A 111,535-nucleotide genomic window follows, 5' to 3' on the forward strand; every position below is an offset into this window, starting at 1 on the left:
TCCTGCGCCGCGTCGAACATCGCCGCGACCGCGGCCTCGTCCGCCACGTCCGCCCGTGCCGGGATCGCCCGGCCGCCGGCCGCCGTGATCTCCTGTACGGCCTCCGCCGCGGCCGAGGCCGACCCCTGGTATCCCACCACGACCGCGTGACCCTGCGCCGCGAGCGTCCTCGCGACCGCCCGGCCTATGCCACGGGAGCCGCCGCTGACGACGGCCACACGCTGATCACTCATGACAACCCCCTGCTCGTATCAACGATACGCATCGGACATATCGGTGCTATGCCATGAAGATAACACAATTTCGTATCACCGATAGCATCGGGCGGTATCATCGTTTACATGACGGGAACGGACTCGCTTCGCGCGGCGATGATCGAGGCTGCGGAGCATCAGCTGGCGGCCTCCTCGGACCACGAGATCGCCACACGCGCGGTCTGCGAGGCGGTCGGTGTGAGCCAGCCCGTGCTCTACCGGTTGTTCGGCGACAAGCGCGGGCTCCTCGACGCCGTCGCCGACCACGGGTACGAGCGGTACGCCGCGCTCAAGGCCGCCCAGGAACGGACGGACGACCCGGTGGCCGACCTGCTCGCCGGCTGGGACGGCCACATGGCGTTCGCGAAGGAGAACCCGGCGCTGTACCAGCTGATGTTCACTCCCCGGCCGTGGTCCCGCTCGACGGCTCGCGATCGCGTGTTCGACCTGCTGGTGGCCGCGCTCGTACGGTGCGCGGCGGCGGGCGCGCTGAGGGTCGAGCCGCGGACAGCCGCCCGGCTGATCCTGTCGGCGAACGTCGGAATCGCCCTCGACCACATCGCCGAACCGGCCCTGTTCGACGACCCCGGGCCGTCCCACCGCATGCGAGACGTCGTGTTCTCGTACGTGCTCACCGAGACGGGCGTCCGGAACGACGCCGACCCGCTGCGCACCGCCGCGCTGAGCCTCCACGCGCAGCTTCTTCTCACCGGCGCCGAGGCCCTCGAACCGGCCGAGACGGCCCTCCTGCTGCGATGGCTCGAACGCGTCGCCCACTCCGGCCGGGCATGACGGCCACGCGGGCACGCGCGTCGGCCACGCCCGCGCCTCCACCGTCCGCCGCGCCGCCGTCCTCCTCCGGAAACCCGGGGATGACGACGGGAACCGTGCTCCCCGGTTGATCGTTCCAGCGGGTGGTTCACCATTCAGGACGTCACAGGGAGAGGAATCCGTGATCTTCAAACGCATGTTGGGGGCCCTGGGGGTCGGGGGTCCGTCGGTGGACACGATCCTGGCCACTCCGCGCGTACGGCCGGGCGGGCCGCTGCGCGGCGAGGTGCGGATCAAGGGCGGTGACTTCGACACCGACATCCAGTACGTCGCCCTGGGACTGGTCACCCGGGTGGAGTCGGAGTACGGCGAGGGCGAGCACGTCGGCCTGATGGAGTTCCTGCGCGCCGAGGTCTCCGGGTCGTTCCGGCTGCGCGCCGGCGAGGACCGCGTCATCCCCTTCGAGCTTCCCGTCCCGTGGGAGGCGCCGGTCACCGAGATCCACGGTCAGCGCCTGCACGGCATGGCGATGGGCGTGCGCACCGAGGTGGCGGTCGCCGGCGCGGTGGACAAGGGCGACATGGACCCGGTCGAGATCGAGCCGCTGCCCTCCCAGGAGGCGGTCCTGCGCGCCTTCGCCCAGCTCGGCTTCCAGTTCAAGAGCGCCGACCTGGAGCAGGGCCACATCTACGGCGCCGACCAGCGGCTACCGTTCTACCAGGAGATCGAGTTCTACCCGCCGCCCGCCTACTCGGGCCTGGTCAACGAGGTGGAGCTCACCTTCGTCTCCGGCCCCGGCGGCATGGACGTCGTCCTGGAGGCCGACCGGCGCGGCGGCTTCCACGGCTCGGGTGACGACTCCTACGGCCGCTGGCGCGTCGGCCACGACGAGGCCCTGCACCGCGACTGGGCCGCCGAGATCAACGGCTGGCTGGCCGCCCTGTCCCAGCACGGTCACGGTGGTGCCCACGGACACGGCGGGCACCACGACCCGTACGCCCACGGCGGCGCCCACGGACACGCCGGGCACGGGTACGGCGGGCACCACGACCCGTACGCCCACGGCGGGCACCACGACCACCACGGTCACCGCAGCGGGCCCGGCTTCGGGGCCGTCGCCGCCGCGGGCGCGGCCGGGCTGGTCGGCGGCTTCGTGGCGGCCGAGATCGTCGACGAGATCGGCGACGCCTTCGAGGGGGACGACGACGACAGCGACTTCGGCGGCGGCGACTGGGGCGACGACTGACCCGAGCCCCGGCCCCGGACGCCCGGGGCCGGGGCCGGTCCGGCGCCGTCGGTCCGCCCGCTCATCCGTTCCGTGCGCTTCGGCCGTCCAGCCGGTCACGCCAGGGGTGGGCGCCGTGCTCGACCGCCAGCGCCTCGCCCAGCCAGCGCCGCTGCGCGCCGGTCAGCGCGGGCAGCGCCTCGGCGAAGTCCGTCTCGTCCTTGGCCCGCCGCCCCCTGGCCTTGTAGAGCAGCTGAACCTCCAGAGCCAGCCGGCGGAAACCGTCGCCGGCGACGGTGAGAGAGTCCAGCGGGCGACGGATGCGCGCGTCGCGGCGGTAGACCCATTCGTCTCCGTCGGACTCGTCCAGCATCAGCTGGAAGCGCCACGGCCCCCCGGCGTGTTCGCGCACCCACACGTCGTGCGCCCTGGCCGGCAGGGTCTCCCCCACCGGCCAGGGACGCAGGGTGCCCGGCGGGTCGGCGACGTGACAGTCCCAGCCGGCCAGCATGCGGCGCGTCGCGTGCTGGTCACGGCGCAGCAGGCCGATGTCGACGTCGGCGTGCTGCCGCCAGGACCGGCCGACGGCCAGCTCCACGGCGTACCCTCCACCGACCCACCAGGGCGCGGCCAGCTCCCGGAACAGCCGGACGACCTCCATCAGGGGCGCCGGCTCCCATGAGTCCTCGACGTGTGCCATCCGGCCATCCTTCCCGATCATCCCGGAGCGGTGAAGGCGGTCACGGGGCCACCGGCCGCGGGGGTCATGCGGACGGCGAGGTGACCCCGCGCCATCTGCGGGTGTCCCGATGCCAGCCATGACATGGAACATGGCACCCCCATGACTACAGCGGGCCGCCACCTGCCGATCGGCTGGCCGGCGAGGCGTCGAGAATCGATTCTTCTACAGAACCAGCCGGGGAAGCGGAACCGGGGCCGGGACCGGTGGAAGCGGTCCCGGCCCCGGATGACGGCCGGGGCCGGGGCTCGGATCCACCGAGACGGCCCGGCCCCGGCCCGGGATGACGGCCACGGGACGCGGCCCGCCCCAGTCCGGCGGGCGGCGTCCCGGCCGTCCGGTGACGGCGCCACCGGAGACCTTCGAGGGGGAGACCTCCCCTCCGGAGCGCCGTACCGGGTCAGGGGTGGGCGACGAACCGCCCGAACCGGCCCCGGTGGTACAGCAGCGGCAGGCCCCGGTCACCCACGCTCACCTCGGCGATCAGGCCGACGACGAGGATGTGGTCGCCCACGTCGACCGTCTGGTGGGGCAGGCAGACCAGGTGGGCGGAGACATCCTGCAGCAGCGGCGCCCCGAGCGGCCCGGGACGCCATCGGGTGGGTTCGGCGAAGCGGTCGACGCCCTTGCTGGCGAACCGGGCCGCCAGGCCCGCCTGGTCACTGGTGAGGATGTTGACCGCGAAGTGGTCCGCGGCCCGCAGCCGGGGCCAGGTGGTCGAGTCCCGGTCCACGCAGAAGGAGACCAGCGGCGGCTCCAGGCTGACCGAGGAGAACGAGGTCGCGGTCAGCCCGGCCGGGACGCCCCCGCTCTGCGCGGTGATCACGACGACGCCCGCGGCGTGTACGGCGAGGGCCCGCCGGAACGTGTCGTGGTCCACGGACCTGTTCCACAGGGTCTCCGTCATGTCCCCGCTCCCTCCCTGAGCCGGATCCCCGTCCTCTCCCCGAGCGCCGCCGCCACCTGGGGGGCGACCCGGCCGGTCCAGCGCGCGAGGACCTCCCCGAGGTCCGGCAGCTCCCGCTCCAGGAGCGCCAGCCCCGGGGTGGGGACGTGCGCGCCGAGTTCGACCAGGAGGGGCCGCAGGTGCACCTCGACGGCGAGGGCGTGCCGGGGGTCACCCATGACCAGCACCGGCAGCGCCGCGACCCCGGTCAGCGCGGCCGGGGGCAGCCGGTCGAGGAACGCCTTGAGCAGGCCGGTGTAGGTCCCCTTGTAGGTGGGGCTGGCCACCACGAGCACGTCCGCGCCCGTGACGAGCTCCAGCGCCACCTCCACGCCCGCGGACGGGCCGGGCGCGAGCAGCTGCGGCCCGAGCGCCGACAGGTCCACGACCTCGTGGGAGCCGTCGTGCCCGATCCGCTCCCCGATCGCCTCGGCGGCCGCGACCGCCGCGATCCGCGTCCTGGACCCTCCGCGGGGGTTGCCGACCAGCGTCACGACGGAGGTCACGAGGCCACCACCGCGTCCGCCGAGCCCACCGTGTCCGCCGCGTCGGGCCGTTCGCCGGCCGGGGGCCGCGCGCGGCGGGAGGCCGGCCGGGGCAGGTCGTAGTTGTCGCGCAGCGTGCGGCCCTCGTACTCCCGCCGGAACAGGCCCCTGATCTGCAGTTCCGGCACGACGTGGTCGACGAAGTCCTCCAGGCCGCCCGGCAGGACCGGCGGCATGACGTTGAAGCCGTCGGCGGCGCCGTTCTCGAACCAGAGCTGGATCTCGTCGGCGATCCGCTCGGGGGTCCCGGCCAGGACCCGGTGCCCCCGGCCGCCCGCGAGGCGGCCGAGGAGCTGCCGCACGGTCAGGTTCTCCCGGCGGGCGAGGTCGATGACGAGCCTGCGGCGGCTCTGCGCCCCCTCCGTCTCGGCGGAGACGTCCGGCAGGGGACGGTCCAGCGCGTCCTCGGTCAGCTCGATGCCCACCAGATGGGACAGCTGGGCCAGGCCGTACGCGGGGATGATGAGGTCCTGCAGCTCCTGCTCCAGCCGGCGCGCCTCCCGCTCGGTGGAGCCGATGACCGGGGAGATGCCGGGGAGGACCAGCAGGTCGCCCGGATGCCTGCCGTACCGGGCGAGGCGGCCCTTGAGGTCGGTGTAGAACGCCTGGGCGTCGGCGAGCGTCTGCTGGGCGGTGAAGACCGCCTCGGCGTACCGGGCCGCGAAGTCCTTGCCGTCCTCGGAGGAGCCGGCCTGCACCAGCAGCGGGTGGCCCTGCGGCGGACGGGAGGTGTTGAGCGGGCCGCGGACCCGGAAGTGGGGGCCGTCGTGGTCGAGCGGGTGGATCCGGCCGGCGTCGGCGTAGACGCCCCCGAGGCGGTCGCCGACGACGGCGTCGTCCTCCCAGCTGTCCCACAGCCCGGTGACGACGTCGAGGAACTCGGCGGCCCGGGCGTAGCGGTCGGCGTGGGCGGGGCGTTCGATCCCGAAGTTGCGCGCCTCGGCCTCGCCCGCGGAGGTGACGATGTTCCAGCCGGCCCGGCCGCCGCTGATGTGGTCCAGCGAGGCGAACTTGCGGGCCACGTGGAACGGCTCGTTGTAGGTGGTGGACACCGTCGCGATCAGGCCGACGTGGTCGGTGACCGCGGCCAGCGCTGCCAGCAGCGTCAGCGGCTCCAGGCCGCCCAGCGCGTTGTGCCGGACGTCGCCCTGCAGGGCGAGGCTGTCGGCGAGGAAGACCGAGTCGAGCCGGCCCCGCTCGGCGATCCTGGCGAGCTGCTGGTAGTGCCGGACGTCGGTGAGGCGGGCGGGTTCGGTGCGCGGGTGGCGCCAGGCCGCCTCGTGGTGGCCGACGCCCATGAGGAAGGCGTTGAGGTGGAGCGTCCGGGTGGGCATCAGGTGGTCCTCCAGGTGGAAAAACGCCGCTCCACGGCGAGCAGGAGCAGGTTGAACAGCAGGCCGAGGGCGGAGATGGTGATGATCCCGGCGTACATGTCGGGGATGCGGAAGCTGAACTGGGCGTCCTGGACGAGGTAGCCGAGGCCGGCCTTGGCCCCGACCATCTCGGCGAACAGCAGGACGAGGATCGAGGAGGCGCCCGCCAGCCGGATGCCGGTGAAGATGGTGGGGACGGCCGCAGGGAGGATGACCTTCCGGAAGAGGCTGAGCGGGCCGAGCCCCAGGGAGCGGGCCGACTTGACCAGCAGCGGTTCCACGGCTCTGACCCCGCTGACGGTGTTGAGCAGGACGGGCCAGGAGCAGGCGTAGAACACGAAGACGATCTTCGACGGCTCCCCCAGGCCGAGTATCAGGATGAACACCGGCAGCAGGGCCACCGCCGAGGTGTTGCGGAAGATCTCCAGGACCGGGCTGAGGAAGTCGGCGACCGGCCGGTACCAGCCGATGGCCAGCCCGAGCGGTACGGCCAGCACGACGGCCAGGCCGAACCCGGTGAGGGAGCGGACCAGCGACGCCTGGAAGTGCTCCAGCAGTTGCCCGCCGAGCAGCAGGTCGTACCAGGCGCGCAGCACCTCCGACAGCGGCGGCACGAAGACCGGGTCCACCGCCCCGGTACGGGGCAGCACCTCCCAGGTCGCGGCGAGCAGCACCACGGCCGGTGCCCGCCGCGCGAGCCGGCCGAGCCGGACGCGGCGGCCGAACCGGGCCAGGCCGGCGAGCCGGGCGGGCCGCGAGGTCTCCGAGGTCTCCGAGGTCTTCAGGGTCTCCAGGGTCTCCGGGCTCTTCAGGACCCCCGGGCTCTCCGGGTTCTCCGGAGCGGCGGGTGACACCGGGGCCGGGGTGGCGGACGGAGCCGGGGCCGGGGTCTGGGCCGGGGTGGCGGGCGACGCCGGGGCCGGGGCGTCGCCCCGTGCGGATCCGGTCGCGGGTACGGCGAGGATGTCAGTCAACGGTCCGCTCCTGTTCCCGGCTGGCGGCGACCTCGTTGCGCAGCAGGCTCCAGACGTGGTGGCGGTACTCGCCGAACACCGGGTCGGCGCGCAGGTCGCCCTCGCGCGAGTCGAACCGGACGTCGACGATCTCCTTGATCCGGCCGGGGCGGGAGGTCATGACCGCGACCCGCTGCCCCAGGTAGACGGCCTCGTCGATGCCGTGGGTGATGAACACGACCGTCTTGTTCGTCTTCTCCCACACCCGCAGCAGCTCCTCCTGCAGCGACTCCCGGGTCTGGGCGTCCAGGGCGGCGAACGGCTCGTCCATCAGCAGCACGTCGGGGTCGAAGGCGAGGCTGCGGGCGATCGCGACGCGCTGGCGCATGCCGCCCGACAGCTCGTGCGGGTAGCGGTGCTCGAACCCGGCCAGCCCGACCAGGTCCAGGTAGTGCCGGGCCCGCTCGCGCCGTTCCCGCCTCGGGAGGGCCTTGGCCTCCAGCCCGAACTCGATGTTTGCCAGGGCCGTACGCCACGGGAGCAGCGCGTACTGCTGGAAGACGATGCCCCGGTCGAGGCCGGGACCGTCGACGGCTCGGCCGTCGATGAGGATCTCGCCACTGGTCGGCGTGGTGAGCCCGGCGATCAGGTCGAGCAGGGTGGACTTGCCGCAGCCGCTCGGGCCGACGAGGGTGAGGAACTCCCCCTCGCGGACGTCCAGGTCCACCCCGGCGACCGCGGTGAACGGCCGGTCCGAGCCGCGGGTGCGGAAGACCTTGCCGACGTCCCGGATGCCGATCTTCGCCTGCGAGGGGGCGGCCGGTGTCCGGACCGAGGAGGGAGCGGGCGTAGCGATTGGGTGGCGAGGGGAGGCGTCGGCTCGAAAGCCCCCGAGCCGCGACGCGTGGCGTCGCAGTGAGCCGAGCCGCGCGGCGGCGCCGTTCACGAGGGTCTCTCCCGCGGTGTCCCCGCCGGTGGCGTGCGTGCTCACGAGGTCCTCCCGTTCGCGAAGGGGTTGAACTCGTTGGTGTAGACGTCGGACGCCCTGACCTGACCGGGCCTGATCTCGCCCTCGCGTCCCAGCCAGTCGATCCAGGTCTGGAAGTCCCTGTCGGAGATCGTCCCGCCCTGGGTGGCCACGCCGCTGCTCTTCCAGAAGCCGACCGTCGAGGGGTCCTCGTTACGGCCCCGCCGGGCGATGATCTCCCGGTACTTGGCGATCACCTCCTGGCGGGAGTGGGTGCGCGTCCACTCGACGGCCCTGGCGAACGCCTCCACGAACTTCCGGGTGGTGCCGGGGTTCTGCCGGATGAACCGCTCGGTCAGCACGACGCTGCCCGCGGTGAAGGAGCCGAACAGGTCGATGTCCTTGAACAGGGGGCGGATGCCGCCGCGTTCCAGGGCCTTGTCCCGCAGGATGCCGGACAGCGCGGCCACGTCGATCTGACCCTGGCGCAGCGCCTGCTCGGTGTTGACCGGCGGCACGACGACCAGCTCGACCTTGTCGATCTCCTGCGGGGTCAGGCCGCCGCGCTTGAGGTACTCCTTGAGCACGGCCTCCAGGTGGGCGCCCAGGGTGTTGACCCCGATCCTCCTGCCGATCAGGTCGCGGGGGCCCCTGATCGGCGAGTCGCCGGTGACGTAGTAGCCGACGTAGCTGTCGGTGTCGCTGCCGTAGTAGCCGATCACGGCCCTGATCGGGGCCTTGGCGGCCTTGAGCTTGACGATCGCGCCGTTGAACGCGCCGCCGAAGTCGGTCTGCCCGGTGGCCGCGGCCTGGATGTCCTGCGGGCCGGAGATGGTGTTGCCGATCCACTTCAGCTTGATCGGCCCGAGGTAGCCGAGCGCCTCGGCCAGTTCGGGGAAGGTGACGGCGCCGACGCTGCCCTGGTAGCGCAGCTCGGTCACCTCCGGCGCGCCGGACTGGGAGGAGCCGGAGGCGGAGGCGGAGCCGCAGCCGGCGAGGGCGGCGACGAGGAGGAGGGACAGAAGGGCGTGTCCGGTTCTGATCACGGAGGTGGTTCCTCGTGGAGGGGCGCGCTCGCGCGGCGCCGGGCCGCGGGCGGGGCGCGCCGGGGGAAGACGATGAGGGGGAGGGCGCGTGGGCGTCGTCGGCCACGCGGGGACGCGAGGGTTCGGATGCGGCGGCAGGCCGGCCGTGCGCCCTCGTGGAGTGCGGTTGGACGCCGGTGATCCGTGATCAACGACACTGCGCGCTGGCGACGTGGCAGAAGTCCACGTGCGAGCGGCGCGTCAGGTGAAGCCCCAGGCTCATGTCCTCGAACCTACGATCCCCCGCCGGATAAGTCAACTTTTCCTACTAGAATTACATGAAATTAGGCGGGCCCTGTCCGGGGTGACGCGCCCGCCCCACTGGGAGTCCCCCGACCACCGCGGCCGTTCCGGGCCCGGAGACGTGACGGCCGCCCGGCCGGTGCCGCGACCACCCCCGACCCCTGACCCCTGACCACTGACCCCTGACCGTCCGCCGTGGGGCGGGCGGCCGCCCCTCAGCCGCCGCCGTGGCCGCCGTCGCGGCGCAGCACCGCGGCCGGCGCGGGGATGGCCGGGAACGGGTTGTCGGGCAGCAGGATGAGCCGCCGGGTTCCGCCCTGCAGCGCGGCGTCCAGGTGCAGCAGCGCGGCGCCGATGCCCGCCGCGCCCACCATGTAGCCGGTGTCGGCCGACACCTCGCCCGGCCGCAGCCGCCGGTACGCCTGGTACCAGCGCAGGCCCAGCCCGTCGTGGCCGTCCGCGCGGCCGATCAGGTCGTCGGCGAGCTCGCGGGCGAACTCCAGGTACGGCTCCCGCCCGGTCTCGGACCACAGCCCGACGAACAGCTCCAGCAGACCGGCGGTGCCGCAGCACTGGCAGGCCGAGTTCCAGAACCCGGCCGTGCGCCGGTACGGCACGCCGCTGCGCATGACGCCGCGCGCCAGCCGCTCCACCCACATCAGGTCGGACGCCTCGCCCGTCACCCGGTACAGCTCGTGGAACATCCTCGCCACGCCGGCCGAGCCGGAGCAGAACCCGAGGTAGTGCAGGCCGCGGCCCTCCGGCAGATGGTGCGGGACGACCGCGCACTCGCCGCTGACGACGCCGACCGCGCGGACGAAGTCCGCCCCCCGCCGCGCCGCCTCCAGGAACCGCACGTCGCCGGTGACGCCGTACAGCCGGGCGAGCAGGAAGGCGGTGCCGGCCGTACCGGACAGGAAGCCCGGGGTGACCGCGTCGGCGGGCAGGCCGGGGCAGTCGCCGAAGAGGTGGCCGGGCACCGGCTGCCCGGCGATGCGCTCGCCCGCCTCGACGGCCAGCTCCTCCAGGGAGGGCGCCCCGAGGACGGCGGCGGCGTGCAGCAGGCCCAGCACCACCCCGCCGTCGCCCCGCTGGGCGGGCTCGCGCGACCAGCCGACGCCGCCGCGCACGGGACGCGCGGCGCGGACGATCCGGCCGGCGGCGGCCAGGGCCGCCTCCCCGAACTCCTCGTCGCCGAGCACCCAGCCGGCCTGTGTCAGCGCGAACACCGTGCCGGCCAGGCCGTGGTAGAGGGAGACGTCCCGCTGCTCCGGCCAGGTGGCGGCGAGGTGGCGGGCCCCGGCACGGGCGTCCTCCAGGTACGCCTCGTGGCCGGTGGCGGCGGCGAGCTCCAGGAAGAACAGCACGATGCCGGCCGCCCCGGCGTAGAGCGAGCCGGGCTCCGGGGAGAGCGCCGACCTGCCGCGGGCGTCGGGGTTGGCCCGCCAGTGCCGCCCCCGTTCGTCGTCGACGGCCGCCGAACGGATCCAGCGGCCGGCCATGATGGCGGCGGTCAGGGGCGTCTCGGCGCGGGCGCTCGATGAGCGCGTCGGATCCAGGCCCATGTTTAAACTATCCCACAAAATTGGTAGGGAACACCGGTATTCATCACGGCGTACCGAGAGGACGACGATGCCCCTGCCCGACTTCCTGATCGCCGGCGCTCCCAAGGCGGGGACCACCGCCCTGCACGCCGCGCTTCAGCGCCATCCGGAGCTCTACCTGTCCCCGGTCAAGGAACCGAAGTTCTTCCTCACCGACGGCCCGCCGCCGGCGCGCGGCGGGCCCGGCGACGTCCAGACCTACCGCGAGCACGTCTGGCGGCGGGAGGACTACGAGGCGCTGTTCGCCGCCGCCCCGCCGGGGACCCGTCGCGGCGAGGCCACCCCCTTCTACCTCTACGACCGCGCCGCGCACCGGCGCATCCGCGACGCCGTACCGCACGTCCGGTTCGTCGTCGTGCTGCGCGACCCGCCCGCGAGGGGGCACCGGTGTCTGGACTGAGGAACGCAGCCGCGAAGCGGCGGAGAGACGAGGGAAGACACCGGATCAAGAGCCCCCGAGCCGCGACGCGCAGCGTCGCCATGGGATCGAGCGGGCGCATTCCAACTGGACCCACCTGTGGTCGGCGGGCCTGGAGCCGATCGGCGACGTGGTCCGCGCGTGCGCCGAGGAGGACCGGCGGGTCGCGGCCGGCTGGGCCCACTTCTGGCACTACGTGCGGCTCGGCCGGTACGGCGAGCAGCTCGCGCACCTGTTCACGCTGTTCCCCCGCGAGCAGGTGCTGGCCTTCCGCTACCGGGACCTGGTGGACCGGCCCGCGGCGACGCTGGACCGCATCTGCGCCTTCTTCGGCGTACGGCAGGGCCTGCTCACCGAGGCGCCCCGGGAGAACGTGACCGCCCATCCCGACGCGGGCCGCAGGCACGTCCTGCTGTCGGCCGCCGCGCGGGCCGGGGCGCTGGCCGGGCGCTTCCTGCCCGGCAGGCTGGGCACGGCGCTGGCCGAGCCGATCGAGGGCCTGCTCCAGCGGCGGGGCGACCCGCGGCGCCCGCTCACCTGGGAGCAGCGGCAGCGGCTCATCCCGTACTTCGCCGACGACGTCGAGCTGCTCCAGCGGGTCACCGGTGAGGACTTCGGCGACTGGCTCAGGCCCCGGGACCGCTCCGGCGGCCTGGTCGGCGGGCGTCCTCCCGGCCAGCGCCAGGCCAGGAACGGCCGCGTCCCCCCGGCGGATCCCCGGCGGGTGCCCGGCTGATCCGGGGACCGGCCCGCGCCGGGGCCTCGAACGGACGCGGCGGGCCGGCCACTCCCTCGGCCGGCCCGCCCGTCCCGTGCGCCGGGGCGCGACCCGATGCGCCCCGGCGCGGCTCCATGAACGCGGCTCCGCGCCCGGCGTGGTCCCGTGCGCTCAGCGCAGCTCCGTGCGCAGCTCGTGCGCGCCGTCGGCGCGGGTGTACTCGTAGTACAGCCGCGTGCCGCCCCCGGGCAGGTCGACGATGTCGAGGTAGCGCAGGCCGCCGCCCCGGTACGGCGAGACCGCGGCCGGACGGTCGCCCACGGCGGCCAGCGCGGCCGGGTCCCACCCCTCCGCGACGCCGGTCCGCTCCTCGTAGTTCTCGGCCGCGCTCGCCCGGCCGTCGTAGAAGGCCAGCACCCGGCCGGCCGCGAAGCGGACCGCGGAGACCCGGACGCCCCGGCCGTCCCAGGTTCCCGGGCGGCCGCTCAGCGCCGTGCCCTGCCAGGTCCATTCGAGGCCGTCGGCGCTGGTCGCGTACTTGGTGACCATCCGGTCGGCCTCCTCGGGGTCCTCCAGCGGGTGGCAGGAGGCCCACAGGTGCCACACCCCGTCCCGCCACAGGATCACCGGGTCCTTGACCCCGGTCTTGGGGTCGCCGGGCAGGACGGTCGTGCGTCGGTGGGGGTCGAAGCCCGCCGGGTCGTCGGCCTCCAGCACCTCCACCCGCCAGTGCTTGGTGCCGTACGTGGCGCAGCTCAGGTACAGCCGCCAGCGTCCCTCGGGGGTGCGCACCAGGGCCGGCCGCTCCAGGGACTCGGTGTCCATCTCCTCCTGGGTGATCGCCAGGATGTTCTCGAAACGCTCTCCGTCGGCGGAGCGCGCCACGACGACCGCGTAACCGCGCCCCTCCCCCACCGGCCTGCGCAGCCGGTAGGCCAGGTGGATCAGGCCGCCGCCCGCCACCGCGCTGGGCGCGCCGGCCCAGTGCCCCTCCCGCGGGAGCGGCGGCGCGACCGCGACGGCCGAACGTCCGGGGTCGGGCAGCAGTCCCGTGAGGCGGGCGACGTTCTCTTCGATCGACATGGGCACGACGTTAGGCCGCGGCCGGGAAGCAGTCATGGAGGTCCGCCCTTTCTTGGGAGACGCCATGCTATTCCATGGATTTCCTATTGACTTGATAGGAAATACGGTTCAGGGTCGGAGCATGCCCACCACCCGTCGGCGTCGGGCCGGAGTTCCGGGTGGCGTCGCCGCGCGCGGCGGGCCGGCGGCCGGTCGGCGTGTTCGCCGCCGCGACGGCGGTCAACATCCTCGTCGCCCTCGGGTTCGCCGTCCTGCCGTTCGGCGGCTTCACCGTGACCGGGTGACCGGCCACTTCACCGTGACCGGGCGACCGGCCGTCCTCAGTGCCCTTCGGCCGGCCGCGGGCCGAAGGCGTGGCGGAGGGTGTACTCGGCGGTGGCGAAATCACCGCCCTGGAGCGGGTCGGCGGCGAAGTGTTCCGCCGCCCCGGGGATCCGGTCGGCGTACGCCTCGGCGTCGTCGAGGGGGTGGTAGCCGAGCCCGTCGTCGAGCTCCCAGTACCGGCGGGTGTTGGCCGACACCGCGTACGCGGCGGTGAAGGTGACATCGGGCCGGGTCAGCGCGGCCCAGACGAACCCGGCGCAGTCGCGCGGGCTCAGCCAGGTGGCGAGGTGCCGCGGCTCGCTCGGCTCGGGTTCGAGGCTGCCGATGCGCAGGCACACCACCTGCAGGCCGAACTTGTCGGCGTACAGCCGGCCCAGCGCCTCCACGGCGACCTTGCTGACGCCGTACAGCCCGTCGGGGCGGGGCGGCGCCGACGCCGAGACCGGCTGCGCGGCCGGGTAGCAGCCGGTCAGCCGGTTGCTGCTCGCCAGCACCACGCGCCCGACCCCCGTACGGCGCGCCGCCTCCAGCACGTGGTGGGTGCCCAGGACGTTGCCGTCCAGGAGGTCGGCGAGCGGCGCCTCGTCCGGCACCCCGGCCAGGTGCACGACCGCGTCCGCGCCCTCGATGACCGAGGCCGCGTCCTCGATACCGTCCAGGTGGGCCCGGCGGACCTCCTCGTCCGGCCCCTGGGCGGTCAGCGGCTCGCGGTCGACCGAGACCAGCCGGCGCAGCCGGCGCCGCAGCGGCTCGCGCAGCACGGACCCGACCCGTCCGGCGGCGCCGGTGAGCACGACTCTCTCCACTGTCATGGTCCGGGAGTATGGCAGCGGCCACCGACATTTCCGATCACGCGCTCCGCCGCGGCGGTCGTTCCGTCCCATCGCGGCCCTGAGAGCTTCTGACACGACAAAGGCCACTGCGTCAGAAGCTCTCAGGGCGAGCGGTTGACAAGCGGCGAAGGTGGCGCGACCAGGACGCCCGCCGCGATTCGGCGCCCCGGTGATGCGCTCCGCCGCGGGTGACCTGGTGCGTCACCGTCTCAGCGCGGCGCGATGAGCCCCCGCCGGCAGGCGCGGACGAGGCGGCGCGGGACCGGCGACTCCTGCCCGTTCACGGTGATCGGGACGAGGTCGGGCACGGCCGCCTTCCACCGGCTGCGGCGATGCCGGGTGTTGCTGCGCGAGGTTCTGCGCTCGGGTACGGCCACGGCTACCGGCTCGCCTTCGTGACGCCTGGCAGCTCGCCCCGATGGGCCATCTCGCGGAAGCGGATGCGAGACAACCCGAACCTGGTCAGATGGCCGCGCGGGCGGCCGTCGACGGAGTCGCGGTTGCGGACGCGGGTGGCGCTGGCGTCGCGGGGCTGCCGGCCCAGCTCCCGTACAGCCGAGGCCCGTTCCTCCGGCGTGCCGGTGCGTACGAGCTCCTTCGACCGCGCACGGCGCTCGGCGTAGCGGGCCACGACGGCCTTGCGCCGCTCGTTGGCCGCGATCTTGCTCTTCTTGGCCATCAGATCCTCTCTTTTCGGGCGCGGATCAGTGCTACGGCCTTCTCGATGCCGATCCGGTCGATGGTCTTGATCGCCCGCGTGCTGAGCGCCAGCTGGACGAAGCGGCCCTCGCTCGGCACCCAGTAGCGACGGTTCTGGATGTTGGGGTTCCACCTCCGGCGGGTGCGCCGGTGAGAGTGGGAGACGTTGTTGCCGAAGACCGGCGTGATGCCGGTGAGCCGGCAGCGGGCCGACATCAGCTCCTCCCGTAGCGCTGGTTGAACCGCTCGACGCGGCCGGCGGCGTCCAGGACGCGGTTGCGACCGGTGTAGAAGGGGTGGCTCGCGCAGGAGACGTCGACGTCGACCACCGGGTAGGTGTTTCCGTCGGCCCACTGGACGGTCTTGTCGCTGGTGATCGTGGAGCGGGTGAGGAACGCGAAGTCCGCGCCTGGGTCGCGGAACACGACGGGGTGATAGTCGGGGTGGATGCTCTTCTTCATCGCTCCTCCCGGAACTCCACGTGGCGGCGGATGGTCGGGTCGTACTTGCGAAGCGTGAGCCGGCCCGGGTCGTTGCGCCGGTTCTTCGTGGTCACGTACGTGTAGCCGGTCCCCGCGGTCGAGCGGAGCTTGATGACCGGCCGGAGGTCGTTTCTGGACAAATCCAATCCTTTCTGGTCGCCAGGCTGTGCCATGATAGCGACAATGATTTTCATTTCTGCAACTGGAGGATCCGTGTCCACCCCCGTCGTCCTCGTCGCGGGCCTGCACGCCTCGGTCCGCACGGCGACCGTCGACCGACTGCTGAACGAGCACCCCGGATCCGTCGCGGTCCACCACGATCTGGCCGCGGTCACCGCCGATCGCGTCCGCCGGGTCGTCCGTGACGCGGTGAAGACGCTCGACGTGACCGAGGTGCGGCTCGCACATGGCTGCATCGCCTGCACCGTCCGCGAGGACCTCCTCCCCCAGCTCGTACGGCTGGCGGGCGCGGCTTCGCTGCTGATCGTCGACCTGTGGGACTCGGTCGAACCACGCTCCGTGGCCGAGGCGATCGACTGTGACGAGGCCGCGGGCATCTTGCGGCTGACCTCTGTGCTCACCGCGCTGGACGCCGAACGCATGCCCGTCGACATCACCCTCGGCGACCGGCTGTCCAAGGTCGGCAGGCAGGCGGCCAGAGGCGACCGGCGCTACCTGGCCGAGGTCCTCGCCCGGCAGATCGAGTACGCCACGGGACTCGTGCTGCACGGCGGGGACGAGGAGGACGGCGACCTCTCGCGGATGGTGCTCGCCCACCTCGCCCCCGTGACGCCGGTGCATGAGATCACCGCGCTACCCCGCCCCGCCGGCACCGCGCTGTGCACCGCCGTCCTGGCCGAACGCGTCGATCCGGCCACCGCCCAGCTCCCGTGCGACGCCCAGGACGGGGAGATCACCACGGTGGTGTGGCACGCCGTGCGCCCGCTGCACCCCGCCCGGCTGTTCGACGCCGTGGACGAACTGGTCACCTCGTCGGTCCGCTCACGCGGCCGTTTCTGGCTGGCGACCCACCGCAACCGGCTGCTCGCCTGGGACGCGGTCGCAGGCGTCGCCTCGGTGGAGGACGCCGGCTTCTGGCTGGCCGCGCTGCCCGAGGCCGCCTGGGAGACGGTCTCCCCCGCTCGCCGCATGGCGGCGGCCCTGGACTGGCACCCGGTCAGCGGTGACCGCGTCCAGCACCTGGTTTTCACCGGCCCGGACCTCGACCGCGAGCACATCCACGAGCTGCTCGACTCGTGTCTGCTCACCTGTGACGAGGAGCAGGCCGGCCCCGCCGCCTGGGCCCGCTACGACGACCCGTTCGCCCCCATCCTCGATCTGAAGGAGACCGCGTGAAGCCCCGCCGTACCCCGCGCAAGAAGGGCAACCCGCTGCACGGCGTCGGTCACATCGACTACAAGGACACCGACCTGCTGCGCACGTTCATCTCCGACCGCGGCAAGATCCGCAGCCGCCGTGTCACGGGCGTCACCATCCGGCAGCAACGGCGGCTGGCCCGAGCGATCAAGAACGCCCGCGAGATGGCACTGCTCCCCTACGCGGCCCCGGGCCGCGGATGACCCGCCTTCCGGTGACCGTGCTGCCGGGGTTTCTCGGCGCGGGCAGGACGACGCTGCTCGGCTGGGTGGAGGAGCTCGACGGCGACCACGTCCCGGAGACCGCGCGATGCCGGCAATGAAATGGAAAGGCACCACCCTATGAACGACCACCTGAGCCGCCGCGGCTTCCTCGGCTTCACCGCCGGTTTGTCGGCCGCCGCGCTCACCGGGTGCGCGACACGGCCCGCCGCCTCGACCGGAGGCCCGGCGGGGGGCAGGTTGCGGGCGGCCTTCCGGTTGGCGCCGCGCGCATGAGACGGATACTGCTCGCGGTGCCCTCATGCTCTCGCTCATCCTGCTGGCCACCATCGCGCCTCGTGGCGCGCTCACCCTGGTGCCCATCGTCACGCTGATCAGCCTGCCCGATGTCGCCCGGATCTCCAGGGCCGCCGCGCTGGAGATCGCCGGTCGCCCCGCGCTGGAGGCCATGCGCCTGCAGGGGGAAAGCCGGTGGCGCATCACGGTCGGCTACGTGGGCCGTTCGATGCTCCGCACCCTCGCCGCCGACCTCGGCACCCGCCTGACAGGGGCGCTCTACCTCGTCGCCGCAGCCAGCTTCCTCGGCATCGGCGTCTCCCCCGACGCCGCCGACTGGGCCGTCATGGTGGACCGCAACCGCGGGGGGATGTTCCTCCAGCCGTGGGCGGTCGTCGTCCCCGCGTTACTGATCGTGGCGCTCTCCGTCGGCCTCAACCTCACCTTCGACCACGCCCTGCGCAGAAAGGCCCACCCGTGACCGATGTCATCGACCCGGCACGGCAAGGCTCACCAGTGATCGACGTCGTCGATCTGCGTGCGGAGCCGATCCTGCACGGGGTGAGCTTCCAGGTGCCCGCAGGGCAGGTGCTGGCCATCGTCGGCGCCTCGGGCAGCGGCAAGACCACCACCGCCCTGGCCCTGCTCGGCGAGCACCCGCCGGGCGTCGCGGTCACCGGCGCCGTCACGGTCGCAGGCCAACGGATCACCGCCGCGCGCCCACCCACTCCCGGCACCGTGGGCTTCATCCCGCAGCATCCCTCCTCGGTGCTCAATCCCGTCCGCAGGATCGGCGCCGTGCTCAGGGAGATCGCCACGCGACACGGGACCTCCGTCGAGGCGGCGCTGCGACGCGCCAGCCTGCCCTCCGATCGCGCCTTCCTGCGCCGCTATCCCCACCAGCTCTCCGGCGGCCAGCAGCAACGGCTCGCGGTGGCCCAGGCCCTGCTCGGCGATCCCGCTGTCATCGTGGCCGACGAGCCCACCACCGGCCAGGACACCGCCACCCGCGACGAGGTGGTGCGCGAACTGTCCGAACTGGCGCGGCAGGGCATCACGATCGTCCTGCTCAGCCACGACCTCGACATCGTACGGACCTTGGCCGGCCAGGTGGTCGTCCTTCGGGATGGCCAGGTGGTCGAGGCGGGCCCCACCGACTCGGTGCTGGCCGATCCGCGGGAGAAGTACACACGCGAACTGGTGGCCGCCCAACCCGGCGTGGATGACGTCACCACGCGAACCGTCGAGGCGGGGCCCCGGCTGGAGACGACCGGCCTGACCGCCAGGCACGGCCGCGCCACCGTTCTTCGAGAGGTGTCGGTGCGAGCCGCGGCGGGCGAATGCCTGGCCGTCGTGGGCCGCTCCGGCAGCGGGAAGACGACTCTCGCCCGGTGCATCGCCGGACTCCACCGGCCGCAGTCGGGGTCCGTACGCCTCGACGGTCGCGAGCTGACCCGCCGTACCAGGAAGGACCTGGCGGCGGTGCAGTACGTCTTCCAGGACGCCCGAGCCTCCTTCGACCCCCACCGGACAGTCCTCGACCAGGTGGCCCGCACCGCCGTACGGCTGCGCGACATGAGCACCGAACAGGCCAGGACCGCCGCCCTGGAGATCCTCGCGGAGGTCGGCCTGCCCGCCGACGCCATGCGCCGCCGGCCAGGTGGCCTGTCCGGCGGCGAACTGCAACGCTGCGCCCTGGCCCGCGCCCTGCTCGCCGAACCCTCCGTCCTGATCTGCGATGAGATCACTTCCGGGCTCGACACGCTCACCCGAGCCACGGTCCTCGACCACCTCCAGCGGCTCACCCGCCGACGCCACCTCACCCTCATCATGATCAGCCACGACCTTGGCGTGGTGGCCAGGATCGCCGACCACGTCGTCGTCATCCATGACGGTCAGGTGACCGGGCACGGGCCGGCCGCCGTCGTCCTGTCCCCCTTCGCCGCCGGAAAACGGGAGAACGCACTGTGACCCACGACTACGAACTCCGTGCAGCCGGGCCTGCCGACCTCGACGGTGCGCGCAGCGTCATGCTCGACACCTTCTACCACGACCTCGGCTACGGTTACCGCCCGGAATGGCACGCCGACGTCATCGACCTGGAGGGCGTCTACCTCCGCGATCCTCGGCACGGCCTGTTCGTCGCCGTGCACAGCGGACAGGTCGTGGCCACGACCGCCGTGCGCGCCGCCGGACCCAAGAGCCCGTCGCACCCGGCCTGGCTCGCCGAACGCTATCCCGATCGACACACCGCCCAGCTGTTCCGCGTCTACGTCCGCCCGGAGCACCGGCGCCGCGGGCTCGGCAGAGGGCTGGTCGAGCTGGCTCGCGCCTTCGTCGCGAACACCCCGGGCTACGGATACCTCTACCTGCACACCGACACCCGAGTTCCAGGGGCTGAGGCGTTCTGGCGCTCACTGGCGGCCGAGGTGCACGACGACCGCGACAGCGACGCACATGCCTTCCAGACGGTGCATTTCGAGATCCCCTGAGAATTCTGAAGCCGGCGGAGGCGCTGTGATGCGGGTGTGGGGCAGGGGGCCACCCCTCTGTGATCGGCTTCGCCGTCACCCCTGCCCCGCGGAACCCTCGTCGCGTACCCATACCGCGATCTGCGCCCGCGAGGTGAATCCCAGCTTGGTCAGAATGTGCTCGACGTGTCCCTCCGCGGTGCGCTGTGCGATCACCAGCGACGCCGCGATCTCCTTGTTCGTCAGCCCCTGTGCCACCAGCTCGGCGATCTGCCGCTCCCGCCGGGTCAGCCGCGCCGGTTCCTCAGCGCCGCCGCCCTGATCGCGGGCGGGCTGCTCCTCCTGCAACGCGTACGCCAGCGCCTCCTCCCGATCCAGCCGCGCCCCGCGCTCCACGGCCGCCTCGAACGCCCTCTCCCCCAGAGCCGCACGTGTCCGATCCTCACACGCGTCGTGATATCCGGCCAGATACCCGAACCCCGACATGCGCGCCCCCAGCGTCGCCCACACCGTGCCCGCGATCCCCAGCAGCCGCGCCGCCCGCTGGAACTCCTCCCGCGAGGCGGCGATCCACGCCAGCACCTCGACCGTGATCCCCGCCCCCAGCAGATCACCCAGCGACCGGTTGAACGCCAGGCTTTTCCGCTCCATCCCGAGCGCCTGCTTCAGTTCCCCCTGCCGCCACAGATCCACGCCGAGCGCCATCATCATGTACGCGCGGTGCCAGCCCTCCCCGTGCGCTTCGCACACCGCCAGGCACTCCCGTCCTGCCGCGACCGCCCGCTCAGGATGCCCCAGGAACGAGTGCGCCAGCGACACTCGGATCAGCGTCAGCGCCAGCCCTGTCGGATCTCCCGTACAGCAGTGCCGCTCCAGCGCCCGCTCGAGGTGCCTCAGTCCCTCCTCCGCCCGGTCCTCGCACATGGCGACCTGGCCGTCGAACAGCTCTACGTACATCAGGATCGAGTCATCCCCCAGCCGCTCCCCGATGCTCCGCCCCTCTCGCAGCATCGCCGCGGCGCTCGTGATGTCACCCTGGATCACCGCCAGCCAGGCCGCGGTCCACAGCGCGCGCCCACGTGTCGGACCAGGCGAGCGGACGACGGCCAGACCCCGCTCCAGCCAGCCGCGCCCCTCTCCTAGATGATCACTGGAGAGCCAGTGATACAGCAGGTCCGTGGCCATGCTCAGGCCGTCCTCACGTGTACCCGGCTCGGTCAGCGACGACTCCAGCGCGGCGCGTAGGTTGGCGTGCTCGGCCTGCAGACGCCGCAGCCATCGCAGCTGCATCGGCCCGAAGAACTCCGCCCGCGCCAGGCCCGCCAAGCCGCGGTAGTAGTCCCGGTGCCGGCCGCGCAGCGTATCCGCCTCACCGCAGCGGGCCAGGCGCTCGGCCCCATAGGCGCGCAGCGTCTCCAGCATCCGGTAACGTACGGATTCCTGGTGGTCGTCGCGCGTCAGCACGCACTTGTCCACCAGGCCGATCAGCAGGTCGACGACGTCCCGCCGGGCGATGCCGTCCCCCGAGCAGATCGTCTCGGCCGCCTCCAGGTCCAGATCTCCGGCGAACACCGACACCCGCCGCCACAGCAGTTGTTCCTCCTGTGAACACAGGGCGTAACTCCAGTCGATCAGCGCCCGCAGCGTCTGATGCCGGGGCAGCACGGCCCTGGACCCGGCCGACAGCAGTCGGAAGCGCTCATCGAGCCGATCCAGCAACTGCCGGGCCGACAGTGCGCGCAGACGCACGGCTGCCAGCTCGATCGCCAGCGGCAGCCCGTCGAGACGGCGAACGATCCGGCAGACGACGTCCCGGTTGTCCTCGGTGACGGCGAATCCCGGGTGAGCGGCCCGCCCCCGCTCGGCGAACAACCGCACGGCCTCACCCTGTGTGAACGCCTCCAGCGAGGAATGCGGCGCCTCACAGTCGGGCAGCGACAGCGGCGGCACGGGCAACGTCTGTTCCCCGGTGATCCCCAGCGGCTGCCGGCTCGTGGCCAGAATCCGCACCTCGGGCGCTGCCCGCAGCACCGTGTCGGCGAGCACGGCACACGGGGCCAGCTGATGCTCGCAGTTGTCCAAGATCACCAGAGCCTGCCTGCCACGCAGGTGATTCGTCAGCACCGTCAATGGCGGCGCGGCACTACGGTCGGGGACATCCAGCGCACCGGCCACCGCCCGTGCCACCAGATCGGTGCCCGCCCCCCTCGTATCGACCGGCAGCGCGGCCAGCTCCACCAGCCACACGCCGTCCCGAAAGGCCCGACGCACCTCTTGACCCGCCCGAATGGCCAGCCGGGTCTTGCCCACGCCGCCAGGGCCGGTCAGCGTCACCACTCTGGACACCGCCAGCAGCCTTCTGACCTCGGCCACCTCGTGCCGACGCCCCACGAAGCTCGTCACCTCCGCCGGCAGGCCGCCGTCGTGCCGCCCCCGGGAGGTCTTCGTCATCGCTGCCATGGTGCCTCATTGCGACGCAGGCCGCGGGTCACCGTTCGCGCCGCCCCCGTCGCTTTTGGCGATCGTTTCAATGTGGGCTCGGTGTATCACTTGCAGGCTATCAAATGGATCGATGGATCCTGAGTGGAGGAGAGCAAGCGATCATGGGTGGGCTTGTGATCCCGGCCGGCCCCGCTGCCACCGCAGCGATCTCGCCGGTTTCGTCACCCGAGGTGGTGACGTGCCGGATCGGCATGGTCGGGTACGCCGGCGACAGGGCGGTCTTGGCGCCGTCGCGATCCTGTCGGCGCGCGCCCGTCACCGCGACGGTGGCCGGCAAGCCGGTGGTGTCGGTGGTGTCGGTGGTGTCGGTGGTGTCGGTGGTGTCGGTGGTGTCGGTGGTGTCGGTGGTGTCGGTGGTGTCGGTGACGAAGAACCGCCTGTGACCGTTGACCTTGCTCCCGCGGGACCCCTGAGGCGTGACCCACCCCCGGATAATCCATATAGGTATGAATACGGGTATTTGTACCGTTTTCTACGTTCGGTCTTCACGGCAGACTGGCAGCACGGTAAAGGTTCCACCCCGACAGGCGAAGGATTGAAGGAGGAGCCATGTGCGAGCACCAGCCTCACTGCCCTCCGGTGCACGCTCCCGACCGTGGGGCCGCCCACCTCGTGGCCTTCCACCCCGAGCAGGGGTGGTGGCTGCTCTGCAACGGTTTGGTGGTCTTCGACGACGCCGGAGAGCTGATGCCCGACGGGCGCAGCGTTCCGGCCCGCCTCCGGGAGCGGGCGGCATGAACTCCTCCGCCGCCCTCACCTGCCGGCCACCCGGCGCGGTCTCGCTCGCCGTGCCGGCCCTGGGAAGCCGCGAGGCGCGCCCCCGCGGCCGGTTCAGGACGCTCCTGCGCCGCCTCGCCGGGCTGGACGCCGGCACCGGACACCGTGACGCCTCCTGGTGGCTGGCCCGGCACCCCTCCTCGGTGGGCAGGGCGCGCCGGCTGACCCGGGAACGGCTGACCGCCTGGGACCTCGCCGAGCAGAGCGTCGCCGCCGAGCTGCTCGTCAGTGAGCTGGTCACCAACGCGCTGCGGCACGCCCGGGGGACGGTCTCGCTCACCCTCTCCCTCCAGGACGGCCTGCTGCGCTGCGAGGTCGAGGACGCCGAGCCGCTGCTGCCCAGCCCGCGGACGGTTCACGACGACGACGAGGGTGGGCGGGGGCTCCACCTGGTGGACTCCCTGGCCTGCTGCTGGGGCAGTGCCCGCACCCCCGGGGGCAAGGCCGTCTGGTTCGAGCTTCCCGCTTCCCGCGTCGCCACGGCCGACGCCCCGTAGCCGGCGCAGGGGCCGGCCCCTCCTCCCCCGCCGGACGCGGCGGGCACCCGCCGCGCCCGGCCCGCCCCACCCCGCCTCCCCCGCTCCCCCGCCGGCGGTCCCGTCCGCGGGACCGCCGGCACCCCCGCCGTCGCGTCGTCCCCAACGACGGGGGGAGCGCCTCCCGGTGGGTGAACGCGGCGCCCCGCCTGAGGGCCGCGTCGAACGGCGACCCGCGACCAGGGACATCATCGGTGCGCTGATCGGAGTGGCCGGTGGCTTCCTGTGGGAGAAGCACCTCGCCCGTGGGCGAAGGCCGATCTCGCCGACGCCATGAGGAACGCCGGTACCCGGGTCAGGTCCAGGGTGCCCTGGGCCGGCTCCCGTCTCGGTCATGTGGCTGACGCTCCCCACCTCGACCACATGACCTGAACCCCGAACGGCTCCCAATGGCCCATCGGGCCAGCGGCCGGGGACTTTGGTCCCTGCCGTGGTCAGGCGGCAGGCACGAATCTTGACCCATGTCCGCTGTTACCCCTGGGGCGAGGAAAGACCTGTGACTGATATCGACTCCACCCCCGGCATGGGGCCGTTGCTCGCCGCCCGGACGTTCTTCACCAGATCAGAGATATCGGCCGACGGCCGCACCCTGCACCAGATCAATCCCAGTGGCTGGGATCGCTTCTACCGGGATCGGTGGGCGCACGACAAGGTGGTGCGCTCGACGCATGGCGTGAACTGCACGGGATCGTGCTCGTGGCAGGTGTTCGTCAAGGACGGGCTGATCACGTGGGAGCACCAGGCGACCGACTACCCGTCGGTCGGACCCGATTCGCCCGAGTACGAGCCGCGCGGTTGCCCCCGCGGCGCGTCCTTCTCCTGGTACACCTATTCGCCCTCGCGGGTGCGCTACCCGTACGTGCGGGGCGTGCTGCTGGAGATGTGGCGCGAGACCAAAGCCAGGCTGGGCGATCCGGTGCTGGCGTGGGCGGAGCTGACCGGCGACCCGGAGCGGGCGCGGGCGTACAAGCGGGCGCGCGGCAAGGGCGGGTTCGTCCGCTCCAGCTGGGACGAGGTCCTGGAGCTGATGGCCGCGGCGCACGTGCACACGGTCAAGCAGTACGGCCCCGACCGGGTGGTGGGGTTCTCGCCGATCCCGGCCATGTCGATGGCGTCGTTCGCGGCCGGCACGCGGTTCCTGTCGATGATCGGCGGCACACTGCTGTCCTTCTACGACTGGTACGCCGACCTGCCGATCGCCTCCCCGCAGGTGTGGGGCGACCAGACGGACGTGCCGGAGGCGGCGGACTGGTGGAACTCCCGCTATCTGATCATGTGGGGTTCCAACATCCCGGTCACCCGCACTCCCGACGCCCACTTCATGACCGAGGCCCGTTACCAGGGCACGAAAGTGGTCGCGGTCAGCCCCGACTACGCCGACAACGTCAAGTTCGCCGACGACTGGCTGGCGCCGCACCCGGGCACGGACGGCGCGCTCGCCATGGCCATGGGGCACGTCGTGCTGACGGAGTTCTTCCGCGACCGCCAGGTCCCTTATTTCACCGACTACGTCCGGAAATACACGGACCTTCCATTCCTGGTGACGCTGGAACCGCGCGGTGACGCGTACGTGCCGCGCCGCTTCCTCACCGCCGCCGACCTGCTCGGGGACGGGGACGACGCCGGTGAGAACGCCGAGTTCAAGACCGTCTTCCTGGACTCCGGGACGGGCGCGCCCGTCGTGCCGAACGGCTCGCTGGGCTTCCGCTGGGGCCAGGAGGGCGAGGGCCGCTGGAACCTCGACCTGGGCGGCGCGGACCCGGAGCTGACGCTGTTCGACCGGTCGGAGCGGGCGGTCGCCGTCGACCTGCCGCGCTTCGACGAGGGCGCCACCGAGGGCGGCACGGTCATGCGCCGCGGCGTGCCGGTCACCGAGGTGGGCGGCAAGCTGGTCACCACGGTCTTCGACCTGCTCATGGCCCAGTACGGCGTCGCCCGCGACCTGCCGGGCGAGTGGCCGGAGTCGTACCTGGACGCGAGCCGGCCGTACACGCCGGCGTGGGCGGAGGAGATCACCTCGGTGCCCGCCGCGACGATCGCCAGAATCGCCCGCGAGTTCGCCCGCAACGCCGAACGCACCCGGGGCAAGTCGATGATCGCGATGGGTGCGGGCACCAACCACTGGTTCCACTCCGACCAGATCTACCGCTCGTTCCTCACGCTGGTGCTGCTGACCGGCTGCCAGGGCGTCAACGGCGGCGGCTGGGCGCACTACGTCGGCCAGGAGAAGGTCCGCCCGATCACCGGATTCCAGCACCTCGCCTTCGCCTTCGACTGGCAGCGGCCGACCCGGCACATGGCCGGGACCGCGTTCTGGTACCTGGCCACCGACCAGTGGCGTTACGAGCAGTTCGGAGCGGGCGAACTCGCCAGCCCGCTCGGCTCCGGCGCCTTCGACGGCAAGTCGTTCGCCGACTGCAACGCCCAGGCCGCGAGGCTCGGCTGGCTGCCCTCGCAGCCGACCTTCAACCGCAACCCGCTCACCCTCGCCGACGAGGCCGGCCGGGCCGGCATCCCGGTGGCCGAGCACGTCGCGAACGAGCTGAAGTCCGGAAATCTCCGTTTCGCCGCCGAGGACCCGGGTGACCCGGCCAACTTCCCCCGCGTGCTGACCGTGTGGCGGGCCAACCTGCTCGGCTCCTCCGGCAAGGGCAACGAGTACTTCCTGCGGCACCTGCTCGGCACCGACGCCGAGACCCGTAACCAGGAAGGACTGCACCCGGCCGAGGTGACCTGGCGCGAAGAGGCCGCCGAGGGCAAGCTCGACCTGCTCACCGCGATCGACTTCCGGATGACGTCCACGGCGCTGTTCTCCGACATCGTGCTCCCGGCCGCCACCTGGTACGAGAAGCACGACCTGTCCAGCACGGACATGCACCCGTTCGTGCACGCGTTCAACCCGGCCATCGCCCCGCCGTGGCAGACGCGCAGCGACTACGACGCCTTCCTCGCCCTCGCCGACCGCTTCTCCGAGCTGGCCGCCGATCACCTGGGCAGGCGCACCGACGTGCTGGCCGTTCCGCTCACGCACGACACCCCCGACGAGCTCGCCCAGCCGGGCGGCCGGGTGCGTGACTGGAAATACGGTGAATGCGAGCCCGTACCCGGCAGGACGATGCCGAAGATCGTGACGATCGAGCGCGACTACGCCGCCGTCGGCGAGCGCATGCGCTCCATCGGGCCGCTCTTCGCCGAGTCGGGCCTGACGACCAAGGCCGTGACCTACCGGGTCGGCCCGGAGCTCGACTACCTGGCCGTCAAGAACGGCACCGACGGCGAGGGACGCGTCTCGCTGGACACCGCCGACCGGATGTGCGAGGCCATCCTCGCGCTGTCGGGCACCACCAACGGCCGCCTGGCCACTCAGGGCTTCGAGAGCCTGGAGCGGCGCACCGGCACGAAGCTGGCCGACCTGTCGGCCGAGCACGAGGGCAAGCGCATCACGTTCGCCGACACGCAGTCCAGGCCGCAGCCGGTGATCACGTCACCCGAGTGGTCCGGGTCGGAGACCGGCGGACGCCGTTACTCCGCCTTCGTGATCAACGTCGAGCGGGACAAGCCCTGGCACACCCTGACGGGCCGCCAGCAGTTCTTCCTCGACCACGACTGGATCACCGAGCTGGGCGAGCAGCTGCCCGCCTACCGGCCGCCGCTCAACATGGGCCGCCACTACGGTGACCAGGGCGACGGCGGGGCGGCCGAGGTCACCGTGCGCTACCTGACCCCGCACTCGAAGTGGTCCATCCACTCCGAATACCAGGACAACGCCTACATGCTCGCCCTCTCGCGCGGCGGGCCGACGATCTGGATGAGCACCGAGGACGCCGCCGCGATCGGGGTCGCCGACAACGACTGGATCGAGGCGTACAACCGCAACGGCGTGGTCGTGGCCAGGGCGGTCGTCTCGCACCGCATGCCGGCCGGGACCGTGTACATGTACCACGCCAAGGACCGCAACGTGAACGTGCCGCTCACCGAGAGATCGGGCCGGCGCGGCGGCGTGCACAACTCCCTCACCCGGCTGCTGCTCAAGCCCAGCCACCTCATCGGCGGGTACGCGCAGTTCACCTACGCATTCAACTACTACGGGCCGACCGGCAACCAGCGTGACGAGGTCACCGTGATCCGCCGCCGCGGCCAGGAGGTGACCTACTGATGCGTGTCATGGCACAGGTGGCCATGGTGATGAACCTGGACAAGTGCATCGGTTGTCACACCTGCTCCGTCACCTGCAAGCAGACCTGGACCAACCGGGACGGCGTCGAGTACGTCTGGTTCAACAACGTCGAGACCAAGCCCGGCGTCGGCTACCCCAAGCGCTACGAGGACCAGGAGCGCTGGCACGGCGGCTGGGAGCTCGACCGGCGCGGGCGGCTCAGGCTCCGCGCCGGCGGCCGGGGCAAGCGGCTGCTCAGCCTGTTCGCCAACCCGAACCTGCCGGACCTGGACGACTACTACGAGCCGGCCACCTACGACTACGACACCCTCATCAACGCCCCCGCCGGGCCGCACGTCCCGGTCATCCGCCCCAAGTCGGCCATCACCGGGCGGGACATGGCGATCACCTGGGGCGCGAACTGGGAGGACGACCTGGGCGGCGCCCCCGAGCACGCCCCGGCCGACCCCAACCTCGCGGCCATGGTGGAGAAGGTGAGGATGGAGTTCGACAAGACCTTCATGTTCCACCTGCCGCGCATCTGCGAGCACTGCCTCAACCCGGCCTGCGTCGCCGCCTGCCCCTCCGGCGCGATGTACAAGCGGGAGGAGGACGGCATCGTCCTGGTGGACCAGGACCGCTGCCGCGGCTGGCGCATGTGCGTCTCGTCCTGCCCGTACAAGAAGGTGTACGTCAACCACAAGACCGGCAAGGCCGAGAAGTGCACCTTCTGCTTCCCCCGCATCGAGGCGGGGCAGCCGACCGTGTGCGCCGAGACCTGCGTCGGCCGGCTGCGCTACATCGGCCTCATCCTGTACGACGCCGACGCCGTTCTCGACGCCGCCCGCGTCGCCGACCCGCGCGACCTGCTGGAGGCCCAGCGCCGGGTCTTCCTCGACCCCGACGACCCCGAGGTGGCCGCGGCCGCCCGGGCTGACGGGATCAGCGAGGACTGGATCGAGGCCGCGCGACGCTCGCCGATCTACCGGCTGGCCATGCGCTACCGGGTGGCGCTGCCGCTGCACCCCGAATACCGCACGCTGCCCATGGTCTGGTACATCCCGCCGCTGTCACCGGTGCTCGACGCCGTCACCGGCATGGGCGCCGACGCCGACGACCCGGACAACGTCTTCCACGCCATCACCGACCTGCGCATCCCGCTGGAGTACCTGGCGAGCCTGTTCTCCGCCGGAGACACCGGCGTCGTGGCCGGGGTGCTGATGAAGCTGTCGGCCATGCGCTCGTACATGCGGGCCCGGACCCTCGACGGCAGCGTGGCCTCGGACCTGCTGGAGTCGGCCGGGATGACGGCGCAGGACATGGAGGAGATGTACCGGCTGCTGGCCGTCGCCAAGTACGACGAGCGCTACGTCGTGCCCGCCGCCCACCGCGAGGACGCCGCCGCGCTGTCCGCGCAGGTGGACGGGTGCAGCCTGGACGGTGACGGCGGGCCCGGGATGAGCGGGTTCCACCCGGCCGGCGTGACCGGGCGCCGCGGCGACGGCCGCGTGGGGCTCAAGCTCTTCGTCGGCAGGGGAGGCGCGGCGTGAAGCTCCGCACCTGGCCCCGCCGCCTCACACCCGCCGCGCCCGCCAGGCCCGGCCGGCCCGGTCATCCCGGTGAGCCCGCCCGGCAGGCCGGGCGGGCGCTGCCCGAGCTCTGCCCGCAGGACCGGGCGACGCTGCTTCGGCTTGTGTCGCTGCTGCTGCAGTATCCCGACCCCGGCCTGATCGCCGCCCGCGACGAGCTGGCCGCGGCCGTGGGCCGGTTGCCGGAGTCGGCGGCGCGCGAATCGCTGACGCGGTTCGTCGAGTGGTTCCGCGCCACCGAGCCGATGGCGCTGGCGCGCGCCTACGTCGAGACGTTCGACCTGCGCCGCAAGTCCAGCCTCTACCTCACCTACTACCTGCACGGCGACACCCGCCGCCGCGGCATGGCCCTGCTGACGCTCAAGCAGCGCTACCGGGTGGCCGGGCTCACCCCGCCGGAGGGCGAGCTGCCCGACTTTCTCCCCGTGGTCTGCGAATTCGCCGCCCTGGCCGGTCCCGCCGCCGGTGAGGCGGCGCTGCGCCAGCACCGCAAGGGCCTGGAGCTGATCCGCACCGCGCTGCACGACGGCGGCTCGCCGTACGCGGGGGTCCTCGACGCGCTCTGCGCCGAGTTGCCCGGCCTGTCGGAGGCCGAGCGGGCCGCGGTGGCCGATCTCGCACTGGCGGGACCGCCCGCCGAGGAGGTGGGGCTGGCCCCGTTCGGTCCGCCCCTGAACGAATTGGAGGTGCGGCCGTGAGCGTCGCGCTCTGGGTGGTCGTGCCCTACATCGCTTTGACGGTCTTCGTCGTCGGTCACGTCTGGCGCTGGCGCGTCGACCAGTTCGGCTGGACGACGCGTACCACGCAGGTTCTGGAGAGCCGGCTGCTGCGGCTCGGCTCCCCGCTGTTCCATCTCGGCGCGTTCGCCGCCATCGGCGGTCACGTGCTCGGCCTGCTCGTCCCGAAGAGCCTGACCGAGGCGGTCGGCGTCGACGAGCACCTCTACCATCTGGTGTCGGTGAGCGCCGGAACCGTGGCCGGGCTCATGGTGGTCGCGGGCCTGGGGCTGCTGCTGGCCCGCCGCTTCACCAGCCCGCGGGTGCGCCGCACCACGACCCGCGCGGACAGGGTCCTGTTCACCGTGCTGGCCGCGGTGATCCTGCTCGGCATGACCGCGACCGTGGGCAAGAACCTGCTCGGCGGCGGCTACGACTACCGCGCCACCATCGCCGTCTGGTTCCGCGGCGTCCTGACCTTCCGCCCCGACCCCGGCCTGATGGCGGACGTGCCGCTGATCTTCCAGCTGCACGCGCTGTCGGCGTGGGCGCTCGCCGCGATCTGGCCGTTCACCCGGCTCGTCCACGTGTGGTCGGCGCCGATCGCGTACCTGTGGCGGCCCTACGTCGTCTACCGGCGGCGCACCCCGCTCGGCGTACGCCGATGACCGGCGTCCGGCGTTTCACGGCGAGGAGCGAGAAATGAGCGTTGTCCAGGCGGCGGCGGTGGTGCTGGGCGCCGCCGGCGGCGCGTGACGGGCCCGGAACGGTGAACCCATGCGAACCGACACTTTCGTCACCGCACGAGTACCCATCCCACAGCTGGAGGACTGTGTGCTGTCCATCGCCGATCACTTCACCGAAGCGTTCCACGCCGAGCACCGCGAGGTCAGGGATCTGCTGCTCGCGCTGATCGACGCCTTCAAGAGCGGCGACTCGGCGCAGGTCAGAAAACTGGTGGAGACGCTTTCTGAGGCCATCGGGCCGCACTTCCGCTACGAGGAGGAGGCCGTGTACCCGGGCCTGCTGCCCATCTTCGGCAGACAACACGTGGACAAGCTGCTCAGCGACCACGACGACACGATCCGCGGCATCCGCGAGCTCGCCGAACTGGCGGAGCTGGTGATGCTCAACGACCTGGAGGAGATCGGCGAGGACCAGGCCGCGTGGGGGATCGAGCTGGTGCGCGAGATCCTGCCGCACGTGAGCGACTGCGACGGCCTGTCGATCATGGTGGAGACGCTGCCGGAGGACGACGTCGTGCACATCCTGGCCACCCGCGACGCGGCCAGGGAGACGAACGCCGACCTGCTGACCTGGGCGCGTACGATGCGGGCGCGTCATGTGTGAGACCGCGCCCCCCGTCCTGATCCAGGGCGGCATGGGCGTCGCGGTGTCCGGATGGCGGCTGGCACGCGCCGTCGCCCGGACCGGGCAACTCGGCGTGGTGTCGGGCACCGCGCTGGACATCACCCTGGCCCGCCGGCTGCAGCGCGGCGACCCCGGCGGGCACCTGCGCCGGGCGCTGGCCCGCTTCCCGGTGCCCGCGATCGCCGAGCGGGTGCTGAGCCGCTACTTCGTGCCCGGCGGGACGGAGCCCGGGCAGCCGTACCGGCCGGTGCCCCGGCTCGGACTGCGGCCCAATCGCGCCCGCGACGAGCTGATCGTCGTCGCCAACTTCGCCGAGGTCTTCCTCGCCCGGGAGGGGCACGACGGCGTGATCGGCGTCAACTACCTGGAGAAGGTCCAGCTGGCCACGCCGGCCGCCGTCTACGGGGCGATGCTGGCCGGCGCCGACTACGTGCTGATGGGCGCCGGCATCCCGGCGGAGATCCCGCACCTGCTCGACGAGTTCGCCGCGCACCGCCCGGCCGAGATCACGGTCACCGTGGCCGGCGCCGACGACACGCGGCACACGATCGGCCTCGACCCGGCCGCGCTGTCGCCCCGCCCCGCCGAGCCGCTGCGGCGGCCGAAGTTGCTGGCGATCGTCTCCTCGCACGTGCTGGCCGCCTACCTGGCCCGATCCCCGCAGACGCGGCCCGACGGGTTCGTCGTGGAGACGCCGGTGGCCGGTGGGCACAGTGCGCCGCCGCGCGGCCGCCTGCGACTGGACGCGGCCGGTGAACCCCTGTACGGCCCGCGCGACGAGGTCGACACCGGCAAGGTCGCGGCGCTCGGGTTGCCGTTCTGGCTGGCCGGCGGCTACGGCACTCCCGATGGGCTGGCCCGGGCACTGGCCGCGGGGGCCACCGGCGTCCAGGCCGGCTCGGCGTTCGCGCTGTGCCGCGAATCCGGGTTCGACGACGGGCTCAGGCGCCGCCTGCTGCGTGACGCCGCCGCCGGAACCCTGGAGGTCCGCAACGACCCGCGCGCCTCGCCGACCGGCTTCCCGTTCAAGGTCGCGCAGGTGCCCGGGACCCTGTCCGAGCCCGGGATCCACCAGCGGCGGCCCCGGCTGTGCGACCTGGGTTACCTGCGGACCCCGTACGTCAAACCCGACGGCGCGGTCGGCTACCGCTGCCCCGCCGAGCCCGTCGACACCTACGTGCGCAAGGGCGGGGCCGCCGAGGAGGCCGCGGGCCGCCAGTGCCTGTGCAACGGCCTGACCGCCGCCATCGGCCTGGGCCAGCACCGCGGCGACGGCTACCGGGAGCCCGCCCTGCTCACCCTGGGCCAGGAGGCCGCCTTCCTCGACGGGCTGCCCGAGAACCACTCGGCCGCCGACGTCGTGCACCGCATCCTGCTGGGAGCACCCGCATGACCGGCACCCCACACCGCACCGCCCTCTCGGAACGGACCGGAGGTCATCCGGAACGAGGACCTTGGTCGATATCCCGCGCCGGGCCCCTGGGCTGGGATGTAGCCGGAAGCACGCGCTGGTGCGTGATGACAGTGATGAGGAAGGATGATGATGACCGGCAAGAAGGATCCGGCCGTCGCCGGCGGCAGACCCGCGCTCATGCTCGGCTTCGCGACCCTCGGTTTCGCGTTGAACTTCTGGGCCTGGGCGTTGCTCAGCCCGCTGGGGCCGCGGTTCAAGGACCTGCTCGGCCTGTCGTCTGCCCAGCAGGCCCTGCTGGTCGCCGTCCCGGTGATCGTCGGCTCGCTGGGCCGTATCCCGGTCGGCGCGCTCACCGACCGCTTCGGCGGCCGGGTGATGTTCCCGCTGATCTCGGCCGCCGGCATCGTGCCCGTCGTGTTCATCGGGGTGGCCGGGCAGAGCTCGCTGCCGATGCTGCTGGTCGGCGGGTTCTTCCTGGGCGTCGCCGGAACGGTGTTCGCGGTGGGCGTGCCGTTCGTCAACGCCTGGTTCCCGCCGCGACGCCGTGGCCTGGCCATCGGCGTCTTCGGCGCCGGCATGGGCGGCACCGCGATCAGCGCCCTGACCACGGTCAAGCTCGTCGAGTTCGGCGGCTCGGCCACCCCCTTCCTCATCACCGCGATCGCGCTGGCTCTCTACGCCGCCGTCGCCTGGCTGGTCATGCGCGACGCCCCGGGCCGCACCGTCGCGGCGCAGCCGCTGCTGGAACGGCTCGCGGCCACCGCCAAACTGCCGATCACCTGGCAGGCCTGTGTCCTGTACGCCGTGACGTTCGGCGGCTACGTCGCCTTCTCCGTCTACCTGCCCGCCTATCTGCAGACCGGCTACGGGCTGGAGCAGGCCGACGCCGCCAACCGCATGGCCGGATTCGTGATCCTCGCGGTCGTGATGCGGCCGGTCGGCGGCTGGCTGTCCGACAGGATCGGTTCGATCCCGGTTCTGGTCGGCGTGCTCGTCGTGGTCGCCGTCGCGGCGGCGGTCCAGGCCCTCACGCCCGGCCTGATGCCGGTGGGCACGATCGCCTTCCTGACCATGGCCGCCGCGTTGGGCGCGGGCAGCGGTGCCACCTTCGCGCTCGTCGCGCAGGCCGCGCCGGCCGACAAGGTCGGCGCGGTCACCGGGCTGGTCGGCGCCGCAGGAGGGCTGGGCGGGTTCGTGCCGCCGCTGCTGATGGGCTTCATCTACGGTGAACTCGGCTCCTACGGGCTCGGCCTGGCGCTGCTGGCCGCGGCCTCGGCACTGACCGTGGTCCTGACGGTGACCGTGGTCCGCATGACGGCCTCGCGGCGCCTCACCGCGGCGGCGTAGCCGTTCAGGTACGTGGTCGACCGTGTCCGCCGGGGTCGGTGACGAAGGCGGTGGGCGGGCCGACGCGCTCCGTCACGATAGGGAGATGCCCGAATGCCGACCTATGTCCACATAGAAAAGGGCCGGCCGCCCGGCCCGCGGTCGCCGCGGAGGAGGCCACGGCGATAAGCGGCTCGGCGAGCGGCTGACCTACCGCTTCCGCGCCGACTTCGCCGGCGCGTGGCTCTACCACTGCTCGACCATGCCGATGACCCAGCACATCGCCAACGGCATGTACGGCGCCGTCATCATCGACCCGCCGGACCTGCCGAAGGTGGACCGTGAGTACCTCCTGGTCCAGGGCGAGCTGTATCTCGGCGAGCCGGGCGGCCAGGCCCAGGCCGGCGAGATCCGGCGGGGCGATCCCGACGGGTGGATGTTCAACGGCACCGCCGCCGGCTACGACCACGCCCCGCTGCGGGCCGAGGCCGCCGGCCCTTCCTCGTGCTGTCCGGCGACCGGTCATGCGTCCCGACGCGGCCGGCCTCATCCGGTCAGGAGTTCCGAAGCCGCGGATCACCCGCCGGGCGCGCGGGCGGGTCCGGGATCGCCCCGACGTACACCCAGGCGCCCGCCTCGCGGACGAACCGGCTGTGCTCGTCGAGCCGCCCCTCGGCCCCGCGCTCGACGTAGTGGGCGCGGAAGCGCACGGTGCCCTCGGTGTGGAACGCGCTGCCGCCGGTCGTCTCCAGGACCTCCAGGCCGGTCCACCGCAGCGAGCGGTCGAGGTCGAGGCGCGGCGGCCGGGTCCGCGGATGCCAGGTGCGCAGGAGGTACGCCGCGTCGCCGACGCTGAAGGCGCTGTACCGCGAGCGCATGAGCGCCTCCGCGGTGGGCGCGGTGGCCTCCCCCCGGTGCAGCCGCCCGCAGCAGTCGCGGTAGGGCGCGGGCAGCCCGCACGGGCAGGGACCGGCGGATGCGGCGGACGGATGCGGGGAGCGTGAGCTGCGTCGGGACACGTCCCCATTGTGCCCGGCGCCGCGACCGCCCCGGTTCCCGGCGGAGGACGACGCGACGGTCAGGGCAGGGTCCAGGTGACCCTTCGTTTCAAAGAGCCGTGAGTGTCATAGGACCGAGCCCAGCCGAGGGTCTCGAACCGGCCGTTCTCCTGGTTGATCCACTTGTCCTCGCGGTTGAAGTTGTAGCGGTCGTAGGCGTGGACGGTGATCTCCATGGTGGCCTGGCCGCCGTCGACCCGGACGTCCGCGCTGCCCCAGATGGAGTGGCGGCCCAGCGCGAACTCCCAGTTCTTGGTCTCCGTCTGCTTGATCGCCGCCGGTTCGCCGGTCATCTGGAAGTCCCGTCGCCCGGTCTCCCGGTGGATGCGCTCGGCGTTCTCCTGGGCGCGGCGGATCTCCGCGTCCACGGCCTCACGGATCAGCTTGTCGTCGCGGTACGCCTTGTCGTAGTCGATGTGGTAGTCGCTGCCGTCACCCTCCAGGTAGTGCTTGAAGGTGGCGGCCGCCTCGTCGAACCCCGGCGTCGCCTCCTCGGCGAGTTGCAGCGCCCGCCACTTGTGCCAGGCCGTGTGGTCATCGAGCGAGGGTCTGGCGTCCGGGTCGTACGGCCAGGGGTCGTCGTAGGGGATGCCGGGGTCCCGGGCCGGACCAAGGTCGTACCGGCCGTCACGCGGCCCCTCCTCGGGGCTGTTCAGGGGCGGGCGCGGGCGGCTCTCCGGCTGCCCTTCCACCAGCCAGGTCACGCCCGCGGACGAGGCGGCCAGACCCTTGACCCCGTACGCGCGGCGCAGTGGCGAGACCGCCGGGCGGACCGGGAACGACGGGGCCTTGGCGTGCAGGATGCGGCGCAGGCGGGTCTCCACGGCACGGATCAGCCTGCCGCCGAAGTACCGCTCGAGCCTGCCGCGCAGCGTCGCCACGGCCTTCCTGGCGAACGCCCGCAGCATCATGACGAAGCCGCGTGCCTGGAGCGCGGCGAGCCCGCCGGAGAGGGCGGCCATGGACGCCGCCCAGATCAGGGCGAGCAGGACGTAGGTCGCCAGGAATATCAGGACGGCCTTGACGATCTCGACGATCCGGGCGAACAGGTCACAGCCGTCCGCCAGGGCGTGCAGGGAGACGGTGAGGCTCTGCAGGTGCCCGGACCGCGCGTCGTCGGCGTGGTAGTCGGCCCAATGGCCGGTCAGCGCGTCGATGTGGTCGCCGTCGTTGTGCCGGGCCGCGTGGCCGACGGCACCGTGCGCCGCCGGGATCGTCTGCTCGTCGAGGGCGACGGCGCATGCGCGCAGGGCCGCCCCGCAGGCGCGGATGTGGTCTTCGTCCTCCGGCGGCCAGCGCACGCCGAGCAGGCTGAACGGGGCCTGCAGGTCCGGGGAGAGGGTGAGTGCCATGTGAGCGTGAGGCCGGTCAGGCCGGTCGGCCGGGGTGGGAGGCGCCGGGGTCCTGCACGACGGCGGAGATGTCGGCCTCCGTCCGGCGGAGATCGTCGGCCATGCCGCGGATGCCGTCGCCGGTCTGGTGGAGGTGGGAGTGCAGCAGGCGGCAGACGTCGTCGAGCAGGTCACCGAGCCGGTCCATCGCCGCCCCGGTGGAGGTTCCGCCCCACGCCGTGTCCCCCGTACCGCGCACGGTCGCCAGCAGACCGCCGGTGTGCCGCTCGAAGTCGGCCGCGGCGTCCAGCATGCCCTGACCGGCGCCGCTCAGCAACGACCGATCGAAGCGCAACACCTCGGTCATCCGGTGTCCCTTCATCCCAATGACAACCACGAATGATCTTACTTCGGCCGGTGTGGGCGGCACGCCCCGCGGCCTGTCACGTGGCACGCCCCGTGGCCCGTCGCGCCAGGATGATCGTTTGTTCTACGCTGTCCGGCCATGAGCAGCGAAGCGAGCATGGACTTCGACGCGGTCGGCAAGCTGGCCGGAAAAGTGGGCGAGGCCCACAAGGCCGTCACGAAGGGGCGGACGGCCCTCGCCGGTGGTCCCGGGGCCGTGACCTACGTCCCCGTGCCCGGCATGCCGGGTTCCAACGCGTTCGGTGGCACGAGCGGGGCCGTCTCCGCCGGTTCCGCGCACGCCGATCTGCAGGCGTCGGCCGATGGCCTGGCGGAGATCCTCATCGGCGTGCTCCGTTCCGACGAGGGCAGGCTCCACAGGGTCATCAAGGCGTTCAGAGAGCTGGACGACGAGATCGCCGACCGGCTGTTCTCCGGGGCGAACGAGTCCTTCGACGTCTACAGCGCGCATGTGCACAGCCACGGCCTGCACGGGTACGACGACTTCGTCCGCACCGGCCAGATCGACAAACTCCACGAGGCCATGAACCGCGGGCCGTCGCTGCTGGGCGCCGACCTCAACGTCGTGACGCACAACGGGGACAACCCGAAGAACAACTCCTCCGGCGACGCCATTCACGACTTCAAGCAGGAGGGGTACACGGTCTACTCGGGCGCGGCCGACGAGACCGGCAAGGTCGTCGGCACGTCTCCCTCCGGTACCCGCATCGACCATGTCGCGGGTTCGCCGGCCTTCGATCTGAGCGGGCAGCCCGTCCTGGTCGACGGGGCCACCTCCGACCATGACGCGCAGCGGGTCGACGTGGACGTCCCCAACTGGTAGGCGGCGTCACCGGGGCCTGATCCGCACCTCCGTCTCGGCCGCGGATCGGCCCTCGCCGTCGTCGATCCGCCTGTCGCCCGCGCCGGGCTCGTTGGCGGGCACCGTGATGCTGCCGCCGTCGACGTCCAGCTTCACCTTTTCGTTGTCGCCGGCCCCCTCGATGACGTCGCCCTCGCGGACGAGCACGGCGTTGCCGAACGGCGCGTTGATGACGTCTCCGATGATGGGCCAGTCGTCGCTCGCGTGGTACTTCTTGCTCGCCTCCTCGAACCTGACCTCCCAGTTGTCGCCGGTCCGCTTCTCCAACTCCTCCTCCAGGTCGAAGGTGTTATGCCGGAAGACCTCCTGGATGGTGGCGACGTCCGCGTCCTGGTCGGCGATCACCTGAGCGATCCTGGGGATGTCACCGGAGTCGGTGCCCTTCGAGTCGCCGGGCGAGTTGCCGGCACCCTGACCGATGTTGAGGTTGAGCAGGCGTATCGTGCGCGGTTTCCATTCCTTGGCCATCAACTCGAACTGGTCCTCGTAGAACTTCATGTCGCGCTTCTTCTCCGCCAGCACTTCGTCCACACGGCCACGGATCTCCTGCGCCGTGCTGATCGCGCCGGTGACCAGGCTCGCCTGTCCGGTGTCACGGGGGCGGAAGGTCAGGCTGTCGAGGCCGGTGGTCGTGGGCACCGCGCTGAGCTTCTTGCGTTCGTCGTCGAGGAGCCCCTGCTGCACACGCAGCACCGTGGCGGTGTAGGAGAGAAGGTCGGCGACGTTGGTGGCCCACCGGCCGAACCGCTCCACGTCGGCGGTGAGCCTCTTGCGGTAGTCGTTGAACGAGGCGGCGGTGTCGCCCGTCCAGCTCTCCTTGGAGAACACCGCGTGCGCGGCGTCGTTGATCAGGCCCTCAGCGCTCCCCACCTTGGCGCCGAGGCTGCGCCACGTGCCGGCCAGAGTGTCGAGGCGCACCGGATCGGTCTTCAGATCCCACAGGTCCGCGGTGGTGATCGGGTCGGGCTCGGTCATGAATGCCTCCTCGGTACGGGGACCGGCGCATCAGGCTTACACCTCTTGGTGATCTTCGCAAGATCACGGACCGGATGGAGGGCGCCCGGTTCACCGATTGCGTGCTGCTGGGGATCGGCGGCGTGACCGCCTTCGCGGGCGCCACCGTCAGCGACCGGGACGCCCAGGGACTCGTCCGCGCCCTGGCCGGCGCGATGGGCGTCACCATCGAGGACTGAGCCCCTCGTCCGCCCTCCGGGAGCCGGGATGGCATGCTCGTCGGAACGGCAAGGGACGGCGGACGGCCGGGCGCGCGGCGGGTGAGGGACGCGGAGCGCGCGGGCGGCGGAGAGGGGAACTGCGATGCGCACCTGGCTGACCGAGCGGTTCGGGATCGAGGTGCCCGTGGTGGGTGCGCCGATGGCGGGCGTGGGCGCGGGGCGCCTGGCCGCGGCCGTGTCGGCGGCCGGGGCGCTGGGCATGATCGGCGTCCCCTCCGCCGCGACGGCCGAGTGGATCGCCGGGCAGGCCGCGATCGCGGGCGGGGACGGCCGGCCGTACGGGATCGGGCTCATGGCCTGGACGCTGGACGGCGACCCCGCCCGGCTCGACGCCGTCCTCGACGCCCGGCCGAGCCTGGTGTCGGTGAGCTTCGGCCCGTACGCCGGCCACGTCGAGCGGCTGCGGCGGGCCGGGATCACCGTGGTCACCCAGGCGGGCACCACCGACGAGGCGCGCGCCGCCGAGCGGGCCGGGGTGGACGCCGTGGTGGCGCGGGGCGCCGAGGCGGGCGGGCACGGGCGTGACGACGTGGCGACCCTGCCCCTGCTGCAGAGCGTCCTGGATGAGGTTCGGATCCCGGTGCTCGCCGCGGGAGGCGTCGCGACCGCCCGCGGGCTGGCCGCCGTACTCGCCGCGGGCGCCGCCGGCGCCTGGGTGGGCACGGCGTTCATGGGCTGCGTCGAGACGACGCTCCCGGACGCGGCCACCGGGCGGGTGCTGGCGGCCGGGGAGACCGACACCGCCTACGGCCGGGTCTTCGACGTCGTCCAGCGGCTCGCCTGGCCGCCGGAGTACGGCGGGCGCGCGCTGCGCAACGCGTTCTTCGACCGGTGGGCGGGCCGGGAGGAGGAGCTCGCCTCGGACGAGGAGGCGCGCGCCGAACTGGAGGCGGCCCGCCGGTCCGGCGACTACGACACCGCCTACGTCTACGCGGGCCAGGCGGTGGGGATGGTGCGCCGGCGGCGGACCGCCGCCGAGGTGGTCGCCGGGTTCGCCGAGGCGGAACGGCTCCTGCGCCGCTTCGCCACCTGACCGGGGCCGGCCTCTCCCCCGTCGCGCCGCACGCGCCGTGCCGTACCGGACCGGGAGGCCGTACGGAGTCGCACGGAGCCCGGTCCGGCCGCCCGCGGGCGGCCGGTCAGCCGTCGAGGGCGGCGGCCATGCGGTCGAGGTCGGCCAGCAGGGCGTCCAGGCGCCGGGGCGGGATCGCCTGGATCATGCGCCGCTCGACCGCGTAGACCGCGGCGCGCGCCGCCTCCAGGCGGGCCAGTCCCTCCTCGGTGAGGTGCACCGGCAGGGCCCGGCCGTGGTCGGGGGTCGCGGGCCGGGTGACCAGGTCCGCCTCCTGCAGGCCGCGCAGCACGACGCTGGAGGACTGGCGGGTGACGAAGGTGCGCCGGGCGAGCTCGGCGCCGGAGATCCCCGGCCGTTCGTCCAGCAGTTCCAGGCACGCGTACTGCGGCACGGTCAGGCCGTGCTCGCGCAGCACCTGGTCCATCGCGGACCGCAACGCCGCCGCGGCCCGCTTGAGCCGGTATCCCACGTGCTCGGTGACGTCCCCGGCCTGATGCGGCGCGACCGGCCCCTCTTCCTCTTTCATGTCAATATTTTGACATAGGTGGCGAGATGCGTACCATCATGTATGTCAAAGTCCTGACATATGGACTCCGGTTCGAACCCACCCGGGAGCACCCCATGACCGCCGCCGTCACCGGCCCCGACTTCCTCGCCCTGCAGGTCCGCGACATCGAGGCCGCCGCCGCCTTCTTCGAGGAGCACCTCGGCCTCGTCCGGGCGCCCGCCGCGCCCCCGCACGCCGTCGTGTTCACCACCCGGCCGATCCCCTTCGCCGTCCGCGAGCCCCTGCCCGGCACCGACCTCGACAGCGGACGGCCCGGCCTCGGCGTGGCCCTGTGGTTCGCCGCCGACGACGCCCAGGGCCTGCACGACCGCCTCGCCGCCGCCGGCGTGCCCATCCTCGTCCCGCCGCAGGACGGTCCCTTCGGCCGCATGTTCACCTTCACCGGCCCCGAGGGCTACGCCCTCACCGTGCACGGCGGCTGACCCCGGCGGACCGCCCCGGGAGGCGGTCCGCCGCCGGATACGGCGGCAGCCGGGACATCCGCCGCCGGGGACGGGACCGGCGAGGCGCCCGCCGTCAGGGGCGGGAGCGACGAGGCGCCCGCCGTCAGGGGCGGCGGCCGGCGAAGTAGAGGAACCTCGTCTGCGGGTCGGCGCCGGCCGGAGGCTCGACCGCCGGGGAGAAGGCGCCGGTTGCCCGCAGCGCGGCGTGGTGGGGGCGCAGCGCCTCGTAGGTCCGGACGACGGCCTCGGCGTCCAGGGTCTCGTCCCCGCCGACGGCGCGGGCCAGATCCCAGGTGTGCACGAGCAGTTCCAGAGCGCCGATCGTGTCGACCGCCTCCGCCACGGTGACGGCGCCGATGGGGGCGCGGAAGCCCGAGGCGGCCAGATCCGGATCGGCGAGTACGGCGAGCACGCCCGCCCGGCACTCGGCGAAGGCGGCGGCCAGGTCGGCGTCCGGGGCCACCTCCGGGGCGCCGGCCATGCCGGAGACGCCCACGCCGTGCGCCGGTTCCGGGCGGGTGCCGCGCACCGCCGCGACGATCCCGCGGTGCCCGTTGACGACGTGCGCGACGACGTCGCGGGCCGTCCACCCCTGGCAGGGGCTGGCGGCGTCCCATCTGCCGCCGGGCGTCGCCTCGATCCGGGCCAGGAAGCCGTCCGCGAGCCGGCCGTATCTCTCCGCGATGTCGGACATCGTCATCCTTTCGTGTGCCCCGGCCGTCCGGCCGCGAGGTCCGCGTCCGGGTCATCCGGGAGGCTCCTCCGGTCGTCCGGGAGAGGGAGGCGGTCCAGGACGTCCGCCAGGGCGGGTACGACGCGGGACCGCCAGCCGCCGCCCATGATCGTGTGGGCCCGCCGCTGGAGGGGGTCGTCCGGGTCGAAGCCCTCGTGCGCCAGGAACAGCCGGGTGCCCGTGCCCTCCGGTTCCAGGGTCCAGGTGACCGTCCAGTCGACACCGGCTCCGCCTTCGGAGCCGGCGTCGCGCCAGCCGAGGCGGAGCATCCGCCCGGGGGTGAAGGCCAGCACCTCGGCCTGGACGACGCCGGAGAACCCTGTTGCGGGCATCGCGACGCCGCGCATGGTGTAGCGGTGCCCGACCTCCAGCCGGAAGTCGCCGGGCATCAGCCATCTGGCGATCAACTCCGGCTCGGTCAGCGCCCGCCACACCTTGGCCGGCGGGTGCGGCAGGAACTGGTCGAGGTGGAGGACGGTCAGGTCGTCGCCGGTCATCGGCTCCTCCGGGGGAAGCCCGCCGCCCCCGGGCGGGGGACGGCCGGGATGGTCAGGGTTCGTCCAGGTCGTCGAGCAGGTCCCGCAGCCCGGTGAGCTTCTCGCGCCAGAACCGCTCGAACGGGTCCAGCCACTCCCGCACCTCGTGCAGCGGGACCGCCTCCAGCCGGTAGAGCCGCTGCCGGCCCACCTTTCGTTCGCTGACCAGCCCGGCCTCCCGCAACACCCTCAGGTGCTCGGAGAGGCTGGGGCGGGCCATGGCGAAGCGGCCGGCGATCCGCTGGACGGGCTGGGGGCCCTCCTCGCGCAGCAGCCGCAGCACCTCCCGGCGCACCGGGCTGGCCAGCGCCGCGAAGACCCGGTCCCCGGCCGCGTCCGCGGCGTCCGCCGGCGCGTCGGCGCCCGGCCGGGCGGACCCGGCGCGTGTGTCGGTCACGCGCCCACTATAGGTAGGAAATCTCCTACCTATCAAGTCGGCCTCGCCCGCCCGGCGCGGGCCGGGCGCGCGGCCGCGTCGCCCGGGGACGTCAGGTGAGGCAGCCGACGTGCGCCAGCGCCTGCTTCAGCAGGACGCCCTGGCCGCCCGCCATCTCCTGCTGCACCATCGGCGACGCCGCCTCCTGCGGGGTGAACCAGACCAGGTCGAGCGCGTCCTGGCGGGGACGGCAGTCCCCGGCGACCGGGACGATGTAGGCCAGGGAGACCGCGTGCTGGCGGGGGTCGTGGTAGGGCGTGACGCCCTCGGTCGGGAAGTACTCGGCGATGGTGAACGGCTGCGGCGAGGGCGGGACGCGGGGCAGCGCCACCGGGCCGAGGTCCTTCTCCAGGTGGCGCAGCAGCGCGTCGCGGACCCGCTCGTGGTGGAGGACCCGTCCGGACACCAGGGCGCGGCTGACCGTCCCGTCCGATCCGATGCGCAGCAGCAGGCCGACGTGCGTGACCACCCCGGTGTCGTCGACGCGCACGGGTACGGCGTCGACGTAGAGGATCGGCATCCGCGCGCGCGTCAGCTCCAGTTCCTCGGAGGAGAGCCAGCCGGGCGTTGTTTCGGTCATTTCGGTCATTGGTCGATCGTACGTCGCCGCAGGCCGCGGGGCACGGCGGCTCCCTGGGTCCTCCCGCGTCCCGCACCGGCGGGCGGCCGGGTCCCGGTGACGGCCGCCGAGGCGCCGGGCCGGGGACCGCGGGGCGCGGCCGGTCGCGGAGGACCGCGGTGCGGGCGGATCAGTCGTTTCCAACCGGGTCACAAGTTCCCGCGGCCACCGTGAGGAGGACATTCCCGGACGACGAGGAGCAGCAATGCGAGTGATCAGACGTATCCGGATGGCGGCTGCGGTGCTGGCCGTACCGTTCCTGCTGGCCATGACGAGTGATGTGACGGAGGCCGGCATCCGCATCGCCAACCACTGCGAACCGTCCCTTGACGAGGACTGACGGTCTCCTGGACCGCCGCCGGGCCCGCGTGGTCCGGCGGCACGTCCTCCGGGGGGTCCACTGCCTGCGGCACGGCTGGTACGCCGAGGGCGAGCGGTGGGCGCGGCGGGCGGAGGAGGTCGCGCACCGGCTGGACCCCGCCGGGCATCCGGCGCTCATGGTGGAGCTCGCGTCGCTGTGGCACGGGCTCATCCGCTACCGGCCGGCGCGCGAGTGCGCGCTGCGGGCGGCGGGCCCGCTGTCGGCCGCGCCGCCGGGCCCGGGGCGTGACGGGCCGCTCGTCGACGCGCTGGTCCTGGTGGGCGACGTCGAGCGCAGACTGGCACGGTACGGCCGGGCCGAGGCGTACCTGCGCCGCGCGGAGGAGCTGACCGGCGCGGCCGGCTCTACCGGCCGGCGGCGGCTCGTGGCGGTGCGCCTGGCCCTCGGGGTGCTGTGCAAGGAGACCGGACGGTACGGCGAGGCGGAGGTCTTCTACCGGGAGGCGCTGGCCCTGCTGGAGCGGGAGGGCGGTGACCCGCTGGCGCGGGCCGACGCGCTGCACAACCTCGCCGGGCTCGCACACGCCCGGCGCGAGGACGGCGGGGAGCGGCACATCCGGGCCGCGATCGGCATCCGGCGGGCGGTGCTGGGCCCCCGGCACGTCCAGGTCGCCGCCGACCTCACCGTGCTGGGCGCGCTGCTGACCGAGCGGGGCGACCTCGACGAGGCGGAGGACGCGCTGCGCCGGGCCGAGGGCATCCTCCGCGAGCACCTGGGCGGCGACCACTACGAGGTGGCGGTGTGCCAGGTGAACCTGGCGCGCCTGGACGCCCTCCGGGGCCGCGCCGACGAGGCGGCGCGGCGCCGGAGGGACGCCCTGCGCGTCAAACGCCTCACCCTCGGCCCCGACCACCCGGAGGTGCGGCGTCTGGCGGCGTCCGTGCCGGAGTGAGAGCACCGGCGGCGGTCTCGGGCCGGGCGGACGGGGATGGGAGGCGCCGGTGGCGGTCTCGGGCCGGGCCGGCCGGGGTGGGAGGCGCCGGCGGTCTCAGGCCGGGCGGGCGAGCCGGGCGAAGGAGAGCACCACCACCGTCGACAGCAGCCAGCCCAGCAGGCCGGCGACGTTCAGCGACGCCGAGACCCATCGCCCCGCCGAGCTGCGCGTCTCCGGGTACCACGTCGCGCGCTGACCCAGCGAGACGAGCGGGATGACGGTGTCGACGGTGTAGAACAGCGGGTCGAAGCAGCGCACCTGCCCGTCCCCGCACGGCCCCGGGCGGGCGCCGTGCCGCGCCGCGGTCGCGGTGCCGTCCCCGGGCGCCGACACGTCGTCGACGGTGACCAGCCGGCCGTCCACCGCGTAGACGTTCCCGCGCGGGTCCGTGGCCCGGAGGGTCTGCTGGACGGCGGGACTCATCGTCATGACGCCCACCAGGGCGAGCAGGGCGCCCAGCATCCACAGCACCCGGCCCGGCCGGTAACCGTAGCCGACGGTGAGGCCGTAGAGCAGGTCACGGGCGTTCCTGATCCACCGGCGCGGCGAGCGGCCGCCCGGCGGGGACACCTTCCGGGCCTGTCGCCGCTGCTCGATGAGCAGGTTCTCAGCCTCCACCGGACGGCCGTGCTGACGGAACACCCTGGCCGCCTGCTCGTAGGGACCGGCGTCGAAGGGGACGATCGCGCGCAGCCAGTCACGGCGGGCCCGCCAGTCCCACGCGCCGTCGAACCGGTCGTAGACGAAACCGGAGATCGCCGAGTCCCGCGGCCACCGGGCCGGGTCGTCCGAGAGCACCGTGGTGGACGCGCCGGTCAGGTCCACCCGCGGCGGGATCTCGGCCCAGCGCAGCCGCATGCCGCTGCGCACCGCGGCCGAGACCGCGTCCAGCCCTCCGGCGAACGTGCCGCCGTCGCAGTCGAGCCGGCCCTCCACCGCGCACCGGTCCAGTGTCACCCGGCCCTCGGCGGCGAACCCACCGTTGAGCAGCACCGGCCCGCGGACCAGCGCCTGTTGCAGCGCGAGCGCCTCACCGCCCGGATTGCGCAGCCGTGCTCCGTGGGCGTCCAGGACGCCGCCGAGGGTCGCGGAGCGGAGCCCCACCTTGCCGCCGTCGGTCTCGACGTCACGCAGGTCGACCATGCCGTCGACGGCGACACCCTGGGCGGCGATGAGCGTCTCCTTCTCCGGGCGGCTCCACCGGGTGCCCCTGACGACCAGGTCGCCCCTGATGCGCGCCCCGGCCAGCCGCAGCGTGCCCTCGACCGCCGTCCCCGCCTCGATCAGCAGGCCGGAGCGCAGTTCGGCGTTGGTCAGGTCGAGGGCGCGCCCGCCGCCGACGGTGAACGAGCTTCCCCGGTGGATCCGGACGGCGCCGAAGGAGCCCATCGCGAGATCCACGCCGCCGCCGATCCGGCACTCGCCCTCGACGCTCAGCTCGCCGCCGATGAAGAGCCCCGGGGCGCTGATCGCGTCTCCCCCGTCGCGCCCGCTGGCGTACCCGGTGCCCCTGACCATCTCGGAGGGTTCGAAGGCGGCGTGGCGGATCAGGAGCCGCCCGGAGATCCGGGCGTTGCCGAGGTTGACGCAACCGCGGACCAGCGGACGGCGGCCCGTCTGGTCGTCGATGAGGAAGACGCTGCCGCCGATCTGCGCGTCCCCCAGGTCCAGCGCCAGCCCCCGGTCCGGGTGGGTCAGCCGGGCGCCGGTCAGGTCCAGCGAGCCCGCTACCTGCACCCCCAGCAGCCGCAGTCCGCCGCGCGCCTCGAACCCGTGCAGCAGCCGGACCGTCCCGCCGACCCGCATCCGGTCGGCCTGGATCGCCCGGTCCGAGGACTCGACGACCGTGTCGAGGCAGAGCAGGCGCCCGCCGATCTCCGACTCGCACAGCCACACGGCCGCCCTGCGGGAGGTGCTGGCCGTGGTCTCCAGGTCGCCGGTGACGCGCGACCTGGACAGATCCAGATCCCGGCGGACCCGCAGCCCGTTGGCCCGCAGGCCGGGCACCACGCAGCCGTCGAGTGCCAGCAGGTGCAGGTCGGCGCCGTCCAGATCGACGGGCCGGTCGAACGTGCAACCGGTGAAGCGCAGCGGGAAGGGGACCTCCATTCCCCTCAGGTCGAGGTCTCCGGTGACCCTGGCGCCCTCGACGGTCAGTCCTCGCGGGTCGATCTCCTCGCGTCCCCGCCGGCACAGCTCACGCACCAGCCTGGCCTCGACGACGAGCCTCCCGCCGTCCCGGGCCCGGACGGTCCGGCCCTCCCGGCAGGCGCGTACCAGGGCCGTCTCGTCGAGGGTCCGCACGGCACCGGGCGCCGTATCAGCGGTCGAAGTCCCGATATGCGACATCCCGCCATCCTCCCCGAGGATCCGGTGAGGCGCGGCGGGAAGGTCAACCGTGATCGGAAGGCGGCTCGTGGGACGAGCGCACGCGAAGCTCCTGGTATTACTGGGGCATGCCGGAAGAGACCGCACGCTCCGCGATCGACACGTTCATCTCCGCGTTCAACGCCTCGGACGACAGCTATGTGACTGCCCTGCTCTCCCAGGCCCTGACCTCAGACGTGGTCTTCTGGGGGCCGTTGGGTCGCAGCGAAGGAATCGGGGCGGTCGAGCGGTTCGTGCTGGACATCCGACGCCACCCGGCGGGGACCGGCACGATGGTGCGCTGCTCAGCGGTGGACATGCCTGACGAATGGGCCCGGTACCAGTGGGTCTTCACCACGCCTGATGGAGGCCCCCGCCTGGCGGGAACGGATGTCGTCCATCTGCGACGGAGCCTCATCGACCAGGTCATCGTCTTCGCGGGAGAGATCGAGCCGTTCGCCTCCTGAGTCATCCTTCTGTCGCTGTCCTTCTCCTGAACGTGCCCCGTCGGCGTTCGGGGGCTGCTGTTCGCGGTTGGTCAGGCCGCGGTGTTGAGGGGGGCGTCCGCCCCAGCGAATGCCCTTTTCGCTGCGGGTGCGGGCGCGTTCCTTGAGTTGGGCGGCGAGTACGTCGGGGTGGCGGGCGTTGGTGTTGCGCCAGCGCAGGTAGCGGTGCAGTGCCTGGGTTTGCGCAGGGCGGCTGCGGTGGTGGGAGTTGGCCAGGGTGACAGGGTGAACTGCCGCAGCGGGCCGAAGTGGGCCTCGATCGGCGCGGATCGACTTGAGCGCGGCCAGGGTGTCGGCGGTGCCCTTGCAGCGGCGGTTGACGCCTCACAGGCGGTCGTCGCCCACGGAGTGGCAGCCGTGGAAGTAGGTGACGCCGTGGGTGCGGCGGTAGGTCGCCGGCAGCCGGTTTGGCTTGCCCTGCTTCGCCCAGCAGGAGCCTGCGGTGGGCCGGATCCCCAGGGGCCCGAACTCGTCGAAGGCGAAGACCCGGTCCGGGAAGCGTTCCAGCACCTGCTCGATCCGGTCGAGCTTGGCGTCGCGATCAGGGTCGGGTGACTCCTTCCAGGTCTTGGTGCGCTGGAAGGTGATGCCGCGGCGCCGGAGCAGGCACCGTAAGGCTTCACGGCCGGTGCGGATGACACGTCCGTGCACTTTCCGCAGGCAGGCGGCGAGCTTGCGCAACGACCAGAGGGTGAAGGCAGCATCATCGCGCGCCGGTAGCGCACCGAGTCGGTGCTGCCCCGGCGCACGGTCTGCTGCAGCTTCTGCCCCTCCTGGTCGGTCAGCCTGCGTACACGGACAGGCTCAGCCACCGCGCATCCAGCGCTCGGATCGGACGTCACCGCACATCCAACCGTCACGACCACCAACCCGGTGAGCCTTCCCGGTCAGAGCACTGGGCCTCCGTCCCGGGCGGCCGTCCGGGACGGGGGGGTTCATCGGCCGGCCCGCCGGGCCGGCCCTGAAAGTTACAGGAGGGCTCCGCCGAACCGGCAGGTCACAGCGGCCCCGGTGGCCGGTCGCTTCCGGCCGCCGGGACCGCGCTCCTACGATCTGCGCAACCGACGGCGGAGGGGACGATGACGCGGAGGAACGCCTTCCGGGCGATGCTGGCGGCGCTGGCCGGAGCGGCGATGTTCATGGCGGTGACGTTCGCGGTCTCCGCGGCCGCGGACGCCGCGGCCACCAGGATCATGCCGCTCGGCGACTCGATCACCGGCTCCCCCGGCTGCTGGCGGGCCCTGCTCTGGGACAGGCTGCGGAGCAGCGGGTACACCGGCATCGACTTCGTCGGCACGCTGCCGCCGCAGGGCTGCTCGGTGGCCCACGACGGCGACAACGAGGGGCACGGCGGCTACCTGGCGACCAACGTGGCCAGCCAGAACCTGCTGCCCGGCTGGCTGGAGGCCACCAGGCCCGACATCGTGATGATGCACTTCGGCACCAACGACGTGTGGAGCGGCATCGCCCCCGCGACGATCCTCGACGCGTTCACCAAGCTGGTGGGCCAGATGCGGGCCGCCAACCCCGACATGAGGATCCTGGTCGCCAAGATCATCCCGATGAACCCGTCCACCTGCGCCGAATGCGGGCAGCGGGCGGTGAACTTCAACAACGCCATCCCCGCCTGGGCGGCGGCCACCTCCACCGCGCGGTCGCCGATCGTCGTCGTGGACCAGTGGACGGGGTTCGACACGGCCACCGACACCTACGACGGCGTGCACCCGAACGCGGCGGGCGACCGGAAGATGTCCGACCGGTGGTACCCGGCGCTCACCGGCCTGCTGGACGGCGCCCACCCGAGCCCCACCCCCACGGTCACGCCGACCCCCACCGTCACCCCCACCGCTCCGGTGGGTGGCTGCTCGGCCACCTTCAGGAACACCAACCAGTGGGCGGGCGGCTTCCAGGGCGAGGTCACCGTCCGGAACACCGGAACCGCCGCGATCCGCTCCTGGACGGTGCGGTGGACCTTCGCCGACGGCCAGCGGATCACCCAGGTCTGGAACGGCGAGCCGTCCGCGAGCGGCTCCGCGGTGACCGTACGGAACCTCTCCTGGAACGGCTCCCTCGCCGCGGGCGCCTCGACCACCTTCGGCTTCCTGGCCTCGTGGAACGGCGTGAACACCGCACCGGTACCCACCTGCTCGGCGGCGTGACCGCCCGGGGCGGCGTCCCCGCCGTCCCCCGGGACGCCGGAGGGCACGACGCCCCGGGGAACGGCGGGGACGCCGGGGCCGCGCCCGGATCTCCGGCTGTGGAGACACCGGGGCCGGGCCGGGTTCTCCGGCCGTCAGGCCGGGTCGAACGTCACGACCCGGGGCTCACCGGCCGTCAGGCGCAGCTCGTCCGGCCCTGTCACGCCCGGGGGCGGGGCCAGGGTGACGACGCGGTCGCGTCCGGCGGTGAAGGAGGCCCGCCTGAGCAGACCGCCCGACCATTCGAGGTCCACGATGACCGGGCCCCGGGCACGCAGACCCGTCACCGCGCCCGTCGGCCAGCCCGGCGGGAGGGCGGGCAGGAGCCGCAGCGTTCCGGTGTGGCTCTGCAGCAGCGCCTCCGCCACACCCGCGGTGAACCCGAGGTTGCCGTCGATCTGGAAGATCCGCGGGGGGTGCAGGCCCAGGAGGTTGGCGGCGGTGTGCTCGCGCAGCACCTCACGCACGGCCGTCTCCGCCGCCGCGCCGTCGCGCAGCCGGGCCCACAGGCAGATCGTCCAGGCTCGGCTCCAGCCGGTGCCGCCGCCACCGGCCGCGAGCCGGGCCTCCAGCGACCGCCGGGCCGCCACGGCGAGCTCCGGCGTGCCGTCCACGTCGATCTCGTCGCCGGGGAACAGCCCGTAGAGGTGGGACAGGTGGCGGTGACCCGGCTCGTACTCGGTGAACGGCCGCGACCACTCCAGCAGGCGGCCGTCCGCGCCGATCCCGGGGCCGCGCACCCGGGCGAGCGCGTCGCGCAGCCGCCCGGCGAACTCCGTGTCACCGGCCCGTACGGCCAGCCCGGCCGCGGTGCGGAACAGCTCGCGGATCAGCCACACGTCCATGGTGGCGGTGACGTCGACCGACACGTGCTCGCCGCGGGCGTCGAAGAAGGAGTTCTCCGGCGAGGTGGACGGCGCGGTGACCAGGCGCCCCGCGCCGTCCTCGACGAGATGGCCGAGCACGAACTCCGCGGCCCCCCGCACCGCCGGCCACGCCCGCGTCATGCGGAAGCCGTCGTCGTCGGCGAAGTCGGCGTGCTCGACCAGATGCCTGACCAGCCAGGCCCCGGCCATCGGCCACATCGACCACATCGCCTCACCGGGCATCGCCCAGCTCGCCCGCCAGATGTCCACGTTGTGGTGCGCGACCCAGCCGTCACCACCGTAGACCTCGCGGGCGGTGCGCGCGCCGGAGGAGGCCAACTCCTCCACCAGGTCGGCCAGCGGCAGGTGGCACTCGGGCAGGTTCGTGGTCTCGGCGGGCCAGTGGTTCATCTGGACGTTGATGTTGGTGGTGTAGTCGCAGCTCCAGGGGGGCCGCACGTCCTCGTTCCAGATGCCCTGGAGGTTGGCGGCCTGCGTGCCGGGCCGGGAGGAGGCGATCAGGAGGTAGCGGCCGTAGGCGAACATCAGCGCGGCGAGCCCGGGGTCGTCGGCGCCGGCGCGAACCGCGGCCACCCGTTCGTCGGTCGGCCGCTCGCCTGCCGCCCGCTCGCCGGTCGGCCGTTCGTCGATCGACCGTTCGTCGATCGGCCTCCCGCCGGTGGGCCGCCCGCCGTCCGGACGGGTTGCGCGGGCGCCGTCCCCCGCCTCCGGCCGCCCCTCCGGCGCCTCGCCGAGCCGCAGGCTCACCCGTGAGAACAGCTCGGCGTGGTCGGCGACGTGCCGCGCGAGCAGCTCACCGGTCCCGTACGGCTCCGCCGCGCCGATCGTGGCCAGGCACCGCTCCAGCAGCTCGACCCGGTCGTCCCCCGGTTCCCGGTCCCAGCCGCGGAACGAGGTCTCGGCGGCCAGCGCCAGGGTGAGCGAGGCGGCCCCCTCCACGGCCAGCGTCCCACCTCCGGTGCGCACCGTTCCGCCGTCGGCCCACGCCCGCACGGCGACCGCGAAGAGCATGCCCTCACCGGCACGGTAGACGACGGGGTCGGCGACCGGCCGGTGCGGCTCGACGTGGGCGGGCGCGCGGCCGGTCAGCGTCAGCGTCCGCGCGTCGGGGTGGCCCGTCCCGGCCTCCGCGTGCGGGGTGCGCAGCTCGGCCCGCAACCCGATCGCGGAGGAGGAGGTCACCCGCACCAGTAGGAGCCCGTCGGGCGCCGAGGCGAACACCTCGGTGGTGACGCCGCCGGCGGAGGTGACCGCGACGGCGCGGTCGAGGTCGAGCTCCCGGCGGTACTCCCCCGCCCTCGGCCCGCCTCCCCGCGGATCTCCCCCACCCGGCTCCGGGACCTCGGGTCCGCAGGTCAACAGGAGGTCGCCGAGAGGCTGGTAGGACTCGCTCTCCGGTCCCTGAAGCCTCCGTACGGCGTCCTCGGCCGCCCGGCGGTCGTCCTCGTCGAGCAGAAGGCGGCGGATCTCCGCGAGGGTCTCGGGCCCGCCGCTCACCCCGGCCCCGTGCGGCCTGCCCGACCACAGCGTGTCGACGTTGAGCGCGATGCGCTCCCGCCGCGGGCCGCCGAACACCATGGCCCCGATACGGCCGTTGCCGACGGGCAGGGCCTCCATCCAGTTCCGGGCCGGGTGCGCGTACCAGAGCCTCAAGGTCATGTCCCTCCTTCAGGAGCCACATGGAGCGAAGGTGGTTCATCCGACGGGGGCGGTGCTCACCCGAGGAATCCTGCCGGACACGTTGGTCTTCCGCGACGGTCGCCCTTCCACCTCCGTCAGCGCGGCGAATCCACCCGGTGAACGGTCGCCGACGCGGTGGACGACGACGGCTCGGTCCTTCCGGGAGGCCTCGGCCCCGGCCGTTCCCGAGCGCCGTCCGGAGTCACCGATCCGTCCGGATCGCCGCCGGGCCCCGGCCCTCCGCATCGGAGCGCACCTGCAAGTGACCCTCAACCCCCGTGCAAGTTGGAGCTCCTACCTTCGGAGTGTGTCCAGACGACTGATCCTCGGCGGCGCGGCGATCGCGGCGGGCGCCACGCTGCTGCTCCCCGCCCCGGCCTCCGCCCGTACGGCCGGCGCCGTCCCCGCCGACGCTCCGGTGCGCGCCGGGGCCGTCACCACCGCGAGCACCACCATGAGCACCACCCCGGTCACCCCGGCCGCTCCGGTCACCGCGCCGGTGGCCGCCGCCGGGGCGGCGACCGCCACGGCTCCCGCTCCCTCGACCGTGGCCAGGAGGCTCTTCCGCGCCTGGCTGCGCGCCGACCGCAGGGCCGCCGCCCGGGTCGCCACGCCGTCCGCGGTGCGCGCGATCTTCTCCTACCGCTACCGCGCCCCGGACGAGTTCGCCGGGTGCCGGGGCACCGCGTGCCGTTTCGTCCACACCAGCGTGCGCGTGCGGGGCGGTCTCAACGGCGTCCTCATGGTGGTCTCCGGCTCGAAGGTCACCGGGGTGTACACCTCACGGCTGCTCACCACGCCCTCGGCCGCCGCCCGGCACCTCTTCTCGGCCTGGCGGCGCGGCGACCGGAACGCCGGCCTGGAGGTCGCCACCACGGCGGCGGTCGGCAGGCTGTTCCGGACCGCGTACGACCCGCGCGGCGTCCGCCACATCTTCCAGGGATGCACGCCGGAGCCCCGTGGACACGCCTGCGCCTACTACTACGAGGGCGGCGCCATGGTGATGCACGCGCGCGGCTCGGCCACCACCGGCTACGAGATCCACTCCATCGGCTACCTCGCCGACTGATGCCGGGCGGAACGTCCGGCCTCGGACACCGGCTCAGGATCGGGCAGACCCTGGCCGTACCGCGCCGGCAGGCCGCGGCGGCGCGGACTCAGCCCGCATCGGGCGTGACGCTCGCGCCGACGGTTCGGGCGAGTTCCGCCGGCAGGGGGTACGGGCGCTCCGCGGGGAGCATGCCGGTGACGTCCTTCCCGTCGCGCAGCGCCTGACGGACGTCATGGACCCGGTCGGTCAGGTCGGTGATCCCGAGGATCCATTGATCGGCGTAACGGGCGGCGGCGTCACCGGACAGGCCCACCTGGATGGACCGGTACGGCAGGGCGTTGTGGTGCGGGTCGCGTTCCGGATCCCACTGGATGCGGACCGGGCTCTCCCGCAGGCGATTCCTCCACGCCGTCGGGTCCGTTCCGGCGTCGGGGTGGCTGAGGCAGGAGTGTCCCAGCGCCCACTCGAACCCCTCACGCGTGATGTCCACGGCCAGGACCCTGGTCTGTCCCGGCTTCTCGGCCCAGCCGCAGCGGTACATCATCCACAGGAAGGACGGTTTGATCCAGGTCATCCGCTCACGTTTGAAGGGTGGGACGAAGCGTTGCGCGGTGACGGCCGGGGCCGCGACGGCCGGATCGTAGGCCTGGTAGACGGTGATCGCTTCGTCGGTGAAGGAGGCTCGGATCTGCCGGTACGGGACGTTCATTCTCCGCAGGATGGCGAACCGCGCGTCCACCGGACAACCGGATTATCGGGGTGGACGGGCCGCCGGGACGACGTGGACCGGGGGGACGCGGGCGTCCGCGGCGTGCCGGCTCACGTGCCCGTCCGGCCAATGTGAACAGGGCGGAGCGGTACGGACGGCCCGGCCGGCCGCCGCGCCCGCGCAGCATGCGGGCGGCCGGCCGGGGTGTCAGCCGTTCAGCGGTTGGTCCACAGGTGCCAGAGCCAGTCGCCCTCGGAACAGGTGTAGGTCTCCCAGTGGCCCCGGTCTATCCCGCCCTGGCCGGCCGCCACGCACGCGGAGTGGGTCCAGTACCAGTCGCGGTACACGTCGTTGCTCGCGGCCGACCTCGCGGCCGACCTCGGGGCCGCGCCGGCGGGCGCGGGGGCGCAGAGCAGGACGGTCGTCGCGAGGGCCGCGACTCCGGCCCTGAACACCGATCTGATCATGACGTTCCTTTCGTTGAAGGATGCACGACGGTCACATTATGACACTGATTGATTACTCTCCGCATGCACGGAGATTGCCGATCCATCCGGTCCGGGTGAGAGTTCGGGAGCCGGACCGCGAACCAGGCGGACAAGTCGGATATTCGACCCGGACGGCGTCGCCGGATCGTGAAACCTGAAAACGGAAACGGGCGACAAACCGGACGACAGGTCGATCGATGCCACGACGGCCGGCCGATGTCGCGGCGATCCGATCAGCGGATGCGCGATACGGGGCGTCACCAGATCGAGCGCCTCTGACAAAACGATATTCGTGACTTTTCTAGGAAAAGTCAGTAAATACCGCCAGAAAGCCCGACACCCCATGCGACCAGCGCGTCACGTCGCGAAATCTTCCCGCGGAGGGACTTACGGAGTGTCACTTTTCGCAGACTGGGTGGAACATTGCATAAAACTAAATATGTCCGATTCGCCTCTTTAACGTAACGAAACGATCTTTGCGTTGTATCGCCCTTGTACCCTTTGCAACCCTTGCCCGCGTACATTCCAAGTAACCCCCGCCCCCAAGAGGAGATCGCAGGTGGCTCGCAAACTCACGCTGCTCGAACCGGTCTGCAAGGCCTTCGAAGAGCAGGTGCGGCGCACCCCCGAGCGGACGGCGGTCGTCGCCGGGGCGACCCGCACGACCTACACCGACCTCAACGCGCAGGCCAACCGGATAGCCCACGAGCTCCTCTCCAGGGGAGTCGGACGGGGTTCGACCGTCGGCGTGTGCCTGGACCGTGACGAGAAGCTGATCGCGGCGCTCCTGGGCGTGTGGAAGACCGGCGCCGCCTACGTGCCGCTGGAGTCCACCTTCCCGGCCGAGCGGCTGGAGTTCATCGTCGAGGACGCCGGGGTGTCGCACGTGGTCACCTCCGCGGCGCTGGCCGAGCGGCTGCCGGAGACCGAGATCGTGCCGGTGGAGTCCGTCGGGGAGCGGCCTTGGAACGATCCCGGCCTGCCGAGCGACCCGGCCGACCTGGCCTACATCATGTACACCTCCGGCTCCACCGGCCGCCCCAAGGGCGTCATGATCGAGCACCGCAACGTGATGACGCTGCTGCGCTGGGACGCCGACTACTTCACCGAGGAGGAACTGGCCGGCTTCCTCGCCTCGACCTCGGTCTGCTTCGACCCGTCGGTCCCCCAGCTCTACCTCCCCCTGCTGCTCGGCGGCACGGTGATCATCGCCGAGAGCCCCCTGGCGCTGCACTCCCTGCCCGCGAAGGACGAGGTCACGATGGTCAGCGCGGCGGCCTCGGCGCTGACCGCGCTGCTGCGGGAGCCGCTGCCGCCGAACGTGCGCACGGTGCTGTCCAGCGGCGAGCCGGTGAGCCGGGCGCTGGCCGACCGTGTCTTCGCCAACCCCGGCGTGCGGCGCATGGTGAACCTGTACGGGCCGACCGAGTGCACCGTCCACTGCTGCGCGCACGAGATCTCCCGGGACGCCGCGGGCGAGCCGCCGATCGGCACGCCGTACGCCTGGTCGGAGCTGTCGGTGCGCGGCGCCGACGGCGCGGCGCTGGGCGACGGTGAGATCGGTGAGCTGTGGGTGGCCGGCCCGCTGGTCGGCCGGGGCTACCTGCATCGGCCCGAGCTGACCGCCGAGCGGTTCGTGACCGACGCGGCGGGCGTGCGCCACTACCGCACCGGCGACCTGGTCCGCCGGGAGGGCGGGGTCCACTTCTACGAGGGGCGCATCGACGACCAGGTGAAGGTGGCGGGTTTCCGCGTCGAGCTGGGCGAGGTGCAGGGCAGGCTGGCGCGCCACCCGCTGGTGAACCACGCCGTCGTGCTGGCCCCCACCGACTCCGAGGGCACCCGGCGGCTCGTCGCCTACATCGAGCCGGCCGGTCCGGGCCTCGACGACGGGGGGCTGAGGTCCTGGCTGCGCGAGTGGCTGCCCGACTACATGATCCCCGCGAGGATCGTCTTCCTCGACGCCATCCCGGTCGGCCCGACGGGCAAGGCCGACCGCTCCCGGCTGCCCGCGGTGACGTTCTCCCCTGCCACCGGGACCGGCGGAGCCGCCGGAACGGCGGGGAACGCCGACGCCGGGTTCGTCGCGCCCCGCGACGAGACCGAGCGGCGACTCGCCGCGGTCACCGCCGAAGTGCTCGGCGCCGAGCGGGTCGGCGCGCACGACCACTTCCTCGACCTGGGCGGGCACTCCCTGGCCGCGGCCAAGATCTGCGTCAGGATCGAGCACGAGTTCGGCGTCCGCGTCCCGCTGACGGCGTTCCTGGCCCGCCCCACGGTCGCCGAGCTGGCGGCGTACGTCGCCGAGGCCGCCCCCGCGGCGGTGACGCCGCTGGTCCGCAACGCCGGGCGGACCACCTACCCGCTGACCAGGATCCACAGCGACCTGTGCCTGATGCGCGAGGTCAGCCAGAACCACGGCTCCACCGCCATCGCCTTCCGCCTCGGGCTGCGCGGCCTCGCCTCGGCCGAGCCGCTGCGCGCCGCCCTGGACGGGATCGTGCGCCGCCACGAGGCGCTGCGCACCGTCGTCACCGACGGTGCGACCGCCGAGGTCGGGCCGCCGGTCCCGGTGCCGCTGACCGAGCACCGCCCGGCGTCGGAGGAGGAGGCCGCCGGGCTGCGCAGCGCCGCGGTCGCCCACGGCTTCGACGTCACCCGGGACTCGCCGCTGCTGCGGGCCACCCTGCTGTGGTCGGGACCGGACAGCGCGGAACTGGTGCTGCTGACCGACCACACCGCGTTCGACGGCTGGTCGCTGGGGGTCGTGATGCACGAGCTCCTCGACGGCCTGGCCCGCTCCGGCGACATCTCCCTGCCCGAGCCGGCGCTGCAGATCGGCGACGTCGCGCTGCACGAGCAGGACACCGTCCTGGACACCGGGACGCTGCGGGCCTTCTGGGCCGAGGAGCTGGCCGGGGCGGTCCCGCCGTACGAGCTGATGCCCGGCTTCGACGGGCGTCCCAGCCGGATGCGCGGCGAGCGCCTGGTGCGCCGGCTCGACCCGGCGACGGTCGCGCGGCTCGGCGAGCTCGCGGCCGACTGCGGCGCCACCCCGTTCGCCGTCCACCTGACGGTGCTGGGCGTGCTGGTCGCCGGGCTGACCGACCGGCCGGACGTCGTCCTCGGCGCCGCCGTGGCCGACCGCGCCGCCCCGGGCATGGAGTCCGTGGTCGGCGTGCTGGTCGACGTGGTGCCGGTGCGGCTGCGCCTGGACGACGGGCTGTCGCTGCGCGAGGCCGTACGGCACGCGGGAACCGCGACGGCCCGGGTGATGGACCACCGCGCGCTGCCCGCGCGGGACCGCGCCGACGTCGGCGGCGTCGAGCGGCCGCCCGGCGCGGTGCTGACGCCCGTCACGCTGTCCATCCAGCCCGCGGAGGTCCCCCTCTCGCTGGAGCGTGACGGCGTGGGCGTGGACCTGATCGGCGAGCTGGACGCGGGCAGCGCCCAGGCGCCCCTGATCGTCTACGTCAACGACACCGCGGCCGGGCCCGAGCTCCAGGTCGAGTACGACCTGGAGTACCTGGGCCGGGCCGCGGCCGAAGCCCTCACCGACCGGCTGGTCCGCCTGCTGGAGGACGCGCTGGCCCACCCCGACCGGCCGCTGTCGGCGTTCGAGGTGGTCGGCGCCGAGGAGCAGGCGGCGCTGCTGGCCGCCGGGACCGGCGCGCCGCTGCCCGCCGACACTCCGCGGACCGTGGTGGAGGCGGTGCTGGAGCAGGCCGTACGGCGCCCGGACGCACCGGCGGTCGCCGACGCCGGGGGCGTCCTGACCTACGGCGAGCTGGCCGCCCGGGCGCGGCGGGTGGCCGCGGCGCTCGGCCCGGCCGCGGCGGGCTCCTGCGTGGGCGTGTGCCTGCCCCGCGACCGTCACCTGCCCGCGGCGCTGCTGGGCGTGCTGCTGGCCGGCGCCGCCTACGTCCCGCTCGACCCGGGCCACCCGATCGAACGGCTCCGCCACCAGGTCGAGGACTCCGGCGCCAAGGTGATCCTCGCGGCGGGCGAGGGCCTGGAGGCGGCCGGGCGGTTCGGCTGCACCGTCGTCGACCTGGCCGGGCTGCCCGCGGCGGAGGCCGGCGACGTCTCCCCGGCGGGGGCCGGCGCCTCCCGGGTGGAGCCCGGCGACCTGGCCTACGTGCTGTACACCTCCGGCTCGACCGGCCGGCCCAAGGGCGTCGAGGTCACCCACGCCAACCTCGCCGCGTTCACCGCCTCGATGCGGCTCGCGCCGGGGATCCGGCCCGGCGACGTGATGCTCGGCCTGACGCCGTTCTCGTTCGACGTGTTCGGCTTCGACCTGTGGGTGAGCCTGTGCCACGGCCTGCGGCTGGAGCTGCTGGGCCGCGACGACGCGCTCGACGGGCGGGCCGTCGCCCAGCGGATCGAGGAGGCCGGGGTCACGCTGATGACCGCGACCCCGACGACGCTGCGCATGCTGGTCGCCTCCGGCTGGCGCGGCGGGGATGTGCGCGTGGTCAGCATCGGCGAGGTGCTCGACGCCACCCTGGCCGCCGAACTGGTGGAGCGGGTCGCCGAGCTGTGGAACGCCTACGGCCCCACCGAGACCACGATCTACTCCACCATGGTCCGCGTCACCGCCCCGGTGGGCGACCCGGTGTCGATCGGCGTCCCGCTGGCCGGGGAACGGGCCTACGTGCTGGACCGGGCGGGCCGGATGCTGCCCGCCGGGACGCCCGGCGAGCTGTGGATCGGCGGAGTCGGCGTGGCCCGGGGATACCGCGGCCGGCCGGAGCTGACCGCCGCGGCGTTCACCGAGGACCCGCTGGACCCGGCGGGCGGCCGCCGCTACCGCACCGGCGACCTGGCCCGCTGGCGGTCCGACGGCACGCTCGACTTCCTCGGCCGCCGGGACCGGCAGGTCAAGGTCCGCGGACACCGCATCGAGCTGGGCGAGATCGAGACCGTGCTGCGCGAGGGCGAGGACGTCGCCGACGCGGCCGTGACCGTCCACGGCGGCGACCACCTGGTCGGCTACGTCGCCGCGCCGCCGGGGACCGACACCGGCGGGCTGGAGCGGCGCCTGGCCGCCCGGCTCCCGGAGTACATGGTGCCCCGCCGCTGGGTGGTCATGGACGCCCTGCCCCTCACCGCCTCCGGCAAGGTGGACCGCACCGCGCTGCCCGAGCCCCTCGACGAGGCCGGGCCGGTGCCGCCGAGCACCGAGGCCGAGCTGCTGGTCGCCGAGGTGTGGGCCGCCGTGCTGGGCCGCTCCGAGATCGGCGCGCACGACGACTTCTTCGCCGTCGGCGGCCACTCGGCGACCGCCGCGCTCGTCACGGCCCGGCTGGGCGACGCCCTGGGCCTGCGGTTGCCGGTGCGGATGATGTTCGAACGGCGCACGCTGTCGGGCTACGCCGCGCGTCTGGAGGAGCTGCTGCTGGACGACCTGGAGGCGGAGGCGTGAGCGGGCTCGCGACGACCGACGACCGGTACGGCACGCCGGCCGCAGACCGCTACGACACGCCGGTCATCCACCGGTACGACACGCCGGTCACCGTACCGGTGAAGGAGATCCCATGACCGTCAGCGACGAACGCCGCGGCGCCCTGTCGGCGCGGCTGGCGGCGGCGCGGCGCGCCGCCGCCCAGACCGTCCCGGCGATCCCCGTCCGGGAGGCGACCGGCGGGCCCGCCCCGCTGTCCCCCGCCCAGGCCCGGCTGTGGTTCCTGTCCCAGCTCGACGACCTGGCCGCCTACAACGTGCCGGCCGCCGTACGGCTGCGCGGCCCGCTGGACGTCGAGGCGCTGACCGGGGCGGTGCGCGACCTCGCCGACCGGCACGAGGTGCTGCGCAGCCTCGTCACCGACGAGGGCGCCACCCCGGTCGAGGCCGCCCGGGTGCCGGTCACCGTCGAGGACCTCGCCGACCCCGCCCTGCTGGGGGCGCGACTGGCCGAGGAGCTGGCCCGGCCGTTCGCGCTGGACGCCGAACCGCCCACCCGCGCCCTGCTGCTGCGGCTGCCCGGCGGCGAGGAGCACGTCCTGGCGCTGACCGTGCACCACATCGCCTTCGACGCCTGGTCGCGGAACCTGGCGCTGGCCGAGCTGGCCGCCCTGTACGCGGCCCGGCTCGGCCTGGCCGTCCCGCCCGCGCCGCCGCAGGTGCGCTACGCCGACTACGCGGCGTGGCTGGCCGGTCAGCCGGAGGGCGACGTCACCTGGTGGACCGAGCGGCTGGCCGGTCTCGAACCGGTGCTGGACCTGCCGGTGGACCGGGCCCGGCCGTCGATCGCCGACTGGACCGGCGCGACCGTCCCGGTACGGCTGACGCCCGCGCTGACCGCCCGGATCCGCGAGGCCGCCGCCGAGACCGGCTGCACGCCGTTCATGGTGCTGCTGGCCGCCTGGCAGGAACTGCTGGGCCGCGTCTCCGGCACCGACGACGTGCCGGTCGGCGTGCCGGAGGCCGGGCGGCTGCACCCCGACACCGCGCGCATGCTGGGCTGCTTCGTCAACACGCTCGTCCTGCGCGGCGACCGGTCCGGCGAGCCGACCGGCCGGGAGCTGCTGGCCCGGACCAAGGACGCCGTGCTGGACGCCCTCACCCACCGCGACGTGCCGTTCGAGCGGATCGTGGAGCGGCTGCACCCCGAGCGCAGCCTCGCCACCACGCCGATCTTCCAGGTGATGCTGAACGTCCTGGACGACCCGCCGCAGGCGCTGGACTTCCCCGGACTGACCGCCGAGGACGTCATCCCGGTGCTGCGCACCACCAAGTACGACCTCAACCTCGCCTTCGCCAACGCCGGCGATGAGTACCACGGCGAACTGGTCTACCGCACCGACCTGTTCGACGAGTCCACCGCGCTGCGGATGGCCGGCTGGTACCTGAACCTGCTGGAGGGCGTGCTCGCCGACCTGGACGCGCCCGCGGCGGCCGTGCCGCTGGAGCCGGTGACCGGGCCCGCCGTCTCGGGCGCGCGGATCCCGATGGACCTGACCCGGCCGCTGCACGAGGTGGCCGCCGACTGGGCGCGGCGCACGCCCGACGCGGTCGCCGCGGTGGACGCCTCCGGCTCGATCACCTACGGCGAGGCGGACCGGCTGGCCGACCGCCTGGCCCGGCACCTGATCGCGGCCGGGGTACGGCCGGACGAGCCGGTCGGCATCCTGATCGACCGGCACCGGGGGCTGGTCCCGGCGCTGCTCGGCGTGTTGCGCGCGGGCGGCGCGTACCTGCCGATGGACCCCGCCTACCCCGACGACCGGCTGGCCTACATCCTGCAGACGGCCGGCGCGCGCGTCGTGCTGACCGACCGCGAGTACGCCGGCCGGGTGCCCGGCGCGCTGGTGCTGCCCGACCTGCTGGCCGCCGACCCCGGCGGGCCCCACCAGCCCGACGAGCCGGTGGGCGCCGGCGTCACCCCCGGCCACCTGCTGCACGTGATCTTCACGTCCGGCTCCACCGGGCGGCCCAAGGGCGTGGCGATCGAGCACCGCTCGGCCCTGCACTACCTGCACGGCCTGGCCGAGCTGGTGCCCGAGGGGTGCGAGTCCTACGCCGTGGTCTCCACGATCGCCGCCGACCTGGTGATGACCTGCCTGTACGGTCCGCTCTTCCAGGGCGCGGCGGTCCACCTGGTGGACCAGGAGACCTCCACCGACCCGGAGGCGTACGCCGCCTACCTGGAGAGCCACCGGGTCGATGTGATCAAGATGGTGCCCAGCCACCTGGAGCTGCTGGCCGCCCACGGCGACCTGGCCCGGATGCTGCCGCGCCGGCTGCTGATCCTCGCCGGTGAGGCGACGTCGTGGGAGTTCGCCGAGCGGATCCGCGCGGCCCGCCCCGACCTGGAGGTGCAGATCCACTGCGGGCCGACCGAGACGACGGTCTCGGTGCTCGGCGGCCGGGTGCCCGAGGTGCCGTCGGGGTCGGGGTCGGTCCCGCTGGGCCGGCCGCTGGCCGGCGTCGACTGCCACATCGTCGACCCGGCGGGCCGCCCGCTGCCCGCCGGGGTGCCGGGCGAGCTGTGGGTGGCCGGGCCCAGCCTGGCCCGCGGCTACCTGAACCGCCCCGACCTGACCGCCGAGCGGTTCGTCTCCGACCCGGTGAACGGGACCGCCCGCTGCTACCGCACCGGCGACCGGGTCCGGCTCAACTCCGCCGGGCTGGTGGAGTTCCTCGGCCGGGTCGACGACCAGGTCAAGATCAGGGGCTTCCGGGTGGAGCTGGGCGAGGTGAAGGCCGCCCTGCAGGAACAGCCCGGCGTCCGGGAGGCCGCGGTGCTGCCGGTCGGCGAGGGCCGCTCCCGGCGGCTGGCCGCCTGGGTCGCGCCCGCCTCGGTGGACGTCGCCGCGATCCGGGCGGGGCTGCGCGAGCGGCTGCCCGACTACATGGTGCCGTCCGGCATCGTCGTCCTGGACGACCTGCCGCTCACCCCGCTGGGCAAGATCGACCGGGCCCGGCTGCCGGTCCCCGAGGCCGCGCCCGCCGGTGAGCGGGTCGCGCCGAGTACCCCGACCGAGCTGCGGATCGCCGAGGTCTGGTCCAGGATCCTGGACCTGACGGAGATCGGGGTCGACGACGACTTCTTCGACCTCGGCGGCGACTCCTTCCGCGCGGTGCGGGCGGTCCGGGAGATCGACCCGGCGCTGCGGGTGATCGACCTGTTCACCCGGCCCACGATCCGCGAGCTGGCCGCGCACCTCGACGGCGGCTCCGAGTCCCCCGCCGGGCTGCTGCACCGCCTGGCCGGTCCGCGCCGGGCGAGCCGTACCGTCGTGTGCCTGCCCTACGGCGGCGGCTCGGCCGCCGCGTTCCAGCCGCTGGCCACCGAGCTGGCCCGTCTCTCCCCCGCCACCGCGGTGCTCGCCGTCGAGCTGCCCGGCCACGACCCGGCCCGGCCCGACGAGGACGTGCTGCCGATGGCGGAGCTGACCGACCGGGTCCTGGCCGAACTGGCCGAGCAGGCCGACGCGACCGGCCCGATCGTGCTGTACGGCCACTGCGTCGGCTCGGCCGCCGCGACCGAGCTGGCACTGCGGCTGGAGGAGGCCGGGACGCCGGTCGCCGGCGTCTTCGTCGGCGGCAGCTTCCCCGACGCGCGACTGCCCGGACGGCTGTCGGCCTGGTGGAACCGGAGGTTCCCGGCGCACCGCTGGTCCTCCGACCGCGCCCAGCGCGACTTCCTGCGCACGCTGGGCGCCCTGGACGAGGACTTCGGCGACACCGGGATCATGCTGCGCGGCCTGCGGCACGACGTGGAGGAGGCCCAGGGCTGGTTCAGCCGCCGCCTCGGCGACCCCGCCGCGCAGCAGCGCAGGCTCACCGCGCCGCTGCTGTGCGTGATCGGCGAGCGGGACCGGGCGACCGAGCTCTACCAGGAGCGCTACCGCGAGTGGGGGGCGTTCGCCGACCGGGTGGAGCTGGCCACGATCCCCCGGGCCGGCCACTACTTCCTCAAGCACCAGGCCGAGTCCCTGGCCCGGCTGATGTCCGACCGCCTGGACCGCTGGACCGCGGGCGAGCTGCCCGAACCGGTCGGGGAGGTCGGCGTGTCGGGCGGCAGCGCCCGCCGGGACCTGCGCCGCTTCTACACCGTCGCGGCCGGGCAGACCCTGTCGCTGCTCGGCGCGGCGCTGACCTCCTTCGCGCTGGGCGTGTGGGCCTACCAGAAGAGCGGCCGGGTGCTGGACTACGCCCTGGTCAGCATGCTCGCCCTGCTGCCGTCGCTTCTGGGGGCGCCGCTGGGCGGCGCGCTGGCCGACCGGGTGGACCGGCGGCGGATCATGCTGGTCTGCGACGGCGTCTCCGCCGTGGCCACCGCCGCCCTGGTGATCCTGCTGTGGCTGGGCCGGCTGGAGATCTGGCAGGTCGGGATCGTCGCCGGGATGCTGTCGCTGGTGTCGGCCTTCCACCGGCCCGCCTACCTGGCGGCGGTGGCGCAGCTGGTGCCCAAGCCGTACCTCATGCAGGCCAACGCGCTGGCCAACCTCGGCACCGGCCTGGGCATGCTCGTCGGCCCGCTGGGCGGCGCCGCGCTCATCTCGCTGGTCGGGCTGCACGGCGTGGTGGCCGTGGACGTCGTCACGTTCCTCGCCGGGCTCGGCACGCTGCTGGCCGTACGGTTCCCCGACCGGCTGTTCTACCGGCTGGAGGAGTCCTTCGGCCAGGCCATCGTCGGCGGCTGGCGCTTCCTCGTACGGCGCCGCCCGCTGATGATCATGATCGGGTTCTTCGTCGTGCAGAACTACCTGAACATGCTCGCCATGTCGGTGACCGTGCCGGCGGTGATGTCGTTCAGCGACGTCGGCGGCGTCGGCCTGGTCACCGCGATGCAGGGTCTGGGCGCGGTTCTGGGCTCCCTGGTCATGGTGTTCTGGGGCGGCACCGAGCGGCGCGCGATCGGCATGGTCGGTTTCGTGGTCAGCCTCGGGATCGGCGTGCTGCTGGTGGGCCTGCGGCCCTCGCTGCCGCTGGCGGCCCTCGGCGGCCTGCTGTCGTGGGCCTCGCTCAGCGTGCTGAACGCGCACTGGCTGTCGATCATCCAGCTCAAGGTCGGCCTGGAGCTGCAGGGCCGGGTGCTGGCCACCAACCAGATGATGGCGGTGTCGATGACGCCGCTGGCGTTCCTGACCGCCTCGCCGCTGGCCGACGACGTCTTCGGCCCGCTGCTCGCCCCGGGCGGCCTCCTCGACGGCACCGTCGTCGGCGACATCGTCGGGGTGGGACCGGGCCGCGGCGTCGGCCTGCTGCTCGTCGCCTGCGGCGCGCTGCTGGCGCTGTGGGGCGCGCTGGGCCTGTGGTACCGGCCGCTGCGGCGCATGGAGGACGCCCTGCCCGACGCGGTGGCGGGCGCCGAGATCGCCGACGACCTGGACGCGGTCCAGGCCGAGGCCGACGCCGCGCTGCTGCCGGGGGCGGCCCCCACCCGGTGATCTCGGGATGGGCTCGCCCGGTGACCGGGTGAACGCCTCGGCGGGGCCCGGCCGGTCGTCACCGGCCGGGCCCCGCCGCTTTCCCGGCGAGGGCTGATACGGGGGCCGCTTTCCCAGGGGGCTGATACGGCGGCGCGAGGGCGGGCCGACGGCCATGGGAAGAGGCGCCGAAGCCGGCCATTCCCGGCTCGGCTACTCTCGGCGCCACCGACGTTCGCTCTACGATCCGGGCAAGCTGCGGCCGGATCATCACTCGGGAGACGCCGACGCATGAACACGCCACTATCGTCACCTGGAGCGGAGCGAACCGACGGATCAGCCGTCCGGATCGGCGCTCTCGTTCCGCTGACCCGGCCCGGCTGGGTCGAGGCGGGCCGGCACCTGCTCGCCGGACTCGACTTGGCCGTTCGCGAGGTCAATGACGCCGGCGGGATCGGCGGAAGACCACTCGAACTCGTGGTCCGGGACACCGCGGCCGACCCGCAGAGGGCCGTGGCGGCCGTAGATGAATTGGCTCGCCTGGGCGTGGCCGCCCTGGCGGGGGAGTATCACAGCGTCGTCGCCCGCGCCGCCGCCGCCAGGGCCGACGCCCTCGGCCTGCCGTTCCTCTGTTCGTCGGCGGTTCTCGACGCGCTCACCGAACAGCCGACGGAATGGGTCGCGCGCCTCGCCCCGGCGCAGTCCCGCGGCTGGCAGGTCTACGCGGACTTCCTCCTCGGCGCGGGCCACAGCCGGATCGCCGTGGCGACCCAGCCGAGTGTCTACTGGGCCTCCGGGGCCCGCATTCTGCGGGACCACCTCGCCGCACGCGGCGGCACCGTCCTCGAACTCGACATGGGCGTGCTCGCCCCCGCGGCCGTGTGCGACGAACTCGCTGGCAATCGCGCGACAGCCCTCCTTCTCCTGGTCGGCCACCCGGAGCCGGCGGTGCCGATCGTCAGGTCCGTCCGCCGCGACCCGCGCCTCGCCGAGATCATGATCGGTGCTCCGGCCGGGCAACCGGAGTTCGCCGAATGGGCGACGCTGCTAGGCGGTGACGGCGCCGCGATCCCGTTCCTGCGCTACCTGCCCGAGCGCCTCAGCCCACTCGGTGCACGCGTCGAGACGGCCCTCCGTGAGCTGCTGGCCGAAGCGCCCTCCTTCGTCGCCTTCGAGGGCTACGACACGGTCACCGTCCTCGCCGACGTGTTGCGTTCTCACGGCGCGGACCGGACGCGCACCGCCGAAGCCTGGTCGCGCGTCGCGGTCGAAGGCACCCGCGGGCAGATCAGGTTCTCCCGCGTGCCGGGCATCGGCGTTCGGCAGTGGGACTGGCCGCCGATCCAGGTCGTCGATCGGGATCCGGCGGAACCCGATCGCTTCCGGATCCTCCATACCGGCTGAAAGAGAGCGCAGGCCCGACTGCCCCATATCTGTCCGGGCTTGAGGCTGTCCACCTGTCCACGTGTTGATCACTAGGCGCACCCCACCGGCCTTGCTGAGGCTTCACGTTGGTCGATGTCCTCGCCGGCCAGGCCCCGACCCGCACGAGGTTTTGAATCGCTCGCCGGGAGCGTCCCCTTCCATCGATCCAACCCGAGGAGACATGAGCCGCGACGTCATCATCACTCTGGGGTTCGAGCACGACATCGATTTCACGGAAATCCTCGATCGGCTCACTCGGGCGGGCTGGGAGTTGCTCCGTGAGGAAGACAGCATCTGGTACATGACCGACTACGACTGGAAGCATCTGCCGCTGGACGGCCTGGCCGAGATGAAGCGCGACATGCGCGTCTCCTATGAGGCCGGGGAGGCGGTGGGCATAACCGCCAGGCTGCCCGACGGGGAGACCTTCGCGAACGTGCTGTTCCACGAGGAGAGGACCTCGGTCTCCCTGATCCCCCTGCCGGACTACCACACCATCGCGCACATGCCCGAGTTCGTCGATCTGGGCTGGTATCTCGGGAGGTTCTTGGCGCCGTTAAGAAATCTGCCCATCGTAGGGACGGAGGCCAGCGACCAGCGGTGACGGCGCCGGACGGGCCGACCGAGGGAGAAGAGCGACCGCGGCCCCCATCGACGGGATCAGGGGTGCGGCGCCTGGATCGGCCCGGCCAGGCCGGAGAAGGATCATTGTCGTCAAGCCGTCTCGTACGGCCTCAGTCGCCGGGCGCGATTCGCGGATCAAAGCGATATGCGGTGGCGGTCAGAGGGAACAGGGCAGACCGGCTCTGGGCCCATCTGTCTCGTTCCAGGCTCACGGTATCCGCACGCCGTACTCATCCGGCTGCCGCGGAGCGCCAATCCCAAAGAGGGTCGCGACGGAAGCGCGCCAGGACCTCTTCGTACTCGACCAGTTCACCGAAATTCGTGTCCAGCAATCCTGACACTCCCTGGATCAACTCACCCAGGAGGTCGCGGATACAGGAAATCCCGGAATACTCGAGCAGGATCGCCTGGAAATCGCCGATCCTGCGGCGGATTTCGTCCACTTCCCCTTCGCCGAATTCGTCCAGGACATCCCCGGACGTGTCCACACCGAAGCCGCACTCCCCTCGGTCGAGTCGATCGAAGACCAGTTCCTCGTCATAGGCGCCGGCTTGCCGAAGCCGGGTCACGATCCGCTTGTGATCCTCTGGAGGGCTGAGGAGGACGATGGTGGGCCTCACGAAACCTCCTTTCATGACGGGCACATGATTCCAGGTTCGGCTGTGAGGTCGCCATGTCCGGCAGGACGTTCTTGTCGCGCGCAACCATGAGCCGGCCTGCCCAAGGAACTGCCTGGCCACAGCCCCATCGGCGTCACCGCCGCGTCCACGTCCTGCTCCGCCTCCGGCATCGGGTGGCCAGGACCCTCTTCGAGGGACCCGGGCCCCTGACGATCCGCCCCTCGCCGCAGCCGTCGGCTGACCACCTGACGGCACGGATCGGCCCACAGGCACCCTGCACGCGGTCACCCGCTCCGCCTCCGCGTGTGTCCCGTGACGGGTGGGGTAGGAGTGACGATCATCCGCCGCGTCCGTGCACGTCAGGGAGGAGCAACCGAGATGGCAGACCGGATCACCGACCCGTGGGGACCCCGCACGCCGTACGGTCCCCCGTCCGCCGCCGGACGGCTCGCCGCTCCAGCCGCTGTGCCGCGGGTCCCGGCGCAGACGGACCGGCGCGCGGCACCACGGGCGGGCGACCGTACGGCGGGCGCGGGCGTGCATGTGGCGGGAGCCGGCGGACACACGGGGCGGGCCGATCTGACCCGACGAGACACCGAGGAGGCGTGACCATGCATCTGGCGCACTACCTGGGAATGCTGCACCGCTCCCTGAACGAGCTGGCCGGCGCCTTCAGCGAGGTCGGCCGGAGCCACGCGGGCGAGCCGGACGTCCACCACATCTGCGAACAGCTGGCCGACCAGTGCGTGGAGCACTCCCGGAGACTGGAGCCGTTCGTCGGACGATACTCCGAGGAGGCGTCCGACGAGCCCGAGCGGCTGCACTCCACGCTGTTCTCCGGCACCCGCGCCGGCGACCTGGGACTGCTGCGCGACCTGCACGACCTGTACCTCATGGCCGCCGAGTGCGACATCTGCTGGACACTGATCGGACAGGCCGCCCAGGGTGCCCGGGACGAGGAACTGCTCGCCACCGTCAACGCCTGCGAGCGGGAGACCTCCGCCCAGATGCTGTGGCTGCGCACCCGGATGAAGCAGGCCGCGCCCCAGGCCCTGGTCGTCGCCTCCTGACGACGCGGGTCCCGGCGGCGGCCCCGCGGACCGGCGGCGGAGGGCCGCCGCGCCCGGTTCGCGGAACCTCCCCGGGGCCCTGAGCGCGACACGAAGATCACTCCTTTGCCACCAGGGGTGATCGAAAGAACCCGCACAGTAACATCCCCGTGAAGTTGATCTACGAAGGCATCCTTCACGCAGAGGAGAAGTTCAGTGTCGAGGTCACATCACCCGAGATCCGCGCTCACCGTGCTGGCCTGCGCCCTGTCGGTTCTGCCGGCCTCGGCCGGGACGCGGGTCGCGGCCGACGCGGGCGCGCACGCCGCCACCGCGCCGCAGGCCGCCACGCGAGCCGCCGCGCCCTGCCTCCGGCAGGGGCAGGCGACCTACCCCGTCAGCTACTACTGGAAGAACGCGCTCGGCATGAGGCTGGGCAGCGGAACGGTCTCGGTCGACACCTCCCCGTCGTTGTGGGGCGGGCGGATCACACCGGGCGGCACCTTCACCCTCACGGTCACGCACCGCACGGCCCAGTGGCCGCTGCTGGTCAGGACCTACACCACCACGTGGGACCTGTCATCCCTCCTGGCGAACGCCGACATCGTCAGCCAGTCGGGGACCGGGACCATCGGCGGCAACACCCTGACGATCACCTCGCCGGGCACCAAGACGGACCCGCCCCCGAAGGTCATCACCTTCCGGGTCAAGCAGGGCACCATCGGCAACAGCATGACCATCCGGCCGACCGGGATCAGCAGCGTCCTCGCCGCCCCCGGCCAGCTCGGCGGCAACACCCCCGCCCCGCCGATCCAGATCGCGAGCGGGCAGTCCATCGCCCCCACCACGGCCGCCGACGACACCGCCACCACCGCGCCGGGCACGGCCGTCAACGTGCCCGTCCTGGCCAACGACACCGCCACCGCACCGACGATCAGCGGCGTCACCAAGCCCGCCAACGGCACCGCGACCATCTCCGGCGGCAACGTGGTCTACACGCCCGACCCCGGCTTCAGCGGCACCGACACCTTCACCTACACCGTCACCACCGACTGCGGGACCAGCACCGCCAAGATCACCGTCACCGTTCCCTGCAACTGGAAACCGGTCAGCCTGGTCAACGGAAGCTTCGAGGCGCCGCCCGTGGCCACGATCGACTACTCCATCCCCGACGCCTCCACCAACCCGGCCGTCGGCTGGCAGACCACCGCCACCGACCGCAAGCTGGAGTTCTGGCGGGGCGGCGCGAGCGGGGTCCCGGCGGCCGACGGCCAGCAGTTCGCCGAACTCAACGCCAACGAGGTCTCCACGCTCTACCAGGACCTGCCCACCGTGCCGGGAACGCCGATGACCTGGTCGCTCTACCACCGCGGCCGCCTCGGCACCGACGTGATGCGGGTGCTCGTCGGCCCGCCCGGCGCGACCGTGGCGCAGACCCCCACCGGCGCCTCCTCCCCGGACATCTCCGACGACAACACCGCCTGGCGCCGCTACACCGGGACGTACATCGTCCCTCCGGGGCAGACCACCACCCGGTTCGCCTTCGAGTCGGTGTCGGCCACGGGCGGCAGCCCCGCGCTCGGCAACTTCCTGGACGGCGTGACGTTCAGCACGCCGCCCTGCCCGTGAACCGCCACGGGCACCGGCCGCCGAGCCGCGACCGCCCAGATGCCTGACCATCGACGCGGGGACCCGGTGACGACGACACGTGCCGCCGGGCCTCGCGGTGATCACACAAGCACGCCTGCCGCGCGGTGACCCGGGCCATCGGACCATCGCGCCGGGGCGTCGCCGTACCGGTATCCCCTGCCGCTCCCCGGCATGAGCCGGTGCCGGCCGTCCCGCACCGGCAAGACCGGCGGGTACTTCAACGAGACGGGGCTGCGACTCGACGGCGACGGCGGCCCTCGTCAGCGGATGTCATGGTCGGGGTGGGTCTGGTCGTATGCGTGCCGCGCCTCGGCGATGACGGCGCGGTGGGCGAGTGACCAGTCGGCGAGCGCCTTGACCAGGTGGGTCAGATCGGTCCCGGTCCCGGTCAGGCGGTAGTCGACCTGGGCCGGGACGGTCGGGTAAACGGTGCGCAGCACGAGGCCGTCACGTTCGAGCCTGCGCACGGTGAGGGTGAGCATGCGCTGGGAGATGCCGTCGATGGCGCGCTGCAGTTCGCGGAACCGGCGCGGCCCGCTCGCGAGTTCAACGATCACGAGCACCGACCATTTATCGCCGATGCGGTCCAAGACATCGCGAATGCCGCAGTCGGGGTGGTCTGCGCGTCCGCAGGGGTCAAGGTCGGCGGGGGCGGTTACCCCGGTGTGCGTGGGTGACATCGAACTGCCTTCTTGTGGCCGGTGGGCGTGCGATCGAGGATCAAGCTTAGTTACCGATGAGAACCACGACGGAAGACTGTGATTGACATGATCCTGGTGACGGGAGCGAACGGGAACCTGGGCTCGGCCACCCTTGCCGCGCTGCGTGCCCGCGGCATCGCCGCGACGGGTGGAAGCCGCACGCCGGGCGAGGGGATGCGGCGTCTCGACTTCGATGACCACGCGGGTCTCGATCTCGCCGGGGTGTCGACCCTGGTGCTGATCTCCGCCGGTTACGCCGAGGACGACCAGGTCATCGAGCGGCACGCGGCGGTCCTGGACGCCGCCGTCCGCGACGGCGTCGGCCATGTCGTCTACACGAGCCTGACCACGGCCGGCGACCATCTCGGTTTCGCGCCGGCGCACCGTGCCACCGAACGCCTTGTGCGGGCGAGCGGACTGCCGTGGACGATCCTGCGCAACGGCCTGTACGCCGAACTCTTCGGCGGTCTGCTGATGTGGGCCGAAGACGGCGTGGAGTCCCCGTTCGGGGACGGCGCCCTGGCGGCGGTCGCGCGGGAGGATCTCGCCGATGCCGCGGCGGTCGTCGCGGCGAGTCCGGCGGGACACAGTGGGCGCGTCCATGACCTCGTCGGCACGCCGATCACGGCGGGTCAGGTGGCCGACCGGCTCGGGGTCCCGCACCGCGCCATCGGCCTGGGCGAGTACCGGCGCAGGCTCCTGGAGGCGCCGGGGCTCCTGCCGTTCCAGCCGCCCATGCTCGCCTCGATCGCCACGGGCATCCGGCACGGCTTCCTGGACGGCACCGCTCCCGCCCTCACGGACCTTCTCGGCCGTCCGGCCCGCGACCCGCTGGCCGCAGCCGTTGCGGTCGCCTCCGCCACGCGTCCGAAAGCACGCGTCTGACAGCCGTACCGCGCGCTGAGCAGCGAAACGGGTCCTCCCGGCGACCGTCGCGGGAGGACCCGGCTGCGGCTGAAGGCCGCTCGGTGTCTCTGATGCTCAGCCGACGGCCGGCGAACGGCCGGAGGGACAGGACCTCTCCACCCGGCCGGCGAACGGCCGGAGGGACAGGACCTCTCCACCCGGCCGGCGAACGGCCGGAGGGACAGGGCCTCTCCACCCGGCCGGCGCGCTCCGCCTCGAACACGTGAACCCGTCGACACCGAACGAGGCGACCCTCTCACCGGCCGATTCGCCCCGTCATGGCATTGACCGGAAAACAGCCCCTTCCGCAGGTAAGATCACGGAAGTGATCGACTTCCACAACGGATCCCTTTTCAAGCTGAATCCGTGCCGGCCGGAAGAGGTCGGCCCGACCGTGGCCCCCCTCATGCTCCACGGCGAGCTGATCGTCTCCTCCTACAAAACCGTCCGGGACTTCGTCGTCTTCACCGACAAGCGCATCATCGCGGTCAATGTCCAGGGGCTCACCGGCAAGAAGCGCGACTTCTCCTCCCTGCCCTACGCCAAGGTCCAGGCATGGTCGGTCGAGACCGCCGGAACCCTCGACCTCGACGCCGAACTGGAACTCTGGTTCAGCGGCCTGGGAAAGGTCCGCTTCGAGTTCAAGGGCAACTCCGACATCATCCGCCTCAGCCATATGATCGCCGGTTACGTGCTGTAGCAGAGCCGAAGCGTTTTCCGCCGACTCTGATCCGGAGGTAAGGGCTGGCCTCGCCATGAAAAGCGGCGAGGGTCGGCCCGGTGCCATTCGAAATCAGCGGACGGGCAGGCCGGTGACGGCGCGGCCGATGATGAGGCGCTGGATCTCGGACGTCCCCTCGAAGATGGTGAAGATCTTGGCGTCGCGGTGGAAGCGCTCGACCGGGTGCTCGCGGGTGTAGCCGGCGCCGCCGAGGATCTGGATGGCCTGCTCGGTCACCCAGACGGCGGCCTCACTGGCCACGAGCTTGCACATCGACCCCTCGGCCTGGCCGAAGGCGCGGTCGTTGCGGGCCATCCAGGCCGCGCGCCAGGTCATCAGGCGGGCGATGTCGACGCGGGTGGCCATGTCGGCGAGGCGGAACGCGATCGCCTGGTTCTCACCGATCTTCCGGCCGAACTGCTCGCGCTCGCGGGCGTAGTCGCGGGCGTACTCGTACGCCGCGCGGGCGATGCCCACGGCCATCGCCGCCACCACCGGGCGGGTGGTCTCGAAGGTCCGCATCGCGCCCTGCTCGCCGGCCCTGCCGCCGGAACGGACCCGCGCCAGCCGGGCCTCCAGCTTCTCCCGGCCGCCGACCAGGCACGAGCCCGGCACCCGGACGTCCTCCAGGACGACCTCGGCGGTGTGGGAGGCGCGGATGCCGTGCTTCTTGAACTTCTGGCCCATCGACAGGCCGGGCGTGCCGGGCGGCACGATGAAGGACGCCTGGCCCCGGGTGCCCAGCGCCGGGTCCACCGAGGCGACGACGACGTGGACGTCGGCGATGCCGCCGTTGGTGACCCAGGTCTTGACGCCGTTGAGGATCCAGTCGTCGCCGTCGGGGACGGCGCGGGTGCGGATGGCGCCGACGTCGGAGCCGGCGTCGGGCTCGGAGGCGCAGAACGCGCCGACCTTGACGTCGTCGGGGGTGCCGAACATCTGCGGCAGCCACTCCCCCACCTGCTCGGGGGTGCCGCCGGAGGCCAGGGAGGCCGCGGCCAGGCCGGTGCCGGCGATGGACAGGCCGATGCCGGCGTCGCCCCAGAACAGCTCCTCGAACGCGGCGATCAGTCCGAGGCCGCTGGGCTCGAACCACTGCTGGGCGAAGAAGTCGAGCGAGTACAGGCCGATCCGGGCGGCCTCCTGGATGACGGGCCAGGGCGTCTCCTCGCGCTCGTCCCATTCGGCCCCGGCGGGGCGGACGACCGTGCGGGCGAACTCCCGCACCCAGTCGCGCACCTCCCGCACGTCGTCACCCAGCTCCGGGCAGAAGCCGGTCTCGCTCATCGTGATCAACCCCTCTCGTGCGCTGCCCACCGTAACGGTTCGCCCGGCCACCCGGTAGGTCAGGCCGTACGGCGGGCCGGACGGTCGTCGGCGCGGCGGTCCCGCGGGTGCGGGTGCCGCGGCGGCGTCATGCGCGGCCGGTGCGGGCGGCGGCGGCCAGGGCCAGGACACCGAGGAGGAGCAGGGCGGCGGTGCCGTACATCAGGAGGCCGAACCCGCCGCCGGCGAAGGCGGTGGCGAGCTGCGGGCCGAGGCTCCCGCCGAGGAAGAGTGCGAAGGTGAACAGGGACAGGGCGGTGCCGCGGGCGCCGCCGGCGTTCGCGCCGACGCTCTCGTTGACCGCGGGGGTACCGGCGGCGACGCCGAAGACGTAGAGGGCGAGGAGCAGGGCGAGCCCGGTCACGCCCGGCCCGGTGGCCCCGGCGGCGGCGAGCGCGAGGGCCGCCACCGCGAGCAGCGCCGTCGCGCGCCGGGGGGCGGGGACGCGGGCCAGCACGGGGGTCAGCAGCGGGACGACCAGCATGGACGGCAGCCCGCTGATCCGCAGGGCCAGCAGGGCCTGCGGGGAGCCGGCGATCTCGGCGGGGCCGGCGAGCTGCAGGCCGGTGTAGACGGCGACGAACGTGGTCAGGATGGTGACGGTGCCGGCGTAGCGGAGCAGCAGCGCGGGGGTGGCCAGCAGGGACGGGATCGCGCGGTAGGCGGATGCGAGGGAGCCGGTGGCCGTACGCGGCGGGTCGGGCAGCATGACGGCCCGGGCGGCGACGGCGGTGACCGCGAACACCGCGGCCGACAGCAGGAACACTCCGCGCCAGCCGATCGCCCCGGCCAGCGCCTGGGCGGCGACCTGGAGCAGCACCGCGGCGGCGAGGAAGGCGCTGGTGATGGTGGCCAGCGACAGCGTACGGCGGTGCGGGGCGACGCGTTCGCCCAGGTAGGCCATGGCCGCCGGGGGGAAGATCGAGACCGCGACGCCCTGCAGCACGCGGAGCCCGATCGCCGATCCGGCTCCCGGCGCGACGGTGACGAGGGCGGTGGTGGCCGCGGCGGCCAGCAGGCCGGCGAGGATCAGCCGCCTGCGGCCGTACCGGTCGGAGAGCGGGCCGAAGATCAGGAAGCCGGCGGCGTAGCCCACGCCGAACGCGGTGACGAGCCAGGTGAGGCTCGCCTGGGCTGCGCCCCACCCGGTGGCCATGCCGTGCAGCAGGGGGATCACCACGTACAGCTGGCCGCTGGACAGCACGGCGGCGAGGGAGAAGACGGCGAGGGTGGGCCCGAGGGGGGCGAATCCGCCGGAGCGGGGGGCCGCGACCGGGATGGCCGGGGCCGACGGGTTGATCATCATGGCGGGACCGTATCCAACCAACCGGTTGGAAGTCAACCAACTAGTTGGATAGCGCTTCGGCGGCCGGTCCCGTACACTTCGGCGCATGCCGAAGGAATCCACCAGGGACGCCCTCCTGTCCGCCGCCCGCGCCGAGTTCGCCGCCCACGGCATCGCCGGGGCCCGGGTCGACCGCATCGCCGAGCGTGCCGGGGTCAACAAGGAGCGCATCTACGGTTACTTCGGCAGCAAGGACAAGCTCTTCGACCAGGTCATGACCGCCGTGATGGACGAGCTGACCGCGGCGGTCGCCATGCCGGGCGACGACCCGGTCGAGTACGTCGCCAAGCTCTACGACTACTACCGCACCCACCCGGAACTGACCCGCCTGCTGATGTGGGAGTCGCTGCACTACCGCGACGGCGAACTGGAGGGGCAGGAGCACCGGGTCACCAAGTGCGTCAGGAAGGCCGAGTCGCTCGCCACCGGGCTCGGCCGCGAGCCGTCCCAGGAGACGGCGCGCACGATGATGACGCTGATCGGGCTGGCCGGCTGGCCGGTGGTCATGTCACGGCTCGGCCGGATCATCCTCGGCGACGAGGCGGTGACCGAGGAGGGGCGGCTGCGGATGCGCGAGCACCTCGTCGCCTTCGCCCGGGCCGCCCTGGGCGGAGAGCCGGACGGCGCCCGCCCGGCCCCGGGCGGGGAGCCGGCGGGGGCCGGGGGCGGGCGGCCGAGCGGGGCCGCGGACGGGGACGCGAACGGTCCCCGTCCGGACGGCCCCGCCTAGGACGGCCGGCTCACAGCCGGTCGAGGAGCTTCCGCATCTGCTTGATCTCGGCCTGCTGGGCGGCGATGATGTCGGCCGCGAGCTTCTTGGCGGCGGGGTCGGCGCCCTGTGCCTGCTCGGTCTCGGCCATGCCGACCGCGCCCTCGTGGTGGGCGATCATCATCTTCGCGAACATCCGGTCGAACTCGGCGCCCTTGGCCGCCTTGAGGTCGGCCATGTCCTTCTCGCTCATCATGCCGGGCATGTCGTGTCCCATGTGGCCGCCGTCGGGCATCTCGGGCGCGCCCCAGGCCCTGAGCCAGCCGGTCATGGTGGCGATCTCCGGGTCCTGCGCTCCCTTGATCTTCGCGGCCAGGTCCTTCACCTCCGGGTCGGCGGCCCGGGTCTCGGCGAGTTCGGCCATCGTGACGGCCTGCCGGTGGTGCGGGATCATCATCTGGGCGAACATCACGTCGGCGGCGTTGGAGCCGGCCGCCGGCGAGGTGCTCTCGGCGGGTGAGGCGCTCGCGGCGGTCGCGGGCGCACCGCTCGTCATGCCGGTGTTGCCCGGCTGGGCGCTCGTCGCGCCGTCCCCGCCGCCGCAGGCGGTGAGGAGCGCGAGGGCGCCGGCCCCGGCGGTGACGGCGAGGGCGAGCCTGCGCAGCGCGGGGCGGGTGAGGTGATCGGTGGACATCATCGCGTTCTCTTTTCGTTTCCGTCGGGTCTGCGAACCGGTCGTCCGCGGGCGCGTTCCAGCCGCCGCCCGCGGGGGCGGCCGGCCTATATGCGCAGGACCGACAGACGCGCGAGACGCAGAGCCGTCCTCCGCGGGGGCGGCCGGGCGACGAGCGGCGCCGGCCGTACGCCGGCGGGCCGCGTCTCCCGGCTCCGCCGCGTCCACGCCCACGCCGCACCGGCGAGGAACAGCACGAGCGAGGTGAGCACGGCCAGACAGACGGAGGACGGATCGGAGGAGGGAAGGGTGCCGCCGGGGCCGGAGAGCGAGCTCCCGGGGTCCGGCGCCAGGTGGGACACCGTGTCCCCGTGGTCGCTGAGCGAGAGGGCGGCGGGCGAGAGGGCGTGGACCGCGGGGGCGGCCTCCCCCATGCCGGGCATGCCGTCGTGCCGCCCGCCGTGGTCGAGGTGCCCGAGCGTGTGCATCCCGGCGATGCCGAGGACCAGGGCGACGAGGAGCAGCCAGCGGTACGCCGGAAGGGCGGGCCGGCGGATCGTGTCGTCCATCTGCCCTCCCCCGAGTTCGCGCCCCGCCCGTCACACGGGCCTGTCCCCTCAGAAAAGCATATGGCGGCCCCGTGCCGATCCCCCCACGACCCCGGTGCCCGTCGCATCCTCATCCGCATGTCAAAGAACATGACGGACGAACCGGCGGACGCGGTGGAGTCCCTGGTCTCGCTTCTCGACTCCTTCGACGACCTTCCCGCCGCGGCCGGGCTGCGGACCCTGTCGTACCGGCTCCTCGGCGTGGCTCCCGGGGCGACCGTGGTGGACGTGGGCTGCGGCGCGGGCCGGGCCGTCGCGGAGATGGCGGAGCTGGGCGCGACGGCGGTCGGTGTGGACGTGGACGAGCGGATGGTGGCCACGGCCCGGCGGCGCCGGCCGCACGCCGACGTACGGCTCGGCGACGCCTGCGACCTACCGTTCGGGGACGGTGAGCTGACCGGGTACCGGGCGGAGAAGGTGCTCCACGACCTCGCCGATCCTGCTCGGGCGCTCGCCGAGGCGGCACGTGTGCTCGCCCCGGGAGGACACGCCGTGCTCATCGGCCAGGACTGGGACACGTTCGTGATCGACTCCGACGATCCGGAGCTCACCCGTCTCATGGTCCACGCCCGCGCCGGGACCGTACCCGCTCCCCTCGCGGCGCGCCGCCACCGCAACCTGCTGCTGGACGCCGGCTTCGAGGATGTGGCCGTGGAGGTGCGCACCGGCGTCTTCACCGACGTGACGGCGCTGCCGATGCTGACCGGGCTCGCCGGGGCCGCGTGCTCCGCCGGCGCCGTCACCCGCGAGCGGGCCGACGCATGGCTCGCCGAGCAGGCCGAGCGGGGACGGGCCGGGCGGCTCTTCCTCGCGGTGCCGCTGTTCGTGGCGAGCGGCCGGCGGCCCTGACGGGGCGGAAGGTCAGCCGGTGGCGCGGGAACGCCGGTCGGGGACGGTGGCCATCGGGGGACGCTCGGCGACGGCCGTGTCGCGGACGGCCGCCCGGTGTCCCCCGGCTCCCCCGGGCTCGCGGCGGAACTGCACCAGCCGGGGGGACGGCTCGTGCAGGGGGATCATCTTGTTCTGGCGTTCCAGCCGGGACCAGCAGGTCTGCAGGATCTGGGCGGCCATGCCGCCGAGCGCCTCGGTGGACTGGTGGGAGTGGACCCGGCGACCCAGGTCGACCTGGGCGAGGGCGTCGAGCCCGGCGAGCTCCAGCAGGTCGATCAGCAGGGCCAGCTCCACGCCGTAGCCGGTGACGAACGGGACGCGCTCCAGCGCGGAGCGTCGCCCGGCGTACTCCCCCGCCAGAGGCTGGACGAACCCGGCGAGCATCGGCCAGTGCAGGTTGAGCAGCGGGCGGGCGACGAGCTCGGTGACGCGCCCGCCGCCGCCCTGGACGTCCCGCAGCGGCCGGTCGTAGCAGCCCTTGACGTAGACCACGCCCGGGTCGGCGAGCAGCGGGCCGAGCAGCCCGGTCACGAACGAGGTCCGGAACTCGCGCAGGTCGGCGTCGACGAAGACCAGCAGGTCGCCGGAGGTCGCGGCGAGCGACTTCCACAGCGCCTCCCCCTTGCCGTCCAGCGGCTTGAGGTCGGGGAGGACCTCGTCCTGTGCCACCACCCTGGCGCCGGCCCGGGCGGCGCGCGCGGCGGTGTCGTCCACCGAGCGGGAGTCGACGACCACGAGCTCGTCCACGAGGGGGGCCGCGTCCATCAGGTCGCGCCGGATCGCGGTGACGATGTCCCCGACCGTCTCGGCCTCGTCGCGCGCGGGCAGCACGACGCTGACGGTCGCGCCGCCCTTGGCCTCCAGCAGCCACGGCAGCGGCCAGTCCTTCGACGATGAGGTGCGTTTCCGCAGCCATGCCTCCACTTCAGGCAGCACAGCCCACCCTTCTCATCATCGGCGACCTACGGCTATCACCATATGCGTCGATAATCATGGACGAGTATCGGGGAACACCTCCTGTCTTCTGTGCTCCCCGCAGGTGGGAGGATCTGCACAGACCGGAGGGAAAGGGGCACCATGGACCCGGTGGCCGTGATGAAGGCGGCACGCATCGTCCGTGACGAGCTTGACCGGCTGCTGGGCGGGTCTTCCGGGGAACTACGCGGGCGACTCGATCCGCTGCTGGCCGAGGAGGGCCGGCATGCCCCCGGGCCGCTGGCCGACGCCATCGTGATGCTGATCGTCCAGTACGGTCCCGTCTGGGAACGGTTCAGCGAGCTGATGGCCGCGGGCGACGTGGACGGCATGAACGGCGTGAACGGCGGCGAACCCGCCGGTCCCGGCATGCCGCCGTACGGCCCGGCCCATCCCGGCGGGCCACTCCCCGGTTCCCCGAACCCGCCGATGCCGCCCCCCGGGCCAGGGATGCCGCTCCCCGGTTCCCCGAACCCGCCGATGCCGCTCTCCGGTCCCGCGGGCCCCGGTGCGCCTCCGCCCGCCGCGGGAGGGCCGAACCCGCCGCTCCCCGCGCCCGCCGGCCCGCCGCTGATCGCCGAGCCGGTGGACGTGAATCCGCCGGTCATCGGCCAGGTGGAGCCGGAGCCACCCGCCGGACCGGTCTCCCCGGAGTGGCCGTCCCCCGCTCAGGACGGGCGGGAAGCGCCCGCCCTCCCGCTCCACGACGGCCGGATCGGCCCGGAAACACCGTCCGACGGGCTCCCGGACGGGCAGGCCGCCCCGGGATGGCCGGCCGCGCCGGATGGTGATCCGCAGGCCGGGCCACCCGCTCCGCCGTCCGGGACGCCGCAGGCCACACCGCCGGGCCCGCCGCCCGGCCAGGCCACGCCGCCGGGTCCGCCCACCGGCCAGGCCGGGCCGGAGTGGCAGCCGCCCGGCCAGGTAGGACCGGAATGGGCGCCCCCGGGGCAGGCCGGGCCGCCCACGCGGGGCGGGTCCGAGTGGCCGCCGCCAGGTCAGGCCGTACCGCTGGGCCCACCGCACGGGCCCGGTGGGCCCAGCGGGCCCGTGTGGCCGCCGTCCGGGCCGGCCGGTGCGCCGCCCCCGCAGACGGGGCCGGCCGGTGCGCCCCCGGCGCGGACCGGGCCCGAGTGGCCGCCGCCCGGACTGCTGGGCTCCGCGCGGACCGAGGAGGCCCAGGCCACCACGTCCGTACGGCGGGACGGCTCGGAGGAGCCGCACCCCGCCCGTCCCGCGCAGGGCGGCAAGGGCCCCTCGGTGCTCGGCCGGCTGACCGGCGCCTTCCGCAGGCGGCGCGCCGAGTCCGTCCCCTCCGGCCCGGCGTGGGCCGGGTTCCCGCTGATCCAGGTGACCGGCGAGGTGGTCGCCGGGGCGGAGACGCGGGTGGAGGTAGGCGTGGTGCCCGGCGATCCCGGCGTGACCCCCGGCGCCCCGCCCGGAAACCCGGCCGCGGGTCCGGGCGCCGCTCCGGCGTCCCCGGCGGCGCCGTACACCGGTGAGCCGTTCGACCTGGACGTCCAGCTCGTCGCCGAGGGGTTCGAGGCACCCGGCGGCTGGCGGGTGCGGCTGCGCGTCGATCCGGCGACGCCGTACCCGAGGACCGCGGTGCGTCTGGTGGCGCTCCCGCAGGAGCAGCCGGTCACCGCGCGGCAGATCCAGGCGGTCCACTCGGTGCGCGGCCAGGTGACCGGGTTCGGGGTGCGCGCGCTCGCCGTCGTCGGCGCCCCCGGCACGCTCCCCCAGGAGGGCGACGCGCAGCCGGTCGCCGGCACCCGGGTCCGGACGGGGAGCGACGCCGACCCGCCGGACGTCACGGCGGTCGTCGTGCACGGCGACCAGCCGGGACGGCTGTGGTGGACCTACCACTCGCCGCACTTCCTCACTCCCGACCGGGCGGAGGCCTGCGAGCTGGGCACGCGGATCTCGGAGTTCGGGCGGAACCTGGCGGAGCAGGCCGGCAGTCTCGACGACATGGGACGCCGGATCGCCGCGCGGATCCCGCGGGGCTTCTGGGAGCTGCTGCACGCGGTGGCGGCCCGGGTGGCCCCGCGCCGCCCGAACGTGCTGATCGTCTCCCAGGAGACGCACGTCCCCTGGGAGCTGGCCGCGCTGGAGCACCCGTTCGACCCGTCGGTCCCGCCGTTCCTGAACTGCCAGACGGTGACCGGCCGCTGGCCGCTGGGCGGGCGGCGCCCGGAGCTGCCGCCGCCGGCGCGGGCGGCCGGGCGGAGCATGGCGGTGGTCTACGGCGGCGCCGAGCCCCACCCGCTGACCGGCGAGTACGGTGCCGCCCGGATCAACCCCGTACTGGGCGAGGTGCTGGCCCTGCTGTCCCAGCCCACGGACATGGTGCACTTCACCGCCGGAGGCTCGGCGGCCGAGGCGCTGGGCCGGGGCATGGGCGGCGCGCCGTTCGTCTTCCTGGAGGAGCCGGACGACTGCCAGGCGTTCCTGCTGGCGGGCGCGAGCGCGGTGGTCGCCCCGCTCTGGCCGGTCGGCGACGACGGCCTGCCGCGGGAGTTCTACCGGCGCTGCCTGGCCGGGGAGCCCCCGGCGGAGGTGCTGCGCTCCCTGCGCTGCCAGGCCCCGGCCACCGCGACGGCCTACCGGTTCTTCGGCCATCCGTCGCTGACGCTGTCGCCCGGCGGGCCGCCCGCGTGACGGACCGCCCCGGCGGACCGCGTGACACGCCGTGCCCGCCGGGACGCCGCGGTTCCACCCGGCCGGGTGACGCCGCGCCGGCCGGAGGACGGGGCGGCGCGGGTCAGTCGAGGGCGTGGCGCTCCAGGAAGGTGTAGACGTCGGCCTCGTCCACTCCCGGGAACGAGCCCGGGGGCAGCGCCGCCAGGACGTGGGAGTTGCCCCGGGCGGAGGGCCAGGCGTAGCCCTCCCAGCGGCGGGCCAGCTCGACCGGCGGGCGGCGGCAGCAGTCACCGGTGGGGCAGCCGGAGCGGGTCCGGTTGGTGGTCTCCCGCCCGCGGAACCAGCGCGACTCCCGGTACGGCACGCCGAGGGTGATCGCGAAGTTCCGCTCGCGGCTCGGATCGACGTGCGCGACGCAGAAGTAGGTGCCGGTGGGCGAGTCGGAGTACTGGTAGAAGACCGAGAACCGGTCCGGTGAGAGGAAGACCTGCCGGCCCGACCACTGCTGGCACATCCGCTGGCCCTCGATCGCGCCCTGCTCGTCGGCGGGGAAGACGATGCCGTCGTTCTCGTAGGCCTTGTAGATGATGCCGCCGGCGTCGTTGCGGACGAAGTGGCAGACCAGGTCCAGGTGGTGGGTGGCGAGGTTGGTGAAGCGGTGCGCGGCCATCTCGTAGGAGACGGCGTAGACGTCGCGCAGGTCCTCCACGCTCAGCGCCCGGTCCTGCTTGGCCTCCCGCAGGTACGGCACGGCCGTGGCCTCGGGCACCAGCACGGCCGCGGCGAAGTAGTTGGCCTCGGTGCGCTGGCGCAGGAAGTCGGCGAAGTCGCGCGGTTTGTGGTGGCCGAGGGCGAGGTGGCCGAGGGTCTGCAGCAGGATGGTGCGCGGCGTGTGCATGCCGAGCTGCTCGTGCTTGACGTAGATGCGCCGGTTGCGCAGGTCGGTGATGGAGCGCACCGAGCGCGGCAGGTCCTGGACGGTCTGCACGGTGTAGCCGAAGTGCGTGACCAGGGCCTGGACGGTGCTCTGCGACAGCGCGCCGGCGCGGTAGCCGACGGCCGACAGCGCCTCGGCCGCGGCCTTCTCGATCTCCTCGAAGTAGTTGCCCAGCTCGCGCTGCGTACGGCGCAGCTCGGCGTTGGCGGCGCGTGCCTCCTCGGGGGTGGCGGTGCCCTTGGCCTGGCGTGAGCGCAGCTCGCCGTACAGGCCGAGGATGTGCTCCAGCACGTCATTGGGGACGCGGGCGGAGACCTTGAGCCTGGCCAGGCCGAGCCCGGCGTAGACCGGGTCGCGCTGCGCCTCCTCCAGCGCCATCTCCAGCTGCGCCCGCCTGCTGGGCGCCTGGCGGCGCAGCAGCTCCTCCACCGGCACGTTCAGCGCGGCGGCCAGCGACTTCAGCAGCGACAGCTTCGGCTCGCGCTTGCCGTTCTCCAGCAGGGACAGCTGGCTGGGGGCGCGGCCGACGCGCTCGCCGAGGTCGGCGAGGGTCAGGCCGCGCTGCTTGCGCAGGTGGCGGAGACGCTGGCCGAACGCGATGAGGTCCAGCTCCTGCGTCAAGGTCAGCGGTTCTTCACCCACCAGTGATCCCATACTCCGATGCTAGACGAAATTTCAACGGATATTTCCATACAGGGAGGGCGGGCGTGACCCGCGTCGCGTGATTGGTCTAGTCCACAGCGCAAACTGTGCGGTTCTTCTGCTCTGAATACCGTCTGGTATTCGCTCTGTGGGAAAAAATGACGTTCTTTCGCCAACTTCGGCCTTGTTCGCCCGTTTCGCCCCGACTCACACTCAGACCAAGGCACCCAGGGGACGACAAGGAGTGAAAAATGATCGATCGCCTCAAGGGAGCCGCAGAGGAACTGCGGCGCGAGTGGGAGAACGACCCCCGCTGGAAGGGCACCGAGCGGGCCTACACCGCCGAGGATGTGATCCGGCTGAGGGGGTCGGTCCAGGAGGAGCACACCCTGGCCCGGCTCGGCGCCGAACGGCTGTGGAGCCTGCTCCACTCCGAGGACTACGTGCACGCCCTGGGCGCGCTCACCGGCAACCAGGCGGTGCAGCAGGTCAAGGCCGGCCTGAAGGCGATCTACCTGTCCGGCTGGCAGGTCGCCGCCGACGCCAACCTCGGCGGGCAGACCTACCCCGACCAGAGCCTCTACCCGGCGAACTCGGTCCCGGCCGTGGTGCGGCGCATCAACAACGCGCTGCTGCGCGCCGACCAGATCACCTGGTCGGAGGGCGACGGGAACGCTCCGCACTGGCTGGCCCCGATCGTGGCCGACGCCGAGGCCGGCTTCGGCGGCGTGCTCAACGCCTTCGAGCTGATGAAGGGCATGATCGCCGCCGGCGCGGCGGGCGTGCACTGGGAGGACCAGCTCGCCTCCGAGAAGAAGTGCGGCCACCTCGGCGGCAAGGTGCTCATCCCGACGAGCCAGCACATCAAGACCCTCAACGCGGCCCGTCTGGCGGCCGACGTCTGCGGGGTCCCGTCCCTGATCATCGCGCGGACCGACGCCCAGGCCGCGACGCTGCTGACCACGGACGTCGACCCCCGCGACCAGGTCTTCACCACCGGCGAGCGCACCGCCGAGGGCTTCTACCGGGTCCGCAACGGCGTGGACGCCTGCGTCGCCCGCGGCCTGGCCTACGCGCCCTACGCCGACCTGCTGTGGATGGAGACCTCCACGCCGGACCTGGACGTGGCCCGCGAGTTCGCCGAGGCGATCAAGGCGAGCTACCCGGACCAGATGCTGGCCTACAACTGCTCGCCGTCCTTCAACTGGAAGAAGCACCTGGACGACTCCACGATCGCCAAGTTCCAGCGGGAACTGGGCCACATGGGGTACAAGTTCCAGTTCATCACGCTGGCGGGTTTCCACTCGCTCAACCACTCGATGTTCGACCTGGCCCACGGCTACGCTGAGGAGGGCATGAGCGCCTACGTCCGGCTGCAGGAGGCCGAGTTCGCCTCCGAGGCGCGCGGCTACACCGCCACCCGCCACCAGCGGGAGGTCGGCACCGGATACTTCGACCTGGTCAGCACGGCCATCGCGCCGGACTCCTCCACCACGGCCCTGCGGGGCTCCACCGAGGAGGAGCAGTTCGAGGCTCACTGACCCGCGGGGACGCGCGCCGGCGGCGGTGACCGCCGGCGCGGACCGGGCCGGGAAGCGGTGGCGGAACGGCTCGGCGCCGAACAAGGCGAGAAGAAGGGGGCCCGCCGGTCAGACGACCGGCGGGCCCCCTTCTCTGACGCCGTCAGCCGGTGAGGCGCAGGTCGGCGCCTTCCGGGCCCGGCGACGTCCGACGCGCGGCCACGATCACGGAGGCTATGAGGCGGCGGTGTAGCACTCCACTTCGGCCCGCCGATAGGACAGACCGGCCTTCACCAGATTCGCTATGCACTCGCACTGTTTCCCGGTGAGCGTGAGATCGCCGCAGACGGTGACGCCGGAATAGGTACGGCAGTCGAGGTTCGGGTTCACCGCGCCGATCCGGTAGGTGCTCTTGACCCGGGCCCGGCAGTCGGCCCGGAGCGACGCGCTGCCCGCGTAGTCGCACTGGTTGAGGAGAATCCGGTACTGCGATTCGCTCACCGGCGTCCTGGGCTTCGCCTCGGCCGCGGCACCCGCGCCGGAAAGCGTCGCCGCGGTGCCCGCCAACAGCGCCGCCACTGCGATGATCCGCTTCATGATGCCCCCCTTTGGCATCCAGTATCCGATACGCGAACGCGCGATTTCCACCGTGGACGAGTAACCGTCCGGGGAACCTCCCGGCACGACCGACGTCCCCTCTTCTACTTCTTCCCCGTCTCGCTGTGTCCATGGCGACGCTGTGTTGATGGCGACGCTTCGCGTCGCGGCTCGGGGGCTCAAGCCCGGCGTCTTCCCTCGTCGTTCGCTCGCTGCGCTCGCTCCCTCCTCAGTCCAGACACCGGCGCCCCCTCACGGGCTCATGGCGACACTGCGCGTCGCGGCTCGGGGGCTCTTGCCCGGCGTCTTCCCTCGTCGTTCGCTCGCTCCCTCCTCAGTCCAGACACCGGCGCCCCCTCACGGGCTCATGGCGACGCTTCGCGTCGCGGTGAGGCCCCGCCGTACGGATGGCTGGACGTCCGTACGGCGGGGCCTCACTTTGCCGCCGCCCTCCCGCCGGGCGGCTCGCGGACCGCGCAGCCGTCCGCGCGATGTCCGGGGGTTCCCGGCGCGCCCGGGAAACCGCGGCGCGCCCGGAGGGCCGGGCGCGCCGGGGGATCGGCGCGCCCGAGGTGCTCAGCGCTCGACGGCCTGCAGCAGCTTGCGGCGCTGCTGGGCGCCGAGACCGCCGAGCCGGCGGGTCTCGTCCACGTCGGCCGTCTTCATGAGCTGGGCCGCCTTGACGTTGCCGATGCCCGGCAGCGCCCGCAGCGCCTGCGAGACCTTGATGCGCTTGGCGACCTCGTCGTCGCGGCCGAGCAGCTGCTCAAGGCTCACGGACCCGGCCTTGACGTCGGCCAGGAGCTTGGCCCGGGCCGCACGCGTCTCGGCGGCCTTGGCAAGTGCCGCTTGACGCTGTTCGGGGGTTAGCTTGGGCAAGGCCATGTTGGTTTCTCCCTGGTTGCTTGGGTTCTGCCGTCCTGTTACCCACAGCGACGCGGCTAATCATCCTGGAACCAGGGAAAAACAGGGCATCCGTCACTGACCACCACGATATGCCCGAATGGTTACCCCAGACTTACCTGACTCTTCGTAGCCTCGACCTCATGAGTATCTGGCAAGGACCGGACGGCATCGAGGTGGAGGCGGTCGTGCTCCACGACCTCCCCTGCCTGCGGGTTACCCGGCGTGTCGGTGACCGTCAGGTGCTCCTGGCGTACTGCACCGATGTGCGGGAGGTCGGCGAACACGTCGACCTGGCCGAACTGGTCGCCTCCTGAGGAGGCGGCCGGGTGTGCGGGGGACGGCGGGAGGACGGCCACGGGGAACGACGTGAGGATGACCGGCCGTTCCCCGGGCGGGACCGGTACGGCGAAGGCGGTTCCGCACCGCCGGGAGGAACCGCGGGCGGAACGACCGGCCGCCCCGGGGGTGAGGCCGGTTCGGCATCGAGGTGAACTTCCCCGATCACCGAAGCGTCCCTGTGCGCAGGGAGGCCCGTGTGACTCCTCCGCTCCCTGAAGAGAGCGGCTTCTCGCTTTCCTCGGCTGAGGTGGGCGACGGACAAGCCCTGCCCGTTCCGAACACAGGGACCATATCAATGAAGCGATTCCCCCACCGGGTGAACCCGGCAGTCCCCTCGCTAGATCTGATGGAAGTACTCGACGGCCTCGCTGACGAGAGGCTCCGCCTGGAGCTCCTCCTCATCGAAGCCCTGCACCGCGAAGCGGAACGGCTGGCCGCGCAGGCCGGCCTCACCTGACCGGCGCACCCCTGCCCGGGACGCACGGCCGGGCTCCCCGTACGGCCGTGGCGTACCGGTACGCCACGGCCGTACGGGGAGCCCGGCTCGACGCCGTGGCCGATGATGGCGTTAGCTATCCCCATGAACAAGCGCGAGCTGATCGACAAGGCCGCGGCCGAGGCGGGGCTCAGCAGGCGGCAGACCGCCGCCGCCCTGGACGCCATCCTCGGCGTCATCCAGACGACCGTGGCGGCCGAGGAGAAGGTGGCCATCCCCGGCTTCGGGTCCTTCGAGATCGTCCACAAGCCGGCACGCACCGGGCGCAACCCGCAGACCGGCGAACCCCTGGAGATCGCGGAGACCTGGACCGCCAAGTTCAAGCCCAGTCCGGGCTTCATGGGTCTCATCCGCCAGCGCAAGAAGGACTGACGCCTCGGTCAGCCCCGGACGGCACGGGCGTACCAGCGCCCGTCCAGGGCGTCGATCCGCAGCGGCCTGCCGAAGCACTCCGACAGATTCTCCCCGGTCAGCACCTCCCCCGCCGGACCGGCCGCCTGGACACGGGTGTCGCGCATCAACAGGGCATGGGTGGTGGTCGCCGGGACCTCCTCCAGGTGGTGGGTCACCGTGACCGTGGTCAGCGCGGGCCGGGACGCGGCCAGGCCCTCCACCGCGGCGATCAGGTCCTCGCGCGCGGGCAGGTCGAGCCCGGCGAACGGCTCGTCCAGCAGCAGTATCACCGGCTCGGCCATCAGCGCCCTGGCGACCCTGACCCTGGCCCGCTCCCCCTGGGAGCAGACGCCGAACGGCCGCTCGGCGAGGTCCTTGCACCCCATGTCCGCCAGCAGCCGGTGGGCCCGCTCGTGCTCGGCCGGGCCGTAGCGGTCCCACAGCGGGGCGCTGCTGCCGGTGTGACCGGTCAGGACGACGGTGTGCGCGGTCGCGCCCTCGTCCTCCAGCAGGCCCTCGTCGACGAGGCGCTGGCTCGCCGCCACCAGCCCGATCCGGCGGCGCAGCTCCCGCAGGTCGACCCGGCCCAGGCGCTGGCCGAGCACGGTGACCGAGCCGCTGCTGGGGTGCCGCACGGCGGCCGCCAGGGACAGCAGCGTGGTCTTGCCCGCCCCGTTGGGTCCCAGCACCACCCAGTGCTGGCCGTACTCCACCCGCCAGTCGACGCCGGACAGGAGGGTCCGCCCCACCACCCGCACCTCGACGCCGCTCAGCTCCACCGCCCCGGGTCCGAACCCGCTCATCGTCCTCCGTCCGGCTCCGCACGTACGACGATGATCACCCTAGCCGACCCGGCGGTCCTCGCCTCCGGCCGGGCGGCCCCGCCCGGAAGCGGGGCGTGAGGGCGGGGAACGGCGTGACGGCCCCGGGACGGAAGCCGCCGGATCACCGCCTCTCAGTCGCCGATCTGGACCGACGGGGTCGCGCCCGGCGGGGGCGAGGACGCGCTCTCCGTGGCCGACGGCGCCTGCGACGGCGCCGGGCTCTCGCCGTCGCCGGTCTGCGGGATCTGGGTGAAGGAGGGCCTGGAGCCGGGGGTGGGCGCGCCCGTCGCCTCCGGGCAGCCGCGGTTCGCACCCCGGCCCCGGCCGCCGCCCCGCCCGTTGCCGTTGCCCCGGCCGTTGCCGTTGCCCGGGAGGTCCGCGCAGGTCTGCGGCCCGTCACCGCCGCCGGGCGGGCCGGCGGTGTCGCGGGGACCGCTCGGGGACGGCTCGGCTGGGATGTCCGGAGGGGTGTGGGCGGTGGGAACCGGCACCGTGCGGGTGGTGGTGACCGTGACCGCGGTCGGCTCGACCGGGGGCGCCGACCGCGTCCCGCCCTCCGGTGGGCGGGACGGGCGGAACGCGGACGTCGCCGTCGCGCCCTCGGCCGGCACCACCGCCGGGACGCGCTCGGGGACACCGGCCCCACCGGTCCCGTCCACCCCGCCGTCGCCGGCCCGCGCCGCGGCCACCACGGTCAGCGCCGCCATGGACACCGTGGCCAGCGCGGCGAACCCGGCCTGCGAGAGGTTCCCGCCACGCCCCGGCGCCGCCCGCCTGGAACCCCGTGCCCGGGAACGTTCCCGCGAGGGGCCGGCGGGCGCGGACCGCCCCTCCTCCCCCGGCCGGTACGGCACACCCGCCGACGGATACGGCGCCGCCGCGTACGGGTACGGCACGGCGCCGGACACGCCCCCCGCCCCTGCCCCCGCCCAGGGGGACGCGGCCCGCGACGCCCCGGAGTGCCCCGGGCCCGGGACCCACGGCGCGGCAGGGGGATACGGCACCGCCGTCCAGATCTCCCCCAGCACCCCGGCGACCGCCTCACGCGGATCCGCCGGCGCGGCCACCCCGCCCGCCGCCAGCAGCGCCACGAGCAGGTCGGCGGCGCGGGGACGGTGCGCCGGGTCCTTGGCCAGGCACGCCTCGACCGCCGGGCGCAGCAGCATGGGCACCGAGGAGAGGCGCGGCGGCTCGACCATGATGCGCCGGGTCAGCACGTCGAGCTCACCCGCGCCGAAGGGGTGGTGTCCGGTGGCCGCGTAGGCGATCACGCAGCCCCAGGCGAAGACGTCGGAGGCGGGCCATGCGGGCCCCCCGGTGAGCCGCTCCGGGGCGACCCAGCCGGGGCTGCCCATGACCTGCCCGGCCTGGGTGTGCGCGCCGGGGGCGTCCACGTCCGTGGCGATACCGAAGTCGATCACCCGGGGACCGGAGGGCGACAGCAGCACGTTGCCGGGCTTGAGGTCGCGGTGCACCAGCCCCGCCTCGTGCACAGCGACCAGCGCCGCCGCCACCCCCAGGGCGACGCCGTAGGCCAGGTCGGGCGTGAGCGGACCGCCGGCGGGCACCACCTGGGACAGCGCTGGCCCGGGGATGTACTCGCAGACCAGGAAGGGCCGGTCGCGGTCGGTGCCGTCCTCGACCACGGCCGCGGTGCAGAAGGGCACCACGCGCCGGGAGAACGCCACCTCCTCGGCGAACCGGGCCCGGAGCGTGGGATCGTGCAGGTGCAGCGGATGCGGCGTCTTGAGCGCCACCACGCCGCCCTGGGGATGCTCGGCGAGATAGACGACGCCCATCCCGCCCACGCCGAGACGGCCGAGCAGCAGGTAACGGCCGATGATGACCGGGTCTCCCACGGTCAGCGGCCGCACACCGGGCGGCAGGCCGTCGATGGGTCCGGTTCCGCCACGCACCATCCTGGTCGAGCCTCCCGTGTCCGCGATACGGCAGAACACACTGTGGCCGTAACCCGCGGCGCTTCGCGCCCGACCGGGCACAAGCGATATGCCTGGTAAGGCGACTGATCCCTCAAGGTAAGTAACCCCTGGTGCGCGGGACACGGATGGTGCCCGACGTGACATCATGACCGGCCGGTACGGGCCGCTGCGGACCCCGAGCCGGGACGGCCCGCGGCGGGACCCGGTATCGGGACGGCCCGAGACCGGACGCGGCCCGGCACCGGGACGACCGGAGACCGGACGCGGCTCGACACCGGGACGACCGGAGACCGGACGCGGCTCGACACCGGGACGACCGGGTGCCGGGACACCCCGGGCCGTGGCACCCGGAGGTCAGGCGGCCGAGCCGGACGGCGCCGGCAGGTCCCGGGCCGTCACGGCGCCGGGCCGCGCGAGATCCTCGGCCGTCACGGCGCCCGGCCGCGCCAGTTCCTCCGCCGCCGCGGCGCCCGGCCGTACGGTTCCCCCGGCCGCCACCAGGCCGGAACCGCCGGAGAGGTCCGGCGCCGGAAGGCCGGGGGCCGCCGCGGGACCGGACCCGGCCGACAGGCTCCGGGCCGCCGCGAGGAACCGGTCGATGTGCCGGAAGACCTGACGCGCCTCCGGCAGGACGTCGGCCAGGATGGCGAAGACGTGCGGCATCCGCCGCCACTCCTCGTAGGTCACCGGCACTCCCCCGGCCCTCGCCCGCTCGGCCACGCGGCGCCCGTCGTCCCGGAGGACCTCGGTGGAACCGGTCACGACCATCAACGGCGGCAGCCCCCGGTAGTCGCCGAAGACCGGGGACACCAGGGGGTCGCGCACGTCCAGGCCCGCCGTCCAGCGGCGGGCCAGCCAGTCCACCCGGCCGGCCGGGATCAGCGGATCCACCAGCCGGTTGACCCGCCGCGGCACATCCGTCAGGTCCGCCCACGGCGACAGGCACACCGCCGCCGACGGCAGCGGCGCCCCCCGGTCGCGCAGCGCCAGCAGCGCGGTGAGGGTCAGGTGGCCGCCCGCCGAGTCCCCGGCGAACAGGATCCTCGCCGGATCGTAGCCGCGCTCCAGCAGGCACCCGTACGCGGTGACCGCGTCCTGGAGGGACTCGGTGGGCCGGTGGACCGGACCCTGCCGGTAGTCCACGGCCAGCACCGGACGCCGGGCGACCGCCGACAGACGCCAGGTGATCGCCCGATGGGTCGCCGGGGAGCAGGCGAAGTAGCCGCCGCCGTGGAAGTACAGCAGCACCCCGCTCTCGTCGAGGTCCTCCCCCGCGCGGACCCACTCCCCCCGGCACACCCCGGTGTCGTCCCGGGTCACCCGCACGTGGGAGGGCAGGCGCACCGGCATCCGCGCGGCGAGGGCGGCGAGCTGGGAACCGGCGATCACCCCCGTGTCGGAGCGGAGCAGCAGGCCGGCGAGCGGTTTGAAGGTCCCGCGCATCATCGCGTTGAGAGCCGCGGCCTGCCAGCTCACCGGATAGCCGGGACAGACGTCCACGTCGATCTCGTCATGCATGCGGACCTCCCGCAGGGCCACGAGCGCGGACCTGCCGAAAGGCCGTGCACGCGGACCTTCTGAGAAGAGGATTCCCCGTGGGGGATCCCTCCATTCCTTCACCGGGCCGGGTCGCCGCCCGGCCGACCCCGTGGCGTCCTGCCCTGCCGGTTCCGAGACGGCCAGGCGCATTTACAATGTAGATCAAACTGTTTTCGGCAACAGCCGGCCGGAACCCCGCCCGGAACGGGCCGGTGAACCCGCCCGACGGGTCTCCCCGCTCGCCGTCGGCGTCACCGCCACCGCGCGCCCGCCGTCGCGGAGCCGGCAGTCGCGGAGCCGGCAGTCCGGCGGCGCGGCGTCCGGCGGCGTGGCGAGGAACATGGGAGATCCCGGGGCCCTGAGCCCGGAGATCCGTGTCAGCGGTAGTAGCCGTCGTCGGCGTCGTCGTAGTCGTCGTCGCGGACCCGGGGCGCCCAGCGGGAGGGCATGAGGACGGGCAGGAAGAGGGCGACGCCCACGAGGGCGTAGACGCCGGCGGCCAGCAGCACTCCCATGCCCCGACCGGCCTGCAGGAGCGCGGCGGGCAGAGAGGGGTCGCGCGGGACCAGATCCGTGGCGCGGGCGGGGTCGAGGGCGTAGACCACGGTCCAGGCGAGCAGGACGATCGACGGGACGAACGCGGCCATCGGGGAGACCCGGCCGGAGGCCACCAGCCCGAGCAGGAGGCCGACGCCCGCAATGACGCCCAGCGCGGTCCAGGACTTCGGGCCGCCGAGCGCGGCGGCCGCCGCCGCCGACAGTCCCTCCTGCACGGCCCAACCGGCTCCGCCCAGCAGGGCGGCGGTGAGGAGCAGCCCGACCAGCAAACCGGAAAAATGTCGCATGGACCCCGCCTAGCTACGAACTGCCTGTCGTGCTCGCGGCAACCATAGCTGCAAAAGACCGGAAAAGGCAGGCGTTGACGGTACGTGAGAACATGTGGTCACCATGCGTGCCCGCCTCCCCCTGCGCCTCGCCCGCGCGGCGGCCTTCTCGGCCGTGTGCGTGGCGCTGGCCGTCGCCGGCCACCGGGTCGCGGGCGGGTCCGGGCCCGAGCCGCAGGCGGTGACCGCCGCCTGGACGGCCGTCGCGGCGGTGGCGGCGGCGCTCGCCGGACGCGAGCGCTCCGCCACGGTGATCGGCGCCGGTCTGACTGCCGCGCAGCTCGTCCTGCACGAGCTGTTCGCCTTCGACGACCCCTCGGGGATCTCCCTGGTCACGCACTCCCACGGCCGGGGCCTGGGCGAGGGCCTGGGCATGCTCCTCGCGCACCTGACCGCCACGCTGCTCACCGGCTGGTGGCTGGCCCGCGGCGAGGCCGCCCTGTGGACGCTGCTGCGCGCCGCGGGCCGGCGCCTCGGCGCGGCGCTGCGGCTGCTCCCCTCCCCCGCCACGCCGCCCGCTCCCCCGCGCGCGGCCGTCGCCTCCGCCCCGCCCCTCCCGGCGCGGGGCGTCCTGCGGCACATCGTCAGCCGGCGCGGCCCTCCACTCCCCGCCGCCTGACCCCTCTTTCCCGTGCCTTCCCGGCACCGCGGAATCCGTCCCTTCGCGCGGGAACCGTTCCGCGCCGGGCGGCGACCGCCACGCCCGCGTCCGTGCGCGGCGTGACCGCCGCCGGCCGCCGCACGCCCTGATCGGTGCGCGGCGTGGTCCCGTCGCGGGGTTCCGCGCCTTCTCCGAACGTCCCGAACCCCGAAGTGGAGAATCCCATGTCGTTCCCCGCAGCGTTCCGCCGCCTGGCCGCCGTGACCGCCGGCGCCGCCGCCCTCACCCTCGGCCTCGCCGTGCCCGCGCTCGCGCACGTGAGCATCAACCCCGGCACCGCCGAGCAGGGCGGCTTCACCAAGGTCGCCTTCCGGGTCCCCAACGAGCGTGACAAGGACTCGACGAGCAAGGTCGAGGTGTCCTTCCCCCTCGACCACCCGCTGCCGTTCGTCTCGGTCAAGCCGGTGCCCGGCTGGAAGGTCAAGGTGACCGAGGGCAAGCTGCCCAAGCCTGTCACCACCGAGTACGGCGAGGTCACCGAGGCGGTCACCAAGGTGACCTGGTCGGGCGGGAAGATCGAGCCCGGCCAGTTCCAGGAGTTCGAGGTGTCCATGGGCGCGCTGCCCGAGGACACCGACCACCTCCTCTTCCCCACGACCCAGACCTACGACGGCGGCGAGGTCGTCAAGTGGGCCGACGAGCCCAAGGCCGACGGCTCCGAGCCGGAGCACCCGGCCCCGGTGCTGCGGCTCACCCCGGCCGCCGCCGACGGCGACGGCCACGGCCACGGTGCCGGTACGGCGAGCCCCTCGGCGGCTCCGGCCGCGACGGACGCCTCGCCCGCCGCGCCGTCGGTCACCGCGGTCGCGGCCTCCGGCGCGGACTCCTCCGACGGCACCGCCCGCGCGCTGGGCGTCGCCGGTCTGGTCCTCGGGCTCGTCGGCGCCGTGACCGGCGTGCTGGGTCTGCGCCGCGGCCGTAACGCCTGAGAGAACGCCCGAGAACGCCTGAGAACGCCTGAGAACGTTTGAGGGCGTCTGAGGGACGACGGGCCGCGCACCGGAGAACCGGTGCGCGGCCCGTCGGCTCGAACCCGCCCGGACCGGGTCCGGGTCGCCGCCTGGACCTGCCGCCCGGACCAGGCCCGCGGTCCGAACCCGGCCGCGTCCCGGCGCCGGGCCGGCACCGGGACGGAAAGTCACGCCGGGGCACTGGAAAGTCAGCACGCGCCGATAAACACTCGTGGGGGCCCGGCGGAAAAATCGATCCTGCGGCCCGCGGTTCCCGCCACCGGGATGTGGAACACGGGGCGTCCGGGATCGCGGTCCGCGTGACGGCACACGGTCACGACCCCCGAAGCGAGGTTCGCGCATGGCAACCGAGACAGTCTCGGCACGTCCCTCCGGCGGATGGATCTCCGCGCTCAACACCCGGCACCACAGGACCGCACTCAACCTCTACATGCTGATCGTCCTCGGCCACTGGGCCGAGCACATCGCCCAGGCCATCCAGATCTACGTCCTCGGCTGGCCACTCTCGGAGGCGCGCGGCGTCCTGGGCCTGCCGTTCCCCTGGCTCGTCACCTCCGAATGGATGCACTACGGCTACGCGCTGCTCATGCTGATCGGCCTGGTCCTGCTGCGGCATGGCTTCACCGGCAGGTCACGCACCTGGTGGAACATCTCCCTCGGCATCCAGGTCTGGCACCACTTCGAGCACCTGCTGCTGCTCAGCCAGGCGATCAGCGGCTACCACCTGCTGGGACGACCCACCGTGACCAGCATCATCCAGCTCCTGGTGCCGCGGGTGGAACTGCACCTGTTCTACAACACCCTCGTGTTCATCCCCATGGTGGTCGCGATGGTCCTCCACCGGCGTCCCCGCGCGTCGGAGCGCTCGCTGATGCGGTGCACCTGCGCGGTCGCGCACCAGTGGTGAGGCGGCACGGCGGGCCCGCGGCGAGGAGGCGCTCCCCCTTCTTCAACACGGTCCTGACGTTCGTCGCGGTCTTCCTGCTCTACCTGGCCGTGCCGAACATCGGCCCGGTCGTCCGTGCCGCGCGGGCCGACGGGATCGGCGGCCGGTTCACCGCGCGGCAGCTCGAGTGCATCCAGCACCCCGGGCACGAGTCCTGCACCTGGATGGGCGACTTCCGCTCCGCCGACGGCACGGTCCGCAAGACCGGGGTCGCGATGTACGGGAGCTCACGCGAGTCGCTGCGGACCGGGCAGGAGACCCCTGCCGTGGACGTCGGCCGTCCCCGCCAGGTGTACGGCCCGGGCGGCTCGATGGAGTGGGTCTTCACCGGCCTGCTGCTCCTGATCGGGGTCGCCGTCCCGGTGTACCTGTACGGCGGACCGCTGCGCCGGGCGCTCACCGGCCGCGGCGCGACCGGAACGTCCGGTGACGCGAACCGCCCGGAACCGCGGGCGGCGGAACCGGTCCGCTGAGGGCCGGTACGGGGCCGGGCCGGCGGCCGGGTCCCCGTACCGGTTCGCGACGCGCCCCCGGAACGACGATGAGGCGAACCGGTCTTCCGGCGGCCCGGCCGATGTCGCCGCTCGCGCCGTACGGCAGAACCTTCGTTTCCTTGCTCCTCACACGTCGCTCAAGGAACCGGCTGTCCGTCGGGGACGTCACGACGGTGATGTCGCGTCCCTCCGCGGCGCGCCGGAAGCGCCGCTCGATGCCGGTCTGCTCGACGTAGGGTCGACGCCACCTCGATGGGATTTTATTGGACCAGGTTCATTTCTGAACCCGGTTCATGTACGCTGTCCGTCGTGATCGCAGAAGAGAAACGAGCCCAGCGCAGGGCCCACATCGCGGACGCGGCGATGCGGCTGTTCGCCGAGCGGGGGTTCGACGCGGTAACCGTCAACGAGGTCGCCGAGGCGGCGGGGGTCGTCAAGGCGACCCTGTTCAACTACTTCCCGACCAAGGAATCCCTGGTCCTGCACGTGCTCGACGACGACCTCGCGCGGGTCGTCGCCGAGCGCGCGCCGGACCGCACGCCACTGCGCGCGTTGCGCGAGCACTACCGCGGCGCCGTCGCCGAGCCCGCGGGCTCCTACGTCCCCGAGCTGCGCACCATGGTGCGGGTCATCCAGCAGAGTCCCGCACTGGTCGCCGGCGTCAGCCGCTTCCGTGGCGAGCAGGCCGCGGCCCTGGTCAAGGCCCTCGTCGAGGCGGGCGAACCGGATGGCATGCGCGTCCGGCTGATGGCCGCGCACATCGTCACCGCGGTCAGCACCGTCCAGGAGACGTTCTTCCAGCGCCTGACGGACGGCATGTCCCCGCTGGACGCGGGCAGGCTCGTCGGCGGCGACCTCGATCTCGCGTTCGACCTGCTGGAGCGGGCCTTCGGCGGAGAGGAGAAGTGATGCGCGTACGAGGAGTCACCTACGAAACCGGCTTCCTGCCCGGTAACGCCAGCCGCCCGGAGTGGCACCCGGAGGCGGTCGGGCGCGACATCCGGGTCATCGCCGACGAACTGCACTGCACCGCCGTACGCATCACCGGCGGCACGCCCGAGCGGCTCTCGCTCGCCGCCGAGCTCGCCGCCGCGGCGGGTCTCGAAGTGTGGTTCTCACCCTTCCCCGTCGACCTGGACGCTTCTGAGATGCTCGCCCTGTACGCCGACTGCGCCCGGCGAGCCGAGGCCGTGCGGCGGGCGGGCGCCGAAGTCGTCTTCGTTCCCGGCTGCGAGAGCAGCGCCTTCGGCCACGGATTCCTGCCCGGGGCCACCTACCAGGACCGGCTGACCGCCATGGCCGGTGCGGATCCGGCCTGGTGGCAGGCGCTCGGCCCGGTGATGGAGCGCTTCAACGCCTTCCTGGGCGAAGTGGCCGCGGTGTCCAGGAAGCACTTCGGCGGCCGGGTGACGTATGCCGCGGGCCCCTGGGAGTTCGTCGACTGGGCCCCGTTCGATCTGGTCGGCATCGACGCCTACCGGGCCGCGCACAACGCCGCCCACTTCTCCGACGAGCTGCGCGACCTTTTCAGCCACGGCAAGCCGGTGGCCGTGACGGAGTTCGGCACCTGTCCCTACGCGGGAGCCGGAGACCGCGGCGGCATGGCCTGGGAGGTCCCCGCGGGCGCCGTCCGCGACGAGACCGAGCAGGTCCGCTATTTCACCGAGCTGACGGACGCCTTCGAGGGGGCGGGCGTCGACGCCTCCTTCTGGTTCACCTTCGCCGCCTACAACCGCACAGGGCATGCCGGCCTGGGCTCCTACGGCGTCGTCGAAACGCTGGATCCGACCACGTGGAAGCCCAGAAAGGTCTTCCACACCATGGCCGCCCGCTACGCGAACCCCTAGCCGGGGACCCTGCACACCGCCAGAGCCCGCGCGAGGCCTGGCCGGTCACGACACGCTGGTGACCGGCACCTTGGGGATGGCCATCGACGGCCGCACGCCGCCCGCAGGGACGATCACCCACTCCGATCAGAGGGTGCGGTTCGGGTCCTGGGCCTTCACCCGGCGGGCCAAGGACTCCTGCCTGCCGCCGTCGATGGGCAGCGTCGGCGGTTGCTTCGATAACGCCATGATGGAGTCGTTCCGGTCGCGGATGCAGGTCGAACTCCTCGATCGTCGGCGCTGGAACACCCGGATCGAGCCGGCCAACGCGATCTTCGAGTACGTCGCCGCTTCGCCGGCGTCGCGCTCGGCTGTCGCCGGACCACCGGCATCCCCGGGCCGCGCCTGTTGAGCGGCGGCTCAGCGGCCCTCGTTGAGGAAGGCCAGCACGGCGAGCACGCGCCGGTGACCACCGTCGGACACCGCGAGGCCGAGCTTGGCGAAGATGTTGCCGATGTGCTTGTGCACCGCGTTATCGGTGATCACCAGTTCTTCACCGATCTCGGCGTTGCCGAGGCCGCGGGCCATCAGTGACAGCACTTCCCGCTCGCGGTTGGTGAGCGTCTCGAGTCCGCTGCCCACCATGAGCTGGGCGACCACCTCCGGGTCCATGACGGTGCCGCCCGCGGCCACCCGCCGCAGGTCCTCAACGAACTGGCTCACCCGGCTGACCCTGTCCTTGAGCAGGTAACCCACTCCTCCGGAGCCGTCGGCGAGCAGTTCGCGGGCATAGAGCTTCTCGACGTACTGGGACAGCACCAGGACGGGCAGACCGGGATCCGCCGCCCGCAGGGCGACAGCGGCCTTGATGCCCTCGTCACGAAAGGACGGCGGCAACCGTACATCCGCGATGACCAGGTCGGGCCGGTGCTCTGCGACCGCGGCCATCAGGCCGGGCCGGTCAGGCACCACCGCGGCGACATCGATTCCCTTGCTGCCCAGCAGCAGCTCCAACCCGCTCGAAAGGAGGACGTTGTCTTCGGCGATCACGACGCGCACGGCAACTCCACGGTGATGGCGGTGGGCCCGCCGGCCGGACTGTCGACGGTGACGGTCCCATCCAGCGCGGCGGTTCTGAGGCGGATCCCGGCGATGCCGGTGCCGCGGCTCTCGTCGATGCCGCCCCTGCCGTCATCAGTGATCTCGATACGGAGCGTATCGGCCACGGCCAGTCGTACGGAGACCTGGGTGGCGCCGCTGTGCTTGGTCGCGTTGGTGATCGACTCGGCCACGATGAAGTAGGCGGCGGTCTCGACCGCGGCGGGAACGGGCGCGAGGCCGTCCAGGTCGGTCTCGACAGGCAGGCCGGCTCGCGCCGCGATCGCGGTCACCGCGCCGGACAGTCCCCGGTCGGCCAGGATGGGCGGATATATGGAACGGATGACCTGCCGCAACTCGGTCATCGCCTCCTCGGTGCCCTCGTGCGCTTCCTTGACGAGCCGCGCGACGATCCCGGTGTCGTCGCCGAGTGCTTCCCTGGCGACGGCCAGCCGCATCGCGATGGCCACCAGCCGTGCCTGCGTACCGTCGTGCAGGTCGCGCTCGATCCGGCGCAGCTCGGCGGCGTGCGCGTCGAGCACTCCCGACCGGCTCTCGGTCAGCTTTCCGATCCGCTCGGCCATCCGGTCGGCGACGGACGGCTGCAGCGCCGCCAGGCACATGCGGGCGTGCAGGCGGGCCAGCTTCGGCACTCCCCACCGGCTCAGTGCCGCTCCGAGGCCGGCCTGCGCGAGGCCGAGGCCGATCGCCGCCGGCCAGTCCCGCACGGGGAACACCACCAGCAGCCGCAGCGGGTCATCGTGCGGGAACAACCACCACAGGGGCGCTTCGAGGAGGGCGTTGACCACCTGGCTCACCGCCGCGATCGCGGCAAGCGCGATGGGCAGGCCCACCCCGACATGCAGGAGCATCCATCGCAGGTCGCGCCGGCTCTCGGGGCTGCGGACGAGCTCCCGCCACCCGACCATGCTCGCCCGCTGCTTCTCGATGGTCACGTGCAGGAGGCCGGCGGCCCGCCCGCGATGCCACTCGGCCCATCTGCGCAGAACGAGCATCATGCGCGGAACCACGATGAGTCCGATGCCGCCGACTCCGGTGAGCAATACCCCCGTGACCAGGAGCGGCAGGGCGATCATCATCGCCAGCGCCGAGGGGAACACGATCAGGCAATACCCGATAGATCTCCAGAGATCTCTCAATGGATGATCTTTCTGGCAGGAACCTCCATAGCTAGACAAACTATCAACATCACCCCCGCAACAGAGACGGGTGCCAGCCACAGCGGCCCCGCCGGCAGTGGACGCCCAAGGAACCCGATGCCGAGCAGGCCCAACGGCACGGCGCAGAGCGCCAGCCCCGCCACCGACGCTCCCGCGCCCACCAGCAGCGCCTCCCAGCGAACCATCCTCCGCAGCTGCCGGGGCGCCGCGCCCGTCCTGCGCAGTCCGGCGAACTCCTCACGCCGTGCCGTCGTGGTCGCGACGAGGCGGTTGGCGACAGCCACCAGCACGTAGCCCATCAGGACGGCGAGCACGGCGAAGTTCACCAGCGACTGAGCCGAGGTGGCGGCGTGCTGCGGACCGTCCGGCGTGCTCGCCAGCGTGATGCCCGGCCGCCGCGCCAGGGCGCCGAGGTCGGCGACGTCGGCGGGGCGGGCCAGGATCGCGCTGTCGAGCCCGGTCGTGGTGTGGGCGGAGGCCAGGTCACGGGAAACCACGATCGGCCCGAATCCGAGGCCCCGGCGGTAGGTGGCGACCACCCGCGCGCGTACCTTGGCGCCGTCCCCCATGATCACGTCCAGGTGTTCCCCCACCCGGCCGGCCTTCTCGTCCACCGCGACCGCGTCACCGGTCAGCCTGGCCAGGCTGCCTGCGGCGATGTCCAGGTCGATCAGGCCCTCGGCGTCCGGACCGAGAGCCATGGCGGGTCTGGACATCAGACCGGGGTCGTCGCCGAGCAGGAGCGGTTCCGTCGCCACGGTCGTCATGGTCACGGCTGTGGCCTTCGTGGTCGCTCGAACGTCAGTGAGCAGGTCGTGGGGAATGCCGCCGAGCTCGTGGGCGGTGATGGTGACCAGGCCGCGCATCCCCTCGGCTGCCTGGGCGGACTGGGCCGTGGCGATCGTGGTCTGGGTGAGGGCGACGCTGAGCCCCAATGTGAGCGTCATGCCGAGGGCGGCCACGGCTCCCGCGGTCCTGAGGGCATAGCCATGGCTGTTGTTGACCGCCAGCCAGATCGGCCCGGGTGCCCGCGCCATGAGACGCGACCGGGCCAGCGCTCCCGTGAGCTGCTGGATCAGCCAAGGCCCGGCCAGCGCCAGGCCGATCACGGCCAGGATCGCCGACGTCGCCGGGCCGACCGCGGCCGACTCGGTCCGGACGAACAGCGGCAAGGTCGCCAGCACCAGTGAAGCGAGCATGATCAGCAAGCCGGCGTTGGTGCGCACCTTCGACGGGGTGCGCGGCTCGGGCAGCCCGGCGATGACCGGCATGCGCGAGATCCGCAGGGCCGCCGCCCACGCGGCCACCCTCACGACGCCCAGCAGCAACAGCGTCGCGGCCACCGCCGGCAGCGGTCCGTAGGCCAGCGACTGGTCGGCGCGCAGCAGCCCGACGCCCGTCAGCAGGTCACCGAAGCGCGCGGCCAGAAGGTAGCCGAGGGCGGCGCCGGGGAGTGCGGCGGGGAGCGCGGCCGCGACCGCCTGAACGGTGACGATCCGCCGTACCTGGCGTGGGGTCGCGCCCGCCGCGCGGATCAGTGCCAGGTCGCGGCGCTGCCGGTTGACCGAGAGTGCCAGCCCGCCGCCCACTACGAAGCCGACCACCATGAGGCTGATGCCGCCGATCGAGCCGGGCAGGATCAGCAGCAGCCCCCGGCTCGCGGCCGCCCCCGGCGACTCCGCGTCGGCCCTGTCCCTGCCCGTGCTCACCTCGTACCCGCCGGTCGGCCCCGCCCCCAGGCGGCCGGCCACCTTCTGGGCCAGCGCCCCCGGATCGACGCCGGCCGCCGCCCGAACCGCGACCAGGTCCACGGCGCCACCGGCCCTGTCGGCCAGGGTGACGGCGACGGCGTCGGTGAAGTACACGCCGGGAGCATCGACCACGGCCGTGACCCGGTAGGTGCCGGACCTTCCTGCCGCCATCACCTGGAGCCGCTGCCCGACCTTCCCGCCGCTCACCGCTATCTCGTCGGGAGTGCGCGGCGCCCGCCCCGCGGTGATGCGCCCGCTCATGGCCAGGGAGGACCATCCGTGGCCCGCCGTCGCAGGATCGCCGGTACGGCCCGCCGTACCGGACAGAGCGGCGGCGGGGAAGCTGAGGTCGCCCACCGCGTGAGCCACGCCGGGTACCCCGGACACCGTGGCGACCAGCGAAAGGGGCAACCGTGCCCGCTCCGGGAGCGCGACCGGCAGATCCTCCTTGCGCGGTATCGACTGCCGGGCGGACACCACCACGTCGGCTCCGGCCAGCCGTAGGGGCGGCTGGGCGCGGAAGGCCGAGTCCACCAGTACCCCGGCCCCGGTGACCAGTGCCATCCCGCCGAGCACCGCCGCGAACACCACGAACAGCCCGCCCACCTTGGCGAGCGCCAGCGACAACCGGATCATGCCACGGGCTCCGCAGCCAGGTGCGCCAGCCGTACGGCGAGCTCGTCGGCCGTCGGAGCGGCCAGCGTGTCGATGACCTTGCCGTCGGCCATGACCAGGGTGTCGTGCGCCCGGGCCGCAGCCGCCGGATCATGGGTGACCATCACGACGGTCTGCCCCAGCTCGTCGACCAGTCCACGCAGCACATCCAGCACCCGGATGGCGTTGCGCAGGTCCAGCGCTCCGGTGGGCTCGTCAGCGAAGACCACGTCGGGACGCGCGACCAGCGCTCGTACGATGGCGGCCCGCTGCTGCTGGCCTCCCGACAGTTCCGCCGGCCGGTGCCGCAGCCGCTCGCGCAGTCCCATGCGGCCGACCAGTTCGTCCAGCCACGCCCGATCCGGGCGGCGGCCCGCCAGGCGCAGTGGCAGCGTGATGTTGTCCTCGATGCTCACGGTGGGCAGCAGGTTGTAGGACTGGAAGACGAACCCGATGTGCTTGCGGCGCAGCTCCGTGCGCTTCGTCTCGGACAAGCGGGTCACGTCGGCTCCGCCGATCAGCACCTGCCCCGAGTCCGGCGGTTCGAGCCCGGCCGCGCACTGCAGCAGGGTGGTCTTGCCCGACCCCGATGGCCCCATCACCGCCACGAACCTGCCGCGCGGAAAGTCCAGCGAGACGTGATCGAGTGCGGTCACCTCGCCGTAAGTCTTGCGCACCCGCTCCAGCGACACCACCGCGCTCACGAGCGGCGTCCGGTGATGTACAGGCCGATCAGCCCGGCGATCGAGGCCACGCCGACCACACCACCGGCCAGCCCTACGAGCGTCAGCTCGCCGCCCGCGGCGAAGTTGGACACCAGATTCACGGCCACCCCGGCCACCGTGGCGACCCACAGGAGTTTCTTCATGCGGATCACGCTAGAGACGCGGGCGCCCCGGCAGAATCCAGCAGACAACCCAGGCGAAGGTACAGCCGGCTGTAGCAGGTCCACGCGCTCGGCTCCGGCCACGCGCTGGGAGATCGCGCCGGCGTCGATGGTTTCCGCGGATCACCACCGATCCACCGTCAGGCCCGCTCCGAACGGGAACGGGCTCTTCCCCGAACATCGTCGGCGTGCAGGTCAAGCAGCCCGAGCCACGGTGGCGACGGCCCGAGCCGTCGCCACCGGCCGCCGCGGCGGGGAGGCTCAGGTGGTGATCGGCAGGTCGGCGCGGGCCCGGTCCGGGTCGCTGTTCCAGATCCACAGCCGGTGCGGGGGCGGCACCCGGTGGTGGCCGTACAGGCCGGCGTGACCGCCCCCCGGTCAGCGGAGGGCGGCCGCCGAGGCGCGGGCGACGGCCGCGGAGGCGAACGCGGTGATCGCCGGGTGCGGCCGGCTGCCGTCCCCGGCCAGCTCCGGCTGGAAAAGGGTGGCGAGGAAGAACGGGTGGCCGGGCAGCTCCAGGACCCGCACGGCCCCCTCCTCGCCGCGGCCGGTGAACCTCAGCCCGCCCTCCTCCAGCACCGGCACGTAGGCGGGATCGAGGCCGAAGTCGCAGGAGTACTTCTCCACGGTCCGGTCCGCGCCGACGATCCTCTCGATCAGCGAGCCCGGCTCCAGCCGTACCGCCTCCTCGTGGCCGGCGAGCGAGCAGGCCAAGGGGACCAGCAGGAACTCCCCGGCATCGGGGTTGTTCTCGGCGTGCGCGACCCGCAGGCCCAGCACGTCGCGGGCGTACTCCAGCAGGGTGTGCTGGAAGCCCCCGCAGGTGCCGAGGAACGGGATGCCGTGCTCGCGGGCGGTGCGGGCGGCGTTCACCGCGCCGGCCTCGCTGCGGTAGGGGCTGCCGGGCAGCATCCAGATGCCGTCGAACCCCTCCAGGTCGCCGGCCTCGTCGGTGGGGATCCAGTAGGCGTCCAGGGTCAGCCCGTCGCGCTCGCGCAGGGCGGCGAGGAGGGCGGGGACGCGGGCGTGGGCCTGGACGGCGGGTGATCTGTCGCCCACCAGGGCGATTCTCGCGATGGTCACGGGCCCATCCTGGCCGCCGCCCGCCGATGAGGTCCAACGATGATTCCTGGTGGGGCGATAAGCGATACTGATGCGCCGTGGACCCGCATCTGCTGCGCACGTTCGTGACCGTCGTCCGCCGCCGGTCCTTCTCCGCCGCCGCCGAGGAGCTCGGTTACACCCAGTCGGCGGTGTCCCAGCAGGTCGCCGCGCTGGAGGCCGACCTGGGCCTGACCCTGCTGCGCCGCCGCCCGGTGGCGCCGACCCGGGCCGGGGAGCGGCTGCTGGAGCACGCCGGGCCGCTGCTGCTGCGGCACCGGGCGGCCCGCGCGGACGTGCTGCGCGCCGCCGCCGGACCGGCCGGGCGGCTGACCGTGGCGGCATCTCCGCTGGCGCTGGTCCCGGCGGTCGCCCGCGCCCTGGAGCCGGGCGGGCCGGTGGTGACGCTGCGCGCGGTCGGCCGCGAGCGCGTGGCAGAGCAGGTCGCCTCCGGCGATGCCGACCTGGGGTTCGTCGACGGGATCGCGGCGCCCAGCGACCCGCTGCGCCTGCCCGACGTCGGGGCGCCGGCCGGGGTGCGGATCGCCGAGGAGGAGCTGGTGGTGATCCTGCCCGGGCGGCATCCGCTGGCGCGCGGGCGGGGGCTCGCACTGGCCGGCCTGGCCGACGCGCTGTGGCTGCACGCCCCCGCCTTCGTGCCGGTGGAGCGGCTGCGCGAGGTGGCGGGCGGCGGCGCCTTCCGGACCGGGTTCCGCTACGAAGGCCACGACCTGCGCACCGTGGTGAACCTGGTGGCCTCCGGGCACGGCCTGGCCCTGCTGCCCGCGCCGGTCGCGGCGGGGGCTTCCCCGGCCGCGACGCTGACGGTGCCGCTGACGGCGCCGCGCCTGGTGCACCGGGTGGAGATGCTGTGCGGCCCGCTCGCCTCCGGCGAGGCGCGGGCCGTCGCCGACCGGCTCGGCGCCTGACCGGCCCCTTTCACGGCAGGGTCAGGCTATGACAAGCCGGGCATCAACTCGCGCATCGCCCTCTGAAGTTCACGATGGGAACGTCACCACGGGTCCGCGACTCGTCCATCCGCCTCGAGGCCGTAACGGAGCAGCCGCTGCCAGACGTCGTGTCGAGCGAGTTCTCTCGCCAGGCTCACGAGCGGGGTCGAGTAGCCGGCGTCCGCCGCCTGCCGGGCCAGCCGCTCGGCCTCGGGCTCGTCGCCGAACTCGCGCCGAAGCCGGGACAGCGCGAAAAGCGGTGTGATCTTTCCGAATTCAACCAGAATGCGGTAGAGCCGTTCCGCCCCCCGGTGGTCGCCCCGCTCCCTCCGGGACTTGGCCATTCGCGTGATCGAGTACTCGTCCGACCCGGCTTCGCACAGTCGACGTACCCACTGTTCCGCTTCGGCATGATCGCCCGCCTGTTCACGCGACTCTGCGAGGCGGAGCAGCGCGTTCACGCTTCCGGCCTCGGCCGCCAGGCGCCACAACCGCTCGGCTCGCACGGGATCGATCCGTGACACGGAGGCCGCCACCTCATCGAGCGGCTCGGGCGAGCCTCTCCCGGCGATCTGCAACGCGATGTCTTCGGCGATGTCATGACGGTCCACCTGGTGGAACATGAGGAGGAACCACAGGCGCACCTCACGGACATCCTCAAGGAGGGCGACCAGACGCTTGGCACCGGAACGATCCCCCGCCATGACGCGGAGCCTCAGAAGGGAAAGCAGAGTCTTGCCGTCGCCCAGTTCCGCGGCGATGAGCGCCAGGCGTTCCGCGCCGTCGAGGTCACCTGCCCGCGCCCGCCGGTCCGCCATGTCCGCGAGAACGTCCACCGCCCCCGATGCCGCCGCCCGGTACAGCCACGCGGCGTCGCTGTGCTTCCCGGCCTGCTCGCGCAGCCTGGCCAGGTCCCACAGCGCGCCCCGGTCACCTTCGACCGCCGCCCGCCGGGCCAGTTCTTCGGCCCTCGCGGCGTCTCCTGCCCGCTCGCACAGCGTGGCGAGGGTTCGTACGGCGAGTGGATCACCGGCCTGCGCCGCGCTCTCGTAGAGCCGTTCGGCCTGGTCCCCTGCTCCGCCACGCATGCGCAGGTGGGCGAGTACCGCCAAGGTGCGGGTGTCCCCGTAGCCCGCCGCCCGGCGAGCCAGCGACTCCGCACCGTCCCGGTCCCCGGCCCTCTCCCGTGCCACGGCAAGGGCGCGCAGGGCGCCGGTGGAGCCGTAGTCCGCGGTCTTGACGGCCAGCCGCTCCGCCGTCGGGCGGTCACCTCGGCACTCGCGCATCCAGGCCAGTGTGCGCAGGGCCCGGGTGTCGCCGGCGCAGGCGGCCTCGGTGGCCAAGCGTTCGGCTTGGTCGAGGTCTCCTTCGGACTCCCGCACCCGGGCCAGCGCGTGAAGGGCGAGAGCGTCGCCCAGGTCCGCGCCGATCCGGTAGAAGCGAACCGCCTCGCCGAGGTCTCCCGCCTGCTCCAGCCGCCTGGCCTTCGCGCGCAGCGCCGCGTGGTCGCGGGCGAGAACGTAGAGGCGTTCCGCGTCCTTCGCGGCTCCCGACAGTTCCCGCAGGCGGGCCAGGTCGCGCAGGGGCTCGGGATCGCCCGCCTCGAAGGCCAGTCGAGCGAGGTGTTCCGCGCCTTGGGAATCGCCGGCCGCTTCGCGCCTGCGGGCGAGCACCCCCAGGGTGCGGGTTTCTCCCGCGGCGGCCAGGTCGGGTGCCATGGACACCGCAGCCGCGTCGTCGTCGGCGTCCATCCGAAGACGAGCGATCCGGCTCAGGAAGCTGACGCCATTGGCTTCGGCGATGGCGTTCAGGCGCTCGGCCCCCTGGTGATTCCCGCGCTCCTCACATCGGCGCACCAGATGCCACAACGTTTCTCGGAACGAGAACATGCTCTGCTTAGCTGTAAGGGCCAGACGGACGTAGCGCTCACACTCCTCGTAGTCGCCGGCCTCCTCCGCCCTCCGGGCCATCTCCCACATCGCCTCACGAATCCCCCGCTCCGCAGCGGCTCGGTAGAGCCGATCGGCCTCATCGGGATCGTCCGTGGTTTCCGCCAGTGGAACGAGGGCCTGGACCTCGCCGGCATCGGCGGCCACCCGGTACATCCGGGCGGCTCCGGCATGGCCATCCGTCCGCCAGAGATCACGGGCGACGTACCACAGGCCCTCCTGATGCCCGGCACGGAAGGCCCTGATGGCGAGTTGCTCGGCGCGGTCGCGCCGGCCGTTCTCCCAACGATGTTCGACCAGCCGCTCCAAAGGATGCCCGTTGCCCTTCTCAGCGATGGAGAAGGCGAGCCGCTCCGCCTCGGCATGGTCGGCGTACCTCTCCCGGATCATCATCAGCTGAAATGTGCAGGCGATGTCCCCCGCCTCGGCCCCGGCTCGGTAGAGCCGTTCCGCCCTGCTCGTGTTTCCGTGCTCCTCGAACTCGTCCGCCAGCCGATACAGCTGATCGAAGTGGCCCGCGGCCGCCGCACGGCGAGCCAGTTCCGCCGCGTGGCGGTAGCGTAAGCGGTCACGGGCCGCGGCGGACAACGCCTCAAGATCCTCCGCCGCGGTGATATGCCGGGTCGCCGCCGTCCAGAACGCCTCGGGCGGGGACTCGAACCGGCGACTCGACCGGCCGTGTTGTTCGAGGTAGTCGGCCAGCCGGTACAGCGGCTGGGCGAAGGGCGGCTCGCCGGGGCGGGGCTGATGTTCGATCAGCGGGCCGGGCAGGCGCCGGTGCTTGGCGGTCAGCCGGTCCACCGCGGCGGTGAACCAGTCCTCGTGCCCGCCGATCTGGTCCCAGGTGTGTTCGTCGAGGTATCCGGGGGCGGCGTGCTGCAGGAACGACTCGGTCAGGTAGCGGCCGTGCCCCAGGCGGCGAGCGTCCATCGCCGCCCACAGCAGCGCCTGCTCGGCCGCGCCGGCGTGCCGGTAGCGGCGTAAGAGCTCCCGTGCCCCGGCCAGTTCCTGGGTGACCTGCCCGCCCGGCGCCCGCCGGGCGGCGGCCCGCAGGCGGGGATCGGCCGCGATGGTCTCGGCCAGGTCCGCCAGCTGCCGGTCGGTGAACCGAAGCGGGGAGGTGATCTCCTCGGCGCCGCCGAGCAGCGCCCGGACCGCCGGGTGGGGGTCACGGCCGGCGGGATCATCGGGTGCCTGGGTCAGCCGGCTCCAGTAGTCCGGCCACATCGACCCCAGCACCAGGACCGGGCCCCGGGAGGCATCGGCCAGCAGGGCCTGCAGCGCGGTGGCGACGCTCTCACCGGCCTGTGGCGCCTGCAGATAGAACTGGGCCTCGTTCAGCCAGATCACCGACCGGGCGGCCAGGCGGTCGCCGCGCAAGGCCTCCACCACGGCCGGCGGCCGCTCCGGCGTCAGCGGGTGCCAGACGCGCCAGCCGGGCAGAACCGCGCGGATCGCCTCCCAGCAGGCCCGTGTCTTGCCGGTGGAGGAGCCCCCGACCACCATCACCAGCCGGCTGCCGTCCTCGGCCGCGGCCACCGCCGCCCGCAGCCGGTCATCGAACCCGTTCCGCGGCAGGTAGGGCGGCAGCACCGGCACCGGATTGGCCGTGGTCTGCGGCGCGGTGAAGGCCTGGTGCACCTCCAGGGCCAGCGCGTCGTGCTCGCCCAGCTCGCCGATCATCCGCCCCAGCGGCTCGGCGGGCGAGGCAGGGGCGGATTCGTGGTCTTTCTGGGCGGCGCGGGCGGTGCGGGCGGCGGTGGCCAGCCGCGCCCGGGCCGCCAGCCAGGGCCCCGGCTCCCGGCCGCAGGCCCGCACGAACCTCTCCACGGTCTCCGCCCGGGGCAGCGCCGTGCCGCCGGTGATCAGCGCCTGGACCGTCGCCGCGCTCAGGTCGGCCTTGGCGGCCAGCCGCTGCACCCCGCGGGGATCACGGTCGAACAGCAACGCCAGCTGCTCGGCCAGCTGCCGGCCGGTGCGGATCCGCTCCGGATCGATCGCGGCCATCGGCTCCTACCCCAGCGCTGTTCGGAAACGTTCGGAATCCACCTCTACACCGGCCGCCGGGACCTGGCCATCGAAACGAAATGATCCGTTGTCGCCGAACCGTCTCGAAACCGAACACCGCCCAGCGCGACCGTGCTGTCACCACCCCCTAAGCAGGAAGGACATCCTGGTGAACCGCACACCTCGCAAGTCCCGCCCCCACCGCCGCTCCCAGGAGCGCGGCCCCGGCGTCTTCGTGCCGCAGCATGTCATCGTCGCCCTGGCCTGCCTGACTCTGGGCGTCGCGGCCGGGGTGCTGGTGTGGCTGTCCCCGGCCGTGTGGCCGCCGGTCGATGCCGCCATGGCGGTGACGGGACTGTCGCTGGCGCTGTACGGGCTACGGCGCGGACGGCACCGCCCCTGAAGACCGTCGGCACGGCTTTGCTGAACCGGCGTCGCCCACCCGCACCGGGGCCTGGTGCCCCGGCGGCCGGGGTTGTGTGCCGACCTTGGGCTATGGGTCAGGTGCGGGCGAGGTCAGGGTGGTCGTGGGGGAAGTGGGTGGCGGCCCAGCTGGCGAGCAATCGGAGGTTGTCGTGGGCGGGGGTGCCTGTGGGTGCGGTGTAGATGGTGAGGGTGAGGCCGGGGTCGCTGGGGGCGGCGAGGGCCTCGAAGTCCAGAGGCAGGTCGCCGACGGCCGGGTGGTGGAAGGCTTTGGCACCGGTGTGGTGGAGGCGGACATTGTGGGCGGCCCAGCGGGTGCGGAAGGCCTCGCTGCGGGTCGACAGCTCGCCGATGAGGTCGCTGAGGCTCTTGTCGTAGGGGTCGCGTCCGGCTTCGGTGCGCAGGATGGCCACCGAAGTGTCGGCGGCGGCGTCCCAGCTGGGGTAGAAGTCGTGGGCGCGCGGGTCGAGGAAGTTGAACCGGGCGATGTTGACCGGCCGGTGCGGGGTGTCGAAGTGCGGGGCGTACAGGGCTCGCCCCAGCTGGTTGACCGCCAGGATGTCCAGCCGTCCGTTGCGGATGAAGGCGGGCGCGTCGGTGAGGGCGTCCAGGACCTGCTGGAGACCGGGCCGGATCTTGTGGGCGGGCCGGCGGCGAGCGCGGGGCGAGGTGTTGGCGGCACGGGCGAGGTCGAACAGGTGGGAGTGTTCGGCGTCATCGAGCTGGAGGGCGCGGGCGATGGCGTCCAGCACACTCTCGGACACCCCGCTCATCTTCCCGCGCTCCAGCTGGGTGTAGTAGACGATCGACACCCCCGCCAGCAGGGCGACCTCTTCGCGGCGCAGCCCGGGCACCCGCCGGTTGGTGCCGTAGACGGGCAGGCCCGCCTGCTGCGGGGTGATCCTGGCCCTTCGTGAGACCAGGAACTCGCGGATGTCGTCCTGGTTGTCCATGCACTCAGCCTACGAGCCGCAGGTCTGGTGAGGGGGGTGCTGTCAACCCCTGGAACAGCAGACTCTCCCCGATTCCGGCCGCGCGCGGTTGCATGGGTGCCGGCGCCGGGGAGCCGCTGACCATCAGCCGGACGGCAACGGCGTCAGGGAATCCGAGCAGTTCCCGGCCAAGGGCAAAGGCTCCGCCCAGAGCGGCCCTTGCGTCTGAAATATGAGGAATGGCCCGCGGAAAAGGAGGGCAACCATGCCGGAGGACAACAAGCCGACGGGCGCCCAGGCCCTGTTGGGGGATTTCGCGCCCGACCTCGTCGAGCTGACCGATGGGGCGCTGTTCGGGCGGGTGTGGCCGAACGAGGCGCTGTCACGGCGCGACCGGAGCCTGGTGACGGTGTCGGCGCTG

Annotated in this window: 106 protein-coding genes and 2 pseudogenes (2 of these 108 cut by a window edge); 54 read left to right on the forward strand and 54 right to left on the reverse strand. The window is 73.1% G+C overall.

Translation table 11 applies throughout. The features are described 5' to 3' along the window. On the reverse strand, positions 1-233 hold the start of the coding sequence (locus IEZ10_RS26880) for an SDR family oxidoreductase (protein WP_189249313.1). Its footprint begins 502 nt before the window's first position; the window shows 233 of its 735 coding nt (coding positions 1-233); its start codon is at positions 231-233; its stop codon lies beyond the left edge, outside the window. 108 nt (positions 234-341) lie between these two features. Between IEZ10_RS26880 and IEZ10_RS26885 the strand changes: the two genes are divergently transcribed. Both IEZ10_RS26885 and IEZ10_RS26890 read left to right on the forward strand, forming a co-directional pair. After that, positions 342-1,046 carry a TetR/AcrR family transcriptional regulator gene (locus tag IEZ10_RS26885; protein ID WP_189249314.1) on the forward strand — a complete coding sequence of 235 codons (705 nt, stop codon included), beginning with the start codon at positions 342-344 and terminating at the stop codon, positions 1,044-1,046. 160 nt (positions 1,047-1,206) lie between these two features. Further along, positions 1,207-2,271 (forward strand): sporulation protein, encoded by a 1,065-nt coding sequence (locus IEZ10_RS26890; RefSeq protein WP_189249315.1) that lies wholly within the window; start codon positions 1,207-1,209, stop codon positions 2,269-2,271. Between the two features lie 61 nt (positions 2,272-2,332). On the opposite strand, the gene IEZ10_RS26895 is transcribed toward IEZ10_RS26890, so the two are convergent. The 8 genes from IEZ10_RS26895 to IEZ10_RS26930 all read right to left on the reverse strand — a co-directional run bounded on the left by IEZ10_RS26895 (position 2,333) and on the right by IEZ10_RS26930 (position 10,666). Next, complete coding sequence (locus IEZ10_RS26895) at positions 2,333-2,950, reverse strand: nucleotidyltransferase domain-containing protein (RefSeq protein WP_189249316.1); 618 nt, start codon at positions 2,948-2,950, stop codon at positions 2,333-2,335. Positions 2,951-3,389: 439 nt separating this feature from the next. Further along, positions 3,390-3,896: a flavin reductase family protein gene (locus IEZ10_RS26900; RefSeq protein WP_189249317.1), complete on the reverse strand. Its 507-nt coding sequence runs from the start codon at positions 3,894-3,896 to the stop codon at positions 3,390-3,392. Then, on the reverse strand, positions 3,893-4,441 hold the full coding sequence (locus IEZ10_RS26905) for an NADPH-dependent FMN reductase (RefSeq protein ID WP_189249318.1): 549 nt from the start codon (positions 4,439-4,441) through the stop codon (positions 3,893-3,895). The genes IEZ10_RS26900 and IEZ10_RS26905 overlap by 4 nt, the downstream gene beginning before the upstream one ends. After that, positions 4,438-5,814, reverse strand: coding sequence for an LLM class flavin-dependent oxidoreductase (locus tag IEZ10_RS26910; RefSeq protein WP_189249319.1), 1,377 nt, complete (start codon positions 5,812-5,814; stop codon positions 4,438-4,440). The genes IEZ10_RS26905 and IEZ10_RS26910 overlap by 4 nt, the downstream gene beginning before the upstream one ends. Further along, a complete protein-coding gene (locus IEZ10_RS26915; RefSeq protein ID WP_229811678.1) occupies positions 5,814-6,827 on the reverse strand; it encodes an ABC transporter permease in 1,014 nt (337 codons plus the stop codon). Before IEZ10_RS26915 ends, IEZ10_RS26910 begins: the two co-directional genes overlap by 1 nt. Further along, a complete protein-coding gene (locus tag IEZ10_RS26920; RefSeq protein WP_189249476.1) occupies positions 6,820-7,605 on the reverse strand; it encodes an ABC transporter ATP-binding protein in 786 nt (261 codons plus the stop codon). Before IEZ10_RS26920 ends, IEZ10_RS26915 begins: the two co-directional genes overlap by 8 nt. Positions 7,606-7,793: 188 nt before the next feature. Then, the gene (locus tag IEZ10_RS26925) at positions 7,794-8,819 is read right to left on the reverse strand and encodes an ABC transporter substrate-binding protein (RefSeq protein WP_189249320.1); all 1,026 of its coding nucleotides are present in this window, start codon (positions 8,817-8,819) and stop codon (positions 7,794-7,796) included. 497 nt (positions 8,820-9,316) lie between these two features. Further along, positions 9,317-10,666, reverse strand: a complete 1,350-nt coding sequence (locus IEZ10_RS26930) for a lanthionine synthetase LanC family protein (RefSeq protein WP_189249321.1) — start codon at positions 10,664-10,666, stop codon at positions 9,317-9,319. A 67-nt stretch (positions 10,667-10,733) separates the two neighbouring features. Here IEZ10_RS26930 and IEZ10_RS26935 point away from each other — a divergent pair, with 67 nt between their 5' ends. After that, positions 10,734-11,105: a sulfotransferase family protein gene (locus IEZ10_RS26935; protein ID WP_229811679.1), complete on the forward strand. Its 372-nt coding sequence runs from the start codon at positions 10,734-10,736 to the stop codon at positions 11,103-11,105. 85 nt (positions 11,106-11,190) lie between these two features. Continuing rightward, positions 11,191-11,859, forward strand: a complete 669-nt coding sequence (locus IEZ10_RS26940; protein WP_268246380.1) for a sulfotransferase domain-containing protein — start codon at positions 11,191-11,193, stop codon at positions 11,857-11,859. Between the two features lie 153 nt (positions 11,860-12,012). On the opposite strand, the gene IEZ10_RS26945 is transcribed toward IEZ10_RS26940, so the two are convergent. Continuing rightward, positions 12,013-12,924, reverse strand: a complete 912-nt coding sequence (locus tag IEZ10_RS26945) for a glycoside hydrolase family protein (RefSeq protein WP_189249322.1) — start codon at positions 12,922-12,924, stop codon at positions 12,013-12,015. A gap of 158 nt (positions 12,925-13,082) precedes the next feature. Here IEZ10_RS26945 and IEZ10_RS40060 point away from each other — a divergent pair, with 158 nt between their 5' ends. Next, a complete protein-coding gene (locus IEZ10_RS40060) occupies positions 13,083-13,208 on the forward strand; it encodes a hypothetical protein (RefSeq protein WP_268246376.1) in 126 nt (41 codons plus the stop codon). 36 nt (positions 13,209-13,244) lie between these two features. On the opposite strand, the gene IEZ10_RS26950 is transcribed toward IEZ10_RS40060, so the two are convergent. The 6 genes from IEZ10_RS26950 to rpmG all read right to left on the reverse strand — a co-directional run bounded on the left by IEZ10_RS26950 (position 13,245) and on the right by rpmG (position 15,402). Further along, complete coding sequence (locus IEZ10_RS26950; protein WP_189249323.1) at positions 13,245-14,060, reverse strand: NAD-dependent epimerase/dehydratase family protein; 816 nt, start codon at positions 14,058-14,060, stop codon at positions 13,245-13,247. Between the two features lie 230 nt (positions 14,061-14,290). Next, a complete protein-coding gene (rpmF, locus tag IEZ10_RS26955; RefSeq protein WP_189249324.1) occupies positions 14,291-14,458 on the reverse strand; it encodes a 50S ribosomal protein L32 in 168 nt (55 codons plus the stop codon). 2 nt (positions 14,459-14,460) lie between these two features. Then, on the reverse strand, positions 14,461-14,760 hold the full coding sequence (rpsN, locus tag IEZ10_RS26960; RefSeq protein ID WP_189249325.1) for a 30S ribosomal protein S14: 300 nt from the start codon (positions 14,758-14,760) through the stop codon (positions 14,461-14,463). After that, positions 14,760-14,996 carry a 50S ribosomal protein L28 gene (gene rpmB / locus IEZ10_RS26965; protein ID WP_189249326.1) on the reverse strand — a complete coding sequence of 79 codons (237 nt, stop codon included), beginning with the start codon at positions 14,994-14,996 and terminating at the stop codon, positions 14,760-14,762. Before rpmB ends, rpsN begins: the two co-directional genes overlap by 1 nt. Further along, positions 14,996-15,241 (reverse strand): type B 50S ribosomal protein L31, encoded by a 246-nt coding sequence (locus IEZ10_RS26970; protein WP_189249327.1) that lies wholly within the window; start codon positions 15,239-15,241, stop codon positions 14,996-14,998. Before IEZ10_RS26970 ends, rpmB begins: the two co-directional genes overlap by 1 nt. Further along, complete coding sequence (gene rpmG, locus IEZ10_RS26975) at positions 15,238-15,402, reverse strand: 50S ribosomal protein L33 (protein ID WP_189249328.1); 165 nt, start codon at positions 15,400-15,402, stop codon at positions 15,238-15,240. The genes IEZ10_RS26970 and rpmG overlap by 4 nt, the downstream gene beginning before the upstream one ends. A 73-nt stretch (positions 15,403-15,475) precedes the next feature. Between rpmG and IEZ10_RS26980 the strand changes: the two genes are divergently transcribed. From IEZ10_RS26980 to IEZ10_RS27000, 5 genes are all read left to right on the forward strand, one after another. After that, positions 15,476-16,618, forward strand: a complete 1,143-nt coding sequence (locus IEZ10_RS26980; protein ID WP_229811680.1) for a CobW family GTP-binding protein — start codon at positions 15,476-15,478, stop codon at positions 16,616-16,618. Beyond that, positions 16,615-16,842 carry a 30S ribosomal protein S18 gene (gene rpsR / locus IEZ10_RS26985; RefSeq protein WP_189249330.1) on the forward strand — a complete coding sequence of 76 codons (228 nt, stop codon included), beginning with the start codon at positions 16,615-16,617 and terminating at the stop codon, positions 16,840-16,842. Before IEZ10_RS26980 ends, rpsR begins: the two co-directional genes overlap by 4 nt. A 319-nt stretch (positions 16,843-17,161) precedes the next feature. Continuing rightward, complete coding sequence (locus tag IEZ10_RS26990; RefSeq protein ID WP_189249331.1) at positions 17,162-17,617, forward strand: ABC transporter permease subunit; 456 nt, start codon at positions 17,162-17,164, stop codon at positions 17,615-17,617. Further along, complete coding sequence (locus IEZ10_RS26995; protein WP_229811681.1) at positions 17,614-19,107, forward strand: ABC transporter ATP-binding protein; 1,494 nt, start codon at positions 17,614-17,616, stop codon at positions 19,105-19,107. Before IEZ10_RS26990 ends, IEZ10_RS26995 begins: the two co-directional genes overlap by 4 nt. Beyond that, positions 19,104-19,628 carry a GNAT family N-acetyltransferase gene (locus IEZ10_RS27000; protein ID WP_229811682.1) on the forward strand — a complete coding sequence of 175 codons (525 nt, stop codon included), beginning with the start codon at positions 19,104-19,106 and terminating at the stop codon, positions 19,626-19,628. Before IEZ10_RS26995 ends, IEZ10_RS27000 begins: the two co-directional genes overlap by 4 nt. 75 nt (positions 19,629-19,703) lie before the next feature. Here the strand turns inward: IEZ10_RS27000 and IEZ10_RS27005 are convergent, their stop codons facing one another. Then, the gene (locus tag IEZ10_RS27005; protein WP_229811683.1) at positions 19,704-22,067 is read right to left on the reverse strand and encodes an ATP-binding protein; all 2,364 of its coding nucleotides are present in this window, start codon (positions 22,065-22,067) and stop codon (positions 19,704-19,706) included. 104 nt (positions 22,068-22,171) lie between these two features. Between IEZ10_RS27005 and IEZ10_RS27010 the strand changes: the two genes are divergently transcribed. The 11 genes and pseudogenes from IEZ10_RS27010 to IEZ10_RS39235 all read left to right on the forward strand — a co-directional run. After that, positions 22,172-22,492, forward strand: a complete 321-nt coding sequence (locus tag IEZ10_RS27010; protein ID WP_189249332.1) for a hypothetical protein — start codon at positions 22,172-22,174, stop codon at positions 22,490-22,492. A 166-nt stretch (positions 22,493-22,658) separates the two neighbouring features. Next, positions 22,659-22,847, forward strand: a complete 189-nt coding sequence (locus IEZ10_RS27015) for a DUF5999 family protein (protein ID WP_189249333.1) — start codon at positions 22,659-22,661, stop codon at positions 22,845-22,847. Beyond that, positions 22,844-23,383, forward strand: a complete 540-nt coding sequence (locus IEZ10_RS27020; RefSeq protein ID WP_189249334.1) for an ATP-binding protein — start codon at positions 22,844-22,846, stop codon at positions 23,381-23,383. The genes IEZ10_RS27015 and IEZ10_RS27020 overlap by 4 nt, the downstream gene beginning before the upstream one ends. A gap of 562 nt (positions 23,384-23,945) precedes the next feature. Further along, complete coding sequence (locus tag IEZ10_RS27025; RefSeq protein WP_189249481.1) at positions 23,946-27,578, forward strand: nitrate reductase subunit alpha; 3,633 nt, start codon at positions 23,946-23,948, stop codon at positions 27,576-27,578. Then, entirely contained in the window at positions 27,578-29,128 is a 1,551-nt protein-coding gene (gene narH, locus IEZ10_RS27030; RefSeq protein ID WP_189249335.1) for a nitrate reductase subunit beta, read from the forward strand. Before IEZ10_RS27025 ends, narH begins: the two co-directional genes overlap by 1 nt. Then, a complete protein-coding gene (narJ, locus tag IEZ10_RS27035; RefSeq protein ID WP_229811684.1) occupies positions 29,125-29,865 on the forward strand; it encodes a nitrate reductase molybdenum cofactor assembly chaperone in 741 nt (246 codons plus the stop codon). The genes narH and narJ overlap by 4 nt, the downstream gene beginning before the upstream one ends. After that, positions 29,862-30,551 carry a respiratory nitrate reductase subunit gamma gene (gene narI, locus IEZ10_RS27040; protein WP_189249336.1) on the forward strand — a complete coding sequence of 230 codons (690 nt, stop codon included), beginning with the start codon at positions 29,862-29,864 and terminating at the stop codon, positions 30,549-30,551. Before narJ ends, narI begins: the two co-directional genes overlap by 4 nt. A 109-nt stretch (positions 30,552-30,660) precedes the next feature. After that, positions 30,661-31,233 (forward strand): hemerythrin domain-containing protein, encoded by a 573-nt coding sequence (locus tag IEZ10_RS27045; protein ID WP_189249337.1) that lies wholly within the window; start codon positions 30,661-30,663, stop codon positions 31,231-31,233. Beyond that, entirely contained in the window at positions 31,226-32,647 is a 1,422-nt protein-coding gene (locus tag IEZ10_RS27050) for a nitronate monooxygenase (protein WP_189249338.1), read from the forward strand. Before IEZ10_RS27045 ends, IEZ10_RS27050 begins: the two co-directional genes overlap by 8 nt. A 147-nt stretch (positions 32,648-32,794) precedes the next feature. Then, positions 32,795-34,015: an MFS transporter gene (locus tag IEZ10_RS27055; protein ID WP_373287425.1), complete on the forward strand. Its 1,221-nt coding sequence runs from the start codon at positions 32,795-32,797 to the stop codon at positions 34,013-34,015. Positions 34,016-34,199: 184 nt separating this feature from the next. Continuing rightward, positions 34,200-34,262 (forward strand): annotated as a pseudogene (locus IEZ10_RS39235) (hypothetical protein); the annotation flags it as partial. On the opposite strand, the gene IEZ10_RS39240 reads toward IEZ10_RS39235, so the two are convergent. The 4 genes from IEZ10_RS39240 to IEZ10_RS27075 form a co-directional block, all read right to left on the reverse strand. Further along, positions 34,241-34,444, reverse strand: a complete 204-nt coding sequence (locus tag IEZ10_RS39240; RefSeq protein WP_229811686.1) for a hypothetical protein — start codon at positions 34,442-34,444, stop codon at positions 34,241-34,243. The pseudogene IEZ10_RS39235 and the gene IEZ10_RS39240 sit on opposite strands and share 22 nt — an antisense overlap. 104 nt (positions 34,445-34,548) lie before the next feature. Beyond that, positions 34,549-35,013, reverse strand: coding sequence for a YchJ family protein (locus tag IEZ10_RS27065; RefSeq protein ID WP_189249339.1), 465 nt, complete (start codon positions 35,011-35,013; stop codon positions 34,549-34,551). A gap of 59 nt (positions 35,014-35,072) precedes the next feature. Beyond that, a complete protein-coding gene (locus tag IEZ10_RS27070; protein ID WP_189249340.1) occupies positions 35,073-36,404 on the reverse strand; it encodes an ATP synthase subunit I in 1,332 nt (443 codons plus the stop codon). Between the two features lie 16 nt (positions 36,405-36,420). Then, the gene (locus tag IEZ10_RS27075) at positions 36,421-36,750 is read right to left on the reverse strand and encodes a hypothetical protein (RefSeq protein WP_189249341.1); all 330 of its coding nucleotides are present in this window, start codon (positions 36,748-36,750) and stop codon (positions 36,421-36,423) included. A gap of 138 nt (positions 36,751-36,888) precedes the next feature. Here IEZ10_RS27075 and IEZ10_RS27080 point away from each other — a divergent pair, with 138 nt between their 5' ends. Further along, entirely contained in the window at positions 36,889-37,632 is a 744-nt protein-coding gene (locus tag IEZ10_RS27080; RefSeq protein WP_189249342.1) for a hypothetical protein, read from the forward strand. Between the two features lie 6 nt (positions 37,633-37,638). Here IEZ10_RS27080 and IEZ10_RS27085 read toward each other — a convergent pair whose 3' ends face one another. After that, on the reverse strand, positions 37,639-38,646 hold the full coding sequence (locus IEZ10_RS27085; RefSeq protein WP_189249343.1) for an endonuclease/exonuclease/phosphatase family protein: 1,008 nt from the start codon (positions 38,644-38,646) through the stop codon (positions 37,639-37,641). A 74-nt stretch (positions 38,647-38,720) separates the two neighbouring features. Between IEZ10_RS27085 and IEZ10_RS27090 the strand changes: the two genes are divergently transcribed. Beyond that, positions 38,721-38,864 carry a hypothetical protein gene (locus IEZ10_RS27090; protein WP_189249344.1) on the forward strand — a complete coding sequence of 48 codons (144 nt, stop codon included), beginning with the start codon at positions 38,721-38,723 and terminating at the stop codon, positions 38,862-38,864. A 124-nt stretch (positions 38,865-38,988) separates the two neighbouring features. Further along, entirely contained in the window at positions 38,989-39,939 is a 951-nt protein-coding gene (locus tag IEZ10_RS27095) for an NAD(P)H-dependent flavin oxidoreductase (protein WP_189249345.1), read from the forward strand. 106 nt (positions 39,940-40,045) lie between these two features. Here IEZ10_RS27095 and IEZ10_RS27100 read toward each other — a convergent pair whose 3' ends face one another. Next, the gene (locus tag IEZ10_RS27100; RefSeq protein ID WP_229811687.1) at positions 40,046-40,507 is read right to left on the reverse strand and encodes a MarR family winged helix-turn-helix transcriptional regulator; all 462 of its coding nucleotides are present in this window, start codon (positions 40,505-40,507) and stop codon (positions 40,046-40,048) included. 26 nt (positions 40,508-40,533) lie between these two features. Here IEZ10_RS27100 and IEZ10_RS27105 point away from each other — a divergent pair, with 26 nt between their 5' ends. Next, on the forward strand, positions 40,534-40,971 hold the full coding sequence (locus tag IEZ10_RS27105; RefSeq protein WP_229811688.1) for a VOC family protein: 438 nt from the start codon (positions 40,534-40,536) through the stop codon (positions 40,969-40,971). Between the two features lie 124 nt (positions 40,972-41,095). Here the strand turns inward: IEZ10_RS27105 and IEZ10_RS27110 are convergent, their stop codons facing one another. The 4 genes from IEZ10_RS27110 to IEZ10_RS27125 all read right to left on the reverse strand — a co-directional run bounded on the left by IEZ10_RS27110 (position 41,096) and on the right by IEZ10_RS27125 (position 43,286). Next, on the reverse strand, positions 41,096-41,686 hold the full coding sequence (locus IEZ10_RS27110) for a TIGR03086 family metal-binding protein (RefSeq protein ID WP_189249346.1): 591 nt from the start codon (positions 41,684-41,686) through the stop codon (positions 41,096-41,098). 2 nt (positions 41,687-41,688) lie between these two features. After that, entirely contained in the window at positions 41,689-42,222 is a 534-nt protein-coding gene (locus tag IEZ10_RS27115; protein WP_189249347.1) for an SRPBCC family protein, read from the reverse strand. 52 nt (positions 42,223-42,274) lie between these two features. Next, the gene (locus IEZ10_RS27120; RefSeq protein ID WP_189249348.1) at positions 42,275-42,658 is read right to left on the reverse strand and encodes an ArsR/SmtB family transcription factor; all 384 of its coding nucleotides are present in this window, start codon (positions 42,656-42,658) and stop codon (positions 42,275-42,277) included. Positions 42,659-42,749: 91 nt separating this feature from the next. Next, positions 42,750-43,286 (reverse strand): NUDIX hydrolase family protein, encoded by a 537-nt coding sequence (locus IEZ10_RS27125; RefSeq protein WP_189249349.1) that lies wholly within the window; start codon positions 43,284-43,286, stop codon positions 42,750-42,752. Between the two features lie 235 nt (positions 43,287-43,521). Here IEZ10_RS27125 and IEZ10_RS40065 point away from each other — a divergent pair, with 235 nt between their 5' ends. Together IEZ10_RS40065 and IEZ10_RS27130 are read left to right on the forward strand one after the other, a co-directional pair. Beyond that, entirely contained in the window at positions 43,522-43,656 is a 135-nt protein-coding gene (locus tag IEZ10_RS40065; protein WP_268246377.1) for a hypothetical protein, read from the forward strand. Beyond that, positions 43,643-44,590, forward strand: coding sequence for a tetratricopeptide repeat protein (locus IEZ10_RS27130; RefSeq protein WP_189249350.1), 948 nt, complete (start codon positions 43,643-43,645; stop codon positions 44,588-44,590). The genes IEZ10_RS40065 and IEZ10_RS27130 overlap by 14 nt, the downstream gene beginning before the upstream one ends. 96 nt (positions 44,591-44,686) lie before the next feature. Here IEZ10_RS27130 and IEZ10_RS27135 read toward each other — a convergent pair whose 3' ends face one another. Further along, the gene (locus IEZ10_RS27135; protein WP_189249351.1) at positions 44,687-46,981 is read right to left on the reverse strand and encodes a hypothetical protein; all 2,295 of its coding nucleotides are present in this window, start codon (positions 46,979-46,981) and stop codon (positions 44,687-44,689) included. A 107-nt stretch (positions 46,982-47,088) separates the two neighbouring features. On the opposite strand from IEZ10_RS27135, the gene IEZ10_RS27140 reads away from it, so the two are divergent. Further along, positions 47,089-47,466, forward strand: a complete 378-nt coding sequence (locus IEZ10_RS27140) for a nuclear transport factor 2 family protein (protein ID WP_189249352.1) — start codon at positions 47,089-47,091, stop codon at positions 47,464-47,466. Between the two features lie 90 nt (positions 47,467-47,556). On the opposite strand, the pseudogene IEZ10_RS40330 reads toward IEZ10_RS27140, so the two are convergent. Then, positions 47,557-48,317: pseudogene (locus IEZ10_RS40330) on the reverse strand (transposase); the annotation flags it as partial. Positions 48,318-48,584: 267 nt separating this feature from the next. On the opposite strand from IEZ10_RS40330, the gene IEZ10_RS27150 reads away from it, so the two are divergent. After that, entirely contained in the window at positions 48,585-49,664 is a 1,080-nt protein-coding gene (locus tag IEZ10_RS27150) for a cellulose binding domain-containing protein (RefSeq protein ID WP_189249353.1), read from the forward strand. Positions 49,665-49,798: 134 nt separating this feature from the next. Here the strand turns inward: IEZ10_RS27150 and IEZ10_RS27155 are convergent, their stop codons facing one another. Next, the gene (locus IEZ10_RS27155; protein WP_189249354.1) at positions 49,799-52,249 is read right to left on the reverse strand and encodes a glycoside hydrolase family 95 protein; all 2,451 of its coding nucleotides are present in this window, start codon (positions 52,247-52,249) and stop codon (positions 49,799-49,801) included. A 328-nt stretch (positions 52,250-52,577) separates the two neighbouring features. Between IEZ10_RS27155 and IEZ10_RS27160 the strand changes: the two genes are divergently transcribed. Further along, entirely contained in the window at positions 52,578-53,339 is a 762-nt protein-coding gene (locus IEZ10_RS27160; RefSeq protein WP_189249355.1) for a hypothetical protein, read from the forward strand. Between the two features lie 88 nt (positions 53,340-53,427). Here IEZ10_RS27160 and IEZ10_RS27165 read toward each other — a convergent pair whose 3' ends face one another. After that, positions 53,428-54,030, reverse strand: coding sequence for a DUF4291 domain-containing protein (locus IEZ10_RS27165; protein WP_189249356.1), 603 nt, complete (start codon positions 54,028-54,030; stop codon positions 53,428-53,430). Between the two features lie 215 nt (positions 54,031-54,245). Further along, positions 54,246-54,497 (reverse strand): hypothetical protein, encoded by a 252-nt coding sequence (locus IEZ10_RS27170; RefSeq protein WP_189249357.1) that lies wholly within the window; start codon positions 54,495-54,497, stop codon positions 54,246-54,248. A 580-nt stretch (positions 54,498-55,077) separates the two neighbouring features. Here IEZ10_RS27170 and IEZ10_RS27175 point away from each other — a divergent pair. The 4 genes from IEZ10_RS27175 to IEZ10_RS27190 all read left to right on the forward strand — a co-directional run bounded on the left by IEZ10_RS27175 (position 55,078) and on the right by IEZ10_RS27190 (position 67,427). Further along, positions 55,078-59,946 (forward strand): non-ribosomal peptide synthetase, encoded by a 4,869-nt coding sequence (locus IEZ10_RS27175; RefSeq protein ID WP_189249358.1) that lies wholly within the window; start codon positions 55,078-55,080, stop codon positions 59,944-59,946. 112 nt (positions 59,947-60,058) lie between these two features. Then, a complete protein-coding gene (locus IEZ10_RS40070) occupies positions 60,059-65,419 on the forward strand; it encodes a non-ribosomal peptide synthetase/MFS transporter (protein ID WP_189249359.1) in 5,361 nt (1,786 codons plus the stop codon). Positions 65,420-65,689: 270 nt separating this feature from the next. Beyond that, the gene (locus IEZ10_RS27185; protein WP_189249360.1) at positions 65,690-66,802 is read left to right on the forward strand and encodes an ABC transporter substrate-binding protein; all 1,113 of its coding nucleotides are present in this window, start codon (positions 65,690-65,692) and stop codon (positions 66,800-66,802) included. A gap of 202 nt (positions 66,803-67,004) precedes the next feature. Beyond that, the gene (locus tag IEZ10_RS27190) at positions 67,005-67,427 is read left to right on the forward strand and encodes a hypothetical protein (RefSeq protein WP_189249361.1); all 423 of its coding nucleotides are present in this window, start codon (positions 67,005-67,007) and stop codon (positions 67,425-67,427) included. Positions 67,428-67,677: 250 nt separating this feature from the next. On the opposite strand, the gene IEZ10_RS27195 is transcribed toward IEZ10_RS27190, so the two are convergent. Then, the gene (locus IEZ10_RS27195; RefSeq protein WP_189249362.1) at positions 67,678-68,067 is read right to left on the reverse strand and encodes a hypothetical protein; all 390 of its coding nucleotides are present in this window, start codon (positions 68,065-68,067) and stop codon (positions 67,678-67,680) included. A gap of 605 nt (positions 68,068-68,672) precedes the next feature. Between IEZ10_RS27195 and IEZ10_RS27200 the strand changes: the two genes are divergently transcribed. Next, a complete protein-coding gene (locus tag IEZ10_RS27200; RefSeq protein ID WP_229811690.1) occupies positions 68,673-69,137 on the forward strand; it encodes a hypothetical protein in 465 nt (154 codons plus the stop codon). 195 nt (positions 69,138-69,332) lie between these two features. Continuing rightward, on the forward strand, positions 69,333-70,745 hold the full coding sequence (locus IEZ10_RS27205; protein WP_189249363.1) for an Ig-like domain-containing protein: 1,413 nt from the start codon (positions 69,333-69,335) through the stop codon (positions 70,743-70,745). A 281-nt stretch (positions 70,746-71,026) separates the two neighbouring features. Here IEZ10_RS27205 and IEZ10_RS27210 read toward each other — a convergent pair whose 3' ends face one another. Continuing rightward, entirely contained in the window at positions 71,027-71,356 is a 330-nt protein-coding gene (locus IEZ10_RS27210) for a winged helix-turn-helix transcriptional regulator (protein WP_308426313.1), read from the reverse strand. A gap of 177 nt (positions 71,357-71,533) precedes the next feature. Between IEZ10_RS27210 and IEZ10_RS27215 the strand changes: the two genes are divergently transcribed. Then, on the forward strand, positions 71,534-72,352 hold the full coding sequence (locus tag IEZ10_RS27215; RefSeq protein WP_189249365.1) for an NAD(P)H-binding protein: 819 nt from the start codon (positions 71,534-71,536) through the stop codon (positions 72,350-72,352). A gap of 346 nt (positions 72,353-72,698) precedes the next feature. Continuing rightward, positions 72,699-73,073, forward strand: a complete 375-nt coding sequence (locus IEZ10_RS27220) for a PH domain-containing protein (protein ID WP_189249366.1) — start codon at positions 72,699-72,701, stop codon at positions 73,071-73,073. 93 nt (positions 73,074-73,166) lie between these two features. Here IEZ10_RS27220 and IEZ10_RS27225 read toward each other — a convergent pair whose 3' ends face one another. Beyond that, a complete protein-coding gene (locus tag IEZ10_RS27225) occupies positions 73,167-74,381 on the reverse strand; it encodes an acyl-CoA dehydrogenase family protein (protein ID WP_189249367.1) in 1,215 nt (404 codons plus the stop codon). Between the two features lie 127 nt (positions 74,382-74,508). After that, positions 74,509-75,726, reverse strand: coding sequence for an MFS transporter (locus IEZ10_RS27230; RefSeq protein ID WP_189249368.1), 1,218 nt, complete (start codon positions 75,724-75,726; stop codon positions 74,509-74,511). 85 nt (positions 75,727-75,811) lie between these two features. Between IEZ10_RS27230 and IEZ10_RS27235 the strand changes: the two genes are divergently transcribed. Beyond that, entirely contained in the window at positions 75,812-76,495 is a 684-nt protein-coding gene (locus tag IEZ10_RS27235) for a TetR/AcrR family transcriptional regulator (protein WP_189249369.1), read from the forward strand. A 10-nt stretch (positions 76,496-76,505) separates the two neighbouring features. On the opposite strand, the gene IEZ10_RS27240 is transcribed toward IEZ10_RS27235, so the two are convergent. Together IEZ10_RS27240 and IEZ10_RS27245 are read right to left on the reverse strand one after the other, a co-directional pair. Further along, on the reverse strand, positions 76,506-77,171 hold the full coding sequence (locus tag IEZ10_RS27240) for a DUF305 domain-containing protein (RefSeq protein WP_229811691.1): 666 nt from the start codon (positions 77,169-77,171) through the stop codon (positions 76,506-76,508). Between the two features lie 83 nt (positions 77,172-77,254). Then, a complete protein-coding gene (locus tag IEZ10_RS27245; protein ID WP_189249370.1) occupies positions 77,255-77,716 on the reverse strand; it encodes a DUF6153 family protein in 462 nt (153 codons plus the stop codon). Between the two features lie 117 nt (positions 77,717-77,833). On the opposite strand from IEZ10_RS27245, the gene IEZ10_RS27250 reads away from it, so the two are divergent. Next, positions 77,834-78,604: a methyltransferase domain-containing protein gene (locus tag IEZ10_RS27250; RefSeq protein ID WP_189249371.1), complete on the forward strand. Its 771-nt coding sequence runs from the start codon at positions 77,834-77,836 to the stop codon at positions 78,602-78,604. 12 nt (positions 78,605-78,616) lie between these two features. On the opposite strand, the gene IEZ10_RS27255 is transcribed toward IEZ10_RS27250, so the two are convergent. Continuing rightward, the gene (locus IEZ10_RS27255) at positions 78,617-79,582 is read right to left on the reverse strand and encodes a glucosyl-3-phosphoglycerate synthase (protein ID WP_189249372.1); all 966 of its coding nucleotides are present in this window, start codon (positions 79,580-79,582) and stop codon (positions 78,617-78,619) included. 150 nt (positions 79,583-79,732) lie between these two features. On the opposite strand from IEZ10_RS27255, the gene IEZ10_RS40075 reads away from it, so the two are divergent. Further along, positions 79,733-82,285, forward strand: a complete 2,553-nt coding sequence (locus IEZ10_RS40075; protein WP_189249373.1) for a hypothetical protein — start codon at positions 79,733-79,735, stop codon at positions 82,283-82,285. Positions 82,286-82,388: 103 nt separating this feature from the next. Here the strand turns inward: IEZ10_RS40075 and IEZ10_RS27265 are convergent, their stop codons facing one another. Beyond that, the gene (locus tag IEZ10_RS27265) at positions 82,389-83,825 is read right to left on the reverse strand and encodes a helix-turn-helix domain-containing protein (RefSeq protein ID WP_179822601.1); all 1,437 of its coding nucleotides are present in this window, start codon (positions 83,823-83,825) and stop codon (positions 82,389-82,391) included. Between the two features lie 272 nt (positions 83,826-84,097). Here IEZ10_RS27265 and aceA point away from each other — a divergent pair, with 272 nt between their 5' ends. Next, positions 84,098-85,387 (forward strand): isocitrate lyase, encoded by a 1,290-nt coding sequence (gene aceA, locus IEZ10_RS27270; RefSeq protein ID WP_189249374.1) that lies wholly within the window; start codon positions 84,098-84,100, stop codon positions 85,385-85,387. 213 nt (positions 85,388-85,600) lie between these two features. Here the strand turns inward: aceA and IEZ10_RS27275 are convergent, their stop codons facing one another. Beyond that, on the reverse strand, positions 85,601-85,963 hold the full coding sequence (locus IEZ10_RS27275) for a hypothetical protein (RefSeq protein ID WP_229811692.1): 363 nt from the start codon (positions 85,961-85,963) through the stop codon (positions 85,601-85,603). Between the two features lie 576 nt (positions 85,964-86,539). Continuing rightward, positions 86,540-86,848, reverse strand: a complete 309-nt coding sequence (mihF, locus tag IEZ10_RS27280) for an integration host factor, actinobacterial type (protein WP_179817933.1) — start codon at positions 86,846-86,848, stop codon at positions 86,540-86,542. Between the two features lie 161 nt (positions 86,849-87,009). Here mihF and IEZ10_RS27285 point away from each other — a divergent pair, with 161 nt between their 5' ends. Continuing rightward, complete coding sequence (locus IEZ10_RS27285; RefSeq protein ID WP_189249375.1) at positions 87,010-87,183, forward strand: hypothetical protein; 174 nt, start codon at positions 87,010-87,012, stop codon at positions 87,181-87,183. 605 nt (positions 87,184-87,788) lie between these two features. Then, positions 87,789-88,076 (forward strand): HU family DNA-binding protein, encoded by a 288-nt coding sequence (locus IEZ10_RS27290; RefSeq protein WP_179817935.1) that lies wholly within the window; start codon positions 87,789-87,791, stop codon positions 88,074-88,076. An 8-nt stretch (positions 88,077-88,084) separates the two neighbouring features. On the opposite strand, the gene IEZ10_RS27295 is transcribed toward IEZ10_RS27290, so the two are convergent. The 4 genes from IEZ10_RS27295 to IEZ10_RS27310 all read right to left on the reverse strand — a co-directional run bounded on the left by IEZ10_RS27295 (position 88,085) and on the right by IEZ10_RS27310 (position 93,245). Next, complete coding sequence (locus IEZ10_RS27295; RefSeq protein ID WP_189249376.1) at positions 88,085-88,900, reverse strand: ABC transporter ATP-binding protein; 816 nt, start codon at positions 88,898-88,900, stop codon at positions 88,085-88,087. A gap of 152 nt (positions 88,901-89,052) precedes the next feature. Further along, a complete protein-coding gene (locus IEZ10_RS27300) occupies positions 89,053-90,840 on the reverse strand; it encodes a protein kinase domain-containing protein (RefSeq protein ID WP_189249377.1) in 1,788 nt (595 codons plus the stop codon). 375 nt (positions 90,841-91,215) lie between these two features. Further along, entirely contained in the window at positions 91,216-92,379 is a 1,164-nt protein-coding gene (locus tag IEZ10_RS27305; RefSeq protein WP_229811693.1) for an alpha/beta hydrolase, read from the reverse strand. Between the two features lie 398 nt (positions 92,380-92,777). Beyond that, positions 92,778-93,245 (reverse strand): hypothetical protein, encoded by a 468-nt coding sequence (locus IEZ10_RS27310; RefSeq protein WP_189249378.1) that lies wholly within the window; start codon positions 93,243-93,245, stop codon positions 92,778-92,780. A gap of 103 nt (positions 93,246-93,348) precedes the next feature. Here IEZ10_RS27310 and IEZ10_RS27315 point away from each other — a divergent pair, with 103 nt between their 5' ends. The 7 genes from IEZ10_RS27315 to IEZ10_RS27345 all read left to right on the forward strand — a co-directional run bounded on the left by IEZ10_RS27315 (position 93,349) and on the right by IEZ10_RS27345 (position 98,594). Further along, positions 93,349-93,903, forward strand: coding sequence for an MFS transporter (locus IEZ10_RS27315; RefSeq protein ID WP_189249379.1), 555 nt, complete (start codon positions 93,349-93,351; stop codon positions 93,901-93,903). A gap of 206 nt (positions 93,904-94,109) precedes the next feature. After that, complete coding sequence (locus IEZ10_RS27320; RefSeq protein WP_189249380.1) at positions 94,110-94,874, forward strand: YcnI family copper-binding membrane protein; 765 nt, start codon at positions 94,110-94,112, stop codon at positions 94,872-94,874. A 382-nt stretch (positions 94,875-95,256) separates the two neighbouring features. After that, complete coding sequence (locus IEZ10_RS27325) at positions 95,257-95,823, forward strand: hypothetical protein (RefSeq protein WP_189249381.1); 567 nt, start codon at positions 95,257-95,259, stop codon at positions 95,821-95,823. Further along, positions 95,820-96,335 carry a hypothetical protein gene (locus IEZ10_RS27330; RefSeq protein WP_229811694.1) on the forward strand — a complete coding sequence of 172 codons (516 nt, stop codon included), beginning with the start codon at positions 95,820-95,822 and terminating at the stop codon, positions 96,333-96,335. The genes IEZ10_RS27325 and IEZ10_RS27330 overlap by 4 nt, the downstream gene beginning before the upstream one ends. Before the next feature lie 330 nt (positions 96,336-96,665). Continuing rightward, a complete protein-coding gene (locus IEZ10_RS27335) occupies positions 96,666-97,265 on the forward strand; it encodes a TetR/AcrR family transcriptional regulator (protein ID WP_229811695.1) in 600 nt (199 codons plus the stop codon). Then, on the forward strand, positions 97,265-98,203 hold the full coding sequence (locus IEZ10_RS27340; RefSeq protein WP_189249384.1) for a glycoside hydrolase family 113 protein: 939 nt from the start codon (positions 97,265-97,267) through the stop codon (positions 98,201-98,203). The genes IEZ10_RS27335 and IEZ10_RS27340 overlap by 1 nt, the downstream gene beginning before the upstream one ends. Positions 98,204-98,261: 58 nt before the next feature. Then, positions 98,262-98,594: a hypothetical protein gene (locus tag IEZ10_RS27345; protein ID WP_189249385.1), complete on the forward strand. Its 333-nt coding sequence runs from the start codon at positions 98,262-98,264 to the stop codon at positions 98,592-98,594. Positions 98,595-98,602: 8 nt separating this feature from the next. On the opposite strand, the gene IEZ10_RS27350 is transcribed toward IEZ10_RS27345, so the two are convergent. The 6 genes from IEZ10_RS27350 to IEZ10_RS27375 form a co-directional block, all read right to left on the reverse strand. After that, positions 98,603-99,241, reverse strand: a complete 639-nt coding sequence (locus IEZ10_RS27350) for a LuxR C-terminal-related transcriptional regulator (protein ID WP_189249386.1) — start codon at positions 99,239-99,241, stop codon at positions 98,603-98,605. Next, positions 99,229-100,440 (reverse strand): sensor histidine kinase, encoded by a 1,212-nt coding sequence (locus tag IEZ10_RS27355; protein WP_229811696.1) that lies wholly within the window; start codon positions 100,438-100,440, stop codon positions 99,229-99,231. Before IEZ10_RS27355 ends, IEZ10_RS27350 begins: the two co-directional genes overlap by 13 nt. Beyond that, a complete protein-coding gene (locus IEZ10_RS27360; protein WP_189249387.1) occupies positions 100,437-102,848 on the reverse strand; it encodes an FtsX-like permease family protein in 2,412 nt (803 codons plus the stop codon). The genes IEZ10_RS27355 and IEZ10_RS27360 overlap by 4 nt, the downstream gene beginning before the upstream one ends. After that, positions 102,845-103,570 (reverse strand): ABC transporter ATP-binding protein, encoded by a 726-nt coding sequence (locus tag IEZ10_RS27365; RefSeq protein ID WP_189249388.1) that lies wholly within the window; start codon positions 103,568-103,570, stop codon positions 102,845-102,847. Before IEZ10_RS27365 ends, IEZ10_RS27360 begins: the two co-directional genes overlap by 4 nt. Beyond that, complete coding sequence (locus IEZ10_RS27370; protein WP_189249389.1) at positions 103,567-103,734, reverse strand: hypothetical protein; 168 nt, start codon at positions 103,732-103,734, stop codon at positions 103,567-103,569. Before IEZ10_RS27370 ends, IEZ10_RS27365 begins: the two co-directional genes overlap by 4 nt. Before the next feature lie 396 nt (positions 103,735-104,130). Continuing rightward, entirely contained in the window at positions 104,131-104,835 is a 705-nt protein-coding gene (locus tag IEZ10_RS27375) for a CTP synthase C-terminal region-related (seleno)protein (RefSeq protein WP_189249390.1), read from the reverse strand. A gap of 77 nt (positions 104,836-104,912) precedes the next feature. Between IEZ10_RS27375 and IEZ10_RS27380 the strand changes: the two genes are divergently transcribed. After that, complete coding sequence (locus tag IEZ10_RS27380; RefSeq protein WP_189249391.1) at positions 104,913-105,782, forward strand: LysR family transcriptional regulator; 870 nt, start codon at positions 104,913-104,915, stop codon at positions 105,780-105,782. Positions 105,783-105,865: 83 nt separating this feature from the next. On the opposite strand, the gene IEZ10_RS27385 is transcribed toward IEZ10_RS27380, so the two are convergent. Next, complete coding sequence (locus IEZ10_RS27385) at positions 105,866-109,759, reverse strand: hypothetical protein (protein WP_189249392.1); 3,894 nt, start codon at positions 109,757-109,759, stop codon at positions 105,866-105,868. 169 nt (positions 109,760-109,928) lie between these two features. On the opposite strand from IEZ10_RS27385, the gene IEZ10_RS27390 reads away from it, so the two are divergent. Then, the gene (locus tag IEZ10_RS27390; protein WP_189249393.1) at positions 109,929-110,162 is read left to right on the forward strand and encodes a hypothetical protein; all 234 of its coding nucleotides are present in this window, start codon (positions 109,929-109,931) and stop codon (positions 110,160-110,162) included. 97 nt (positions 110,163-110,259) lie between these two features. Here the strand turns inward: IEZ10_RS27390 and IEZ10_RS27395 are convergent, their stop codons facing one another. Continuing rightward, on the reverse strand, positions 110,260-111,135 hold the full coding sequence (locus tag IEZ10_RS27395; RefSeq protein ID WP_189249394.1) for a helix-turn-helix domain-containing protein: 876 nt from the start codon (positions 111,133-111,135) through the stop codon (positions 110,260-110,262). Between the two features lie 244 nt (positions 111,136-111,379). On the opposite strand from IEZ10_RS27395, the gene IEZ10_RS27400 reads away from it, so the two are divergent. Next, a protein-coding gene (locus tag IEZ10_RS27400; protein ID WP_189249395.1) for a carboxymuconolactone decarboxylase family protein crosses the window boundary here: on the forward strand, positions 111,380-111,535 show its 5' portion. It continues 186 nt past the right edge of the window; only the first 156 of its 342 coding nucleotides appear in the window; its start codon is at positions 111,380-111,382; the stop codon falls past the right edge of the window.

Source organism: Streptosporangium pseudovulgare, assembly GCF_014648055.1.
In the GTDB taxonomy this organism is placed as follows: Bacteria; Actinomycetota; Actinomycetes; order Streptosporangiales; family Streptosporangiaceae; genus Streptosporangium; species Streptosporangium pseudovulgare.

Excerpts from the sequence above, each read along its gene's own strand:
- IEZ10_RS26885 (WP_189249314.1), top strand. The coding sequence starts at position 342 with ATGACGGGAACGGACTCGCTTCGCGCGGCGATGATCGAGGCTGCGGAG.
- IEZ10_RS26895 (WP_189249316.1), bottom strand. The coding sequence starts at position 2,950 with ATGGCACACGTCGAGGACTCATGGGAGCCGGCGCCCCTGATGGAGGTC.
- IEZ10_RS26900 (WP_189249317.1), bottom strand. The coding sequence starts at position 3,896 with ATGACGGAGACCCTGTGGAACAGGTCCGTGGACCACGACACGTTCCGG.
- IEZ10_RS26910 (WP_189249319.1), bottom strand. The coding sequence starts at position 5,814 with ATGCCCACCCGGACGCTCCACCTCAACGCCTTCCTCATGGGCGTCGGC.
- IEZ10_RS26930 (WP_189249321.1), bottom strand. The coding sequence starts at position 10,666 with ATGGGCCTGGATCCGACGCGCTCATCGAGCGCCCGCGCCGAGACGCCC.
- IEZ10_RS26935 (WP_229811679.1), top strand. The coding sequence starts at position 10,734 with ATGCCCCTGCCCGACTTCCTGATCGCCGGCGCTCCCAAGGCGGGGACC.
- IEZ10_RS26945 (WP_189249322.1), bottom strand. The coding sequence starts at position 12,924 with ATGTCGATCGAAGAGAACGTCGCCCGCCTCACGGGACTGCTGCCCGAC.
- IEZ10_RS26950 (WP_189249323.1), bottom strand. The coding sequence starts at position 14,060 with ATGACAGTGGAGAGAGTCGTGCTCACCGGCGCCGCCGGACGGGTCGGG.
- rpsN (WP_189249325.1), bottom strand. The coding sequence starts at position 14,760 with ATGGCCAAGAAGAGCAAGATCGCGGCCAACGAGCGGCGCAAGGCCGTC.
- rpmB (WP_189249326.1), bottom strand. The coding sequence starts at position 14,996 with ATGTCGGCCCGCTGCCGGCTCACCGGCATCACGCCGGTCTTCGGCAAC.
- IEZ10_RS26970 (WP_189249327.1), bottom strand. The coding sequence starts at position 15,241 with ATGAAGAAGAGCATCCACCCCGACTATCACCCCGTCGTGTTCCGCGAC.
- IEZ10_RS26990 (WP_189249331.1), top strand. The coding sequence starts at position 17,162 with ATGCTCTCGCTCATCCTGCTGGCCACCATCGCGCCTCGTGGCGCGCTC.
- IEZ10_RS27005 (WP_229811683.1), bottom strand. The coding sequence starts at position 22,067 with ATGGCAGCGATGACGAAGACCTCCCGGGGGCGGCACGACGGCGGCCTG.
- IEZ10_RS27010 (WP_189249332.1), top strand. The coding sequence starts at position 22,172 with ATGGATCGATGGATCCTGAGTGGAGGAGAGCAAGCGATCATGGGTGGG.
- IEZ10_RS27015 (WP_189249333.1), top strand. The coding sequence starts at position 22,659 with ATGTGCGAGCACCAGCCTCACTGCCCTCCGGTGCACGCTCCCGACCGT.
- IEZ10_RS27020 (WP_189249334.1), top strand. The coding sequence starts at position 22,844 with ATGAACTCCTCCGCCGCCCTCACCTGCCGGCCACCCGGCGCGGTCTCG.
- IEZ10_RS27025 (WP_189249481.1), top strand. The coding sequence starts at position 23,946 with ATGGGGCCGTTGCTCGCCGCCCGGACGTTCTTCACCAGATCAGAGATA.
- narH (WP_189249335.1), top strand. The coding sequence starts at position 27,578 with ATGCGTGTCATGGCACAGGTGGCCATGGTGATGAACCTGGACAAGTGC.
- IEZ10_RS27045 (WP_189249337.1), top strand. The coding sequence starts at position 30,661 with ATGCGAACCGACACTTTCGTCACCGCACGAGTACCCATCCCACAGCTG.
- IEZ10_RS27050 (WP_189249338.1), top strand. The coding sequence starts at position 31,226 with ATGTGTGAGACCGCGCCCCCCGTCCTGATCCAGGGCGGCATGGGCGTC.
- IEZ10_RS27055 (WP_373287425.1), top strand. The coding sequence starts at position 32,795 with ATGATGACCGGCAAGAAGGATCCGGCCGTCGCCGGCGGCAGACCCGCG.
- IEZ10_RS27070 (WP_189249340.1), bottom strand. The coding sequence starts at position 36,404 with ATGGCACTCACCCTCTCCCCGGACCTGCAGGCCCCGTTCAGCCTGCTC.
- IEZ10_RS27075 (WP_189249341.1), bottom strand. The coding sequence starts at position 36,750 with ATGACCGAGGTGTTGCGCTTCGATCGGTCGTTGCTGAGCGGCGCCGGT.
- IEZ10_RS27080 (WP_189249342.1), top strand. The coding sequence starts at position 36,889 with ATGAGCAGCGAAGCGAGCATGGACTTCGACGCGGTCGGCAAGCTGGCC.
- IEZ10_RS27085 (WP_189249343.1), bottom strand. The coding sequence starts at position 38,646 with ATGACCGAGCCCGACCCGATCACCACCGCGGACCTGTGGGATCTGAAG.
- IEZ10_RS27090 (WP_189249344.1), top strand. The coding sequence starts at position 38,721 with ATGGAGGGCGCCCGGTTCACCGATTGCGTGCTGCTGGGGATCGGCGGC.
- IEZ10_RS27095 (WP_189249345.1), top strand. The coding sequence starts at position 38,989 with ATGCGCACCTGGCTGACCGAGCGGTTCGGGATCGAGGTGCCCGTGGTG.
- IEZ10_RS27100 (WP_229811687.1), bottom strand. The coding sequence starts at position 40,507 with ATGAAAGAGGAAGAGGGGCCGGTCGCGCCGCATCAGGCCGGGGACGTC.
- IEZ10_RS27105 (WP_229811688.1), top strand. The coding sequence starts at position 40,534 with ATGCGTACCATCATGTATGTCAAAGTCCTGACATATGGACTCCGGTTC.
- IEZ10_RS27110 (WP_189249346.1), bottom strand. The coding sequence starts at position 41,686 with ATGTCCGACATCGCGGAGAGATACGGCCGGCTCGCGGACGGCTTCCTG.
- IEZ10_RS27115 (WP_189249347.1), bottom strand. The coding sequence starts at position 42,222 with ATGACCGGCGACGACCTGACCGTCCTCCACCTCGACCAGTTCCTGCCG.
- IEZ10_RS27125 (WP_189249349.1), bottom strand. The coding sequence starts at position 43,286 with ATGACCGAAATGACCGAAACAACGCCCGGCTGGCTCTCCTCCGAGGAA.
- IEZ10_RS40065 (WP_268246377.1), top strand. The coding sequence starts at position 43,522 with ATGCGAGTGATCAGACGTATCCGGATGGCGGCTGCGGTGCTGGCCGTA.
- IEZ10_RS27135 (WP_189249351.1), bottom strand. The coding sequence starts at position 46,981 with ATGTCGCATATCGGGACTTCGACCGCTGATACGGCGCCCGGTGCCGTG.
- IEZ10_RS27140 (WP_189249352.1), top strand. The coding sequence starts at position 47,089 with ATGCCGGAAGAGACCGCACGCTCCGCGATCGACACGTTCATCTCCGCG.
- IEZ10_RS27150 (WP_189249353.1), top strand. The coding sequence starts at position 48,585 with ATGACGCGGAGGAACGCCTTCCGGGCGATGCTGGCGGCGCTGGCCGGA.
- IEZ10_RS27155 (WP_189249354.1), bottom strand. The coding sequence starts at position 52,249 with ATGACCTTGAGGCTCTGGTACGCGCACCCGGCCCGGAACTGGATGGAG.
- IEZ10_RS27165 (WP_189249356.1), bottom strand. The coding sequence starts at position 54,030 with ATGAACGTCCCGTACCGGCAGATCCGAGCCTCCTTCACCGACGAAGCG.
- IEZ10_RS27170 (WP_189249357.1), bottom strand. The coding sequence starts at position 54,497 with ATGATCAGATCGGTGTTCAGGGCCGGAGTCGCGGCCCTCGCGACGACC.
- IEZ10_RS40070 (WP_189249359.1), top strand. The coding sequence starts at position 60,059 with ATGACCGTCAGCGACGAACGCCGCGGCGCCCTGTCGGCGCGGCTGGCG.
- IEZ10_RS27185 (WP_189249360.1), top strand. The coding sequence starts at position 65,690 with ATGAACACGCCACTATCGTCACCTGGAGCGGAGCGAACCGACGGATCA.
- IEZ10_RS27190 (WP_189249361.1), top strand. The coding sequence starts at position 67,005 with ATGAGCCGCGACGTCATCATCACTCTGGGGTTCGAGCACGACATCGAT.
- IEZ10_RS27215 (WP_189249365.1), top strand. The coding sequence starts at position 71,534 with ATGATCCTGGTGACGGGAGCGAACGGGAACCTGGGCTCGGCCACCCTT.
- IEZ10_RS27225 (WP_189249367.1), bottom strand. The coding sequence starts at position 74,381 with ATGAGCGAGACCGGCTTCTGCCCGGAGCTGGGTGACGACGTGCGGGAG.
- IEZ10_RS27230 (WP_189249368.1), bottom strand. The coding sequence starts at position 75,726 with ATGATGATCAACCCGTCGGCCCCGGCCATCCCGGTCGCGGCCCCCCGC.
- IEZ10_RS27235 (WP_189249369.1), top strand. The coding sequence starts at position 75,812 with ATGCCGAAGGAATCCACCAGGGACGCCCTCCTGTCCGCCGCCCGCGCC.
- IEZ10_RS27240 (WP_229811691.1), bottom strand. The coding sequence starts at position 77,171 with ATGATGTCCACCGATCACCTCACCCGCCCCGCGCTGCGCAGGCTCGCC.
- IEZ10_RS27245 (WP_189249370.1), bottom strand. The coding sequence starts at position 77,716 with ATGGACGACACGATCCGCCGGCCCGCCCTTCCGGCGTACCGCTGGCTG.
- IEZ10_RS27250 (WP_189249371.1), top strand. The coding sequence starts at position 77,834 with ATGTCAAAGAACATGACGGACGAACCGGCGGACGCGGTGGAGTCCCTG.
- aceA (WP_189249374.1), top strand. The coding sequence starts at position 84,098 with ATGATCGATCGCCTCAAGGGAGCCGCAGAGGAACTGCGGCGCGAGTGG.
- IEZ10_RS27275 (WP_229811692.1), bottom strand. The coding sequence starts at position 85,963 with ATGAAGCGGATCATCGCAGTGGCGGCGCTGTTGGCGGGCACCGCGGCG.
- mihF (WP_179817933.1), bottom strand. The coding sequence starts at position 86,848 with ATGGCCTTGCCCAAGCTAACCCCCGAACAGCGTCAAGCGGCACTTGCC.
- IEZ10_RS27285 (WP_189249375.1), top strand. The coding sequence starts at position 87,010 with ATGAGTATCTGGCAAGGACCGGACGGCATCGAGGTGGAGGCGGTCGTG.
- IEZ10_RS27290 (WP_179817935.1), top strand. The coding sequence starts at position 87,789 with ATGAACAAGCGCGAGCTGATCGACAAGGCCGCGGCCGAGGCGGGGCTC.
- IEZ10_RS27295 (WP_189249376.1), bottom strand. The coding sequence starts at position 88,900 with ATGAGCGGGTTCGGACCCGGGGCGGTGGAGCTGAGCGGCGTCGAGGTG.
- IEZ10_RS27300 (WP_189249377.1), bottom strand. The coding sequence starts at position 90,840 with ATGGTGCGTGGCGGAACCGGACCCATCGACGGCCTGCCGCCCGGTGTG.
- IEZ10_RS27305 (WP_229811693.1), bottom strand. The coding sequence starts at position 92,379 with ATGCATGACGAGATCGACGTGGACGTCTGTCCCGGCTATCCGGTGAGC.
- IEZ10_RS27310 (WP_189249378.1), bottom strand. The coding sequence starts at position 93,245 with ATGCGACATTTTTCCGGTTTGCTGGTCGGGCTGCTCCTCACCGCCGCC.
- IEZ10_RS27315 (WP_189249379.1), top strand. The coding sequence starts at position 93,349 with ATGCGTGCCCGCCTCCCCCTGCGCCTCGCCCGCGCGGCGGCCTTCTCG.
- IEZ10_RS27320 (WP_189249380.1), top strand. The coding sequence starts at position 94,110 with ATGTCGTTCCCCGCAGCGTTCCGCCGCCTGGCCGCCGTGACCGCCGGC.
- IEZ10_RS27325 (WP_189249381.1), top strand. The coding sequence starts at position 95,257 with ATGGCAACCGAGACAGTCTCGGCACGTCCCTCCGGCGGATGGATCTCC.
- IEZ10_RS27340 (WP_189249384.1), top strand. The coding sequence starts at position 97,265 with ATGCGCGTACGAGGAGTCACCTACGAAACCGGCTTCCTGCCCGGTAAC.
- IEZ10_RS27360 (WP_189249387.1), bottom strand. The coding sequence starts at position 102,848 with ATGATCCGGTTGTCGCTGGCGCTCGCCAAGGTGGGCGGGCTGTTCGTG.
- IEZ10_RS27370 (WP_189249389.1), bottom strand. The coding sequence starts at position 103,734 with ATGAAGAAACTCCTGTGGGTCGCCACGGTGGCCGGGGTGGCCGTGAAT.
- IEZ10_RS27385 (WP_189249392.1), bottom strand. The coding sequence starts at position 109,759 with ATGGCCGCGATCGATCCGGAGCGGATCCGCACCGGCCGGCAGCTGGCC.
- IEZ10_RS27395 (WP_189249394.1), bottom strand. The coding sequence starts at position 111,135 with ATGGACAACCAGGACGACATCCGCGAGTTCCTGGTCTCACGAAGGGCC.